The sequence below is a fragment of the Bacteroides reticulotermitis JCM 10512 genome (assembly GCF_000517545.1).
Taxonomy (GTDB): Bacteria; Bacteroidota; Bacteroidia; order Bacteroidales; family Bacteroidaceae; genus Bacteroides; species Bacteroides reticulotermitis.
This window is the reverse complement of sequence record NZ_BAIV01000001.1, coordinates 57,672-173,014: the sequence shown is the minus strand read 5'-3', so window position 1 is coordinate 173,014 and position 115,343 is coordinate 57,672. Positions and strand designations below refer to the sequence as shown.

Genomic DNA, 115,343 nt, shown 5'->3' with positions numbered 1-115,343 from the left:
TCAGATTCTTTCGTCTTTGACGGAAAGCTATAATTCTTGTCTATCGAGTAATGCCAATAAATTTTCTCCGGGACGGTAGACGTGATTCATCTCCTCTATCAAAATCTGGAATAAAGATTCACAATCACTCAGCACGCGTGTATTAAGCATGGTTCTCAATTCCTTCCAGCGTCCCGACAAGGCTTGTAATTCATCACCGAGCAACGTGTTTACCTCTAAAAAAGCGAACATAGCTTCTATTCGTCTATGAAGCAACCCATACGCTTGTAACCAAGCATCGTTTCGCATAATATTGTCCACCCTATCTTTCAGTGATTCTCCTTCAGGCCTCCCCAAGGTTTCTTCTGCCATCGAATAAGCTTCCAAGGTTCCGACCTGCTGAAACTCATTCGATTGTTCGATATTCCTACGTTTTATGTAGTCAGTAAGCTTTTGAGAGGAAGAGATTAACTCTTGCTCCAACCACTCTAAATCCTCCATCGAACAAACTTGTGTTTCTCCAATCCGTTGATTTAACTTCATAAAGCGATTTAAAACGGTTTTACTTGTAATACCTAACTTCTGTTGTAATTCCAAGATCTGACTCATACGCTCATTGGCATTATCAAATCGCATTTCTAATTTTCCCTTCTTGTCAGAATGACCACGCTTCAGAACAGTTTTCATTATCAATGATACCCCAACTTTGTCTTCCATATTTCCCCTATTTTAACTTTTACATATACACACACTTGGCATACTTTGATTCCCATTCGTTCGCAAAGGTAATAAAAATATCTAAAAAATATACAATTCGAATTATGTTTGGAAGCATAATCAGCCGCGTATATTCATAATAATACTCGGTGAAACGACCCACATCGTAACACCGAGTATACAAAACTTTTAAAAAGAGAACTCTTGCTTATATCTTTAAAGGATAATTACAATATAAGTATATTCACATATGCATATATTGTACAAGAGTTTAATGAAAAAACTATTAAAAAGATTATAGGCTTATTGAATACCTCTTTCGCGAAGTTTCAATTGCCAATTCCAAGCTGAACGCAAAGTCTCTTCAATTGAAGTCTCTGCTTTCCAGCCCAATTCATTATTTGCGAACTCTGGATTCGCCCATACTTTTTCAATATCACCGGAGCGACGAGCTACAATCTGGTAATTCAATTTCACACCAGTTGCTTTCTCAAACGCGTTTATCAATTCCAACACTGATAAGCCGCATCCTGTACCAATATTGAACACTTCAACTTTCTCTTTCTGCTTTTTATTTAAGATACGATTGATAGCTACAACATGAGCCTTAGCCAAGTCGACTACATTGATAAAATCACGAATACATGATCCATCAGGTGTATCATAATCATCACCGAAAACGCTCAACTTCTCGCGAATTCCAATGGCTGTCTGCGTAAGATATGGAATCAGGTTTTGAGGAACACCATTCGGTAACTCTCCTAGCAATGTACTTGGATGCGCACCAATTGGATTAAAGTAGCGCAATAAGATAGCCGCTATGGGCGAGCCTGAAGCTACAGTATCATGAATAATCTCCTCGTTAATCTGTTTGGTATTACCATAAGGAGATTCAGCTGTTTTTATCGGAGCATTCTCTGTAACCGGAAGCTCATCGGGTTGACCATAAACAGTGCAAGACGAAGAGAATACAATACCTCCGATTTCATGTTTAGGCATTAACTCTAGCAAATTAATTAAAGAAACCAGATTATTACGATAATAGAGCAAAGGTTTCTGGACAGATTCACCAACAGCTTTGCTGGCTGCAAAATGAATAATCGCTTTAATTCCTTTGTATTTAGTAAATACGGCATCGAGTCCTTCGTAATCAAGGCAATCCAATTTCTCAAAGGCGGGACGAATACCTGATACCTTTTCAATATTGTCGACTACATCAGCACTTGAATTAGATAGATTATCGATGATAATTACTTCGTAGCCATTATTTTGTAACTCTACTACGGTATGAGAACCAATATATCCGGTTCCACCCGTTACTAAGATTTTTTCTTTCATATTTATAAGTATATTAGTTTTTCGGCTTTTAATCTGCTTTGATCTGGCAAAATTATAGAAATAAAATGAGAACTCAATGATTTAAGTTGTTTTTTTGCAACATTTAATTTTACAAGAAAAGAGACAAAAAAGCCAGGGTGAGAGCATTCACTTATTGTATTTCTGTAAGCCATCATCCTTTACCTTATAATTAAGGAGAACTTTGCTTTTAGACAACGCCAGAAAAGCCCATAAATGCCATAGCCAGTAAGCCTGCAGTAATTAAAGCAATTGGAGTCCCCTCCATGCCTTTAGGTACTTTGACCAAACTCATCTGTTCGCGAAGTCCGGCAAAAAGCACAAGCGCAAGTCCAAATCCCAGTGCTGTAGAAAAAGCATAGACCACACCGGTCAATAAATCGAACTCCTTTTGAATAACCAAAATAGCTACACCCAGGATGCAACAATTTGTGGTAATAAGAGGCAAGAATACCCCCAATGCCTGATACAAAGCGGGGGAAACCTTTTTAAGTATTATTTCGACCATCTGTACTAAAGCTGCGATAACCAAAATAAATGTAATGGTCTGTAAATAACCCAAACCAAACGCATCAAGCACATATTTCTGAATTAAAAAGGTCACAATCGTAGCTATAGTGAGTACAAAAGCTACTGCCGCACTCATGCCGATGGCTGTTTCTATTTTTTTAGAAACGCCCAGGAATGGACATATACCCAGAAACTGTGAAAGTACTATATTATTTACAAATATTGCTGATATGAAGATCAATATGTATTCCATATTCTTTTAATTTACAGTTGATTATTCGGCTTTCTTCAAGCTATTTATTAAAGCGATCAGGTATCCCAAAGCAATAAAGGCTCCCGGAGCCAAAACAAAGATCAACATACCATATTCTTCCGGTAAGATCGTATAGTCAAATATTCTCCCGGTACCCAAAAACTCACGAACGGCTCCCAGTAAAGTAAGAGCAATCGTAAATCCAAGTCCCATTCCTAAACCATCAAACATCGAAGCTAAGGCATTATTTTTGGCAGCAAAAGCTTCAGCACGCCCCAGTACAATACAATTCACAACAATTAAAGGAATAAAAAGTCCCAGTGTTGCATACAATTCAGGCACATAAGCTTGCATAACCATCTGCAACAAGGTCACAAACGACGCAATTATAACGATAAAAGAAGGGATGCGCACCATATCGGGAATCAGATTCTTAACCAGTGAGATCACCACATTGGAACAAATCAGCACAAACATGGTTGCCAATCCCATCCCCATCCCATTAAGGGCGGATGAAGTCGTTCCCAGTGTCGGACACATTCCCAGCAGGAGCACGAATATTGGATTCTCTTTGACAATCCCATTCATCAAACTTTAAAGTTATTCATAGCCTTCTCCTTTTTCTTATTTAGCACTGACAGAATCAGTAAGTTCTACTTTAATTGAGGCTCCAGTTACAGTATTTACTTCACCTCCCTCTTCTTTCTTATCAGACTTATAAGCCTTATATGCTGCATTTACCGCATTTAAAAAAGAGCGAGACGTAATTGTAGAAGCAGTAATTGCATCCACCTGCCCACCATCTTTATTTACCTTCAAAGGAGTTTCACCCGGATTCATCCCCAAGATTGATTTAGTATCTTCTTTATGTGCAACAGCTTTCTCTCCCTTAATCGGATCATAGGCTCCGAACCACTTATCAGCTTTTGAGCCCAGCCCCGGCGTTTCCACATGAGATAATAAGGCGTAGTTATAGATAACCCCCGCAACATCAAAGCCGACAAGGACAATCATTTCTCCTCCAAAGCCCATAGATTTAGCCTCTACAGCCGCTCCGACTTGCTTATCTCCCTTTTTTGCCTGATATATGATAAAATCTACGCTTTTCTTTCCATCCTTCTCGCTGAATAAAGTATCGCTTTCGGCTACCGGATTGTTTGTAAACTCCGGAAGAACCTTTTTCAGCGCTTCATTTAATATCTTCGCATTAGCTTCGGCAATGGGTTCTTGAGTCAATTTATTTACATAAGCCAATAAAGCAACAGAGAGCACGGTCACACCTGTAAGCACCAATAGCATATTTTTTAAAGACGATTCGAGCTTTTTCATTTTTTCTTTGCCACCTCCCCAAAGCGTTTTGGTTTACAATAGGTGTTGATAAGCGGCGTAAAGGCATTCATTATCAGAATAGCGAACGATACTCCTTCGGGATAATTTCCGAATAAACGGATGACAACCGTAAGCATTCCGATACAGACACCATAAATAAGCATCCCCTTCCTCGTCATGGGGGAGGTCACATAATCAGTTGCCATAAAAATAGCACCTAACATCACGCCTCCGGTAAGCAATTGTACAATTGGAGATACATACAGAGCCGGATTCGTTAAATGCATAATACCGGAAAAAACAAAAACGGTAACTAAAATAGAAATAGGTATATGCCAAGTAATTATTTTCTTCCACAGCATATAGGCAAGTCCCAGCAACAAAGCCAATGCACTGATCTCACCCAAACTCCCCACTCCCAATGCGGAAGAGTTCGAAAAGCCAAAAAGCAAACTAAAACTGTCGGGCAATTCGGTAAGCACCGAAGGATTGGCGGTCTTAATAGCCTCTTTCATTACAGCTAAAGGAGTTGCTCCGGTTTGCGCATCGATATAAGACATTAACTGACCGGCTTGCGGCCAACTAGTCATCTGTACCGGAAAAGAAAGTAATAGAAAAACGCGTCCCGCCAAGGCCGGATTAAATGGATTACAGCCTAAACCACCAAAGGACATTTTTGCCACACCAATAGCAAACAAGGCACCTAAGATAATAATCCAGACAGGTAAATTGGAAGGTAAATTAAAAGCGAGCAATACCCCGGTAATGATAGCAGATCCATCGAAAATCGTGGTTACCGGTTTCTTCATCAGAAATCGCCCGATCGCCCACTCGAAAAAGACACAAGCAGCAACGGAAGTAGCTGTTACAATGAGAGCACCTATACCAAAGGCAGCCAATGACATTAGAAAGGCAGGTATAAGTGCAATAAGCACACCATACATGTTTTTTTGCACGCTGTCTCCGCTATGGATATGAGGCGACAAAGATATGATTAATTTATTTTCCATACTCATTATGATTTAGCTTGGCGAACACGAATTCTAATGCCTACCTCGCGCTTACCCAAACGGCAGTAATCCAACAGCGGACGATTAGTCGGACAAGTGAACTGACAAGATCCACACTCAATACAGTCCATTATCTCTTCCTTTTCCATTCTTTCAAAATCTCCATTTTCGGACAAGGCAGAAAGAAGATAAGGTTCTAAGCCCATCGGACAAACAGTCACACACTTGGCACAACGAATACAAGTCCGTACTTCACCGCGTCTCGCATCCTTCCGGTTCATAAGCAACACCCCGGAGCTCCCTTTGGTTACCGGTACATCAACATGAGCCAACGCCTTTCCCATCATCGGGCCGCCGCTTATCACTTTGCCGGAATCTTCAGGCAATCCACCGCAAGCTTTAACTAATTGGCTTATGGGTGTACCGACACGAGCTAAAAAATTAGCAGGCTTCTCTAATGATTTTCCGGTCACAGTAACAACCCGTTCGAATAAAGGCTTATTTTTCTGCACAGCCTGATACACCGCAAAGACTGTCGCTACATTTTGCACAACAGTTCCAACAGAAACAGGCAAAGACCCACTGGCTACTTGACGCTTTGTAATAGCATTGATCAACTGCTTCTCACTTCCTTGTGGATATTTCACTTTTAAAGCAACCACTTCAATGCCTGCATACCGGCTGGCTTCTTTTGTCATAACCTTAATAGCGTCAGGTTTATTAGCCTCAATTCCAATGAATGCTTTATTTACCTTAACAGCTTTCATCAAAATAGAAACTCCTACTAGAATTTCTTCAGCATGTTCCAACATCAGTTGATGGTCAGCTGTCAAATAAGGTTCGCATTCAACAGCATTTATGATAAGACATTCCACCTTAAAGGAGGTGGGAGGGGTTAGTTTTATGTGCGTGGGGAAGCACGCACCACCCAAACCGACAACACCTGCCTCGGCTATTTTCTTTCTTATTTCATCTGAAGATAAACTGCAATCTTTTACTAATTCTACACTACGATCTATTTTTTCGTCCCATTCATCGCCTTCAACATCAATGAATATTGCAGGCTTTGCATAACCACTAGCGTCAACAACCGCATCAATCTTCGCTACTTTCCCGCTAACCGAAGCGTGAATTGCTGCCGAGACAAAGCCAACGGGATCAGCTATTCTCGTACCCACCTTTACGACATCACCTTTTGCCACAATTGGTTTGGCAGGAGCACCAATATGCTGACTCAACATAATCACAGCTTGTCTAGGTGTTTCTGCTTCAATTATAGCTGATGTGCCGACAACTTATCTTCATGTGGGTGAATACCACCAATTGAAAAGGTCTTTAACATATAAATTCTATAATTTATTCTATTACTTGTGTTCTAATATAAAAGCTTCAGCTTATACCTCCGCCACCTTCTGTTTTCGAACCGGAAAGTTTACTTCTATAATTGTATTTTGAGGGCATACTTCCACACATTTTCTACATAACTTGCATAGATTCGGATCAATATAAGCTAAATTATTCTCCAAGGTTATGGCTTCAAACTCACAAGCTTTCACACATTTCCCACAGCCAATACAACTCACTGAACATGCTTTACGAGCTACAGCTCCTTTATCTTGATTCACGCAGGAAACATATATCCGACGTGACTTCTTACCTACAGGACGTAGTTCAATGATCGACTTCGGACAAGCTTTGACACACGCTCCACAAGAAGTACATCTAGCCTCTTCCACTTCTGGCAAACCGGTTTCCGAGTTCAAATGAATAGCATCAAAGAGACAGGCTACAACACAATCACCACATCCCAGACAACCATAGCTACATCCGGTTTCGCCTCCATAAAGTGAAGCAGCAATAGCGCAACTCTTCACGCCATCATAGTGATTTAAGCGAGGACGGTTAACGCAAGTTCCATTACATCGCACAACAGCAACCGTTGGGTCCGATACTTCTGCTGTCAGACCTAAAATGTCTGCAATCTGAAGCATCAATGTTTGTCCTCCTACCGGACAATACTTTCCTTCCAACGATTCCCCTTTAACACAAGCATCCGCAAATCCTGTACAACCCGGATAACCGCATCCACCGCAATTAGCCTGAGGCAATACTTCGGCTATCTGAGCAATACGCGGATCTTCATATACCGCAAACTTCTTGGAAGCAGCATATAATATAACAGCCGAGACAAGCGCTATGGCCCCCAATGAAATGACTGCAAGCAGAATCATATTCATATCGTTAATTGCTTAATTGGTGTGATAGTAAAGGCTAATCTGTATTTCAAGCGATCTCTTTGGAGCCAAAGAAGATAATAGTAAGGAATAAGAATTCCCAATGAAAACACGCCTGCATAAAGTTCATTCCCCATCCATATCATGAATATAAATAAGGTAGCAATTAAAAGAACGAAAGGCAGCACAAAAGCTAGTAGTAGTGCCACCATCCCCATAAAAGTTTCTCCCTCAATCATCACTTGTTCTCCAACTTGATAAGAAGAGGCATCTTTATCGATGACATCGACAAACTTCTCCTTACCACCTGTTGAAGTACAAAAACCTTTAGCTGAACAAGTTGCACAAGCTGTGGCTTGAAGTATTTTCACCTTTATATGAACCCCTTCGATATTATCCACAACGCCTAAATGTTTTATTGTATTAGCCATTTTGTAATCCTCATGTTAAAGTCTTCAGACAAAAATAAGAATTTTTCATGACTTTTTCTGTTTTCCTCTTATAAATTCCATACAATTATGAGTTATTTTGCATTTCTCACAACCAATACTACTAGTATTATTATTCGGAAGCATATGCAATAGGTATAAAACGCAAGAATCCTATAGAACTCAAATCGCATACGAATCCATACCACGCGGAAATACAATAAAAAATGTGCAGATACTGCCTTTATATCAAAGAGCAGATCTGCACATTCACTAAATATCGAACCGATAGAGAAGCTTCAATCGTACCGTTCAGGTCTCGATCGTTTGTCTACCATTTATAATTAATACCAAAGCTAAGCAACTCCTTCACCTGGAAGTAGCTAGTGCCTTCAGTCGGTTTAGCGCTGTCATCGAAGCGGGCGTGTACATATAACTTCGTAGAAAGATAGCGATTCAACACAAAGTTGAGCGTATTTTCCCATTCTACGCGAACCCATTCGTAATTGGTCAGGTAATTTAAACGAGACTCTAAAGTAACGGAAGATATAATTGTCCAATTCAACGTGGGCTGTAATTGGGAACCAAAGTCATTCTTCGAACTTTTACCTTTTTCAAGTCCGAAACTAACTTCATTCACTTCACTATTACCTACGTAACGCATGTTATAAGTCAATGGAGCCATAAAGACTGAGAGTTTCATATTTTTCTTATTCAGTTTATAATCCATACCGACACTGACTGCTAAGTCCGCCGGGGCAAGGAAAGCTGATACCAGTTTTTCATTATTGGCTTTGTATCCATGACAGAACTGCGTCTTAAATTCAGAAGAAATGGTATAGTACCAGTTCTTAAGTGCACGCAACCCAAGTTTGTTCGTAATACGAAGTTGGTCGGTAGTAATTAAATAATCATGATATTTATCCGATGGTGTAGAACCCATTCCGAGTTTGGCTTCCAATTGATTTTCGAACAATATTTTTTCATTATCATTGTAATTGGCATACAGTTGCAAAGTAGCCATTCCGGAATAGTTACTTTCCCCCCCTTTATACCAGTTGTCGGAAAGGTGATTCTGACTGATCTGCAAAGAACCGTTACCACCGGTTATCCACCAGTTGGGTCTATGAAGTTTCATCTTCGCCGAACCGACATTGTCATTCATTTCTTCCGGCTTGAAAAGATTCACGACTGCAGCTTTTGGAGATATCTTAGGCTTCACATCAGCCCGAAAGACTTCACGACTCATTATTCGGTCTTCAGTAGTAACAAGTAACTGAGGCTTCTTCAAATAAAGATCCATCAAAGCATTATTCACTTGTTTGTTTACCCGATTCAAACGAGTTAATTCCCGCGAATCATAAGTCAACAAGTCTTTTGCAAAATCGGATTTCTTATCTTGTTGAAATGTCCAATCCAATTTAGAGTATTGTGCTATTGGCGCATAATAATAGGCAAGAGGAGTAAATAAGCGGTAGTAATAAGGATCCGATGGTATATAACGAGCAGGAACAGCCGGATCGTTCAAGTATTCCAACTGAGCTATGTATTTATTATATAAAAATGATACAGTATCCAATTCAAAAGTATTCCCTACTGGCTTAAGCTTCAACATCAAATAAGGTTGCAGTTCGGCCGGAAGTGTATCGTTTTTCACTACCTGCCCACGCGCAACAACCGAAGAGGAATTCCTTGCATTTTGCCCCCAAACCGAAGAAATAAGAGAAAAGGAAAATGCTGTTAGTAAAATGACTTTAATCTTCATAACATCCCAAATTTGGGGCAAATTTACATTAAATAGTTCAAAAAACATAGCATTCTTTCAAAATTGCATTTTTTAATAAATTTGTTCTGACGAAACCCTATAATGTTCCCCTTTTTTTATAATTTTGCGGTTTTTAAGTTCAGTATACTACTAGATAAACAATAATTTAAACAGTTATAGCTGTGGGAGAAACAAAGTATATTTTTGTCACCGGTGGTGTGGCTTCTTCACTAGGAAAAGGCATTATCGCATCATCTATCGGTAAATTGCTGCAAGCAAGGGGTTATAATGTAACCATCCAGAAGTTTGACCCGTATATCAATATCGACCCGGGGACGCTAAATCCTTACGAACACGGAGAGTGTTACGTAACCATCGACGGCCATGAAGCCGACTTGGATCTAGGACACTATGAACGCTTTTTGGGAATACAAACGACAAAAGCTAACAACATTACAACAGGACGCATTTACAAAAGTGTAATTGATAAGGAACGTCGTGGAGACTATTTGGGTAAGACTATCCAGATAATCCCTCATATCACGGATGAGATCAAGCGAAATGTAAAACTTTTAGGCAGTAAGAATAAATTCGATTTTGTTATTACTGAAATTGGAGGTACAGTAGGAGATATTGAATCGCTCCCCTATCTCGAAAGTATTCGTCAGTTGAAATGGGAACTAGGCAAGAATGCATTATGCGTTCATCTAACCTATGTACCTTATCTCGCGGCTGCCGGTGAGTTGAAGACCAAGCCGACACAGCACTCTGTTAAGGAGTTGCAAAGTGTAGGTATTCAACCAGACATTTTGGTTTTACGCACGGAACATCCTTTAAATGACGGGTTGAGAAAGAAAGTTGCCTTGTTTTGCAATGTGGACGAGAAAGCAGTAGTACAATCTATTGACGCACCGACAATCTACGAAGTTCCGATCCTCATGCAAGCGCAAGATCTGGATACCACCATTCTCCAGAAAATGGGATTGCCGATTGGAGAAACTCCGGGACTCGATCCTTGGCGTAAATTTATTGAGCGCCGCCATGCAGCCGAGAAGAAAGAGGCTGTTAACATTGCTTGGTAGGAAAATATGATTTACAAGATGCTTATAAGTCTATACGCGAAGCTTTATCACAAGCCGGAACATACAACGACCGCAAAGTTGAAGTACATTTTGTGAATAGCGAGAAGTTGACTGATGAGAATGTAGCCGAAGCACTAAAAGGCATGACTGGAGTCGTGATTGGGCCGGGATTCGGTCAGCGTGGCATTGAAGGTAAATTTGTAGCCATCAAATATACGCGTACACACAATGTACCGACCTTTGGTATCTGCTTAGGAATGCAATGCATAGCCATCGAATTTGCCCGTAACGTGTTAGGATATGCAGATGCCAATTCTCGCGAAATGGATGAAAAGACTCCTCATAATGTAATAGACATTATGGAAGAACAGAAGTCAATCACCAATATGGGAGGAACAATGCGTTTGGGTGCTTACGAATGTGTATTGCAAAAAGGTTCAAAAGTATTTGAAGCCTATGGAAAAGAGCACATCCAAGAACGTCATCGTCACCGTTATGAATTCAATAACGACTATAAAGCTCAATACGAAGCCGCAGGGATGAAATGTGTGGGTATTAATCCGGAATCAGACTTGGTCGAGATCGTAGAGATTCCTGCCTTGAAGTGGTTTGTAGGTACGCAGTTCCATCCGGAATATAGCAGTACCGTACTAGACCCTCATCCTCTGTTTGTTGCTTTTGTAAAGGCAGTCATCAAAAATGAAAAAGATATCAATGCCTAACCAATGCATTTAATCTTAATTGCAATAAGTAATAACAAGTAATTTATAACTAAAAAAGAATGGATAAAAATACCATCACAGGTCTCGTTTTAATAGGAGTATTATTGGTAGCATTCAGTTTTCTGAGTCGTCCAAGCGAGGAGCAACAAGCTGCATGGGATCACTATAGAGATTCTGTCGCTTTGGTTCAACAACAGGAAGCAGCGCTGAAAGCTAAAACGGAAGCTGCCTTGGCTAGTAATGAAAATAATGCATTAACTAGTGATAGTTCTTCATTATTCTTTAACGCCATTCACGGAACTGACTCTCTGATCAGCATCCAAAACAATGTAGCGGAAATCACCTTTGCAACTAGAGGCGGACGCGTATTTTCGGCAACTTTAAAGGATTACAAAGCTCAGGACAAGAAGACTCCTATCGTGCTATTCCACGATGATGACGCTTCCATGTGCTTTAATTTCTATAACAAAGAAGGAGCTATTCAGACTAAAGACTTTTATTTCAACGCGGTAAACAAGACAGATAGTAGCGTTACTATGCGTTTATCCGTAGACAGCGACAGCTACATAGACTTCATCTACACATTGAAGCCGGATAGCTACCTGATGAGCTTTGAAATCAAAGCTACAGGCATGGCTGACAAACTGGCCAATACAAATTATGTAGATATTGAATGGTCGCAACGCGCACGTCAGTTGGAGAAAGGATTTACCTATGAAAATCGCCTGGCAGAATTGACCTATAAAATCAAAGGAGATAAAGTAGACAACTTATCAGCAGCCAAAGACGACGAAAAAGAGTTGGGTGGTGCAACGATTGACTGGGTTGCTTTCAAAAATCAATTCTTCTCTTCCGTACTTATTGCCGAGCAAGATTTCAAGAAGGTATCGGTAAAATCGAAGATGGAACAGCAAGGAAGTGGTTACATCAAAGACTACGCTTCCGAAATGAGCACTTTCTTTGACCCTACCGGTAAACAACCTACCAAGATGTTCTTCTACTACGGACCGAATCACTATAAGACGCTGAAAGCGTTGGATAAAGGCCGTTCCGAAAAATTGGAACTTTCCAGACTTGTTTACTTGGGATGGCCACTGATTCGTTGGATCAACCAATTCGTTACGATTAATGTGTTCGACTGGTTATCCGGTTGGGGATTGAGCATGGGTATCGTCTTGCTGATCTTGACTATCATGGTAAAGATACTCGTTTATCCGGCTACGTGGAAGACGTACATGTCGTCCGCTAAGATGAGGGTATTGAAACCTCGAATAGATGAGATCAATCAGAAGTATCCGAAGCAGGAAGATGCGATGAAAAAGCAGCAGGAGGTGATGTCGCTTTACAGCCAATATGGGGTCAGTCCTATGGGAGGTTGTTTACCGATGCTCTTGCAGTTCCCTATCCTGATGGCGTTATTTATGTTCGTTCCTAGTGCTATCGAGCTTCGCCAGGAAAGTTTCTTATGGGCGGATGACCTTTCTACATACGATGCAATTGTAACGTTCCCATTCCATATTCCATTCTTAGGTAATCACCTTAGCTTGTTCTGCTTATTAATGACTGTTACTAACGTTCTGAACACCAAGTATACCATGTCAATGCAGGACACGGGCGCACAACCTCAAATGGCTGCCATGAAGTGGATGATGTATCTGATGCCTGTTATGTTCTTGTTTGTGCTGAACGATTATCCGTCCGGCTTGAACTATTATTACTTCGTATCAACGTTGATCAGTGTAGGTACAATGATCTTACTTCGCCGAACTACTAATGAAGAAAAGTTGTTATCTATTTTGGAAGCGAAAAAGAAAGATCCAAAGCAGATGAAGAAAACCGGATTCGCTGCTCGCCTAGAGGCAATGCAAAAGCAACAGGAACAATTGACAAAGGAGCGTCAACAGAGAAATAAACGCTAGAGACCCCTAAGACAATGAATACTAGAAAGCCGAGCAACCCAACACAGGTTTGCCCGGCTTTCTTTCGCTAAACAATAATTCGATTGAATGAAAACAAAATATACATATAGACAAATTTGGACTATCGCCTACCCCATCCTGATCAGCTTGGTTATGGAACAATTAATAGGGATGACCGATACCGCCTTTCTCGGACGAGTAGGCGAAATAGAATTAGGGGCATCCGCAATTGCCGGGGTTTACTACCTGGCAATATTCATGATGGCATTCGGTTTCAGTATAGGAGCTCAGATTCTCATTGCGCGTCGCAATGGGGAGGGAAACTATAAAGCAATCGGCCCCATCTTTTATCAGGGAGTCTATTTTCTTTTGGTTGTAGCTGCAGTGCTATTTACGCTTTCCCACCTCTTTTCACCTCACATTTTAAAAAGTATCGTAGCTTCTCCACATGTTTGTGATGCCGCTTCGAAGTTCATTGAATGGAGAGTTTATGGCTTTTTCTTCTCCTTTATCATGGTTATGTTTCGGGCTTTTTTTGTGGGAACAACACAAACCAAAACCTTGACTCTGAACTCGGTGATAATGGTTCTTTCCAATGTGGTATTCAACTATATTCTGGTCTTCGGTAAGTTTGGATTCCCCCAATTGGGTATAGCCGGTGCCGCCATCGGTTCTTCGCTGGCTGAGATGATCTCGGTAATCTTCTTTATTATTTATACCTGGAAACGAGTGGACTGCAAGAAATACGCACTAAACATTTTGCCTGGATTCCGTAGCAAGATATTGAAACGCATGCTGAATGTTTCGGTATGGACGATGATACAGAACTTCGTATCCTTGTCAACCTGGTTCATGTTCTTCTTGTTTGTTGAGCACTTAGGCGAACGTTCGCTGGCTATCGCAAACATTATCCGTAACGTTTCGGGCATCCCATTCATGATAACCATGGCTTTCGCAGCAACCTGCGGCTCACTTATCAGTAACCTGATCGGTGCGGGAGAGAAAGAGTATGTACTAGGAACCATCCGGCAACATGTACGAATCGCATTTCTATTTGTAATCCCCGTACTCGCTCTCTTCTGCCTCTTCCCGCACTTAGTCATGAGTATCTATACCGATATGCCCGATCTGAAAGAGGCGTCAATTCCTTCGCTTTGGGTACTTTGTTCCGCTTACCTGCTTCTGATTCCTGCCAATGTGTATTTTCAGGCTGTTTCGGGAACAGGAAACACGCGCACCGCATTGGGGCTGGAGCTCAGTGCACTGGTTATTTATGTAGTCTACTGCATCTATTTCATTCTTTACTTACGTGTTGACATCGCATTTTGTTGGACTACAGAGATTGTATATGCCACTTTTATGCTATTCTTCTCGTACTGGTATATGAAAAAAGGAAACTGGCAGAAAAAAGTGATATAAATTCTTTTTTTAGTATCTTCGCAAAAAACAAATTAGTTATAAGATGAGACAAGTAAATCTATTCATTATGTCGACAGCAATGTTGTTAGCCTCCTGTGGCGGGGCGAAAGACGCGAGCAAGTCCGACCAGGTGCTTATCCAAAAATCGAATATTCAGATTGAAGGAAAGCGCATGACTCCCGAAGCCTTATGGGCTATGGGACGTATAGGCGGATTAGCAGTATCTCCCGATGGTAAAAAGATAGTGTATACCGTTGCATACTACAGTGTGCCGGAAAATAAAAGCAACCGCGAAGTGTTTGTGATGAACGCCGACGGCAGTGATAACCAACAAATAACACAGACAACCTTTCAGGAGAATGAAGTAAGCTGGATAAAAGGCGGTAGTAAACTAGCCTTCCTCAGCAACGATAACGGCAGTAGCCAGCTTTATGAAATGAATCCGGATGGTAGTGAGCGCAAACAGCTGACTAACTACGAGGGTGATATCGAAGGTTATTCCATCTCGCCGGATGGCAAAAAGATCTTATTCATCTCGCAAGTTAAAACCAGACAAAGCACAGCGGATAAATATCCCGACCTCCCCAAAGCTTCTGGTATCATTGTAACCGACCTGATGTACAAACATTGGATGAATGGGTAACAGGTGCTCCTCATCCGTTTGTAGCCGATTTTGATGGTAAAGGCATTTCCAATGTAATCGACCTCCTAGATGGACAACCTTATGAAAGCCCGATGAGACCGTGGGGCGGCATTGAACAACTGGCTTGGAATACAACTTCGGACAAGATTTCTTATACCAGTCGCAAAAAGACAGGACTCGCATATGCAACCTCTACCAACTCGGATATCTATGTTTATGACCTGAAAACGAAAGAAACAAAGAATATCACCGAAGAGAATAAAGGATATGACACCAATCCGCAATACTCTCCGGATGGCAAGTATATCGCTTGGCAGAGCATGGAAAGAGATGGTTATGAAGCCGATTTGAATCGGTTGTTTATCATGAACCTCGAAACCGGAGAGAAACGGTTCGTAAGCAAGGCCTTTGAATCGAACGTAGACGCGTTTGTATGGAGTGCCGACGCGCAAACGATTTACTTTACCGGAGTTTGGCATGGAGAGTCGCACATCTATGCGCTAAACCTTGCTAATGATTCCGTTAAAGCGATTACTTCGGGCGTGTATGACTATGAGTCTGCGGCATTATTCGGCGACAAGCTGATTGCGAAACGTCACTCGATGAGTATGGGCGACGAAATTTATGCAGTAGCACTTGATGGAACTGCCACACAACTGACATTCGAGAACAAAGCGATTTATGATCAATTGGAGATGGGTAAAGTGGAGTCTCGTTGGATGACCACCACCGATGGCAAACAAATGTTGACATGGGTTATTTATCCTCCGCATTTCGATCCGAACAAGAAATACCCTACCCTACTGTTTTGTGAAGGAGGTCCTCAAAGTCCGGTAAGTCAATTCTGGTCTTATCGTTGGAACTTCCAGATAATGGCTGCTAACGATTATATTATCGTTGCGCCCAACCGACGCGGACTACCCGGTTTTGGTGTAGAATGGAATGAGCAGATCAGTGGCGACTATGGTGGCCAATGCATGAAAGACTATTTCACAGCGATTGACGAAATGGCTAAAGAGCCGTATGTAGACAAAGATCATTTAGGTTGTGTAGGAGCCAGTTTCGGAGGATTCTCTGTTTATTGGTTAGCCGGTCAGCACAACAAGCGATTTAAAGCATTCATTGCTCATGACGGCATCTTCAATATGGAAATGCAATACCTGGAAACGGAAGAGAAATGGTTTGCCAACTGGGATATGGGCGGTGCCTATTGGGAAAAGCAAAATCCTGTAGCGCAACGTACCTTTGCCAACTCTCCTCACCGCTTTGTTGACAAGTGGGATACTCCGATTCTTTGCATTCACGGCGAAAAGGATTACAGAATATTGGCTAATCAGGCAATGGCTGCTTTTGATGCGGCAATCTTGCGTGGCATACCTGCCGAACTGCTGATCTATCCGGACGAGAACCACTGGGTGTTGAAACCGCAAAATGGTATTTTATGGCAACGTACCTTCTTCGAATGGTTGGACAAATGGTTGAAACCAGAAGCCAACCTTCCGAAATAGGTTACCATAATAAAGATAAGAAGCCGTCTCATTTCAGTTTGGGGCGGCTTTTCTTTTGTCCGAAACCGAAGCATCGGACACGAAGAGAGCACTTTGCACAATGATACAACACTCTTATGACTAAATCACTTTTTCGCATATCATTCAGTATATCAATCAATTGCAATGCGCCTTCTTTTTCTGGATCATTTTATTCCGATAGGCGATAGCCATTTTTTCCTTCCTCAAAAAACAGAGTACTCAATTCAGCAACCAAGTCTTTTCTTAAACCGCATTGTGCGCAACTATTCGTAGATTTAAACAGTCTTTTTTCAGGTTTATTTCCTTCTATTTCCTGTTTCACATTATGTGCGACAGGTGTTCCACATCATGTGCGACGCCTGTCCCACAATATGTGAGTCAGCTGTTCCACATTATGTGGAACACGAAATATAATGGCAAAAAACACCTTTTACGAGTTATTTACTACTAGCTGGCGGGAGATTTTTGCCAAGTAGATAGCTCTCGGAAATCGGTATTATCTATTGAGTAGATCAGTCAAAGAAAAGTAGACGCAATATATCAAATTATCAATCAGCAGTTTACGGCAAAATGTGACTATGACATGAAAGTGTTGTATCATTGTGCCACTTGCTTAAATTGCGTGTTTTACCGGTTAATTAGTTTGTAGAGCAGCCTCTCTCGATTTCGGGCTGATCTGAGTTAAGGAAACCTCTTATTCTTGAATAGATTAACGAAGAGTTATGTATAGTCCCCATACTTTTGCAAGGGGATCGGATGATAAATAACTCAAAAGATATGAGAGATACCTCAAAAAGTATGAGAGATGGGTCAAAAAGAGGCGAAAAATAGGAAGAAAAGATGAGAGATAGGTCTTTTTTAGTTTATCTCTCATTCAAGACATCTCTGTATTTCAACGTATTACCTCAAAAGAATGAGACCATGAGAGTAATATTATTTTTTCTTCTTGTAGAGAGAGGAGATTGAAGTCTCAAATGTTAAAAAAAGGGTGGAAAAGCAGTCACAGACTTCCAACTTTGTTCGTGAGAACACAGAAATTTGCCTTCAAAAAGATCAGGTCGATTCCAATAAAAGATCAGGTTGAATTCAGTGAAAGATCAGGTTGATTTTTAAAAAGAACCTGATCTTTTTAATTGAGACCAAAGAAGTACTCCTCCGATTGACTGAGCCTAAAGTCAGCTTGTAGTTTCGACAATTTATCATGGTTCGCCGCTAAAAGTATAGGAACTAAGCATAAGTCGTATCAGCCGATAAAGAAAGGATGATGTCATCACTTCCCTTATCGGTCAGGTCATTTTTTGCATTGAATAGCTTTACTGCTGTATGGAATAATCTGCCGCGCAGAAGTTTAAGTCAACAAGGTGTGTGTCTCTTTAGATATTTGCAAGCCATACCACGCTCCTCTCAACTCATATTGCTGCCCCGTATTTACGTCAACCAACACCAAATAAAAGGTTATACTACAACTGCTACCCGTTCGTTCAGTTATCTTTTTCAAAGTGGAGTGACCAGGAACTACAATTTCTTCTTGTCCCCTAGACCTCGGATCGAGTATTTCATAAGTTGTACCGAAAACTAAAGGAACTTCCGATCCTCCATCCGAAAATGTACCATCTGCATGGAGGGTAGGAACACGGATCGTTAGTTCGCCAAGATTCTCTGCTTTTGGTAAACTACCTGTATACAAACTGAATAAAGAGGTTTCTAGAGTCGAATTCTCCCATTGATTTAGATAAGTAGTAGGGACATCGGTCTTGTTTTCGATTCCCACAGAGGGTTCTCCTATCTCTTTCACTGGTTTTACCCAATCCATTTCTTCTTTTACAAAATCACAAGAAACAACCTTTAATATGGTCGGAGTAAGAGGAGTGCTATCAGCATCGTCACTACACGCAGTAAACAGGGTAAAGATACCCAATAAAAAAACAGCATATTCTTCATAATACATAGTGTTTAGTGTTAGCTTTACTATTTGTACCGACTAAATATACTGTTTTTTCTACGAATAAAACAAAAATATGTTTTATTTTTATCTTCTTTTAAACTTAGAGCAGGAACTAGCCACGCTTCCAAACATGTTCAATTTCAACGATATAAATTTCATGAAAGCCGCCATGAGAACCGTCATACCATTTTGCCAACGATTCTTTGTCTAAAAAAAGTTCCGGCTTTATCATATCTGTGTATAATTTCTTGCACTCCAGGCTTAAGCGGGACTGTTCAAAGAGCACACTTCCCTGTTCAGTAAAGACAGGAACCAATCCGGTTGCCTTTACTTTATCTATATCGCGTCCGGATTTGGAGCCGCAAACGGCATGAATCTTCTTATTTTCTTCACCCAAAAAAGAAAGAGTCAGGCGATCGCTTTGTTCGACAAACTCATGCGTATATCTTTCGGGGCGGATAAAAACAAAAGCAACCGGTTTATTCCATAGCCAGCCAATACCACCCCAATTAGCTGTCATTGTATTGAATTTATCTTTATCACCGGCTGTCACCAACATCCACTCTTTGCTAATAGCTTCAAAAAAGTTATCGGACAAATCTTTAATCTCTACCTTCTTCATTGCATTATTCTCCTTCTGATTTATAATTGTTATTTCTGCCTGTTCAGCTTTACTATTTCGCCCAACAGCGGTATCTCCACGCGAATCTTTTTTCTCTTTGCCTCTTCGGCAAATACCTCAGGCGGGTCATGCAGGGGCTCATCGGACAAATCAAAGGTTCCGTAATGCATCGGGATAGTAAGTCCCGCTTGCATTTCTTCGGCCGCAATTAATGATTCCTGAGGCGATATGTGGTTGGGACGCATAAACCAACGGGGTTTGTATGCGCCAATTCCCAATAGAGCGTAATCCGGCGATCCAAACAAATCGGGTATTTCCCGAAAATGACTCGCATATCCCGTATCACCACTATAATAAAGAGAAATACCATTTGCTTGCAGCATGAAAGCTCCCCATAAACGCTGTCCCCCATCACGCACAGAGCGTTTGCTCCAGTGCTGAGCCGGCAGAAAAGTTATTTTCAACGCTTCGTCTTCAAGTTGTTGATACCATCCCGCTTCCACCATCTCTATGTCTGGAAACCAACTTGCCACCAATTCACCCGTGCCTAGTCCGCAGAATAATTTCATTTGAGGATTATTCTTCAACAACCGTCCTACGCTCTGTTTATCCAGATGATCAAAATGGTCGTGGCTGATCAACAAATAATCGATATTTGTAAAGATGTCGGGATTGGCAGGAAAATTACTCTTCCTACGCACAAAAGGAATACTTCCAAAAACCGGATCGAACATGATTCTTTTACCTCCGAGTTGAAGAAAAAAGGAATTATGCCCTAACCAAATCAAGGAATCACCTACGACTGCATCCAACGAGCGAAGATAATGCACCTTCGGATCCCATTTTACCGTTTTCTTTTCCTTTCGCTGCGGATTAGGCGACAGACGCCATTTCAATACATTACCCATACCCGGACGGAAACGATGCTGTCTGTTAAAATAACGTCCACGCACCATCGGATTCCCTCGCCAATAGGGATTAACCGTTGCCAGTCGTTCGTTTCTCCTGAAACATATATGTTCACCCATTTCTATCTATTGAATGTTCTGATACAAACATAACAAAAAATGTGCCCTTTTTCTATTTACAAGGACACATTTTTCTAATATTACATCGGAGCTTTCGCTTATTTTCAAAGTTTAACTTCCGATTTTATTTATTATCAGAATGTTAAACCGGATAGTTCTTTAAATGACATGAAGCCCATATAAAGGAAATTGCCATCCGAGTGCCGACAGGTTAAAGATAAACAAAACTAGACCCAAAAGCCATAAAATAAATAATGTCCACTTAAGAATAGCCCCCATCGGTTGCCAATGAAAGAGTTGACGAAGTATTCCATAAGCCAAACCGGCCAATGGGATTCCGATCAAAAGTATTCCTGCCATTGTTCCTGCTACAGTCATCAGAGGTGAAACCGTAGCTACAGGCATCCAATTGACAGAGGGCAACAACTCGAAAAGCAAAGCTCCCCCACCAATTGCAACTGCTATCAAAGCCACTACTAGAGCCACCAGAACGATAGCTAGCAGGAAAAGCACCGGACAGAAAACAATTATCACCGCTACTAAAAATATCTTCACGAGGAAGGCAACGATTGTTACAAAAACATCCCCTATCTTTTGCAAGAGAGTACGAGGTTTACCCGAATTCACATAATTATTTACTCCATCAGCTACCCGTTCAAATCCATCGGTAACTGTTTTACCAATGTTTTCCACCGTGACAGCTTCACCACGCATACTCAGTTTTTCGGCTGCTGTCCGTGCCTCCGGCATGAATATCCAGCAGGCAGATACGCAAGTATCATCGGGCAATAAGGCAAGAATATCAATGCAATCATCACAATACGCATAATAGTGGGATCCCAGCCCAAATAAGCAGCCAGACCAGCAGCTACACCGCCCAACATCTTATTATCCGGATCGCGAAAACAACGACGCCTGGTCGTAGTCCGATAGTAAGTTTGCTTCGTTTCTCCTTCCTTTGCTTTAGAAGATTCAGCGTTTTCACCGGCATCACCGAAGTCTTCCGGAGTGCCCATCCGCGCAATCACTTCTTCTACGTCGGTAATGGTGACCACCTGCTTGCTCGCTGTTATCTTTTCGGTAAACAGTTCGGCAATACGATTCTCCATGTCATTCACAATCTCTTCGGCTCCTTGTTGTTTGCGAAAATGCAAACGAAGATTATTCAAGTAGTCATCTAATAAGCGATAGGCATCTTCATCAATGTGATAAACAGCGCCACCTAAGTTAACAGTCAAAGTTTTTTTCATCGCTATTTCTTTTTTTTAGTCCAACTATTTATTTGCAATATGATTTACTGTTTCATTCAGTTCTCCCCAGGCCGATTCCAATTCACCCAGAAAGACTTCTCCTTTTTCTGTCAACCGATAGTACTTACGCGGCGGTCCTTGTGTGGATTCTACCCACTCATAATTTAACAGATCATCGTTTTTCAAACGAGTCAGCAGTGGATACAGAGTTCCTTCTACTACAATCAGCCGGGCGTCTTTCAGCTTCATAATGATGTCTGAGGCGTATGCCGGCTCTTGATGGAGTAGAAGCATGATGCAATACTCCAACATTCCTTTACGCATCTGCGATTTTACATTATCTACATTCATAACATTTCGTATTTACAATGCAAATATATGTATTGCCTATGTACCTTGTATCACATAGTACTATAATTTAATATTTATTAAATATAAAAAGACTGAATAACTCGCACAAAAAGAAATAATGCCTACATTTGCCAAACTAAAAATACTATTATTTATGCTTACGATCCGCCGAGCAACAGTCGACGACTGTCACCTGATAAATGAAATGGCCAGCGAAGTTTTTCCGGCCACGTACCGCGAACTTCTGTCTTCCGAGCAACTTGTCTATATGATGGAATGGATGTACGCACCCGACAATATCCGGAAACAAATGCAAGAAGAGGGTCACGTCTACTTCATTGCCTATAAAGGAGAATCGCCTTGCGGTTATCTATCCGTGCAAGCTCAGGAGAAAGGAATATATCACCTTCAGAAGATATACGTACTCCCCTCTTTCCAGGGAATTCATTGCGGTAGTTTCTTATTTCGGGAAGCGGTGAAATATATCAAAAGCGTTCATCCTGAACCCTGCCTGATGGAACTTAACGTCAATCGAAATAATAAAGCATTGCAGTTTTACGAGCGTATGGGAATGAGGAAGCTGCGTGAGGGTGATTTTCCGATTGGAAACGGATATTATATGAACGACTACATCATGGGATTGGATATTTGATTCAATTCGTCGACACCCATTAAACGCAGAGCCCCGGATAAGCATTGTGGCAATCGACCACTGCTTATCCGGGGCTCCGTATTGAGAATATTGCGATGGGGTTACTTCGCGACTCGTTCGAGCCACTTAAGCATAAAGATCATCGTAAGCATTGAAATCGTACAAGCTACTACAAATACAGTCCACGTCATCCAAATAGGTATTGATTCGTAAAGAATTGCACCAATTACCAATAACTGGTTACCAATGGCGGTTGCACCCAACCATCCACCTTGCATAATACCTTGGTATTTCGGTGGAGCTACTTTAGACACAAACGAGATTCCAAGTGGAGAGATGTACAACTCGGCAACGGTCAGAATCAGGTATGTCAACATTAATAAGAATGGGGTTACTTTCACCGGAGAAGTTCCGACAGCAATAATATCTTTGTGCAACGGCAGGTTGGCAAAATAAGATCCAACAGCCATCACGACAAAACCTAAAGCAGCGATTCCCATACCAATTGCGATCTTCTTGGGTGTGGAAGGTTCTTTACCACGTCTACGCTGACTGGCAAAAATAGCCATAATCACAGGAGTCAGGAACACAACAAAGAATGGGTTCAGCGATTGGAACAATTCGGCCGAGATAGGCATGCCAAACAGATTCAAATCGGTATACTCTTTGGCAAAGTAAGTCAAAGTCAAACCGTTCTGGTGGAACGAGAACCAGAAGAAGATAACAACACCAAACACTGCAAATAGAGCATAGATGCGTTGTCTAACTTCCTGAACACCCATTTCAACAACTTCTGCAGATTCAGAAGAAGCAGCCGACGCTTTCTTGCTCGGATCCGGAAAACTCTTCTTATTCAACAGGTAGATAGTCAAAGAAACAGCCATAGCAATAATAGCTACACCAAATGCATAGTGGAAACCAGTCGTAAACACATTCAAATAGTCAGAAGCAAAAGCTGTATAATCTTGTACCGGAGCAGAAGATGCGTTTGTTACTAGTGTGTGATAGGTTTCAGTAGCTTCGGGCGTCAAAGTGCCGGCTAACTGTCCGTGACATAATGCGGGAAGATCGGCGTTGTAGCTATAACCAAAGGTGGACAACCACCAGTTACGCACCCCTACGGCAGCAAACGGAGCAAAAATAGCACCGATATTAATAAACATATAAAACAGGGAGAATCCTGAGTCGCGCATATTGGCATATTGCGGATTATCATACATCTGACCGACCAGGGCCTGAAGGTTTCCTTTGAATAATCCGTTACCAAATGCAATAACAAACAAGCTGGTACAAGTAATCACCAAATAGAATGTCCGGTCGCTAACCGGTGTAGGCGAAGGAATAGCCAATAACAGATAGCCTACTGCCATCAAAACAATTCCCGTCAAAATAGTGCCTTTGTAGTTTCGTGTTCTATCGGCAATGATACCGCCAACTAAAGCAAGAATGTAAATAGAGAAATAAAAAGTAGAATAAATAAATCCTGCTTCTTTTCCGTTCATTCCAAACTTGGCCTGCAAGAAAAGTACAAGGATTGCCATCATGGTATAGAAGCCAAAGCGTTCGCCAAGATTGGCTAGAGCGGCTGCTATCAGTCCTTTAGGGTGTTTGTTAAACATACAATATAAGTTATTAAATTAATGATTCAATTGTCTGTATCACATATATTATGCAAATATATACTTTTTCAGAGTTTATTCCTCAAATAAACTGCATATTTCTGCCCGTACTTCGCGGATTAAATCATTCGGAGCTATCTTAATCTGAAGTCCCCGCACACCCGCACTTACATAAATATGCGAAAACGCACTGCAAGTCTCATGAATATAAGTCGGAAAATGCTTTTTCATTCCGATAGGCGAACAACCTCCCCGGATATATCCGGTAAGTGGTAAAAGCTCTTTCATCGGTATTAGGTCGCATTTCTTATTACCTGAAGCTTTAGCCGCAAGCTTCAAGTCGACTTCGTGTTCGCCAGGGATGATGCAAACAAAATAGCCGCTTTTATCTCCATGCAACACGAGCGTTTTAAATACCTGATCGATGTTTTCACCCAGATTAGCCGCTACGTGTACGGCACTCAAATCATGTTCGTCTACTTCGTAGGGGATTAGTTCATAAGCGATTTTAGCTTTATCCAGCAAACGTGCTGCATTGGTTTTATTGATTTTCATATCTTCGTTTATATAGTATTCATTTTACCCGATACAAAAATAAGGAAAATAATTCGTCGAAAGAGAAAATGGGCAGGCATAATCAAAGAAGCCAACGCATCACCCGAATCTTTTATCCGGTGTGATGCATTGACTTTCTACATTAAAATTTTAAAGAATAAATTTATTTGGTATACGTAATTGTATACGTATAGTCATATGAGTAGCTCTTTATTAATTCTTCTTCTCCTGTTTCAGTATGCATTCCATCTTCCCCCATTTTAACAAATACTTTATAGTCTTCCCAGTCTACAGTACTCTTGATTTCGCTAACATAACCTTCTTTGTCAAATTTATAAGAGGCTTTTGTTCCCACAACTCTGGAAATATAATAGAAGTTCTGCCCTTCCGATATACCTCCTCCATACCCTCCTGCTTCATGGTAGTCTCCAGACAATAAATTTGCACTACGCTTGCCCATAATTCCCAATATCCCGAAGAAACCATCCTCAAGTTCATAATCACCACTCAGTAACATATTTAGATCAAGGTTTTCTTTTTCATTTGGATAGTCAGTATACATATACTTCTCAAAAGCGGGATAAAATGATTCTTTATAATAAGAATCATTAGAGTGGATATAACGCTGTCTTACAAGATTCCCATTCTCCCAATCATATTCCGTCCCTATTTTTCCATTTCTAGCCCGCTTAGTAATATAACCATTATTATAGGCATATGAATTATAGAGGTCATAAGAATAAGACCACTTTGTAATGTAACCGTTTTCATTTAAATAAGCAGTAGTTATTGAAGGAGGTTCATCATTTCCTTTGGCATAATCGTTCATTATTACTTGTGAATTATTGGGATATTCAAAAGTATACAAAGCATACTCATCCAACGTTTCTTCATATCTTACTACCCTATTCCGATTATCATAAGTCACTTCCCAGCGATGGGAATAGTCTTCTTGATACATCGCGTTAAATCCCTTAATAGCTATACTTTTTATCAACTTGTCCTGTGGCACAGCCGGATCATTCACAGTAAGTTCACAGGTAGCAGTGATTGTTTCGTAAACAGTAGATTGCGCTGTAACAGTAGCATAACCGGCACTAATGGCAGTCACAAGTCCCGTTGCAGGATCAACTGTCGCAACTTCAGGATTATTGCTACTCCATACCACCGTCTGGATAGTAGCGTTAGAAGGTATTACTGAAGCTGTTAAGGTATGAGTAGAATTCAAATCCAACGAAAGTGTCGATTGACTCAGATTCAAACCGGTCACAGGATATGGATCAGTTGGTACCTCTCCTTTCTCGGTTTCACCTTCCTGCGTAACAGATACTTCTATTTTAGCTTTTCCACATGTTATTACAATCTTGGCAGATCGCGTCTTACCCGAGTAATTGGGTTCAAGAACAATGGCAAGCGTAATAGTACCTGCATCGCCTTCATAGGCTTCTTTCCCATTCAAGCTTAGCTTGAGCCAACTCACTTCATTGCTGCTTGCTGCACCACGAACCTTTGCCGGGCGAGAAGCCGTTGTTTCACTAACCGCAGCACTCCATGCACTTTTGGCTACGAACATAAATCCACCGCCAGTATCACCATCATCAGCAAAAGCTGTTTGGTTAGCCTGTTCTTTTTTAGGAAGAGTGATTTCATCTTCAAATGAAGCATCATCTTCGCTGCAGCTCACGAATGCGAAAACTGCCAATAAAACAAAAAATATATGTTTCTTCATTTCCTATATTTATTATATGTTATTTTTAATATACACACAAGGTATATACGTATCAATAGATTTACTACAAGGCTCCAGCTAATTGATTAATTAACCGAAGCCTTGCTCCTTATCTATTCTGAGTATAGCTTATTGTAGCAACCGTAGCTGGTTCTTTAGATCCATCTTCCGCTACATACATCACAGTTATCTTTGATGGGCGATTAAACTCATCAAATTCATATGAGCGGGCATAATGCCCTTTGTCATAGTGGCTATGCCCTTGTTCTTTGGTCATATAGTATTTGCTTCGCCTTCCCAAAGGAGCGACCAGTTTAAACCTTTCCTCTCCGTCAAAAACAGCATTATCTAACCATTCTGTCTCAAGAAGAAGCCAGTTAAAATCTAGATTAATCTCCAAATTATTCAATTCTGTACCATATTCCATAGTTGAAACATCACCATCATTATCCGCACGAATCAAATTATCATTTTCCCAAACAAATGCACTAGCCCAATCGGACGAGTTGTATCCGTAAGTTGTTACAAACCGCTTCAAATAGCCATCGGCACTGTATTCAAGTACGCCGCTGTCTATATCAGTTTCACCTTTAGAATCCCCAGGAAATTCACTAACCCAACTAACGACTCTTCCCCGACTATCAAGCACGTAGTCTATTTTACCATTAACTTCGTTATATTCACCATAATATGATTCCGTATACTTTATTTGCTCTTTTATTTCCTGTCCCGCATATGTATACGTAAATGAATTCATTTCTCCATCTTCAAACTTCTCTTCTATATGTGCCACACGACCATCTTGGTCATACGCAAAGTTTATAACCGTATTTGATGGCGTTATGTAATATTCAGTATATTCAATTTTATCCACCAACCACCTCACTGTTGGCGTAGGCTCAACAAGTTCTCCATCCTTCTTTTTCTCCTGAGTTACTGAAATAGAAACAGTTTCCCCACCACAGACTACTTTAATCGTTGCAGACCGGTCGGATTCTGTATAATTAGGGAGCAATGTTATATTTATCGTATGAGTACCGGCTGCCCCATGATCTGGATTTATTGTAATCCATTTTGTAGTAGCAGCATCACGTGTACTAGCTCCATTTACCACGCTTGCTTGCCAATCGGCAAGAGCGACAAACGTAACCTCACTTCCAGTTTCAGAAGCAGCAATTGTTTGTTTCTTATCCTTGGAATCAGAGAAAATGATATTTTTGTCTCCATCTTCCCCATCACAAGCAACTAAAAAAACTAACATCGCACACATCCATACCCAACACAAACTCTTAAGTTTTTTCATCTTCATAATCTTTTTCTTTTTAATTAATAGTATTCTAAGTATCTCCTTTTAAATGTTTTTATACACAAATCCATATCAAGGATTTAAGAAATTGGTAAAAATAGATTATAATAAATATTTAAAATCCACGGGAAACCGTGATTTCAAGCAATGAATCTTCGCTTGCCAATAAATAATAGCAAATTCGAAGCTATTCAATAGAAAATAAGAAAGAATTCAGAAGAGGCTGGAAATTACTACGCCGGCCTAACCAACGTAAATAAAGCCCGTTCCGACAACATATAGAAAAGAATTTATCTATTCTTTTTAGGATTGATTATGCCCTTAGAAATAGCTCGCATAACTAAATCAACAGCATTACGCGCATTCAGTTTCACCATCAAACGCTTGCGATGGCTTTCGATCGTATTATCCGAGACATGCAATCTTTCGGCAATTTCATTTGTACTAAACCCTTCGGCTATAGCGTGTAGTACTTCCATTTCACGAGCCGTAAGCAATTCGTCAGTAAAAGCTTCGGCATGAATCCCTTGTATTTTATTACGTACGGCTTCAAAGTGAGTGCAAAAATAGGTTTCACCATTTAGTACAGCATGAATAGCTTCCTGTACTTCCTGAATATTAGAAGACTTTAAAATAGCCGAATCGACTTCCAACTGAATCAATCGGTGAATATTCCATACCTCATCGTGCATCGTATTGACAATGATGCGAGCTTTAGGGTTACGCTCGCGAATACGATCGATTAATTCGAATCCCGTAGTATCGGGTAACTCAATGTCTAAGATATATAGATCGAATATCTTCTTATCTATCCATTTGCACGCTTCCCCTCCTGCAGATGCCGTAGCCAAAAAACCGCCTCCGGCATTTGCTCAATAATAAACTTAATCCCTTGCAGTATTAAATCGTGATCATCAATTAATAATATGTCCTTCTTGACTTCGCTCATTTAGTCCTTATATTTTTATTCTGCAAAGTAACATATATTCAAGAAACTTAATCTCACGGGAAACCGTGATTTATACGATATAATTCATTATACTTTCAGTTTAACAGTCAAAATTGTTCCTAAATCTTCGTAATTAAACGTGCATATACCATCCAAGCATTTCACACGATCGGCTATTGTACGAAGTCCTATTCCTTCCGTTTTGTTAGTTTCTTCCTTCGGTTTTTGTCCGTCAGCTTGAACAGATAAAGACAAGAAATCATCTTCGTCCACAGCAAGAGACACCTTAATTGCACCCGCGCCTCCGTGTAACATTGCATTGGTTATAGCTTCCTGTACAATCCTATAAAGTTCATACGCTTTCTGATGGGGTATTTGGTACCAATTCATGTCTAGCGGCGAAGAAAAATACTGAGTATGGATGCCATGTATTTTTTCGATTCTTTCTGTATAATCGGAAAGCATCATATCAAGGTTTGCATATTGCAAAGATGGAGGCATTAACTCATGGGAGATAAAACGTACGTCAACTCGCGCCTGCTCAAGTAAAGAGAAGATTGTTTGCAGATTCGTATCTTCCACATTGGGGGATCGCTGCATATACATCTCGATACCCAACAAGTCGTTACATACTCCATCGTGAAGTTCCTTAGCCAGGCGTTTCCGCTCGCTCTCTAAGCCATCTATATATTGACGTGCCAAACGCAGATCTAATTCTTTTTGTGCAGCTCTCTTTTTATAAAGCAAAACAAGACAAATAGACGTCACAATTAATAGCGCAACAACCAGCCATGCTATTTTTTGAACCATAGAAGCATATTGTTCAGCCTGAGTCCGCTTCAATTGCTCAATCTCCCATTCTTTCTCTTTGGTTTTATATTTTACAGTTAGGTCGCTCATTTGCTTTTGAACTTCCTGAGCAAACAAAGAATCTTTAGCCAAGTAGGCCTCTTTCATATATTCATAGGCCCGCTCATCTTTATTCAACCCGTGATAATTTAGACCCAGATGATAATACAAACGGTCGATTGGTGATTGCAGACTTTGACCACGATGTTTCTCTATTATTTCAAACGCTTCCAAACTTTCCTTGTATCGGCCATATTTTTCCATCAACTGCCCTTTTACCTCATAATAGCCTAATACCTCCGTACTAGATAATGGCAAAGCAGGAAGTATCTTTTCTGCTTTATTTATGTAATAAAACACAGAATCACGCAATTCTCGCAAATCAAAAAGACGCAACAATGGAATCAGACTTTTTATCTCCATCTGCGAAGAACCTATTTTTTCCGACTCACGCAATGCTACTTGCAAAGCCGGCGTACCCTCTTCAAGACGATTCAGCTTAACCAACACCGCTCCATAAGTACTGTATGAGTAAATATATTGTATTATATCTTCGTGTTTTGAGAGTTCAGCCGCCTCTATTCCTTTTTTTGCGTACGGTAGAGCCTCCTCTAGCCGGGAACCATTTGCATACAAGACAGTGATATTTGTATAAAGATTGGCAACAGCGACATATCTTGTTGATTTTCGGCAACCTCTAAAGCTTCTTTATAATAGTAAAGTGCTGAATCAGGCATTTCCTTGCGTCGATACAATACACCCATTGACGAGGCCGCAACAACTTTACCTTCATTCCAATGGAGTCGTTGAGCTTCATCATAAGCAAAATGATACTGAGATAACGCTTTATCCATCTCTCCAATCGATTGAGAATAGGCAGCCACATTGCATAATAAACCGGTATATACTGGGGCTGTTTTCTCCTTGATATGACTCAGACCTTTCTGGAAATAGTAATTTGCCGAGTCTGGCACCTTATACATATAATAATCTCCCAAGTCGGAGTATGCATTTGCTAAAGCATTCCCAGGAGCACTTCTTGCCATTCTCAATTTAATATATAAACTATCTAGTTCAGAATTTGTGTTTGCCTGGAGCATCAAGCTGAGAAAAGATGCAATAAGAAAGTAACAAAGTTTTTTCATCGTGTTTCAATTTAAAGCAATATACAAAAAAAAAACAATACGTGCCGACACATCAATCATAGTTTGATATATCGGCACGTAAAAAAATTATAATCCCAACTCTTCGCGAAGGAATTTTGCAGTATAGCCTTTCTGGCTTTTAGCTACCTTTTCAGGAGTTCCGAAACTTAAAAGTTCGCCCCCTCCTTTTCCGCCCTCCGGACCCATATCGATAATATAATCTGCCATCTTAATTACATCCAGATTGTGCTCGATTACAATTACCGTATTTCCTTTGTCGACCAATTTATTGAGCACTCCCATCAGTACCCGGATATCTTCAAAGTGAAGTCCGGTGGTAGGTTCGTCCAGGATGTAGATCGTTTTACCAGTGTCACGCTTAGCAAGCTCTGTTGCCAACTTTACCCGCTGACTTTCACCTCCGGAAAGCGTTGTGGATGATTGCCCTAGTTTGATATATCCCAATCCTACATTCTGTAAGACTTTGATCTTATTCAATATCTGCGGTACATTCTCAAAGAATTCTACAGCTCGATTGATTGTCATATCAAGCACATCGGCAATGGACTTACCTTTAAAACGTACTTCCAGAGTCTCTCTGTTATAACGTTTGCCGTGACAAACTTCGCAAGGTACATATACGTCCGGCAAGAAATTCATTTCAATCGTCTTATAGCCATTTCCCGAACAGGTTTCACAGCGTCCACCGGTAACATTGAAGGAGAAGCGTCCCGGTTTATAACCTCGGATCTTTGCTTCCGGCAAAGCTACAAACAGGTTACGTATATCTGAGAATACACCGGTGTAAGTAGCCGGATTGGATCGCGGTGTCCGTCCTAAAGGTGATTGGTCGACATTGACTACTTTATCTATATGCTCAAGTCCATCGAGTGAATCATATTCCAAAGGATCCTGCAACGAGCGATAAAACTTCTGTGAAAGAATGGGTTGGAGCGTTTCATTAATCAACGTTGACTTACCACTACCCGAAACTCCCGTCACACAGATCAACTGACCCAACGGGAATTCTACGCTTACATTTTTCAGGTTATTTCCTTTCGCACCACGCAGCCACAGGGAGTTACCGTTTCCTTTTCGACGTTTAGCCGGTACTTCAATCTTCTTTTTTCCATTCAGATACGCCGAAGTTAGCGTCTCGGTATGTAACATCTCCTGAGGAGTTCCGGCAAAGACGACTTCTCCGCCCAAACGGCCGGCTTTAGGCCCCATGTCGATCACATAATCGGCAGCCAACATCATGTCTTTATCATGTTCTACCACAATCACGGAGTTCCCCATATCGCGAAGTTCTTTCAAAGAACTAATCAGCCGTTGATTGTCACGTTGATGCAATCCGATACTTGGCTCATCGAGGATATAGAGCACATTTACCAACTGCGAACCAATCTGGGTTGCCAAACGAATGCGCTGGCTCTCCCCTCCCGAAAGACTCACCGAACTACGGTTCAACGCTAGATACTCCAGTCCTACATCCAGTAAGAACTTCAATCGCGTACGTATTTCTTTTAAGATCTCTTCGGCTATTTTCTTTTGCTTATCTGTCAAGAACTGATCCACATGCATCAACCAATCGTACAACTCATTGATATCCATATTGGCAAGCTCATTGATGTTTTTATCGTGAATGCGAAAATGCAAAGCCTCTTTATTTAGACGAGCACCTTTACACTCCGGGCAGGTAGTAGTCTTAGCAAACTGGTCCGCCCATTTCTGTGCAGTGGCCGAAGCATCCTTTTCTTGGAGCATCTGAATATACTTCACAACTCCTTCATACGTAACGAAGTAGTCGGAAGAGGTGCCAATCAACGAACTCTTAATTTTGATTCGCTCGTCGGAACCGTACAGAATTTCTTCAATAGCATCGTCAGGAAGTTCTTTGACCGGAGTCTTCAAGGTCGCTTCATATTTCTCGAGCAAGGCTCCAATCTGCCAAAAGATCATCGCATTCTTGTATTTGCCCAGTGGAGCGATTGCACCTTCGTGTATTGAGAGCGCACGATTCGGTACGACTTTGTCTATATCAATCTGATTGACAATTCCCAACCCTTTGCATTTAGGACAAGCTCCCTGTGGAGAGTTAAATGAGAAATTATGAGGAGCCGGTTCGCGATAAGACAATCCGGTAACCGGACACATCAACCGCTTGCTGTAATGACGAATACTCTCAGTCTGAGCATCCAGAATCATCATCAATCCATCTCCTTGACGCATAGCCGTAGCAACACTTTGCTTCAAGCGTTTGTCATCTTTATCAGCGACAACTAGTTTATCAATTACCACTTCAATATCATGGTTTTTGTAACGGTCGAGTTTCATTCCATGAACAACTTCCTTTACCTCACCATCGACACGCACATACAGATAGCCTTTTTTGCGTACCTGCTCGAATAGTTCTTTATAGTGTCCTTTACGGGCGCGAACCATCGGAGCAAGCAGAAATATCCGTTTATTCTTATATTCTTTCAGTATCAGGTCGATAATTTGCTCCTCGGTATATTTCACCATCTTTTCGCCTGAAAGATAGGAATAGGCTATTCCGGCACGAGCGTATAACAAACGAAGGTAATCGTAGATCTCCGTCGTGGTTCCCACTGTAGAGCGAGGATTCTTATTGGTCGTTTTCTGTTCAATAGATATAACCGGACTCAGTCCTGTAATTTTATCTACATCCGGTCGCTCCAGATTACCGAGAAAGTTACGGGCATAAGCCGAAAATGTTTCAATGTAGCGACGCTGTCCCTCGGCAAATATTGTATCAAAGGCCAGGGAGGATTTACCACTCCCACTCAAACCTGTGATAACCGTGAGACTATCACGAGGAATCTCCGCATCAATATTTTTAAGATTGTGCACGCGCGCACCGTACACATCAATATATTCTGTTTCTTGCATATTCTTACCGTTATAAATGTTGCAAAATTAATCTTTCCTAGTGAAATACGAACCTAAAAAAGCACAATATTATTTTCTTAACTCAAATCTTATGAAGATATAGGTCATAATTTGTACCTTTGTTCCTTGATTTCAAAACCTATAGTTTTAAATAAATGAAACCGATCAGTAGATTCTTTTTATTCCTGCTTTTCATAAGCACCTCATACGCTATCAGTCATGCACAAGATATACAGTCATACTTCTTGCATACCATTGAAAAAGGACAAAGCCTTTACTCTATTTCCAGCATGTATAATGTCACGACTTCCGACATTATCCGCTTGAATCCGGGATGTGAGGAAAAGATCTACGCCGGACAAACGATTAAAATACCGAAAGGGAAAAGTAGCCAGAAAGGAGAAACCTTTCACACGATACAAGCAGGAGAAACACTTTATAAGCTAACTCAACTCTATAATCTCTCCGCCAAGATAATCTGTGATGCCAATCCCGGACTCAGTGCCGAGAACTTCCGCATCGGACAAGTTATACGCATACCTTTAGAGGAAGAGACGATTTTGGCGGAAACGCCGAAAGCACCCGTTGAGAAGCCTGCTATTCAGGAGGCGGTACAGTCGAGATGCAAGGATATGCATAAAGTAAAACGCAAAGAGACCGTGTTTAGCGTCAGCCGCGAATATGGGATTAGCGAACAAGAACTAATCGACGAAAATCCGGAACTAAAACAAGGAATGAAAAAAGGGCAACTTCTGTGCATTCCTTATCCGAAAACAACGACGATGGAGCCGACGAAAAAGGACAATTCTGCCATCATCCCGCCGAGTAATAACGAGTTGTTCCAAAAAACCAAAGAAACTCCTAAGTCTATTTCGACTATACAGGCCGCGCTCCTACTACCATTTTATGAAGATAAACGAATGGTGGAGTACTACGAAGGTTTCTTGATGGCTGTGGATAGCTTGAAACGCACCGGAACTTCAATGGATTTGCACGTGTACAACTGCAATAAAGATAATGCTTCGCTAAAAGCGATTCTGAGCAAAAGTGAAATGAAGAAAATGGATGTGATTTTCGGTCCAATGCATCAACAATTGGTTAAGCCGCTGTCTGATTTTGCCGAGAAGAATAACATTCGCTTGGTTATTCCTTTCTCATCAAAGGTTGACGAAGTATTCAACAATCCATTCATCTACCAGATCAATACACCGCAATCTTACTTGTATTCGGAAGTATATGAACACTTTACCCGTCAGTTTCCAAATGCACATGTGATCTTTATCGAATCAAGCACTCCGGACAAAGAGAAAGTGGACTTCATTAAAGGTTTGAAACAGGAGCTAAAGAGCAAGGGAATCAGCATGAAGACAGTTAGTGAAAACGCAACGCAGGAAGGTTTCAAAGCCGCTATGCAAAGCAATAAAGAAAACGTCTTTATTCCGACATCTGGAAGTAACATCTTATTGATTAAAGTTTTGCCGCAGCTAACTTTATTAATTAGAAGCAACCCGGAAAGCAATCTGCATTTGTTTGGTTACCCGGAATGGCAAACCTATACCAGAGATCATCTGGACAGTTTCTTTGAACTGAATACTTATTTCTATTCTTCGTTCTATACCAATAATCTCTTTCCGGCAGCCATCAACTTCACGAATGCCTACCACAAATGGTATAGCAAGGATATGGCTAGCAAATATCCCTGCTACGGCATGTTGGGATTCGATACGGGATTCTTCTTCCTGAAAGGTTTATCGCGCTTTGGTTCGCAACTAGAAGAGAACGTTGGAGATATGAATTTGAACCCTATACAAACCGGATTCAAGTTTCAGCGGGTAAACAATTGGGGAGGATTCGTGAATAAGAAGGTCTTCTTTATACATTTTAATAAAAACTTCGAGTTAGTCAAACTCGATTTCGAATAACATATTCAAGGCACAGTAAGTCCACTATATGAAAGAATCAAAAAAGTTAAAGATAAAATCACTTTTGGCAGCAAGTGTCTTATTGACCGGTTTGTCAACCTCGGCTATGGCGCAAATAGGAGAACAACGGCAAAACCTATCAGTCGGCTTCAATGCCGGTGCGAACATCAATAGCGTTTCCTTTACGCCCAGAATTAAGCAAAACAGTATGACGGGCATAACCGGTGGACTAACCGCTCGTTACATTTCCGAGAAGTACTTCGCCATGATATGTGGCGTACAGGTAGAGTTGAACTTTTCGCAAAGAGGATGGGACGAGTTATTCGAAACTTTAGATGAGAACAATCAAACGGTTAAAGATCCCAGCAGATCGTATACGCGCAATATGACCTATGTTGATATTCCTTTTCTGGCTCATTTAGCATTTGGTAAAGACAGAGGTGTGCAGTTCTTTGTCAATGCCGGTCCGCAAATAAGCTTCTTAATCGGCGAATCGGAAGACATCAATGTAGATATGAATAATCTGACTAATACGCAGAAAGAGATCTATGACCACAAAATACCCAATAAATTTGATTACGGTATTGCTGCCGGTGGCGGACTAGAACTTCGGACTAGAAAGGCTGGAAACTTTCTGGTTGAAGGACGATACTATTTTGCACTCTCTGACTTTGTCAGCACAACCAAGAAAGACTATTTCTCGCGTGCAGCTCACGGTACCATCACCGTTAAGCTGACTTATTTATTCGACCTGAAAAAATAAAGTCCTTCGCATAGCAAAAGGAAGTAGATATAAATAATAAGGGCTATCTCATTAAATTTGAGATAGCCCTTATTATTTATATTGTACTGTGATTACAAGCTTCGCCTGTCTATTCTCAACGTAGGCGAATGAGAATTATCTGAGTCGATCAGCTGCCTTAACCATCAGTTCATCTTTGCTAATAGCACGAATGGCCAAATAGTTCAGGATAATAGCAATAAGGGGAAAAGACAGCGCCCAGTCCACCCGAAAGCTTACCACTTCACTACGCAATGAGAAATAGAAGGTAACAAAAGCAATGTAAAAGCCAACCAACAACAAACTATTAAAAACCGACATACGTACTTGGAGAGGGCGGTTCTTGAATAAGAATATTGTAGCAAGCGAAACAGTTGTGCTAAGCAATAAAATAAAGAATAGTCCTGATGTTGAGTAATGAGCACCATTAACATCAACACCCAATACACTAAAAGGATATGCTCCTACTGCATCCGTAAAATACGCTACCGGCAAACATGCGGTTGCAATGAGGAGTCCTGTGACAATCAGTAAGTAAAGCGTTTGAATTCGTTGAATCATAAGTTTTTTATAGCAATTAATAAGAAGTTAAACAACAATAGTCAAGCAATAAGAGATGGATAAAATCGAGATCCACTTATCGCTTGACTATATATTCTTTTGGGGTCAGGAAAAGTAATTAATGTAATTTCTCTTTTTCCTTAGCCGGATTTCTATAATATATCTTCCCTTCGAGGTATTCTTGCGTAGCAATCAACGTCGGTTTCGGCAATTTCTCATAATAACGAGAAATCTCGATTTGCTCTCTGTTTTCGAATATCTCTTCCAAGTTGTCATTATAAGAAGCAAACTCCGCCAATTTCTTAGAAAGGTCTTCTTTTATTTCCACACTGATTTGGTTAGAACGTTTTCCAATGATGGAAACAGTCTCGTACACATTACCCGTATCAGAGCATAAGTCCATCATGTCACGAGTTACAGTCGTAGTAGGAGCATTCGTCTTTTTGTAGTCCATAAATCTATTTAAAATTAGTCTTTAATTACTTTTTCTGAATCATTAAATATTCTCTCGGCTTCTTTCAGATATTTACTTTCCGGGAATTCGTTTTTGAAAGCGTAGTATTCATCTACAGTTTCACGATAACGATCGGTTTTCTTATCATCAACGCTATAAATAGCCATTTCATACCGGGCACGTAAAACCAACATAGAGAGTTCTTCGCGATAGTCAGTATACGGATAATCTTTCAGCGCATTCTGAGCGGTAATTACACATGACTCATAATTGTTGCCTAGATAGTTGCCCAAGTTATAATATAAGCGGGCAGAATAGAGCTCTTTCAAAACCAACTTATCCTGCAAAGCGAAAATCATATCTTGCGCTTCCATCTTCTTTGCACTGCTAGGGAAATACTCCATAAACATTTGCAGCTGTTGGATAGCTTGATATGTACTCGATTGATCAAGACGTGGTTCCGGAGTATCGAGGTATAGCGCTTTTCCTGTATGGAAGCGTGCTAATTCCGTAAACAGCCCACGGGGATACGTATTATAATATGTGATGAATGTCTGAGCAGCTGTTTGATAATCCCGTTGGTTATAATAACTCATACCCAACATATACAAGGATTCTTCCGCTTTATCAGTTCCCTTCAGGATGGTAATCAATTCATTCAGCAAAGTAGCTGATTTATTGTACTGACCCTTGGCAAAATAGTTTTTTGCGGCCTCATACTTATACTCATAATCTGTGCTTTTAAGCAATTTGTTATACTCTCCACACGAGGTCAGAGCAGCGGCTGCAAATAGAGCTATAATGATTTTTTTCTTCATTCTATTATAAAATAATGCGCAAAGTTACTTATTAGTCGGGAATTAACCAATTAATCAATGTTTTTTAATACATAAAAGCCGTTAAACATCGACGAATATAGCAAAAAAGTCTGCGAACGCCCGCAAGGATACCATAAGCAGAAGCCTGATTATGACAAGCAACGCTCCCGAGTTATCGCAGTAGTTCGTAAATCAAAGCAATTAGAGTTTATACAATTCATTGGCCGCCAATAAATCGACCTTTTTCTCCTTCAACACTTCAATACACTTTTCCATGTTGCTGGGTCGGATTACCACATTCGCAATATGATTATTGGCAAACGAATACATATATTCGATAAATACGCCTTCGGCTGACAAAAAGCCAAGCACCTTCGCCAACGCTCCCGGAATATTCGGACAACTGATACCGACCACATCCGTTATATTTACGGCGAAATGATGCTCTTTCAACGCCTTGTAAGCGGCGTCAGGATCGGATACGATTCCACGCAAGATTCCAAAGTCCGCATTTTCGGCAATACATAAGGCAGAAAGATTGATATTTTCTTTTGCCAACACTTCAGTAACCTCAGTCAAACGACCGGATTTGTTTTCTAAAAAAATAGACAATTGTTTCGCTATCATATTATTTCATGCTTTAGGTTTACAGTTTTCTATTATCAATCACTCGTTTGGCTTTCCCTACGCTACGCTCGATGCTGCGCGGTTCCACCAACTTAACGTTCACTCCCAGTCCCAGCACGCTTTGCAAGCGAGCCGTAAGTTTCTTCTTCAAGCTCAACATCTTGTTCATCTCGTCCGAATTGTATTCCGGACGCACTTCTACTTGAAGTTCTACGGTGTCGACATTGTTTTCGCGCCCTACTACCAATAAATAATGCGGTTCGAATTCAGCGAGTTCCAGAATAACCGATTCAATCTGCGTCGGGAATACATTGACTCCACGGATGATCAGCATATCGTCGCTACGTCCCAGAATTCGGTCCATACGTACCAATGTACGTCCGCAAGCACACTTATCAGTATGCAGAGCGGTCAGGTCGCGCGTCCGATAACGCAGCAACGGCATTCCTTCTTTAGTTAAATGTGTGAAGACTAATTCCCCTGTTTCGCCGGGTGCTACCGGCTGCAATGTATTCGGGTCTATTATTTCAGGAAAGTAATGATCTTCATTCAAGTGAGTTCCCTGCTGACATTCACACTCATACCCTACTCCCGGTCCGGCTATTTCACTCAGCCCGTAAATATCATAAGCTTTAATGCCCAGTTTCTCTTCGATTTCCTGCCGCATACTTTCCGTCCACGGTTCGGCTCCGAAAGCGCCTATCTTTAATTTAAAGTCTTCACGAGGCAGGCCGGATTCTTTGATGGCTTCGGCCAGATAAAGTGCATACGACGGTGTACAGCAAAGTATGGTCGACCCGAAGTCATGCATTAATATAATTTGTTTTTCCGTATTGCCACTAGACATGGGAATAACCGATGCACCGATATTCTCGGCTCCCGCATGTGCTCCCAAACCACCTGTAAAAAGTCCGTAACCGTAAGAGATCTGGAATACATCCGACTGCCCTGCACCGTAAGCCATAAAAGCCCGCGATATACATTCGGTCCACGACGACAAATCTTTCCGGGTATAGCCTACAACGGTAGGTTTCCCCGTGGTTCCGGAAGATGCATGAATGCGCACAATCTGACTCATCGGTACCGCACAAAGTCCAAACGGATAATTATCTCTCAAGTCATGCTTGGTTGTAAACGGCAATTTTACAATATCATCAATGGAATTAATATCGTCGGGGGTGATCCCCATTTCATGCATTTTCTTCCGATAAAAAGGTGTGTTGTGATAAACGTAGTCTACAATTTTCTTGAGTCGTATACTCTGAATCTTCCGAAGGCTTTCGCGATCCATACACTCAATGGTTTCATTCCAAATCATGCTCTTCATATAATTATTAAAGAATTTAAAGATGGAGAATTGAGAATGAAAGAAAAACAGTCGGTTTCAATTTGAGTTTCATTTTTTATTTCTCAATTTTCAATTATTTTGTTGCAAAGTAAAGGATTTATTTGGATAAATGATTTGTATTCTCGATTATTTTGCCGAATATTGCTCCACTTTTAGCATTTAATTATGAAGTTTGAATTAACATCCGCTTATAAGCCTACCGGTGACCAACCGGAAGCAATCGCTCAATTGACAGAAGGAGTACTCCAGAACGTTCCCGCACAGACGTTATTAGGGGTAACCGGATCAGGAAAAACGTTTACGATAGCTAATGTAATTGCCAATATTAATAAACCTACTTTAATATTGAGTCATAACAAGACATTGGCGGCACAGCTATATAGTGAGTTTAAAGGTTTCTTTCCGAACAACGCAGTTGAGTATTATGTGTCTTATTACGATTACTATCAGCCGGAAGCCTACCTCCCGGGTTCTGATACATATATAGAGAAGGACCTCGCCATCAATGATGAGATTGATAAGCTCCGGTTAGCTACTACCTCATCGCTCCTTTCGGGTCGAAAAGATATTGTTGTGGTTTCCTCCGTTTCCTGCATATACGGCATGGGAAATCCGGCGGACTTTTACAATAATGTGATCGAGATAGAGCGATCACACTTGCTTGATCGAAATGTTTTTTTACGCCGATTGGTAGATAGCCTATACGTGCGTAATGACATTGAGTTGAATCGCGGTAATTTCCGTGTGAAAGGCGATACGGTCGATATCTACCTCGCTTACTCAGATTATCTGCTCCGCGTCATGTTCTGGGGAGACGAAATAGACAGCATCGAAGAGGTAGATCCAATCAGCGGAATCACACTCTCCTCTTTCGAGGCATATAAGATTTATCCCGCCAACTTGTTTATGACTACCAAAGAGGCTACCATCCGGGCAATTCACGCTATAGAAGATGACCTGACCAAACAAGTTGCCTTTTTAGAATCAATCGGTAAAGAGTATGAAGCCAAGCGCCTGTACGAACGGGTTACCTATGATATGGAAATGATTCGGGAACTGGGACATTGTTCGGGTATTGAGAACTATTCCCGTTACTTCGACGGACGAGATGCGGGAACACGGCCTTACTGCTTGCTTGACTTCTTCCCGGACGATTTCCTGATTGTGATTGATGAGAGCCATGTGAGTGTGCCTCAAATCCGTGCGATGTACGGAGGCGACCGTGCGCGAAAGATTAACCTGGTGGAATATGGATTCCGCCTTCCCGCCGCAATGGATAACCGACCGTTGAAGTTTGAAGAGTTTGAGGGGCTGGCTAAACAAGTTGTCTATGTCAGCGCCACGCCGGCAGACTACGAGCTGATACAATCTGAAGGTGTTGTGGTAGAACAAGTTATTCGTCCGACCGGCCTACTCGACCCGATTATCGAAGTGCGTCCGAGCCTCAACCAGATTGACGACTTGATGGAGGAGATTCAACTCCGCATCGAGAATGAAGAAAGAGTACTTATAACCACGCTTACCAAACGAATGGCAGAAGAACTGACTGAATACCTGCTCAACAATAATGTAAGTTGTAATTACATTCACAGTGATGTCGATACGTTGGAACGGGTAAAGATCATGGACGATCTTCGACAAGGAGTATACGATGTACTGATTGGCGTCAACCTGCTTCGGGAAGGCCTCGACCTACCTGAGGTATCTTTGGTTGCCATCCTCGATGCCGATAAAGAAGGGTTCTTACGTTCGCACCGTTCGCTCACGCAGACAGCCGGACGTGCAGCCCGTAACGTTAATGGAAAGGTTATTATGTACGCCGATAGAATAACGGCAAGTATGCAACTTACCATTGATGAAACCAATCGCCGAAGAGAAAAACAGTTGGCTTACAACGAGGCGCATGGTATTACTCCTCAACAAATTAAGAAGGCTCGTAACCTAGCCGTATTTGGCAATGCCAGTCAGGAAAGCGAACTAACAGCCAAAGAGAAGCGGGCTTATATCGAGCCGAGCACACCGAATATAGCTGCCGACCCAATCGTTCAATACATGACTAAGCCGCAAATGGAGAAGAGTATTGAACGCACGCGCAAACTGATGCAGGAGGCTGCTAAGAAACTAGAATTCATTGAAGCTGCCCAGTATCGTGACGAGTTGTTGAAGCTAGAGGACATGATGAAAGAGAAATGGGGGTGATTCGGGAACATCGGTAGCTGGAGATAAGAAGATAAGGAGTGAACAAATGCAAACAATTATCTGATCAAATCACATTTTGATATATATTATTGATTAATAGCCTGCTATGTTGCGTGTACTTTTTTGAGACTCATAGAGCCGCACGATACAGTTAAAAAAAAGACTTGATTGATAAATTGGAATCTATGCTTTTTTTGAGAAAGCAAACTATACCTTATCGCCTATGGGAATCAAACAATCAAAAAGAAGACGCAAAATAAGCAACTGGTATACTGAATGATACACGAAAAAGTGATTAAGTCATAAGAGTGTTGTATCATTGTGCAAAGTGCTGCTGTCAAGCCCTGCTAATGCAATTAGGGACGCTAGTAGGCTACACGGTTATCGTTCACTAGCTAAAAGAGTCTAAATTTGAGTCGTAGCAGGAAAATAGCACGATCATCGGATCTCCTACTTTTGCCGCCGATCCCATAAGGTCAACCCATTGGATTCTTTTACACAACTAAAAGGTAAGAAAAGACAGTTTCACCGCTTCGGAAATTCGTTTGATATAAAGAAACAAACTGTTTCATAAGCATGAGAATTTTGTTTCACCCTTATGAAACAGTTGTTTCATCACGAAGAGAATTTTGTTTCATCACGAAGAAACTCCTGAGAAAGTGTCTTTTCCTGCTTTGAGTTAACTATCTTTCGTTTTTACTTCTACTCTCAGTAACGTACGTTATAGGTTGGAATGCCGCTAAGATCTAACGTTCCTTTTCCACAACGGCTTTAATTAACCTTTCCATTACATCATATCCGGCAGGTGTGGGATGTACACCGTCTTGCGTATACGCCGAATTGAGAGATTTGTCAGCGGATACGACCATTGGGCCGTAGTAATTTACAAAAGGAATTTTATTAGATTTAGCATAAGCCTCGATCCGGGCATTCAATGCTTCTATCTTTTGAGGAGCATCTGTTATTGCCTGATTCCATTTAAAAGAAGCGGCAGGAAGTACGGAAGTCAGTATTACTTTGATGTGATTCGCTTTAGCCAATTCGACCATGGAGACAATGTTGCCGAATGTGTAGTCTTCATTATAAGGTCCGGTGTTTTCCGCAACATCATTGGTTCCGGCATTAATAACGACCAGTGAAGGAGACAACTTAATCACATCTTCCCGAAAACGTAGTAGAAACTGATAAGACGTTTGTCCACCAATGCCACGCCCGATATAACCATTAGCTTTGAAGAAGTCGGGATGTGTCCGTACCCATCCTTCGGTAATTGAGTTACCTAAAAACACAACCCGTTTCTCTTTCTTAGTCACCGGAGGAAGTGCGGCATTATCTTTTGCGTAACGCTCTAGGTTACCAAAGTCTTTCTTCTGCGCATACGTTTCACCGGCAAAACAAACCGAACAAATAAGTATCAATAACAGATATTGATTCAAGTTTTTCTTTTTCATGTTTAAATTAGTATTAGTACAAGAATTGGCTACAAAGATAAAAAAAGACATTATATAATATATAGGATTACGCACTAAAAAGTAATAGGTATACCGGAGAAGTTTACCAGCATACCTATTACTTTTTCCTTTTTTCCCAGAGAAAGGCCTAAAACAACCGTAATGACACAATCCAATACACCCTGAGAGAGATTGACGAATACCCGGTTGTTCGACCGGATCATCGCCCTTATCTATTCGGAGTATTCCATACTTTCGTTGCTGAGCATTGGAGCATGAGCGATTCGCCGCCACAAGTCATGCGGAAGTCACCTGACTCCAAGCGCCATTTCTTATCAGAACCTACAAAAGCAAGGTCGCTTCCTTTCAGTTTAAGAACAACCGTTTGGGTTTCACCCGGTTGGATTTCTACCTTCTCGAAATTACGCAAGCGCATAACATCGGGCGTTATGCTGGCAAAAAGATCAGTCGAATAAAGCAACACGCTCTCCTTACCCGCCACCTGACCGTTGTTGGTCACATCGACACTGAAAGTAAGTTCGTCTTCTGCTTTAAATGTCGAACGATCTACTTTAAAGTTGGCATACGTATACGTGTTATAGCTAAGACCCGCGCCAAACGGCCATTGTACATCCATTACCGAATCGTAATTGTAGTTGCCATCCATTTGTCCCATATTTTCACACGGTTTATAATCGTAGGTAGCCAACGAATTGATCAGACGAGGATAGGTGAAAGGAAGTTTACCGCTAAAGTTAACCTCGCCCGTCAGTAGGTTGGTCAGTGCGTCCGCTCCATAATTGCCCGGCAACATTACATGTACAACCGCTTTAACTAAAGGAACGATTTCGTTAATGATACGTGGCCGTCCTTCGTTCAGAACCAATATAACAGGTTTTCCGGTTGCGGCCAAAGCTTTAATCAATTCGGTCTGATTGGTAGACAAATTCAAGTCCGTCAAGTTACCCGGAGTCTCGCAATACGAATTTTCACCAATACAGGCTACAATTACATCCACCCCTTGAGCAGCGGCAACAGCTTTCGCTATCTGCGGTTCATTTTCCTGCCACCACAAAGCATCCTTTGCTGTACTATACGTAACACCCGGCTCGTATTTTATATGCTCCGAACCATATTTCAGGCAAAAAGCTTCATAAATGGTGTTATACGCCTGTGCGCATTCGTCCGCTTTATCGCCCTGCCAAGAATAAGACCAACCTCCGTTCAAACAACGCATGGAGTTTGCGTTAGGTCCGGTGAGTAATATTTTTTTGCCTTTAACAAGCGGCAGTGTCTTGCTTCATTCTTTAATAAAACAATCGATTCTTCGGCGGCTTTCAATGCAACGTTGGCAAATTCGGCACTAGCGAATTTATCATATTTGCGGATATCCCAGTAGGGATTCTCGAACAAGCCGGAACGAATTTTAAGACGGAGCACCCGCCGAACAGCATCGTCGATACGCGACATGGGGACTTCTCCTTCCTGAACCAGTTCTTTCAGATACGTACAGAAACTAACTTCGTAAGGCACCATCGACATATCGATACCGGCGTTAATGGCCAGCTTGATGGCTTCCTTCTTGGTAGCAACGACCCGGTCGCGTGTACAGATGTTATTGATATCCGCCCAATCGGTCACAATCATACCGTCCCAATTTAAGTCTTCCTTCACCCAACCGGTCAGAAGTTCTTTATTAATGTGGAAAGGGATTCCATTATTCACGCCCGAATTAACCATTAACGATAAAGCTCCCGCGCGGATTGCTTCCAAGAAGGGCGCGAAATGCTTCTCACGCATATCGATGTCTGAGATAGAAGAGGGTGTCCGGTCTTTCCCCGACACAGGAACACCGTAACCCATAAAGTGTTTGGCACAAGCCGCTACATTATATTCGCCGATTCGATTCGGATCTTCACCCTGAAAGCCTTTGACCGCCTGAACAGCCATTTGAGCATTTACATAAGCGTCTTCGCCGAAGCTTTCCCACATACGAGCCCAACGCGGATCACGTCCTAAATCCATCACCGGCGCATAGGTCCAAGGAATGCAACCTGCTTTCGTTTCATAAGCAGAAATTTCCGCAGATCGGCGTACCATGCCCCGATTGAAGGTAGCAGCCATATTGATTCCTTGCGGAAAGAAGGTTCCATCGAGGGTATACGTTGTTCCATGAATCTGGTCTACCCCATAAATACATGGAATACCGATTTCTTTCATGGACTTATCCTGAAGTTGTCGGATCATTTTCGCCCAGACTTCTTTCTTCTGAGCCACCCCAAAAGGCACATTGAGAATAGAGCCGACTTTATACTTGCCAATCACCGTGTCAAGCATCGCTTCACTGAGCTTAAAGTTTGCTTTGTCTGTAAAATCGGTAACTACGTCCACCGTTATTTCACACATCTGGCCGATCTTTTCATCCAGTGTCATCTTCTTCAGGATTTTCTCGATACGATTTTCGATGCGAGGATCGGAAGGTATTGCAGGCGGTACCTGCTGGGCAGTAGCATTCATCATAATTCCTAAACAAATAAGTGAGAAAGTTATTGTTCGTTTCATAAGCTATTAATTAAAAAGTCTATTATTCGATTGATTGCTTTATTCATAAGATATATTGTCGAGTCTTTCGATCTCGGTTTTCACTCCGTCGGGCACAAATAAACGTTTCAGTTCATCGACCGTTACAGAGGTAGACGGGCTAAAAGACGAAGAGTTCATGTACTTGAACAACGCGGCATATAGCTGGTTACCTTCGGGCAAGTTGCGGATCGCTTCCAGATCGGCCATGCAAACCAGCAGATCTCCCCTACCCACCTTCAGTTCGAACAGCAGCCCTAGTTTATGATTACGTTCGATGTTATCGATAATCTGCACGAGGGGACGATAGCTTTTAGGCATTCGATCCAAGATTAGCGGATAACTATGTTTGATAACGGAGTACCACTGCCAGTTGGTATGATACTCGGTTGGGAAATCGGCAAAAAGAGGATGTTGCGGATTGGTTAAAAGTCCCAGTGTACCCGGTGAAACAGGCTTCTTTGCTTGTTCACAGATGCTCTTGAACATTCGATAATTCCAGTAATCCGTTTGAAACAGACCGCCCACCGTAACTTCCCCACAAGCTTCTTTGCGAGGAATAAGTAGGACTTTGGCTCCCTGCTGCAAGGCATTCGCTACACTATCGGTCAATTGATGCACTACCTGCACACGTCCTTGCTCGATTCGTTGATCGGCAGGGTAAATCCACACCGGATATCGGTTCCGGTACGAAGTTCCATCAATGCGCAAAGATAACTCGGCTTTGCAAGCTCTCTTTACGTTGGGTAGTATCAGGTTTATGGTTCCGGCATCCAATACACCTATCCCACTCGGAAGGTTCAATCGACCTTTTTTCAGTACTTTCTTATCTACCAAGAGTCGCCAAGACAGTGTTCTTCCTGCTAATGATTCCTTATAATTAGCCACTTCGACCGCAGCGCTAAAAGCATCATCCCCTCTCCAACAATATTTCTCCATACGCAATAAAGGCACGACTTCGCAACAAAACTCTTTCCATTCGCGAGGGGTAACCAAACCTTTACTGTCCATAAAAGCATTCAATATACCGACATAGGCAGATCCTTGACCGGGATAATCCTGCAAATCCAACAGTTGGAAGCCAGCCATATACTTGGAACGCAAATTCATTTCGATGTCCGCCCTGTATAATTCGACAGCCCAAGCACCAGACGCCTTTAAGAAATCATCCGCTTGCTCCGCCATGCCGGCTTTCTCTAAACGATCCCGAAAGATCTCAAAGTTCCAAGGAGCCAAAACACCTGTGTACTTCGCTATCTCCCGGTAATCCGGATAAATCTGAAACTGCCCGGTTTCATGACCGATAACGGGAACAGGCGATTTCTCTGCAATCCCGTCGAAATTCATCTTTGTATTCGGATAGGTATTGTTCAGGTAACCACCTTCGTCAGCATCGGCAAAAGAGAAAGACGCACGCGTATGAGAAGAATAGCCTTCACCACCACCCCAAACGGCAAGTTACCAGAAAGTCTTCACCGGGAATATGTCCTTTCCATCCCAGAAAGTTGTTTGATCCATACGCATATAAGTGGCGGCCTTCCATCGTCCGGAATTGTTCCACCAAGCATTTCAACGTGTTCATGTCTCCACTTAACTCATTGCCCAATGCAAACAAAACAAAGGATGCATGGTTACTATATTCGCCCTGAATCTTCTCGCCATCATGAAGCAAAAAGTCAGTTAACTCTTTTCCCGCTTCGGTTATTTCTCCCCAGATAGGAAGTTCCGGTTGTAAATAGATACCCACTCGATCAGCTGCTTCAAAGCAAGCTTCGGGTGGACACCAAGAATGGAAACGACAATGGTTTAGTCCATATTCTTGCATATTTTAAAATAACGCATCCATTCGTCGAGTCCCATAGCGGTATGCCCGGTCAATGGAAATACACAGGCATCATGCTTCCCTCTCAGAAAGGTTTGAACACTATTGATTGTGAAATGCGAACGATCGGCACCAAAGTCACGTAGGCCGAAAGTGACAGTTTTTTCATCGAACCCGTCTATCGCTACTTGCAACCGATACAAAGCCGGATGAAGATCGCTCCACAACATAGCTCCCTTACCCAAGGGGTACGTAAACTCATAGACTTTACAACCATCTTTCAATGGGTACACGGCTGATGCCGCCACATGCCGCTTGGACGTATTGAATGCGGAAGCCGACAAGCGAATTTTCTTTCCATTCAAGTCTGCATTCTGCGACAAGGTGACCTGCACACGTACGGAGTTTTCACTCGCCTGCGGATAGGTTTGCACCGAGGCTATGAATAGCGGATTCATGATTTGTAATTCGATCCGCCCGATAATGCCGTTCCAATTCGTTTGCGTAGACTCGGTGCAAGCATGAGAACTCGTACGAATCTGACGAGGTATGCTTTCTCCATTATCCACCCGAATCGTTATCTTATGCTTTCCGGGAGTTAACAATGAGGTCAGATTATAACGATGTGGGGTAGAAAGGCTTTCAGACTTTCCCGCCAAATAATTATCGACCCAGACCATTGTGGGACGGGTACGTTCGAGAAATAATTCAATATGCTTTCCGTTCCACTCCGAAGGGATATCAATAATTTTGCTATACCAGGCCGGTCCTTGGTAGCTATAATAGCGGGATAAGAATGTAGTTTCCGCTTTATTTGTATTTATCGTACCTTTGCGGTTCGTGTCCGTGGTTCCCGGCAAAAGCACGTGATCCGGTAGATCTATATTCCAATATTCCCTGCTGAAACCTTCATCATTAGGATCGAAATTAAAATTCCAATCTCCACGCAAGTCAACAACCTGCCTGAATTCATTATCTCCTGCCCATAACCCCATGGAAAAGCTCCAGAAAGCAATCAATAAGATGATCTTTATTTTCATTCGCATCCTTTTATATTACGATTTCTATAAATATCAGTAGCGGTTCCGTATCTCTCTCGCAATATAGCGTCCCATCAATTGTTGGCCTTCCACATCCGGATGAAGACCATCTCTGAGGTAACGTCCACGAGCCCCCCAGACTTCAGTTTTCTCGCTGATGCCACATTCTGAATAACAATCGATAACTTGCACAGAGAGAGCCTGACAAATCTCACGCAAGATAGCTATCTTTTTTAAATTAAGTTCATTCCGTTCTACATTTCCTGTCTGGATAGGAGTACATAAAAACACACGACACTTCGGATAATGTTCGATGATAGTCTGAATAGACCAACGCGCTCCGCCCGCCATAGTTGTGAGATTTACCTCGTCCAGTGTTTTTCCTTTCAAGGCTTCGGCAGCGGTGCCTAGATTCGTATCATTGGTTCCCATGGAGAAAACAAAAACATCCGGTGCGGGAAACAGCCCCTGCTCTACCTCTGCCAAGAATTTCTGAATATGTATTTTAGATACGTTGTTATGCCGTTTCTGTATCTCAGCCTGATCATCTGTCGGTTGCCATCCCCCGGAGATTCCGGCAAAATCTTTGCTATTATATTCCTGCGTATCGGTATAGCATGCCCAAGTAGCCGAACCAACCGCTACATTGTGATGCGTAGCAAACCCTAACAGATCGACTACGGTTTTTGACCATTGGTTTCCGGCAGTAATACTATTGCCATCACATCCGAAATGTAGTTTACTAAAATCCGGCAATGCGGTTGTTTGCGCCTGAACAGTACAACACCCCAACCAGATCAAAATGATCGATAACAGCTTTTTCATTGATCTCCTCTTATTATTATTAAAAACTTTCCATGATCTCCATACACATTCGCCCGTTATGATATGGGCATTTCCAGAATCCGGCTTTATCATCGTCTTTATTCACGGTTCCATCCGCCCGAAGGCTCCAGAACCATTCTCCTGCTTCGGTATCTAACAGATACTTTTTCACAAATTCCCAGCACTGCACGGCACGCAAAAGAGAAGCCTCATCACCAAAATACTGATACAGATTTATGTAGCCTACAATAGCTTCTGCCTGTACCCACCAATGGCGGTCGGCATCTATGGAAGCGTGGTCCCCATGCATCTCGTACATCATCCCCGCCCCGGGTAAGAAACCTTCGGAAGCTGCTTCGGCAATCGCGATGACGTGTGGTTTTATACGAGCCAGTAACTTCTTATCATTGATCACCAAAGCGGCTTCGTATAGCAACCACGATGCCTCAATATCATGGCCATAGGATACAATATTATATTTATTATTCCAATCATCATCAAAGAAGAGTTGCAAGTGTTTGGTTTCCTTATTTAAGATACGCTCCACAAAGAGATCGATCAGGTTGCGCAGTTGTTGTTCTAACAATTCGCTCTTCCAAACTCGGAAAAGATTGGTGTACGGCTCAAGGATATGCAAATGGGTATTCATCGTCTTCCGCTCATTCTCATCTTTTTCACTCAACCGCATGTCGTCCATTTCTTTCCATTCCCTACTTAATGCTTCGCAATAACCATTTTTCTCTGAATCAAAGCTATGCTTCTCAATGTCATAAAACAGTCGAATCGCATAATCCAAAGCTTCCGCATCACCGGTAGCGTGGTGATATTCACTTAACCCATAAATGGCAAAGCCCAATGCATAGATCTGTTTTTTCGTATCCAACGGATTCCCGTTTTCATCGATCGACCAATATACGCCACCGTATTCGGCATCATAGAATCGATCGATAATCTCCCGCTTGGCACGGGTAGCTATTGCCAGGTATTCGTCTGCACGAAGTAGCCGATAGGCTGACGAGAAAGTCCACAGAATACGAGCGTTCAGAATGGCACCTTTGGGAGTTCCGGGTACTAAAACGCCTTCACCCGAAATACAGCCGTGAAATCCCCCGTGCTCCCGATCGACCATTCGATCCATCCAGAAAGGCAGTATGTTCTCTGTCAACACCTGCTGCATCTCCTTTTTCAACTTCATCGTATCTATTTTCATCTTATTTTCTTTTTGCGTTCAGCTGAGCGGTAATCTCCTTCATTTTCTTCTCTGAGAGCGGATACATGCTAATAAATATGACGCTCAACACAGTTCCTACGGCAGGTAACCAACTCAAAAACATCTTAATACCATGAATCGTTTCTTCACTTTGCACCGCATTGGCTTCAAAACCGAAGAAAGCAAGCAACCAACCGGTAAGAGCACTACCAATGGCCCACCCGAATTTCTGGCTCATCGAAGAGGAAGAGAAGATCAATCCTGTAGCCCGGTTGCCTGTATTCAACTCGGAGTAGTCGGCACAATCGGCATACATCGACCATAATAGGGGGAAAATGCTTCCGGCACAGATACTGATCAAGATCTGGAATATAAAGATTAAAGCCAATTCATCTTTATCGAACCAGTAGAAGATAATCGAAAGTACAGTTGCCAGAAGCATAGCCGACATATAAGTTTTCTTTTTACCTATGCAATTACTCAAGGGAGCTGCCAGTACCACACCAACAATGTTGGCAGCTTGTCCCACTGCCAGATAAAGTCCACTCAAGACAAAGGATACCCCAAATAAAGAGACTGAGGCATGGCTTTCTTCTACAATGTAATACTTAAAGTAATACACCGTCGCCCCATCCCGAATGGAATTGAACACTAACGCAGCTACGCCGGCTCCTAACAAAATCCACCACGGCCGGTTATGCAACAAATCAAGTATATCACTCTTTAATGGGTTTTGTTTCTCCTTAATCGGTTTGACCCGCTCTTTGGTCCAAGCAAAACAACCATAGAACAGAATGGCACATAAAATAGCAATAACTACTACACTCATCATCCATCCATGTCGTTCAGTATGTCCCTGGCTGAAATAATTCACCATCGGCATGAATAAAAGCAATGCGATGAAGCTGCCTATGTAAGCAAAAGTCATGCGATAAGTGGATAACGTATTCCGCTCTTTAGGTTCGGCACTCATCACACCGAGTAAAGAAGCATAGGGTACATTGATAGCCGAATAAACCATCATCATGAGCGAGTAGGTTATGTATGCGTACACCACTTTCCCGGTATCACTCAAGTTCGGAGTTGTAAATGTCAATATACCGATCAATGCGAATGGAATGGCAAGATATAATAAATAAGGCCGGAACTTCCCCCAACGTGTATGCGTACGGTCGGCAATGATACCCACGATTGGATCGAACGCCGAATCCCAGACACGCGTAATCAGAAACATCGTACCTACTACGGCGGCAGGCATACCGAATACATCGGTATAAAATATCATCAGGTAGGAACCAAAAAGTTTCCAAAACATGGACGAAGCCATATCGCCAAAGCCATACCCAATCTTTTCTTTCAAACTTATCATAGCATCTATTTTATTTTCTGAAAGTCTTGCTAAACGTACGCTATTTCTTCAAGAGTCGCAAGTTTTTCTCTATCTGTTTTTTCAAGGTTTCTACCGAAGCAGAAGACGTAAATCCGTCCGCAGGCGTATGCATACAATAATCAACCAACTGATCGACCGTAGAAGTAGCCACATGCATACGGGTATCTGAAGAAGCATAATAAATAAAGACCTTACCGTCTTCATCGACAATCCACCCATTGGTAAACAATACATTAGAAACATCGCCTATACGCTCCTCTCCCTCCGGTGCCATAAAGAAGCCGGCGGGAGTTGCGGTCAGTTTCGTGGGATCTTCGAGCGAGGTCATATACATATATAGCACATAACGCAGCCCAGCCGCACAACCTCGTACGCCATGCGCCAGGTGCAACCACCCTTGGGATGTCTTAATTGGATGAGGCCCTTCTCCGTTTTTCACTTCTTTAATCGTATGGTAATAGCGCTGATCGATAATCTTTTCTTCCCGGACTTCGGCATTTGTCATATCTTCAACCAATGCCCATCCGATACCACCCCCACTTCCGGCGTCAATGAATCCATCCTGAGGGCGGGTATACAAAGCATATTTACCATCGACAAATTCCGAATGAAGCACTACGTTGCGTTGCTGGCTTTTAGTCTTTAGGTCAGGCAACCTTTCCCAGTTTTTCAAATCTCTGGTACGAGCGATTCCTGCCGTCGCAGTAGCCGACGAGAGATCACCTGCCGAAGCCGCCTCATCATGACGTTCCGCACAGAATATTCCATAAATCCAACCATCTTCATGAGCAGTCAGACGCATATCATACACATTGGTAGCCGGAACAACATCTTCGGGCAATGTTACCGGATAATCCCAAAAGCGGAAATTATCAATACCGTTCGGGCTCTCCGCTACGGCAAAAAAGGATTTACGATCCGCTCCCTCTACACGTACTACCAATAGGTATTTCCCATGCCATTTCATTGCACCGGAATTCAAGGTAGCATTCATGCCAATGCGTTCCATTAAAAAGGGATTCGTTTCTTCGTCCAAGTCGTAACGCCAGAACACAGGGGTATGTGCCGCTGTCAGAATGGGATGTTCGTAACGGGTAAATAGTCCATTTCCTCCGGCAGCCGGTTTATTCACACGCGTAATCAGTTGCTCATGCTCTGCAAACAATTCTTGTATTTTATCTTTAAATGTCTTCATGTTTCTTGATGGATATATTATTCTATTTAAAACTTTAGGTTCTTCAGATCAGTAAGAAACAACGTCTTCGGACTCTGGTAGAATTTCACAAAATCTCCAGCCGAGACCTGCCCCGGATAAGGAGCATAGTAATGTCCCTCCTTTTCACGAGCATTACGCCATACCAATACATAACTAATGGGATATTTACTAATGATAGGCAGCAATGTTTCCGTCCACCAAGTAGAATCAGGAATCGCTTCATATCCGGTCTCGGTTACAGCGATAGGCTTGTCATGTGCTTTTCCGACTGCGGTGAGAATCGTCAACGAACGCTCCATATTTTCAATATACTGTTGTCTATCCATTTGATACGTATCAAAACCCAATAGGTCGATCACGTCATCCCCCGGATAGCGTTCCAAATACTCGGCTGTGTCTTTCGGTTCCGATCCGGTTGAATAGGCATAAAGTACGTTTCGAACTCCTTTTTCTTGCAAGCGGTTGTGAGTCAAACGCCATAAATCTTTATATTGTTGTGTAGTACAAAGGTTTTTGCCCCACCAAAACCAACTTCCCGTATGCTCATGCCAAGGACGGAAAAGAATCGGCACCTTGGCTCCGTCAGGCATCACAAGCGAGTTCATAAAATCGGCAACTTTATCCAGCCAACCCAGAAACTTCTCATGGTTAACCCCACCGGATAGTACAGAAGCAACCACAGTCGTATCGCTTACGTCCCAAGAGTCTTTTCCGGTGACAGGGCTATTTAGATGCCAACTCAAGGAAATTATTCCACCCCGCTGATGCTGAGCCAGAATTTCATTCTTTATTCGATCGAAAGAGACATTATCCAAGTTCGTTGATTTGCCTAATTCAATATGTCCTAAATCGAAAGCCATTACAGCCGGATAATCTCCGCAAACGCTCTTTACATCACTTCGATTCAAATCACCATCCCACCCGATACCATATACGGGATCATCGTGATGGCCAAACATGATACCTTTTTCAGGCATCTTTTTCATTTTCAACAACAGTTCTTCTGTATTTGGTGTACGTTCTATCTTTGTCATATTTGTGCTACAGGAAACAAGCCCTGCTACCAAGACAAACGTTCCAATTAACAAATTCAATCTATTCATGATTGTATATTATTTATATTTATTGCCAAAGTCAACATTGCGATCATTCGGAGTTAAACTTCCAAGAACAGAGAGTAAAGTAGCCCTATACTATAAAATGCCATTCAAAAAAAGATCGACTGACTCTTATAGTTTCTTATCCCTTTATTCCCTTGTTCATAAAGCAGGTCATAAAGGAGAGGAGAACTCACTCCTCCCCCTTTATTCTTATTTCATTGAAGGTAAATCGCTACGAGTTATCACATAAGTTTGTCCCATAGCATCTTGCCACCAAGCATTGTCAGCATGAAGCATCGTTGCTCCATCATTGTCATACCACGGCATAAAGAAGGACCAGGTTGCACCTGCACTCCAGATTGCAGACAGTTTATCCAAGGCTTTACCGCCGTCAACGTTAGCCCCACACTCTCCGAGCGTAATCATCTTCTGCGCATAACTTTTCTTCAGTGCAGCGTACTCCTCTTGTGCCTGAGCCGCTGTCTTGCCGTATAAATCACGTGCAATCATATCTACATATCCGTCACCCGGATAGAATTCGCCATCTTTCACCTGACTGGTCCATACCCAGATCAGATTCTTTACACCTTCATTTTTAAAGTAATCGAACATATATACCCAGAGTTTCTTGAAAGCATCCGCACCATCATTACCCCACCAGAACCAGGCCTTACCGCCTTCGAACTCATAAATATTTCCGGCCGCTTCGTGCAAAGGACGCCATATTACAGGAATACCTTTATCTTGCAACAGTTTGAGATAACCCGCCATCTTCTGCAAGTCAGCTTTCAGAACCCCATTTTCCCAAGTACCGTCGGCCAAGGCTTTCGTTACGGTAAATGTAGTTTGAGTAGGATCGTAAGTCACTTCATTGGCAGCAGCATTCTCACTCTTAGGTACGTTCCAATGCCAGGAAGCTCCTACCAAACCGTTATTATTCCACCAGTCTTCTACTACCTGCGTATCACTATAGTCGATCCAATTGGCAGGTGATGCATATAAATGGATGTAATCGAAAAAAGTAATCGCCGGATATTTGCCTGTAAGTGTATGCACACGTTCGGCTTCATCGATATTCCAACTAACTTTCGCCATAGCGCCAGATAGCGTCTTTTTTCCATAATTAGCGAGTAAATAATCATATACTTTCTGCGCAGCAGGTAAGGCATCCGGTGTGACCAACTTAGTCTGTATCGGTTTATTGGCTACTGTGCTAAAGCTCACTTTAGCTTCCAATGCACCCACTTTAGTAGGACCTACTATCGCGCCTTCGCCCACTGTCAACTGATAAGTTTTTCCTTTTTCAAGTCCGGTAGCTTTAATAGTTACATTCGTTAGAGAAGCCGAGATACTGGTAATCTTAGCGCCTCCACTCAATGTTATCAGTTCATGCCCGGTAGATGGAGAGAACACATTCTGGTTATAAGTCAACACAAGGGTTATATCTTCATCCGGAATGCCGGTCGCACCATTAGCTGGAGTGCTGCTCACCATTTCAGCCGGTTGCAAAGTTCCAATTACCGGATCATCAATGTCGGTACATGCTGTCATCAGCACCAAGCTGATGACAGAAAACATAATACTATATATTCCTTTTTTCATACTATTCAATTATTATTTGATCGATACAGAAACTGCCGTGTAGTTCTTACCGGATATGATCATACCACCGGCCAACAGTTTAGAGAGAATATCTGCGGTAATAGTCAGTTCAAAATCACCGGTAATATCAAAATATTCAGTTCCATCGGCTATGGCAACCCAGTTGCCGCCTTTAAACGAACCTTGTGCTCCCGCCAAGACATCCGCAGTCTTTACGACTATCTTTTGACCCACTTTAGCCTTAGCAAACAAACTGACGTCCGTAAGTTGCAGACTGCCCGCTCCAGTTGTCCGGCATAACCTGGTTGCCTGTCCAGATGGGTTGTGCAGCCGTTCCGCCCTTCGTGATAATGGAGACTTTCGATATAATCAGATGTTGGCCTTGAATCACCGTAGCCGTAGTTGACCATCCGTCATTTGTCGTGAGAATCCGAGTCAGGAAAGCTTGCGTCAATTCCATTTCATACGAGGTTTGAGCAAGATCGTTAAACTCAAGCATTTGCCCCCATTGCCCCCAATTGGCGTCATTAATTTGGAGTTGTCCGCTACCTGTTACCGCAAAGTAGAATTTCAGAATAGAACCGGCTTTGACATCGTTGAATGCTTCTTTATACAGACGGAAAGCACCACCAGCAGCTTCACCAGCCCAACTACCCAAGTCACGAACCTGATCCATAATAATAGTTTCAATTGTACCTGAACCAATCACGTCTATGATATAATCAATTGATCCGTTGGATGAGATCAAGGTAACAGTGGTTTTCCCACCCGCATTATTCGGGATCAGCATATACAAAGTAGACTTTTGAAGGATATACTGCGTATTACTGCCATTCACTTGCACGTTTGTCAGCTTATCAGCATTCTGCACAGCTACAGATAAGATCTCTCCCGCTTTTATGTCTACATCATCACCTGGTAATTCGGGGATATAGCAGAATACAGGCTTGGTAATGTCTAACGAAGCACAAGTAACTGTCTCCCCATTCTTCATCTTCAAAATTACTTCTCCGCTTTCTGCATCGGCAGGAACCTTCACCGCTAACTCGGCAGCTGCCTGAGACAAGATCGTTCCCTGCTTACCACCACCGAAGGTTACATTAGTTACTAAATCGAGATGTTTACCTATCAATGCCAATTCACTACCTGCGGCAACCGGAGAAGGATTATAAGCCAACACTTCTGGTTTCAATGTAGAAATAACAATCGGAGCAGACGTATTGCCACTTGCCGTATGCAATATCAAGTTACCACTGATAGCAGCTTCGGGCATTTCTACTTTGATCGAAGTCGCACTTATCGATTGCGGCTTCACAGCTGCTGCCACTCCCGGGAAAGTGACTGTCGTAGTCAGGTTCATATTCAAGCCCTTGATGGTAATCACATCTCCTGCCCTAAGATCCGTAACGGGTTCTGCCTCCAGTTCTGTTGGAACAGCCATACCGATATTGGCAATAGCCACTTTCACGCCCGAAGGAGCAACCATTGCAATAACACCATCTGTCACTCCATCAGGTAAAGTAAACGACAAAACATTCTCTTCTTTCGTAAACTCTACCGGCGTGCCATTCGGTAATAAAACAGATTCTACCAGATCAATGTCCTTAACAGTTATCTGAACAAGCTCACCCGGCTTCTTATTTGTCAAATCAAGCGTTTTCTCTACAGAAGGTAACACGATTTGAAGTTCGGTTGGCGATTCCAATTCCAATGGAATTTTCTCATTATTAGCCAGAATAATCTTACCGGTCTGAGCTTTACGAGGAACTTCAACGACAATCTTCTTACGTTCCCAAGTGACAAAGTCACCACTACCCACTTCTACATTCTCAGCAAAGATCACGCGTTCAATCAAATTGAGATAATCCCCCTCAATGGTTAGCTTCTCTCCTGCTTTCACGGGAGAAGGTGCCATCTTCGAGACAGATATAGGCTCCGTATACGTAAGGAGAGTCTTGGTTGTGACTTCCAATCCATTCGCAAACCTCAGTTTGACATAGCCTACTTCCGCGTTTTGAGGAATAACGACTTTAATATGTTGGTTGTCTATAACCTCTATGTCGGTTATTTCGATATTTGCCGGCAATGTTACGCTTGTCACACGATCCAGATTCCGGCCGATAAAAGTCAGTTTGCTACCACGCAAAGCAGGACTTGGTCCGAAAGCCTCCAACATCATGCTGCCGGAGTTATCATCGTCATCGTTGTCGCATGCTGTGAATGTCACCGAAAGAACTGCAAGCGCCACCAATATTATTTGATTTAATATTCTATTGAATTTCATATCTTTCATGTTTTGATTAGATTTATTATTGAGCTTTAACCACACGCACATTATCAATATGGAATGTAGGTGTACAAGCAGTTCCGGTCGCTCCGCCACTCTTACCGACAAATAAGGTTATACCCGCATAATGTCCGGCAGCATTCGCACCGATATCGGCTCCCGTATCATTGTATTTAAAGTCAGTCATCGGAATCGTGACTGTGATCCAACCATTCGTTGTATAGGAACCGGTTGCCTTCCAAGGCATCCACAAAGCACGCGGATAATCTGTAGCCCATTTAAAACCTTCATTCGGATTACCGCCGTTAGAAGTTTCCTGCCAGTTCATCCATGCATCTTTTCCACCTGAGAAGATTACCTGCAAAGGTGCCGCCGACCATGGCTGCGTTACACTAACCTCAAACTTCAAAACATATTCTTCCAATTTACCGGCATCAAAAAAGTCGGCTGCGTCTTCGTGGTAAGCCCAACGATCGAAACAGAATTTAGCATCCTCTGTGGACACATTGCCTTCCGCATCTATTTTTACATCACCAGACATAATTAAGTACTGTCCATTAAGGCCTCCTTCTGTTCCGTAACCGGTTCCCCCATGCCAGCCATGCTTGAAGTCTCCATCGGGATACCGTGTGTCAAAATCAAGAATAATGTTACGAGAATCACGGAAGTTAAGCGCACTTTCGCCTGTGCCATATACAGAAGTTACTCGGATAGGGCCATTCTGTGCTCCCTCAGGTACCCGAACCGCAATGTTGTTTACATCGGCACTGACAACTTCTCCTACTACATTTCCGCTAAACTGTACCTTCAAAGGACTGGCCTCTTCATTCACAAAATACAAACCTTGAATATAAGCTATGCCACCATCGGGCACATATTCGCAGGTCATTGACTTCACGTTAGGTACAGGAACCTTAGTTTCAAACTCATAGTAACAAGAATCTTTACCGGTATAGAGCTTTATCAAATCTTGCTTTTCGCCGGGAATTACCGAAGGGATGGTAACGATGATGGCGTTTCCGGTTACAAAGTTCGGATTAAGCTTCGCCTTTTGATCGTTGAAGTAGATTGCATTTACACCTCCCAAGTTCTCACCAATAATCGCAATCCGCTCGCCCAAATAGGCGCTCGAAAGCAAAGAATCGGCAACTGTCGCATCACAAGGACGGATATAACGTACAATCGGTGTTCCGCCACTGGCTCCACCTTGATCATCGTCGTCGGAACAGGCACTGAAAGCGACTAAACTCAGCGCCATAAGAGCTATCTTAAATATATATTTATTCATATTCGATTAAACTTAGAGGTTAAAACTGATAATCTACAGGATCTCGCAGAATAGATGGTGTTTTCGTTATGGTTTCTGCCGGAATAGGTAAAGTCAAATTGCTGGCAGTAATCACAATCTTAGCAGCATCTTTATTTATATAAAATATAGAGCCTTTTCCTTTAGGATCATCACTCGGAGCCAGTGAAGTAAATCCGCCATGATAGGCACCCTCGGCATTCCGTTCTTCCCAAGAGAAGCTACCATTCGAAAAGTACTGGCGTTGACGTTCCATACCATTCAGATAGCTAAGCGCCTTATTCATATCGCGATAGCTCATACGTTTGATGTCGAAGTAGTTGATGCTTTCGAGCGCAAACTCGACACGACGTTCTTTGATCAACTCATCGTATGTGATTGCTGTTTTATCCCATGAAAGTCCGGCACGCGTGCGTATCTCTTTAAACACTTTCAGTGCCAATGCGTCATTGGTAGATGATCCCGCTCCGATACAAGCTTCGACATAACATAAGTATACATCCGACAAACGCAGCATATAAAGGTTATTCCCCGCATCCTGATTTGAAACACCGGCCACTCCCCCGCAATCGCTATTCGCTCCGATGATGTACTTGCGTACATGAGCTAGCATTTCATTGGAAGCTTCCGTACTTTCATCTTCCGAGAAGTTCAAGTAAGAGTAACCGCCACCACCTAAATTAGTATACTTATCACCGTTGCGCATATACGTGTAATAGCGGCGAAGGTCATTTTTCTCAAACGCTTCTTGTAGGCTCAGCGTCGGCCCTTTACCTGCTCCCCACGAGCTTCCCAAGGTAATTAAAGCATTACGCGAGAGAGAAACATTGCGGCCGTTACCATAAGCGTATCCGTCATTTGTGCATTGAAGAGCAAACAAGGACTCAGAGTTGTTGTTACTCACCGGGTAAAACATAGTAGCAAGATCCTGATAAATCTTCAGTCCGCTGTTTCCAATCAAATCAGCTGCGTAAGACTTTGCTTTGGCGAAATTGTCGGCAGAAGCAGCATCCGATAGATGAGAAGCCATAGTCAAATGCAGTTTAGATAGCATACCGATAGCCGTCCATTTGGTGCAACGTCCATTCTGGAATGGTGATAGCGGCAATATTTCTTTCGCAAATTCCAGATCCTGCCGGATAAATTCGTAAACACTAGCTTGTGTATTGCAAATAATCTGGTCGCCCGTAACATTGTTATTCGTAATAATAGGTACATCCTTCCAGTATTCTGTTAGGAAGTAATACGCTATCCCCCGGATGCAACGTGACTCAGCAAGCGCACGCGTAATGACGCTTTCGGAAACTCCATTCGCACGTGCAGCGGCAGGCATACCATTAATAATGTTGTTGCAATAAGAAATGACCCGATAAAGTCCATTCCATCCTTGTGTCAGGAAGGTGTTACCATTCTGGAAAGTCATGTAGTAGAATTGGCCTTCCTGGTCGTACGTATAATAAAGATCGCCTGACAGCTCATCACCCGACATCCACATAAAGTTCATGCCAAAGTCTTGCCAAACATAAGCCGTATAAAGAGAAGCCGTGTTAGCATTAACCGCTTCTTCCGAGGTATAATAAGTCTCCATAACCTGCTCGTCTTCAGGCACAATAGTCAGGAAATCCGAACAAGATGCCGAAGCCAGTAATACAGACGAAAGACAGATTGTTTTAAATATATTTTTCATATCCTATGTTCCTTTAAAGTTAGAATGTAATATTAGCACCCAAAGTATATATACGCGGCGAAGGATAACGTCCCATATCCACATTAGACAATCCGGCCTGCTGGTTATACGAGCCGATTTCCGGATCGAGACCCGAATAACCGGTAAACGTATATACATTTTGCACATTGAAATAAAGCTTGCAATTAGTCATTCCAATCTTGTTTATCCATTTTTTAGGGAAGTTATAACCTAAGGAAATGTTCTGAATACGCAGGTAACTTCCATCTTCAATCCAACGATCGCTCATTCGGTTGTTACCATTGATATCATTTCCACTCCAACGTGGAATAGATGCTCCCGGATTCAGGATGTACGCGTTATCGGAATTTGTCACATCGGTATTGACTCCGTTATGGTATCCCAAACGTGCACGGTTAAGTACAGTCACTGCCTGATTATCCCATTGAGACATTAAACCTTCGGTTTTTACCCGAACATAATTAAGAATATCTCCACCAACCGATCCCGTCAATCCAATGCCTAGTTCCCAGTCCTTATACGTAAACGTATTTGTAAATCCGAAAGTAAAGTCCGGATTCGGGTCACCGATAATTGTTTGATCATATTCACTAATGATTCCATCGGGCACGCCATTCGGACCACTGATATCCTTGAATTTGATATCACCAACCCATGCACCGGTTGTGCGGTGAACTCCTACTCCCTTAGGCAAAGCATGTGTACGCAAATCTTCCGCATTTTCAAACAAGCCTTCGGTCATATATCCGTAGAATACACCAATCGGCTGTCCGACAGTAATCATCGAAACCGTTTGGAAACCGGCATACCAGTCTAGTTTACCGTAAATGGTAGTACCCAGATCATCCAATGCTTTTACTTTGTTACGGTTGAGAGAAAAGGTAAGGTTGGAGTTCCAAGCAAAGTTTTTGGTTACAATATTGCGGGTATTCAAAGCGATATCGATCCCCTTATTTTCTACCTTACCAATATTCATATAAGGAGTTTGAATGTCTTTATATTCCGATCCACCCAGTACCGGAGATACGGAAGGTTGCAACAATAAGTCTTTGGTCGTTTTATAGTAAGCATCTACAGTCAAGTCCACCCGGCCATCGAACAGCCCCAGATCAATACCTAGGTTATACTGCTCAGAAGCTTCCCACTTCAAATCAGGATTCGCATTGCTTGCCATACGGTAGGCTGTACCAAATGAGGACGGAAACGCCATCATGGTCGATCCGAAACGATAGGTGCCGATATTGGCATTACCCACTTGTCCGTAACCAAGACGAAGCTTCAGGTTAGACAACCATTCTTTGGTGTTTTCCATAAACTGCTCACCAGTCACACGCCAAGCTGCCGCAAATGAAGGAAAATATCCCCAACGTTTATTCGCTCCGAATTTAGAAGAACCGTCCGCACGAAGCGTGGCAGTCAGCAGGTAGCGATCTCCATAATTATAATTGGCACGTCCGAAAACGGAAACCATCGTAGCACCATCCTTCCAACCGGTGTTTGAGGTAAACACACCATCCGGGCCAATCACATGAATATCATTGGAGGACAACTGATTCTTCTGCAAAGTTGTTCCTTCCCAAGACGATTTCGAAGTCTCAGTACCGGCCATAAAGTTGACTGTATGTTTTCCAAAACTCTGATTGTAAGTTGCAAAGTTTTTCCAGATCCAATAAAGGCTATGCTCTTCACGTTGCATAATCATGATATCCGTATTTTGTAGCTTACCATATTCATAGCTGGGTTTAAAGCCCTTGTTTACGTTGTTGGAACCATCTATACCGAACTCCGTACGGAAGTTTACATATTTATTGAAGGTGATCTGCCCATAAATATTTCCCATAATACGTTCGCGCAGCAATTTGTTTTCCTGATCCTTGGTCAAAGCAACCGGATTGTAGATCGATGATCCGTTTACTGTTTCCGGTCCGGCATAATTCCCATCGAAATCATACACAGGAACCGAAGGAGACATCAATGCGGCTTGCATAACCACACCATTGATACCGTCATTATTAATAATCGATTCATTCGTACGCGAGTAAGAAAGAGAAGCGCCGACCTTGACATATTTATTAAACTCAGAATCAATATTCATACGTCCCGTATAGCGTCCAAAATCGGAAGCCAGTAATATACCGTCTTGCCCCATATAGCCCATGGAAAAAGCATACTGTGTTTTATCCGTTCCACCGGTTACCGATAGATTGTGGCTGTGCATCCAGGCATCTCCCGTAACAGCATCTTGCCAATCGGTACCTTTACCCAATAAAGAAGGGTCCAGATAAGCAACATCCACATTATAAAGCGAACCCTCTTCGTTCAATTGTTTCTGATACGTACCGAACTCACGGAGATTCATCATATCCAACTTCCCGGTACGTTGTTGCAAAGCCGCATATCCATCATACGAGATATTAGTACGGCCTTTCGTGCCGCGCTTCGTTGTGATAATTACAACCCCATTAGCACCGGCAGCACCATAGATAGCTGTGGCGGAAGCATCTTTCAATACGTCCATAGAAACGATATCACTTGGTGCGATGGAAGCTAGCGGATTCACAAGTTTCTGGCCGTTAGAACCACCCGACCAGTCAAAACCGGAAGCTGTTGTTCCTTCACCACTCATTGGGATTCCGTCAATAATGTAAAGAGGTTCATTCGTATTATTGATAGAGCTTGCTCCGCGAATACGTATCGAGTTAGCTGCTCCCGGAGCACCGGAATTGGCAGCAACTTGTACCCCGGCCACACGTCCTTGCAACATCTGGTCTACATTGGTAACAATCGATTCTCTCAATTTATCACCCGACAGGTTGGCAACCGAACCGGTCAGGTCACTCTTCTTCATAGTACCATAACCAACCACCACTACTTCATCCAACACTTCGGTATCCTCTTTCATGACGACTTGAAGTGTTCGCTGACCAGCCTGTAAGGTTATCTCTTGTGCCTTGTAACCAACACTTGAAACAATCAAGACTCTCTTTTCAGAAGGCATATTCAACGTAAACCTTCCATTAAAGTCAGTAATAGTACCTGTTTTCGTTCCTTTCACTAACACACTAGCTCCAATCAAAGGAGATCCGTCGTTGGAGTCGGTTATCACACCTGTGACGGCTGTTTGTTGAGCTAAAACATGGCTACTCATCAAAAGGGCCATTAGAAACAACATAATGTTCTTCATATTAACACATAGATTTTAATAAATGATTTTTTATGGAAGTCTAAGCAACCATAGAAACGAAACAGGTAGACAAATATAGTGTAATCTACAACAATACCGTTCTATCGTTTATAACTTTTCTTCCGTTATTACTCATAAAAACACAGTATTCATTCTTTCCTTTTCATTTGTTTTTCAAAAAACTCCATGCGAGTTTTCCACCAATTATCGGGGGTATTGTGGCCATTCAGCGGATAGATATAATATTCTTTATTTGCTGAGATTCGGTTGTATCCGGAGAAGTTTGTGTGCGGTGGGCAGACCTCATCCTGCAAGCCTACCGCCATTATAACCGGACACTTTATCCAGCCGGCTAGATTCTTTATGTCAAAATAGGACAAGACTTTATACAAGTCAGCATCGCTCATCCCCAATTCCTTTTGTTTCATCAGAACAGGATCGGCAGGCCAATGCACGATCTTGAAAAAATCGGGATAGTCCGAGAGGAAAGGAATGGCGGGAGCAATGGCACATAAACGTTGGTCGAGTGCAGCAGCAGACAGTGAAAAGGCACCACCCTGACTTCCTCCTTCAGCAAATATATAAGCAGGATTCACCTCCGGACGAGAAGAGACGAAGTCGATGGCACGAATCACATCCATAAAAGCACCCCGGTAGTAATAATTATCCTTATCATCCAATCGGTAGGCGATCCAATCGCCATAACTATTCGAACTTTCCTGCAACCCTTGTCCGCGAGTAGAAAGCACAAATTCCACAAAACCGGGTGTTCCCCCGGGAATCCACGGTTTAGATCCATATCCCATATAGGAGATGACAGCCGGATAAGATCCTTTGCGGACCGGAACTGAATAGTAGCCGGAGATTTCGACCCCACCCAAAGATTTCATCGTCACTTGATATAGGCGACGTGTCTTGTTTGAAGAGTCAGGAATCTGAGTCAGATGATATTCGGGTGCTACCGAAGCCAGTTCCGCTTTGGCCTTTTCCCAAAACGGTTTCAAGTCCGGTTGGTTATCCGGCAAAGAAACAATGGCTTCCGGTTCGTACCCGATATTAAATTTCCGAACCAACTTATCTCCTTCTGAGAGCGTACAGCGATAAAATCCGGGGTTCGGAAGGGTAAAAGAGAAGTCAACTACAGTCGAATCACCCTTCTGTAGTGCGATCTTCTGCGAGAAAGTAGCTATCGGACAATAGGTGTCTGTCGCAACATCCAACTGCAACACAGCCGACATCGCCTCCTTCTGATTGGCAACCACCACCTGAACTACCGGACGGGCAGGTGAATAGAACACCCAACCGGCTACTTGCTCCACCCGATACTTTAAATCAGGCTTCGCAGGGTTCTCCTGTGCCGAAAGGACCCAAGAGAACACGAAAAGACTCAATAAGGTTACATGTTTTTTCATAATCAAAGATTTATTTGTCAACGTATTATTTCCGATTTAATTCCTGAATGCTCGCCTTAATCAACTGAATGGTCGTCGTATCAGACATAAACACCGAATTCAGTCCCTGCTCCTCTTGCGCCGGATCTCCGGTATAGTCATCCCCTCTTTTCCAAAAGACACTTTCTTCATTCAGAGTAGCCAAGCCTCCCCATCCCCAAAGATTGCATCCGACAAAAAGCCCTTTACTCTTGCTGTTTTCTTTAATCAGGTCGAACACATATTTATAATAAGCATCACGCGTATGCGTCGGGCTATCTTTACGGAACTGGAAGCCGTCGCGAGGAAAACCAAATTCCTCCAGCACAACAGGTTTGTTGTATTTCCGTGCAACAACCAGATGTTCCTCGATGTATTGACGCGTATTCTCTTTAGCTATCGGCAGACATTCGGCCAGGCTATCAGCTTTTACCCAACTCCAATTGTACGGCCAGATATGAATGGTCAGATAATTGATGTTAGGATCGGCATGCATCTTCTCGTAAAGTTCCATATCTCCTTCACAGCCCCATCGTCCTTCACTACCGGAAGAAATTAAATGATTCTTATCCAATGCTCTGAGCTGAGCGGCCACTTCCGCTATCCATCGGGCAAACGGTTCCTTATTCTCGTCCGAAAAAGCACGAGGTTCGTTACCGATTTGCCACGACATGATAGTGGGATCATCCACGTATTTTATATTTGTGTACCTATTGATTCGTGTTACAATATCTTTCACATATTGAGCAAACAACTCCTGCGCCGGTTTGCATTGGGCAAACTGACGTACATAATCCATGAACGCCGGCCATCCGTCTACATTCGGTATCGGTGCTTTCCCCTTACCTGCCCATTCCAGGTATTGTCCGTATCCTCCACTCCACTCCCAGGAGTTATTCAGATAAAGCACAGCCAACATCTCACGCTTCTGCATTTCGGTTAGCAGATAATCCAATCCATCCAGAATGGTATCGTTATATACTCCCGGTTTTATCTGAAGCGTCGGTTCTACTTTTGAAGAGACGCCGCGCTGCCCGTCACTACCTACCAAGATTCTCAAATTATCAATTCCGATCGCTTTCATGGAATCCAGTTCCTGAAGCAGACGTTGACGGTTGCCCCCTTCTCCTTCGGATGCCAGAATAGCTCCGTACCAAAAGTTAGCACCTATATATTGATAAGATTGCTGATTGCGAACAAACTGTCCATTTTCAATGCGCACAAAGGAAGAGGCTCTTTTCAAAGCTTTGGATGTACACGCAGTATACATTATAATAAGGAGTAAACTAACGCACAAGATAAATGCTCTGTTTTTCATGATTGTCTTAAATTTATCGGTCTCTAAAGTTTTACTATTGTTTGAAACAAAAGTAGAAAGATAGTTTATGACAAAGGGGGCCGAATGAATTATGCACTATCCCATTTGTTGCATAATACATTTGAGTAGGTATTCAGATACAAAACGGACATAAATGAATTCTGCCGGATGGGGTTTTGATAAACAAAAAATCATATCTTTGAGGTGTTAAACCGGAATGCAATATGAAGAAACACTTATCTATATTTCTGCTCCTCTTTTTCTCGTTAACCCTTCAAGCTTATGAGGGGATTAATTTTCATGTTTTAGATGTTAGATCGGGAATCTCCGACAACTATACCCAAAGCCTTTTGCATGATAAATACGGCTTCATGTGGTTCGCCACCCGAAATGGATTAAACCGTTATGACGGCTATCATTTCAAGCAATATACGACCGTACAATTGGGAGCTTATGACAATAATGTAGAATGGATTGCCGAGGATGCCCAAGGTATCATCTGGCTAAAGACTCCGGTCAACTATTGCTACTATAACCGGGAGAAGGATCAGATGGATAATAAAATACAGATCCCGCTGGCGAAACTAAACATATCAAGTGATGTGAAACAACTTTTCGTGGATGAAGATAAGAACCTGTGGTGCGTCACAGCCGACTCGATTCTTTACTATAAATTTGACCAAAAGAAACTCTTCCGTCTCCCCATTCAACCCAAAATTCAGATTATGGATCTGGCTTGCCGCAATTCGCAAGTCTACTTTTTGCTATCCAACGGAAGCATCGCAACCGTTAATTGGCAATCCAATCAGATTGAACACGAAACACATATCGAATGGTTCTCCGGATTCAAGCATCATATCTACATGGATACCTCTTTATGTCTCTGGTTGTACGCCACACATGGCTCAAGCATAACCTGCTATTCGACCAAAGAACAGAAATGGGTCAACTTCCCCGGACAGGAAAAACTCTGCAACGGACATAACATCATAACGACCGTGACCGACGACGGCAAAGGAAACGTATGGATTGGTACAGATAATGAAGGGATCTACATCAGTCGCAAATACGTCAATCAGTTTACTCAATTGCATAAAGAAAGCAACAAACTGTTCTCACTACCGAGCAACCATATCACCTGCTTCTTCAAAGATGCGGAGGGTATCATGTGGATAGGCACTAGCAAACAGGGCGTAGCCTATACCAGTCCGGACGATATCTATTTCGAAAACTACCACTGCCCCGGACAGGAGGATGTGAGTTGTTTGCTCGAAGATCCGGAGGGTAATTTATGGCTGGGCTTCGATGGTGAAGGAATTGCTAAATACGAGCCGAAGCAAAAGAAGTACAGCTACTTCAAGTCTTCCCGTAGCACCATTCCTTCCAACCTGATTGTTTGCTCCTTTCTCGACTCGCAAAAGCGAATTTGGTGGGGAAGCTTCGGCGACGGAGCCTTTTTCTACGAAAACGGGCGGTTTGTCTCCTTAAAAAAACTAATCCGTTCGAAAGAACAGAATTTCCCGCTGTATATACGCCGCATCACGGAAGATATCAATCACAATATATGGTTCGCCACATTTACACAAGGTTTATACTGCCTCTCACCCGATGGTGAGTTGACTTCCTACACCATGGGAAATTCAATCCTGCTGACCGACTACATCGCTGATTTATCTTGTGCCGATGGGCGAAATTTATATATAGCCACCGGATCGGGCCTGTACTGCATGGACGTTTTCAGCCGCAAAATGGAGCAGCTTACAGAAAACAAATCGGGACAGACTATTATACAAGACAACTTTGCCAACTGCATCTATCAAGACAGCCGTGGTTTGCTATGGATCGGCGGTCGCAAAGGGGTGAATATCTACAATAAAAACGACGATTCATTGGTACACCTCACCACCGAGAACGGAATTTCCCATCCCTATATCCGTGCCTTTGTCGAAGATGCCAATAAGAATATGTGGATCACGACCGATCATGGTATTACGCACGTCTATGTCGTGAACGACCCGAATGAGAAAAATATGAAGTTCAGATGCTACCCCTACTTTGAGGAGGATGGTATAGGCGACTTTACGTTCAATAATTTCTCGATCATCAAAAACCGTCAAAACGAAATCCTCATCGGAGGTTCGGGAGGCTATATCAAAACCAAACCCCGATTGTCTAATCGCCATCACTACGATCGACAGATTGTTTTCACCGGGTTGTTCTTATCCAATCAGCGCATGGATGTAGGAACCACTACTTCCGACGGTCGGGTATTACTTACCAAGAATATCCAACTGATCAAAGAGATTACCATGAATTATTCCGATACAAACTTTGCATTGGAGGTTTCTGCCATGGATTACGGCAACCTGCATAAATTGCAATATATGTATCGGTTGAGTGAAAAAGAAGAATGGATCAAGCTCGAAGGTAACCGTATTTACTTCAACAAACTCTCGCCCGGAACGCATCATTTACAAGTCCGGGTGAACGAGCATCAAGCGGGAGAGAATAGTCATACGGCGAATCTAACCATCCATGTACTCCCTCCGATCTGGCTTTCTGTTCCTGCCTATATCAGCTATTTCACAATCCTGATATTCAGCATGATTCTATTAATCCTCCAGATGAGGCGCAAGCACAAACGAGTTCTCCAGCAACAAAAGCATGACATGGAAGTTAGCCAGCTACACGAAATGGATGAAGCCAAAATGCGCTTTTTCACCAATGTGAGCCATGACCTACGCACGCCCCTTTCATTAATCATGATTCCGCTTGAAAAGTTACTTGCTTCCAGAGTGACCCAAACTATAAAAGAGGATCTGGAGTTGATTTACCGCAATGCTACTACCCTACTCAACGAAGTCAATCTTTTGCTCGATTTTAGAAAACTGGATCAGCAGAAGACACAGCTATCCCTTTCCTATGGCAACTTGGGTGAATTTATCCGGGAAACCTATACTTCGTTCAATGCGCTATCGTCCAAAAGTGGTATCCGGCTCAGCCTGCAAGTTAACGCTCCTGAGATAGAGATGAACTTCGATCGCAATAAGATTCAGCGCATTTTGCTGAACCTGCTTTCCAACGCAATCAAATATAACTGTGAGCATGGCAGTGTCTCCATTACAGTCGATAGAATCCAGCTACCTGATGGTGAATTTGCTCAAATCCGGGTAGCTGACACCGGAATTGGTATCAAAGATGAGAATAAAGAAAAGATCTTCGACCGTTTCTTTCAGGAACAACATCAAACCACCACGTATGTGGGTAGTGGCATCGGACTGCATATTGTCAAAGAGTACGTCACCCTGCATAAAGGAACAATCGAAGTAAAAGACAACACGCCGCGGGGAAGTGTCTTTATCGTCAGTCTGCCCATCGAGGGAGTTGCTGTACCGATGGATGAAACATTCGGCACTTCGCCCATTAAAACTGAAGAGAAGGCGGAAGAACTCCCGGAAATGGAAAAGACAGGTTCCAAAGCAACCCTACTTATCGTGGAAGATAACGACGACTTCCGCAAGTTTCTGATAGACTGCCTAAAAGATCACTACCAGGTGTTCGATGCACCGAATGGCAAAAAAGCATTGGATGTGCTGGCTCTTCAACCCATCCAAATAGTGATCAGTGATGTCATGATGCCGGTCATGGACGGTATGGAGCTATGTCGGGAAATCAAAACGGATATACGCTATTCGCACATTCCGATCATTCTACTCACTGCCCGTACAGCCGAAGAGCACGTACTCAGCGGATTGAAAGAAGGTGCTGATGATTACATCACCAAACCTTTCAATCTGGAAATTCTGCTGTTGCGCATCCAGAAAATATTGAAGTGGACCGAAAACAATTACGAGAAATTCAAGACCATCGATGTCTCTCCAAGCGAAATAACCGTAAGTTCACTCGATGAGCAGTTGATAGAGAAATCTATCCGCATTGTGGAGCAAAATATAGATAATTCGGAGTTCTCGGTCGAAGACTTAGGAACTTATGTGGGAATGAGCCGGGGACATCTATATAAGAAGCTGATGTCGATCACCGGAAAATCACCCATTGAGTTTATCCGCATCTTACGCATCAAGCGCGGAAGACAATTGCTGGAGCAGGGACAATCTAATATTGCGCAAGTCGCCTATCAAATCGGACTATCGCCCAAGCAATTCGCGAAATACTTCAAGGAAGAGTTTGGCTGTTTGCCTTCCGAGTACGATAAAGCCAAGAAGGAACAACGCCCGCTAAACGGTCAGTAGGACGTTTAATCGTAAACAAAGCTATAAATAGCACGACCTTTTATTAATAAGTGTTATAAAAACACTTATTAAAGAGCGTTTACTTGCAGATTTCACCGAAGTCCGTATCTTTGCACTGTGTTTTTCATAGTATTAGATTTAAGGTTAACAAAGGTTGGAGCAAAGCGTTGCTCCTTTTTTTTTGTCCCTATGTGAGCAATTCTCCAAACTATAATCTCGGAATTCGCAGAATCCAATTGGTTGAAACCTCAAATTCACCAAGCCCGAATAGAAACATCCGCATATTTACTGCTCGAAATTCCGAAAAAAGAGCCCCAAAATAAGAAACCATTTCGTCTTTCAGCCTTCAGTTTTAGGGATAATCAACTACATCACAACACTTTAGCCCTGAAAGCTTTAATAAATTCTCCTTTCAGCCTTCAGCTTTTCTGTCTTCAAGTTTTCTCCATCTACATAGATTCAGATATCTAAATCTTTGAAATCAGCATATCCGATACAAGCGGTCATTTATGATTTGACACGGCAGCAATTTACCCAGCCAACCCGTGTTGGCCGAGTAGCCGACCTTTGTCGTCCGATCAGCCGACTTAATTACTCAATCAGCCAACCTAGGTCGCTGTCTATAAATTCGTTTCAACGAATTTTCTATGGAAATCCGGTTGATCATTTAAAGAGCTTAAAAGACTGAAAAGCTGAAAGGTTCGCCCTTCACTTTCAGCCCTTAGTTTCAGGATTATCTAATTAAAATACTGCTAGTTATGCAGCAAACTGAAAGCTGAAGGTAAAAAACAAACATTCTATTGAGGGGCTATAAGCGGGGTATTTCAATCTCCGAATGCTGCAACAGTTGGCTTATCGTTGCGGAAGCGAAAGAGATAGGATCTTTTCAGCATCCTTAATCATTTCGCTAAAACGCTTTTTCTGATTCATCTCTACCCATTTTTTCGATTAAGTCTTCGTATAAAAGCTATTATCGAGTCTTTTATTTTCGAAACTTCGCTATAAGTGTACTTTCTACACAAAAACCACAAAAAAGGCTTTTGATTACTTGGATAAAAGTTGAAAAAAGGCTTTATTTGCATAAAATCTTAATCTATTATTATGAAAACGAGAACTCTCCTCATCCTGCTACTTTTATGTATATGTAGTCTGGGATATGCACAATCGGGACGTTTTTTCACAGCGGACAAAGAACTATCTAACAGCCTGGTAAACAAAATATACCAAGATCGAAAAGGTATCGTCTGGATAGCAACCGAAGATGGATTGAATCGATACGACGGAGCCAAGTTCACCATCTACAGACATGATAAAGATGACAAAAATTCACTGCTCAATGATTATGTCCACGCACTGTTTGAAGACAGCAAGGGAAACCTCTACATCGGATTCTTTAAAGGATTGCAACGATACGATTATGCGACCAACAGCTTTATCGAAATCCCTATCGTGCTAAAAGAGGGCAATACCAAATTCAATGCGCACGTAGTTTGTATTCTGGAACGCAGAAATGGTGAAATACTAATAGGATGCGGAGGGCTGGGACTCTTTCGATTGGAGCACGATCCGAAAGAAGGGTTACTGGCAAAAGAACTCAGCACGCCATACAAATGCGATCAGATCGCTTCCTTGTTTGAAGACAATCAGAATCGGCTTTGGGTTACGACCGAAAATAACGGAGCTTTCTGTGAAACAGGAAAAAACACCTATAAGAATTACCTGAAAGACGAAACGGAGAAGCGTAACGACGTACAATCCATCTGTCAGGACAAGGAGGGAAATATCTATGCCGGAAGCCTCAACAGAGGATTCTTCCGTTATCATCCGCAAAGCGATTCATTCCGCCCGATCCTTTCTGCCGACGGGAAACAGCTGACTGTTAAAACACTCTACCTAAACCAGCGAGGAAATATTTATATCGGAACGGACGGAAACGGAATGAAAACGTTCTATCCTAAGGAAAACAAATTGATTGACAGCAACTCTGCGCTAGCTACTTTCGATTTTTCGAAAACCAAAGTACACTCCATCTTGGAAGACCAAGCAGGAAACACCTGGCTAGGCATCTTTCAGAAAGGAGTCTTGCTGCTCCCCAATGACTTGAGCAAATTCAATTACATAGGATATAAATCCGTAAATAATAACATTATCGGGTCAAGCTGCATCATGGCTGTGTACGAAGATCATGAACAAACCCTGTGGATAGGAACAGATAACGATGGTATTTACGCAATCGATTCTTCAGGTAAACTAAAGGCACACTTCTCTCCCAACGGAACGCCAAGCTCCGTTCCGGCTACCATTATGACGATCTACGAAGATTCACAAAATACTCTATGGATAGGTTCTTACCGCGATGGGGTCGCTAAAATGAATCCTACCAACGGCCATTGCGAGTATGTGCACTTGAAAGACGAGAACAACAATCATATATCACGCATCTACCACATTACAGAAGACAACCAACAGAATATATGGATATGCTCCATGGGGAGCGGTTTATGTTGCATCGAAAAAGGAGGCAAGCGAGTGACTCATTATCACACCCAATCGCCTTACAGCCCCGAAAAGAATACGCTAAACAATGACTGGATCAATAGCCTTCTCGCAACTCCCGAGGGCAAATTGTATATTGCATCCTACTATGGTATCGGATGTATGGATATAGCGACCCGCAACTTCACCTCTACATATGGAAAAAGCAATCTGCTCGAAAAGCAAATCATCTATACATTCTATCAGGATAAACAAGGGAATATATGGCAGGTACGTCCAATGGTTTAAGCAAAATAGATCACCAAACGCAGGAGATCACGACATACACCAAAAAAGACGGACTACCGAGCAACATGGTTTGTGCCATACAAGGAGATGACGACGGCTATCTATGGATCAGCACCAACCACGGCATTTCCCGTTTTAACCCACGCGATAAGGAGTTTATCAATTACTTTTCGAGCGACGGGCTGCAAGGCAATGAATTTAGCCGGAACGCTTCTATACGTAGCAGAGATGGCAAACTCATTTTTGGCGGGCTGAACGGACTGGTATCTTTCTATCCGAAAGAAATAACCAAACCGGTTCAGGATCTGAAAATACGCATCACCGACTTCTATATTTATGACGAAGCGGTTCACAAAGGCTCTAAATCGGGTCCTTACGAGGTTGTTTCTCAAGCAGTCATGAACGAAAACTTCTTTCATCTTTCGCATGAAGACAATTCATTCAGCATCGAGTTCTCAACGATGGACTTTAACAACCCCGAACGAATCATTTACTCGTATTCGCTCAACAACGATAAGTGGGTCAGCCTAAGTCCGGGAAGCAACCGGGTTAGTTTCAACAACCTGGCTCCCGGCACATATCATTTCAAAGTGAAAGCGCAAGACTACAACAATGTGTCGAAAGAGAAAGAAATCACAATTCTTATCTCGCCCGCCTGGTACGCTTCGGTTTGGGCGAAATGTATCTACGCATTGCTAGCCATAGTGATTGTCTACCTATTTGTCCAACAAGTACGCCAACGGTATCGGGCGCGTCAGGAAATGTTGGAACACATTCATGGGGAACAAATTAACGAAGCCAAACTGCAATTCTTTATCAATATTTCGCACGAAATACGCACGCCGATGTCGCTCATCATCAGTCCGCTCGAAAAGTTGATTCGGGCTGATAATGATTCCGAAAGACAAAAGACATACTCACTGATCCACCGGAACGCAAACCGTATCTTGCAACTGATCAACCAACTGATGGATATCCGCAAGATCGACAAAGGGCAGATGGCTCTCAAATTTCAAGAGGCTGAACTGATCGGAACCCTGCAAGAGATTTGCACCATCTTCGATTATCAGGCGAAGAATAAGCAAATCGATTTTCAGTTTCACCACTCAATAGATAGCCTGCCTATATGGATCGATCCGAAGTCTTTCGATAAAATCATCGTGAATATACTTTCCAACGCATTCAAATTCACTCCGGATAACGGAAAAATCGATTTATACGTCAACAGCGATGTAGAACAGGAAAGCAAACGCCAATGGGTAGAAATCATGGTGTCCGACAGCGGCATCGGAATAAACGAGCAAGAAAGAGAACGCATATTCGAACGGTTCTATCAGATACGCAACAGCCAAAACAATTCGAATATCGGTACCGGTATCGGGCTGCATCTTACCCGGTCGTTGGTAGAACTGCATCACGGAACCATTGAAGCCGTCAACAATGAGGACGGTAAGGGATGCCGTTTCATCATCCGACTACCACTGGGCAACGAACATCTGCTCGTAGAAGAGATTGAAGACAAAGCAACATCTCCTATCCCACTCTCTGCTGCCATAACGCTACCGATAGAAGAAAGTACTTCCGAGACCGAGAAGGAAAAGACAAAGAACCGTAGAAAATATAAGATTCTGGTAGTGGAAGACGATGAGGAGATTCGGAAGTACATCTGCGATGAATTGGGCGTCAATCATTACATGACCGAATGCACCAACGGCAAAGAAGCACTGACACTTATTCTACAGAAAACGCCTGATTTGGTTATCAGTGATGTGATGATGCCTGAAATGGATGGCATCACGCTTTGCCGGAAGATTAAACAGAATGTGAATGTGAACCACGTACCTGTGATCCTGCTAACCGCCAAATCGGCAGAAGAGGATAAGTTAGAAGGTCTTTCTATCGGAGCTGACGCTTACATCTCCAAACCTTTCAGTCTGGAAATACTGAAAAAGACCGTGGTCAACATCATCCAGAATCGGGAGATGTTGCGCAACACATACAATGGCAGTCAGGATCAGGCAGAAAACATACCGGAAATGACCTTGAAATCGTCCGACGAGAAGTTGATGGAGAAAGTAATGGCTACCATTCATTCCAACATCACCAACACGCAGCTGAATGGAGAGATGATAGCCAAAGAGGTGGGCATCAGCCGGGTGCACCTGCATCGCAAGCTCAAAGAATTGACTAATCAAAGCACGCGCGACCTGATACGAAACACCCGCCTCAAACAGGCAGCCTCCCTACTCGCTTCTGGCAAGCCGATTGATGTTTCGGAAGCAGCTTATGCAACCGGGTTTACCAATATGCCCTACTTCTCGAGTGCCTTCAAGGAATTGTACGGCATCCCTCCCAAAGTATATATGGAAGAACATCTGAAAAAGACAGAATAGCAAAAAGAATCGTTTGCAGAGAGTGCCCCAAGACACTCATTCTGCAAACGATCTACGTACTGAAAACGTTTATTAAAAGCACAAATCTATTTCATATTCAGTAAGCTACAGTAAGGTTACTTACCGGAAAGTCCTTCGGCAAAACCTGCATAAGCCGGTTTGCGATTGTAATCCAGATTCCACAGACCAATAGGTTCTCCTTTGCGCCAGAAAGAATTCTGATTGTCGGGACTATCGGCCGGACTCCAATGCGTAATTCCATACCGTTGGGCAGCGGGAATAATCTCGAAGTACTTCTTCACGATAAATTTATAATACTCGGCCATCATTTTGTGTTGCTCCAACGTAACGGCAATCGTCTTTATGTTCGTTCCGCTTACGTCGGCAATTCCCATATCCAATTCGGATATTTTGATCAGCTTACCCGTATGCGCCAACAGTTCGAGCATACTTATCACGGCGGCTTCGTTTGCTTGCTGCTTCACCGGATCGAGTGAGTAAGTGACGTGCATCTGTGTGCCGATACCGTCAATACGAGTCACACCATCGGATTCCCAATATGCGATCATATTGATCAACCCTTTACACTTCGCATTGCCCGAACCTTCCAAACCATAGTCATTGATGAACAACACCTGATTGTCTCCGCCATACTTACGAGCTAGCTTGATTGCCACACGTGCATAGTCTTTACCCAGGTAATCCTGCCAGTAGAAGTTTTCGGTATCCGTATGGTTCGGGTCGCTCTTCAACTGAGTCGGATCGGGCCAGTCGGACATCGGTTCGTTCACCACATCCCACACCTTCACATAGCCTTCGGTAGCTTCCATCATACCTTTGATCCAATTCTCCAAGGCATAAGTCAGCGTGTCGGCTTTCTCTTCCGGAGTCAATGGAATGGTATTTCCTTTCACTTCGCGATAGATTTCGATGTCATCCATCCAGAGAGTTCCGGCATACGCACCTACGTTGAATAAGAAGCGGTCGGCATTCTCACCGGATACGGTAACCGAAGTCAGGATCTCTTTCCAACCGGTAGTGACCGACATAGCCGGAAAGTCTCCCCGACCGGAGTAATCGCTTTTCTTTTGAAATCCGGCGCCTATGTTGCCTGCCACACTTCCTTTGATCTTTAGTTTCAGGTAGTAAGTTTCTCCGGCAACCAATTCGGAAGCAAAGTCATACGCCACCTGTGCCGACCAACTATTGGTAGCCGTCGGGTTAACAACTTTAAATCCTTTCGTCCCGTTGTAACCGCCACCGTCTACAACTTCGCGTGTTGAGGAGTTACCCCAACCACCCCAGTTGTCCAATCCGTTTTCAAAGTCGCTCTGCACAGCATATTCATTCGTCACAATGCCGCCACCGCCGCCGGTGTTGACATGACAAAGTGAGATATCATCGATATAGAGATCGCCTTCATACTTTCCGGTATTAAGCAGGATCAGGGTGCGGTCGGCCGTTACGGTTGCCTTCATTTCAACCAACTTCCAATCGGTCGTAATGGCAAAATCCTTATTAGCCGATTTATCCAAGAAAGGATCGCCCGCATAATTCGCATCTTGCGCAACAACTTGTCCGGTTCCGGTGGAAGCGCCTTTCACATAAAAACTTAGCTGATACGTTTCTCCCGACTTGAAAGCAACGTTATAGCTGGTCTGCACAAAATAATGATCGCTACCTACCGTCGGATTGGTTATTTTCAACGCATGGCCTCCGTTATGTCCTTGCCCTGCGGCTGAAATAGCACGGGAGGATGAATTGCCCCAACCACCCCAACCGGTAATTGTGCCATCTTCAAAGTCTCCGTTGGAGATTACGCTCGGATCAAGCGTCGGTTCACTGGGATGCTCAGACTCAACCACCTTATCGGCAATGATACCGTTCAGGTATTTGTTATTCTGTTGAGAGTGCCAGCAAAGCGTATGTCCGTAGATGGTTATCCCCGCTCCCTTTGCCACTTTAACCAGATCTCTGACTGTGGAAAAGTTCATCGAGCCATTATTACCCACTACCGAACTATACTTCATCGCATTGCCCGCAGTCACTTCATCGTAGTTCGCACAAACCAGGCTATACACCAGTCCTTTACTCAGGAAATCGCTCTCCGTCACTCCCGTGCCCAACTTGAAATGCGGATTGGCTGTGCGGTCGACGTAGGTTTTCAATGCGTCATACGCGTTCAGATACTCATATTCGACAATGCTTTCGGGCTTATCTGTTTTAAAAGCGGCTATTTCGTCATCAGCACAAGCTCCCAGTGCACCCGAAAGACAAGCCAGCAACAATAGTTTATTATAGTATTTCATATTCCTTTCGATTTAAAAGTTACTCTTTTGTATAAGAGGGCGAAAACTCCTCAGAGGATATTCCCCGGCTATGTACAACCAATGTGTCTTTCGTCGCATACTTCTTCGCATTGAAGTCGATCTGATAATCGAGATACAGAGCGTCACGGTCTTTGTTGCCCCAACTTTTCTTTTCTCCCTTTTTTACGTACTTACCACTTCCACTAGCTGTGTATGCGTCGGTTCCGGACGTAATGGTACATTCGTTATTTTCATTAAAAGTCAGTATCAGTTTGCAAGTCAGCGTTTCTACCGTTTCGTTTCCTCCACTCCCCGTACGCACTTTGGTACTTACCGGAAAAACGATTGATTTAAGCGTCCGGGTAACCGTGCTGCATTCTTCATCTTTCTCCACATATTGTTGGTGACGGACATTCGTTGTCGTAACTCCGTTTTCCGTTATCTGATCGATACCACGGCGCAGGTAGTTCGCATGCCACTCATTGATGTACTTCACGCAATAAAGCACGTAGTCTTTAGGTTGAACAATCCAGGCGGTAGGATCACATTTCACCGGATCGACTCCCTCCGAAAGTGTTCCGCTCAACATCTGATCGGCATTCGTTACGTGGGTCATCAACAAAGGAATCACATACGTGTTTACCAAGGCATCCGGATCTTTGAAGAACGCGTCGGTCAATTGAACTTCAACTCCATCGCTTAGCGTCTTATTGAGCGAAATCTTATCCGAAGCAAGCGAATAGTAATTAGTCGGCATGGCCTTCACTGGATTTCCGTTTTCAAAGTATAGGTTGTTGCACAGAGTATTATCCACTTTAACATCGATCGTGATGTTCTTATTATTGGCATACACTCCACCCATCGTGGCGTAAATCTTACATTTATGCTGATTATCGAGTGTTGTATCGTACTGGTCTTCGCCCAATACAATAGTTCGTACCGGATACTGATAGGCAAAGTAAACCGAACTCTTTCCAAAATCAGGAAAGTCAATATTTTGATTCTCGCAACTTGCAAACAGTAAAGCCAATGTTCCTGTAAGTAGTATCGGTAATGATTTAAGTCGTTTCATATCTTTTTAATCTTTATCATTAATTATTGAGCCAATTACCATCCTTATTCTGCTTCAGATTATCCCACTTGAGGATTTCGTTGTTAGGAATCGGCCCGTAATACATATAATCTTTATATTTCCGGACTTCCACACTGGGCATCGGCGTATACGTCAGCGAACCGTCTGTATGCTGTCCGATCTGCATCCCCCGTGTTGTCTCGTTCAGATCGGCTTTCCAACGGCGCAAATCCCAGAAACGAAAGTTCTCGAAACACAGTTCCAAGCGACGTTCGTTCCGAATGAGTACCCTCATCTTGTCAGGATCGTTCTTGATGCTTTCCAAATACGGGTCGGTATTGTTGACACCCAATCCGGCACGTTTGCGGATTGCCTTAATCACCTCATAGGCTGAATAAGTGTGTGTGCCCTTACCTTGTGGTCCCCATGCTTCATTGGCAGCTTCCGCATAGATCAGGAAAATCTCTGTAAAGCGAATTCGTGCCGTATAATGCTTTTGTTTAGTATTATACTGAGGGTCTGGGTTACACGTAGAACGAAGCAACTTACGCAAATAGTAACCGGTGCGTGTTGACTTACCGCTTTCCTTATTAGTTACGTCGGTCGTTGTGCCATACGTTCCGGTAATGATCTTCGTACTGCTGGGCCCTTGTGTGCTCCCATTCACCACAATGTAGTCATTCAAGCGAGGGTCGCGGTTAAGATATGGATCGCTGGCATCATAATCACCCTCAGCTTCGGTAATCGGGTATCCGTTTGCCATCGGGAATGCATCTACCAGGTTTTCAGTCGGATTCACCAAGCCGCTTCCATAAAGAGAAGGAGGAAAATTACTCTTCTCCAAATCATTGTTATCATCGACGCTACTCCGCCAGATGATTTCAGCAGGACTTCCGCCCAATCCGTAGTTAGTCACTTTGTCAGCATCTACATACCACGTTCTGCCGGTCATATCCAATCCTGACGGTCCGCCGATGTCATCAAGCAGATCGGCAGCATAATCGGCAGCCTTCTCCCAAGTGATTCCCGAACCTCCGCTGAATGCCGGACTGGCAGCCAACAAAGCAACTTGCGCACGAACAGCTTTGGCAATACGTCCCGACATCAATCCTCTGAACGCTTCACCGTTCACCCGATTGTAATCGCTGGCATTTGTTACACCCAAGTCCTTATACTTCTGGGGTACATCGGTGAATGTTTTGTATTCTTGCGGTAAGAGTTCGATTGCCTTGCCAGCATCGTTGAGTATATGTTCCACACACTCGGCATACGTTTTACGTTCATGATTAAAGTCTGACTCCGGACCTTCGGAAGCAGTCAGAATGGGTATTCCCATCAAACGCCCGTCTTCTGTCACTCCTCCGTGAGCCCGCAATAAGTAATACATTTGTAGCGCACGGAGTCCGTAAGCTTCGCCCTTGAAACGGTCGTTGAACATGGTACGAATTTTCGAATCCTTGGCCCATACCACCTTATCTACATTTTCCAAAAAGAGGTTGATATACTGAATGGCATTGAAACGACCCTGCCACTGCGACATGGGATCATTGATAGCTGCCCACGAACCGGTAGCCATTCTCAAATAATCGTTGTTATTGTCATTGGTCACAGCATCATCCGTAGCGACATCACTGGCTGGAGCCGTCTGATAAGGTAGAAGGACATAAGCATTGGCCAGAATCCCCTGGGCATAACTTGGTTCGTCATACATGGCATCCACATCTCTGTTGTTCTCAATAGCCGGTTCGAACAGATCGTCGCAAGCTACAAGCAGAGGTAAGAAAATCCAAAGTTTAATTATATTTTTCATAATTCAAATTCCTTTATGTTACTAATACATTAGAATGTGGCCTTAAAACCAAGGTTATAGAATCGTGTCTGAGGTGCACTGCTACATTCATCTCTAATAGTTTGCGCTCTTTGGAAATAGTGAGCAAGTTGGCTCCGCTAACATAGGCCGACAATCCGTGAATAAATGTTTTTCTAAACATCTGAGCCGGGAAATCATACGTAACCTGTACTTTAGCCAACCGGATAGCATCGGTCTTATACATCCAGAAGTCTGAACTCTGGAAGTTGTTAATGCCACTACCGGTAGTCAAACGCGGATAGGTTGCTGTTTCTTTGGTATATTCCGTCCAACGGCCCCGAACCACATCTGAATATTTTTTCTCGCCAGATACCCAATGATAAGAGTCGTTTTTCATGGCATTTCCTCCGAAGCTTCCGGTTCCCAACACAAAGAATGTGAACTTGTTCCATTTAGCAGTTAAGTTCAGTCCGAGGGTTAAAGGATCTCCATACCAACCTCCCTTGCCTAAATAAACCATATCTTTGTCGTCGATCATGTTGTCACCATTCTGGTCAACATACTTCAGATCGCCTTTTTTCACTGTTCCACCAAATCGTTGTTCCGGAGAAGCAGCCACCTCTTCGTCATCTTGGAAGAAGCCTAGACATTGAAGTCCCCAAAGTCCATCAACCGGACGTCCCTGCCGATTTTGATACTGATTCTCGTTTATCTCACTGCGTTTGGTAGCTTTCGTTGTATAATACGTTCCGGCCACTCCCGCTGTAAAGTCTACTTTACCAAAGCGTTTGTTATAATCCACCTTGAAGTCGAACCCGATGCGACGATCGTTGTTGAAGTTCATATTCGGCATAAAAGATGCTTCCGGATAGTAGGTAAAGAAATAGCTTGGATAGAGAGAAGAAGGTGTGATCAACTGTCCCTCAAGCGAGTTGACAAAGAAAGACGCGTCGGCGGTAATCATCTTATTCCATAAAGAAGCCTTCAAATTAACAGCCAATTCTTTCCGCTTAATAAAAGATAAATCCTTATTAGCTCCCTGTGTGGAGTTTGTTGAGTGCAGCGATACACTTTCACGCCATCCCCACCAAGCACCGTTGGACTGGTTGTAGATTCCTTCGTACATATAGTAATTATCGATACCCAAGTCGGTATGTAGCACGCTACCCGACACACTCAGCATCAAATCGTCCACCACGGAAGAGTTGGCCAGAAAATTCTCCTTCGACATTCTCCAACCCAACGTCAAAGAGGGTGAAAATGCCTGGCGATGTCCCGGAGCAACTTAGCCGAATGAATGGCAGCTCCTCCGAAATCGGCGTAATACGTATTGCGATAGTTGTATCCTAACTGTAGGCCCATATTAACGTTACTGGTACGATGATACTTTCCCGAATAGGTCTGCTGATATCCCGAAGCAATCAGCATAGCGGACACATTATGATCGGTGGCGAATGTATTCTGATAGTTGAACTGACCGGAAAAAGCGATTGTCTGATTGTCGGTACTTCCACTGATATTCTGTACCCCCGACTTCTTATCGTTGTTGTATTTGGTCAATCCTACAATGACTTCCTTGCCGCCATAATTCGACCAAGTGGGCGCATACGTGGAATATTCATTATTGTAAGACGTGTTATAGCTTGTCGCATAGTCTATCGAGAACTGGGTTTGGAATGAAAGTCCTTTCAATACTTTAGCCAAATCGATATTGACACCGGCATCAAACTGAAACTGGCGGCTTGTGAATTTATTATATCCGGCAGCATAATAATTACCAAACACATTGGTCAAATCTGATTGAGTCCCCCCTAAGAAGTACTTGCCATCAATGATATTGGATGTGTTATTTAACAAATCGCGTGCAGCAAGTGCATGCTCGTCCAGATAGCTCAAAGGGATCAAGGGAGACACGCGATTGGGACGAAAAGTAGAAGCTACCGTCCAGTAAGAATCCCCGTTGCTCCACGCGAATCATAAAAAGAAACGTTGGCATTCACATAAGCTGAAATCGATTCATTCAGCGTCAAATCAACATTACCACGAACATTGAGCCGACTGGCATGATTGTTTTTCGCTTCACCGAACTTAAACATGTCTCCGGTATTGTTGAAGCCAATATTCGTATAGAAACGTGCTCTCCGGTTTCCTCCTGAGATTTCGGCAGTTACATCCGATCGGTTATATGCTTTCTTTACATAATCCGATGAGTAGAAGTTCACGTTCGGATAACGATACGGGTTCTCTCCGGAACCATAATTGTAGATATCGGCTTTACTGTACAAAGCTTCCAGTCCATCATTTTCACGAGCCTCGTTATAGAGTGCCATGTATTCGGCAGATCCCAAATATTCCGGATAACTCTTCACTACATTGAATCCTGTATTGGCACGAACCTCCACCGTAAAGGGTGCTTGTTTACCGCGCTTGGTCGTAATGCTTATTACACCTTTAGCCGCACGGCTGCCATAAAGCACAACTGCCGATGCTCCTTTCAGGAAAGTTATTTGATCTATTTCCGTTGGTAGGATGTTGTTCGCGTCACGAGGTACCCCATCGACCAAGATCAGTCGATCGCTCATACCCCATAAAGAATTACCATTCCAGCCGCCAACATATCCTTGCATATTGTCCAGACTATACGTATTGTAGTTCTTTTGTGTCAGTTCTTCGACATTGATCACAGAGACGCCTCCCAACAGATTGCCCGGTGCGACCTTTCGGTAGGCCACATGCACCAATTCATTCGCATTCAGCGAATCATTTTCCGCCAGCCCCTGAGCACCTGCGGGTAGCACGGCAGGAGCAGTAAGCAGCGCACAAAAAATGAATTTTATATGTATATGTTTCATCATTCATTCGTTTTAATTATACATTTTCTAGCCCACATAAAATCACCAACCCGGATTCTGCGGAAACTCGACATACAGATATACATCGGACTCCAACAATGGGAACCAATAATGCTTCACGCCAAGCAAACGTTTCACGATTTGCTTTTCAGTAAAGTTGGCTATACGGGCATCTTTGGGATCATTACTTTTATAGAAATCTTCGTTCTCCACCCGATCGAACTCTTGCGATGTTTTCACATTATACGGGTATTCGGTAAGTAGCAACCAACGTTGCAAGTCGTTGAAACGAAAACCTTCAAAAGAGAGCTCCACGGCCCGCTCTCTGCGAACTTCATCGATAAACTTCCGATTATCGCCTGTATACGAAGCGGATACATGACCTGCTCCCACCCGGTTGCGTAGGGTATTGATAGCTCCTTCGGCTGTTTTGCCAAAGTTGGTCGCTTTTCCGGCGGCTCCGCCCACAGCTGCACAAGCTTCTGCATACATTAAATAAATATCCGCCAGACGCATGTATGGCAAATAAGTATGCAAGTTGCCCGACCAGTTGTACGCTCCATCGTATTTATTAGCCGTATGAGGCACTAGTTTCTGAATAAAGTAGCCGGTACGACTTGCATTAGCCGTAGCTCTCATAACACCTCCTGTGTATAACGAGCAATAGCGCAAATATTCATCAGTGGCTCCCATGGCAGCATTCACATATTTGAAACCGTCGAATACGATATCGTGGTAGAAACGAGGATCACGATCCTTAAACGGATGCTCTTTATCGAAGCCGGAATTCGGATCATCCAAAGGAAGCCCGTTAGCCATTCCGTAATAATTCACGTAATTGGCGGTGTTGGTGGATAATATTATCGTGCTCTACGAGACTGCTGATTTTAGGCCCCCATGTTTTAGTCATATTCCAGTTACTTCCGTTAAAGTCTTCGGAAGGACCGCGGAAAATAGCTTCCGTACTTCCAGGCATCAGCCAATTCTGTCCTGTTGTGTAGAATATATCCGTGAAACAGGTTGTAGCCGAAGTCGCCTTTTTATGATTATAGATATCCGCATAATCGAACTCAGCCAACGCATATTGTGTCTGCCCGCTTTCCACCAGATTTAAGAGTTCGCCCAAAGCATCCGCCGCCTTGCTGCAATACGCCTCATCATAATTATAAGTCTGAGTTCCACCCAGCTGTGCGCCGTTCTTCATCAAAGGACTACCTGCCCACAAATAAGCTTTACCCAAATAACCCAATGCCATGATCTTGTTGATGCGCAATTGGTTTTTGCCTACGGTATTCTTTCCAACGGTGGTGTTATCCCAATCGATAGGCAGCAAATCGGCCGCTTTTCTAAAATCGGCTCCTGCTTTATCAGCACATTCCTGAAAAGTGAGTCGAGGTAAGGTCAAAGTCCCTTGCGAAGAGAGTACCGCATCAATATAAGGCAATCCTCCGAAGTACTGCATCATCTCAAAATGCCACCATGCACGGAAGAAGTAAAGTTGTCCGGCTATCAGGTTTTTTTCTTCCTGAGTTGCTTCGGTCAGTTTATCCAGATTAGCCAGTCCTAAATTGGCTTTACGTATGCAATACCATGCATGCGGCCACAACGAGTGTTTAAATTTGGCGTTCCCATCACTGTTGGGATGATAAGTCGCCGTAGGATCACTACCCGAGCGGTACAGCCAACATTGATTATTGGTAGACCAGGCGCGAAAGTTTCCTAAATCGACCTGATGGGTCATATGGCTATCGCCTTCGGGATTGAAGATCTCATCATCACCCCAATTCCAAGACGCGGTATAGTTGTTCTTTTCTTTATCAGGAATGCAGTTGTATATCTGTTCCACAAAGCCCTGAAAATTGGTAAAGTTCTTGAATGCTTCTTGCTCTGAAACGGTAGAATCGGCTTCTTTGTCCAGATAGTCTTCACAAGAGACAAGCCCGAGCGACAGCAAAAAGAATCCACCACATAAAAGGTTCTTATATATCTTTTTCATTGTCTTCATTAGTTTATAAAGTGAATTTTACACCTAGGTTAAAGCGTCTTACGGTGGGGTATGCACCCTGGCTTCCCGAACCGGCAAAGTTCGATTCCCGATCGTCCGGCATTCTGGACCACACCCAAAGGTTGTTTCCATTCAGGTATATTTTCAGGTTGCTGACTCCCAACTTCTTCACCCATGGTTGATAGAATGTATAAGCTATTTCGGCGTTCTTTAAACGGATGTAGGAACCATCGTAATAATACTGTGTTCCGTTACTATATCCACTGGTTTTCGACAACCAACGAGGAACGACCACATCGGCATTCTGATTGTCTTTCGACCACCAGCTGCCCATGTCGTACACCGTATTCATCTGGCTTCCGAAACTCGTCAGTTGTACAACACGGGTTACATTATTCACTCCGTAGAACTGCACAAAAGCGCTAAAGCCCTTCCACTCAAACCCGATAGTCGCGTTATAAGTGTTCTGCGGTGTATCGGAATATCCGTAAGGAGCTTGGTCTTTGCTATCCACTACCCCGTCGCCATTGAAGTCGATAATGTAATAATCGCCTGGCAATCTTTGCGAATCGCTCGTATCATGCTTAGGGCTACCGTACAATTGATCGTAAGAATTAATATAACCAGCATCAATATAGGATTTATTCTGCCCGATGCTGTAACCGGCTGTTTTCCGATAACTATCGAGCAAGGGAGCATCATCTTTTTCAAGCACTTTACTCTCGGCATGAGTCATGCTAAAGTTAGCCCACAGACGCATGGAGTTGGCAAATGTCTTGTTAAAACGCAATTCCAACTCGTAGCCCTTGGTACGTACTTTACCCAAGTTAGCCGTCACCGGAGTAGCTCCAAAATAAGAAGGAACCGAGCGGGAACCGCCATCTACTAAGATATCCGTACGCTTATCGCGGAAGATCTCCACACTACCGGCAAACAAGCCGTTGAGGAAAGCGTAATCGAGTCCGAAGTTTAGCTTTTTCACTTTCTCCCAATGTACATCCGGATTGCCTACCGATGATTCACGATACCATGTATAGGGACTTTCTCCCCGATTGATATCGAGTGAAGAAGTTCCTCCGTAAGCCCACTGGTTCATATACAGCCAACGGGTCTTCACGTTGTCGTCACCGATTTCACCGTAGGATGCTCTTAACTTCAACATATCGAGGAATTTCAAACCCTTCATGAATTTCTCCTCACTAACCATCCAGCCAATAGCACCCGAATTGAAGAAAGCGAAACGGTTCTCCTTGCTAAACTTTTCGGAACCATTGTATGCTCCATTGTACTCAATAAAATACCTGTCGGCATAATTGTAGGTCGTACGGAATGCCCAGTCTTCCCGATAACTCGGAATCACGCTACCGATAGCACTCTCCTGACGACTGAATAATCCCATAGCGGTCACATTGTGCTTTTCGAAACTACGATCCCAGTTTAATTGCAGTTGGTAGTTAAGGCTACGCTGAGTTGCCCAGTTCTGCACTTCTCCACCTTCTATATTCCACATCACTCCCTGCATAAAGTCGAATCCGGTATTGTTGTCGTACTCCTTTTTATAAGTAGCCACACCGGTATCGGGATTTATCCATTTGTGTTGAGCATCGTTGTACAAGTCATTGATTCCACGTTTCCATTCAACAAAAGTGTTGTCCCACGAAACCATTCCCCGTGCAGACAAGCCCTTGGTGATAAATTTCAGATCCTGTTCTAGCACAAAGTCAGTATTAATCTGAGTGGTAGTGGTATTCATTGTTCCACCCAGCGACAGGTTCTCGGCAGAGTTAGTTACGTTGGATATATTCGGATAGTATCCCCACGAACCGTCCGCATATTTAGGTAGGAATACATCAGGAGCAATATTGTAAGCACCTGCCCACTGCTGCGCTACCGACCAGTCGGACGAACTGCTGTAGCCGGCATTGTTATAAGGTGTCTTCTTGTATCCGGTCGATCCGGCCAGACTTACTTTGAAAACAGTTGTTTTCGTGATTTGAAAGTCCAGATTGCTACGAGCGTTAATACGGTCGTAACCATACCCGGAATTGTAATCACGCCCGTTATCAAACAGACGGAATAGGTCACCTTCGTGCACGTAATCAATGGAAGCAAAGTATTTCACAAAATTGGTTCCACCGTTCACATTCACGTTCGCGTTATACGACATGGTATAGTCTTTAAAGAGCACTTTCTGCCAGTCTACATTCGGATAACGCTCGGACTCTTCCAGATTGGCCGGATAGCGGTATTTATCGATGACTGACTGCGGTTTGATGTAACTCCATGAGTCCGGATTCAAGCTCAGCTCGTTTTCAATAGCCACGTTACGTGCCATTAACGCATCATAAGAATCTAGCTTATTGGGAAGTTTGGAGGGTACTTTCATCGTAGCGTTGGCAGTAACATTGATTTGTGCCTTGCCTTCTTGTCCGCGTTTGGTGGTTACCAGAATGACCCCATTAGCTCCTTTCACGCCATAAACAGCTGTTGCCGAGGCGTCTTTCAAAACAGAGATCGATTGTACGGAACTGATATCGACGCTGCTCATCGGACGCTCGATACCGTCTACCAGCACCAACGGATCACTGCTATTCCATGAACTGGCCCCACGAATAACGATTTTCGGTTCTTCTTCGCCCGGCATACCCGAACTGGCTGTGGTGATGACTCCCGGTAGATTACCGGTAAGCGCCGTAGCAATATCGGATATACCGCCGGCACGCTCAAGTACCTGTCCGGTTGTCTGTGTGATAGCGCCTACCACACTGGCCTTTTTCTGCTGTCCGTAACCTACAACGACGACTTCGTCCAATTGCTCGAAATCATCTTCGAGAATAACAGACATCAGTTTGGTCCCGGTCACTTTCAACTCTTGTGCTTTCATACCTATATATGAAATAACGAGTACAGATCTCTCCTTGGGAACCGACAGCACGAAATTACCGTCTAAATCAGAGATGGTACCCACTGATTTGTTCCCTTTCAAAATGACGTTGGCTCCGATGATTCTTTCACCTCGCGCGTCAATAACTACTCCCTTGACCGTTATATTCTGCGCATGGGCTGTCAGCAAACACCCCACAAGCATGAATAATAAAAGGCACGGAATTTTTCGAAATTGTTTTTTTACATTTTCCATTACCATTAGTTTAAGATATTACAAACTCTCTTTAGATTTAATCGATTTCAACGAGTTGAGCTTCCTCAACCATCGGGATAGACATTCTTCATACATTCTTAGATTTTAAATTAGCACACACAGTTTTTCATATCAGAGCTTTCTCGTTGCATACATACCGATAGTAGCTCCGGTGAAGCCACCACAGTTGGCAACGGATAAATGATAAGCATCTACATCGCCACACAGTTTCTGCCAGCTTCCGTTACTCAGCTTGTAGTAGAATTCATAAGTCAGCCCCTTGGACTCTACTTTCAGACCGATTGGCTTGCCGCCATCGTCCACCAACTGCTCCCCGATTGTAGTAACCGAAGCGTTGGCCCAGGTATTATTCACTTTGGTGGCATTTGTTTTTTCCAAAGCAATCCGCATTTTTTTACCGGATTTGTTGACCGACAGAAAGTATTGGTGATTATCATCCTGAAAGAGCAGTAAGCCTGCCCGATCTTGTTCATCTTTAGCGTTGAGGGTCAGTTCCGTTTCACAGGTATAGGCGTGATGCTGCATACGTCTGCCGATATAGGCGGGCGTCAGTTTTTCACGCGAACTTACTTCGGCGCATTTCAAAGCCAGATAGCCTTCTTTTTCGGTCAACGAATAATATTCGGTAGCCGGAGCACGAAGCGTCATCCATTCCACACCAAGCGTTTGAGTCGCGAAGTCCGCTCTCTTTTCAAAATTACCAAACGTAACATCGTTCCCACGTGTGGCAAAAGGTCTTTCTTGTACGGGTGCGATCGGTGCGGAAAACTCGCCGGTCTGTATATACGGCCAACCATCTTCCGTCCATTTCACAGGCATAAGAAACGTTTCACGTCCCAAATTCTCATAGCGTTTGTTTACAGACGTTCCGGGAATAGGACGACAACCCAGAAATACAGCCCACCAATCGCCTTCAACTGTCTGCACCATATCAGCGTGTCCGGTAGTTGTAACCGGATTCAGGCGGTCGGGCTGAGTTGCATCCAGACGCCTTTGTGTCAGGATCGGGTTTTGATCCCATGGCTCGAAGCCTTCCGTTGGACGGTCACTGCGATAGACCACTTCGGAGTGCCACGGACCCGTTCCTCCTTCCGCACACATCAGGTAGTATGTACCTTCTATCTTATAAAGATGAGGTCCTTCAATCCAGATGGGTGTTTCGTTTCCGGGCTTTACAGTGCCTTTGTCAACAAGAATTTTACCTCTTCCTGCCGGATTAATGACTTTTCCGGTGGCCACGTCGAATTCACGAAGCCGGATCGTGCGATGCCCGGAATACGCTTCCGTATCAGGTCCGTCATTATATACAATATAAGCTTTATCGCCTTCGAAGAAGAAAGAGGGGTCGATACATCCCATCAATCCGTCAATATAGACAGGCTCCGACCAGGACGAAGCGTCCATTGGAGTGCGGGTAGTCACATAAAAGTTGCCGGCATTGATATTGGTCGTTATCATATAATACGTTTCGTTGTACGGATTATATTCGATAGCGGGCGCATAGATGCCGTCTTGAATAGGTTTTCCATCGATCTTTATCAGTTGGCTGGGGCGGGACAACACGTGCCCCAACTGCTTCCAGTTCACCAAGTCTGTGCTATGAAATATGGGTACTCCGGGGAAGTAACAGAAAGAGGAAGTTACCAGAAAATAATCGCCCTTTCCATTCGAGCAGATACTCGGATCGGAATAAAAACCGGGAAGGATATTCGTATAGAAAGCCCCTGGAGTGGTTAAGGGGTTGTTGGTATAAACAGCATCATTCCCTTTATACGTAAAAAAGTCAAAGTAAGCGGTCGATTTATTGGATCCGGCATCGTTGCCAGTCTGCTCCTCCGCACCTAGGATATAGGCCGGTAGTTTCTCGGCACTACAAGAGACGGGAGCGAAAGCAAACATGGACGCTAAAAACAGCAAGTGATAATTTCCTGTGAGTTTCTTTTTCATGTCATCAGATATTTTGTTGTTGAATGAATCGGCGTAATCCGCCATAATTTTGATCGACACAAAAATATCACATACGGTAGAGTATGCATAAAATAGAAGAAACAGGTCGTTTCGACCGCATTACACACAAAGGAAAAAGTGTAACAGAAGCATTCGTCCCCATTACACAACAGCATCAACTCACTTGATTATCAAGCAAATAACATAATGCAAAAAAACAAATGGAATAAATTCATTCGTGGAGGTACTCTCCACCATTGGATGGTAAATAGATAACTTCAGGATCCACTTTACCCCTGAAAGCTTTTATTAATTCGACATTCAGCCTTCAGTTTTTCTGCCTTAGAGTCTTCTCCATCGACGTAGATTCAGTTGTCTAAATCTTTGAAATCAGTATATCCAATACAAGCGATTGTTTATACTTCCACGCTTCAGCAATTTAGCAAGCCAACTCAGGTTGGCTTGCTAAATCCGTTTCAAAGTGTTTTCTGTGAAAATCCGGTTATTTATTTAAAGAACCTAAAGACTGAAAAGCTAAAAGGTGCATCTTCATCCCCTACATTTCAGGATTATCTCATTGTAATACTGTTCGTTATACAACAAACTGAAAGCTGAAAGCAAAAAACGAACATTCTATTCAGAGGCTATATTACTCCGGAATATACGTATTTGACTTTGATTTACTGAAGCCACCGATTTCTCCGACTCCCGTTACTTGCTTTACGCTCTTTACTCTGAATGAGCCAAAGTTCAGCCTCAGGGTGAGAGAGATTGGCATTCGCTTGCTAACCGTCTGTTGTCTTCGCGTAAAAGTATCTGAATTAATGAAAGCATTAACATCTCTGTTCCATCCGAAAATATCATTGCACCTGATGAGGGCATGCAATCTCATACTATTTTTGAACTTGAAAGATTTGTCGATCATTATATTCAAAGAGAATGGCTTGTCCAGGTCTACTCCATTGTATCCGGAGTCCCAAAATTTGGTATATCTCAACGTAGTGTTTACCATATATCCTTTGAACAATTGGATTCGATGCGCAGCTGAAGCCATTACAAAGTATCGCTCTGCATTCTGTTTATTAGCTTTTTCACGAGTGTATATCCCATTTAGATACAAAGTCAAAAAATGCATTTTGCGTACATCTTTATTGAGCCATACCATATTATTGATTCCTAAGTGAAGTTTGCCATACAGCCCATCATTCGTATAGCTCTGCACGGTACGGCTATTCTCTGTCTGATACCAATAGTGCGCAATTTTGTTGTTGGAGAATTCATAGCTAAGATTTAAACCTATTTTTTTATGCGATAAGCGAGCAGATAAAGAATGAAGAGTCTCGTTCTTCAAATAGGGGTTTCCGGTAATGATATAGTTAGGGTTCGAATCATCTACATAATTGGATAGTTGAATGTATGAAGGCCTATTCTGATAAATGCTGTAATCCAACTCCAATTGGGTGGGATAAGAAGAAAATGGCGAGGCGGAGGCCTTGGCTTTTGTTTTTTGATTGAAGAGGAACCGCATAGACAATTCTGAGCTAAATGCCCAGTTTTACTAATAGAAACAGAGTGTTTTTTTAAGATGCGCAAAGATAGTGCAAACCAATTAAAATTCAAACAGTTATAAAACTAATGTTTTAGTCGGATGTGGTGAATAAAGCTAAATAGAGCATATTTGGGAGTGAGTTATGTTACTTATCTGTTACCTCTCCCAATTTGCCTACTAATCGGATATAATGCATTAGTTTTCAACATATTGCATTATTCTTCATAACATCAAATAGCTCAACAGTAATTAAATTTGTAACTAAAAAAGTTGAGTTATGAGAAGTACATTCAGAGTGTTGTTTTACACTAAAAATCAATCGATTAAGAATGGTAAAGTGCCTGTAATGGGACGTATAACCATCAACAAGACCACAGCTTGTTTTAGCTGTAAAAAAGAAGTGTCTATTTCCTTATGGGACGCCAAAGCTAACCGGGCTAAAGGGAAATCCGAAGAAGCCAGAATATTAAACCAGGAACTAGATAATGCCAAAGCCCAAATAGCCAAGCATTATCAATACATTTGCGATCATGATAGTTTTGTTACAGCCAAGAAAGTCTATAGCCGCTATGTCGGTTTTAAAGAGGATTCCCACACCCTTATGGCACTTTTCAGGGAACAACTTGAATCATATAAGGAGAAAATAGGCAAGGAAAAAGCAAAAAGTACATATCTTGGTTTAGTTGCTGATTATAAGAGCGCACTGCTTTTCTTGAAAGATAAAAAGCATGTTGAGGACATTGCACTTGATGAACTCGATAAAAATTTTATTGAAGATTATTATAATTGGATGTTAGGTACATGCGGCTCTGCCAGTTCTACAGCATTTGGACGTGTCAATACCATGAAATGGTTAATGTATGTCGCTCAAGAGAAAGGTTTGATAAAAGTTCATCTCACGGTTTGGTAGTGATGATGAGCCGGGATATAAAAGACGTTCATTTCTTTCCGAAGAAGAACTGCAGAGGCTTATACATGTAAAATTGAGGTATAAACGTCAGCAGGCTATGCGTGACATGCTACTTTTCATGTGTTTCACAGGCCTCGCCTTTGCAGATCTGAAAGCAATTACCTATAAGAATATCCATACAGATTCTGATGGTGGCACATGGCTCATGGGAAACCGTACAAAAACAGGTGTGGCATATGTTGTGAAACTTTTGCCCATAGCAATTGAATTAGTAGAGAAGTATAAGGGTGATAACAGAAAGAAGGATTCTCCTGATTGCATTTTCCCCGTCGGTGATTATGAAACCATGAAAAGTAGTTTCAAGGTTTTAGGGAAAAAGTGCAATTGCAATGTAAATATCACCTCATATCGGGCGCCATACTTTTGCAGTTTTGGCTATATTGAAAGGCATGCCGTTAGAGACTTTGCAAAAAATATTAGGACACAAATCGATTCTGTCCACACAAGTCTATGCTGAACTGATTAATCCGAAGGTTGGGGAAGATACGGATAGGATGTGTGACAAGATTGGTTCCGTGTATCGCTTGGCCAATTAGAATAAGTATAAAAAAACACCCTTCAGCAAATGTTGAAGGGTGTTTTTCGTATTCAGGCAGGTTGCTTATTTCAAGTAACGCCTGAAATCTTTGTAGTTCTTTTTTAGTACCTCGTATAGCCCGCTTTCCGGATAGAGCAGTTTACCCCCGACAGCAGTAATTGAGGTATAAGGTATTGCCTTTTCATCCCGTAGTGTTTGTAATGTACGCTTGGAAACATGAAGCATCCGGCATACCTCATCTCCACTCAGATAATGTTCGTCTGCAATCGTCGGACGTATCCGTGCTGCAGCAGCCTCCAGATTTTTTCCTGTCCGTTTAATCCATCCGGTAAGTTCCTTGAACTCTTCCGAATCTTTAGTGATAACCTCTGGCATACTTTTTATTTTCTTTTTTTGATTAGTCCTTCCTCTAGGATTTGCTGGATGTCCACTTCTTTATAAAAGAATTTTCCACCGATATTTGAATAAGGAATCAGCCCGTTATCCCGGTAAGTCTGTAGTGCCCTTTTGGAAATATTGAGAGCCAGGCACACATCCTGCGCATCCAGTCACTTGTCCGGTGTTACAGGGGCTATTTTCTTTTGAAAGTCCATCATTTGTACGGACAGCATACTAAGTTGTTTCTTCAATTCCTGATAAGCACTTGTTTCGATAATTGTCAGTTCCATGATTTATAATTTAGATTGTGAATAATGAAATCGGGTGCAAGATAAAGGGAATATTACTATAAATCAATTGTTTTGTTTCCAGTGTCGTTAATAGTCATTAATAGTCATTTTTTGTCAGCTCAACTTTTCTTCTACTTTTTACTTAACAGGGGGGAGTCGTGAAATCCGACATCCCTTATGAAAATGATATTCTTTTATCTTTTTCTCTTTTTTTACCCTGCAACATTTCTTTATGATATGGATTTCTTTGGAGAAATCAGAATTACGAGTATCGTTTGGAACGAAATAAAGATTTAAATAGCAGGCGAAGTTTTCCAATTAGACATAGACATACATATTCGCAAAATGTCTCAAGACGGAAATCTGGAAAAATCGAAACAACAGAGACTATTGCGTGATACTTACGCTAGCGTTGTTATAGCGTGGGATTATGTTATGCTCAGTTTTAGGCTTACCAAAGCTTGTTAGCTGTTGCCTGATTCCCACTTTTTGTAGCTGCTTTATTAAAAGCAGTTGAATTATGGCGCAAAGGCAAAGCTCCAATTACTGGTATTCATATCCCTTGACAGTTATCTTCTTGACAAGACTGTACCTTCCCCACTATGGAATAATCCGAACAAGTACGGGATCACAAAGAAACGTACCCGGGCTACGCAGGCTCTCGGATGGAATGTTTCTTTTATTTCACTGGTACAATGGGAAAAAGAAGAGAATGATACCGATCTTATAGAAGCAGTGCCGGAAACAATCTCCGTTATTGGCAGCATGTTCAGGTACTGGCTGGTGGATGAAATCATTCTTTTTGTCGTACCCCGCATTCAGAGAGACGGCCTGCGGCTATTTACAGAAATCCCCGGTCCTTCCTCGTGGGAAATGATCGGGAGCAAATGTTTTACAGGTTGGCCTGCAGACGGATTGAATAGCCGATACCTATCTTTTTATACTGACAGACCTGGTTTTGGCAGGCTTGTTATATTTCTCCCAATATTGTTTAGCCTTGTCGAATCCGATCCAGTTCCGTTGGTCATCGATTCCTCTGTCGGCGAGTTCCTTTCTGACCTTCTTTTGGATATCAATCTCTCCTTTGACTACCTTGAACAGTTATTCGGAAGGCTGTCATATTGAGCATTAAGTCCGGGTTCAGCTCATCCAGTATCTCATCTATTTCTTTTTTCATAAGCCAATGGACTATTTCTTAGGTTTATTATCCTTGAATGTAATATCAATCTTGTAGTTGTCATCCAATTCCAGCGAAGCTTCATATTTTTTTCCCTTCTTGCTGATAAACTTGAGATATCCGGTGCGCTTTCCCTGTAACAGCAGGAGCATCTGGTTGTCCGTCAGTTCCCTGCCGTTGAAGGTCCGGAACAAAAGAAAAGCGCAATCGGGATCGCCGCATTTGGCAACCTTATTGAAAACAGTAATCGTTTCTGCCCCACACTTGGGGCATCTGCAGTGCGGCAAGTCCGGACGCTTGAGTTTCATGGCAAGCAGTTCGGACGTGATTTGCCGAGCGTAGGAGTTGATATTTTCCGTGAATGTTTTAGTGGATACTTCTCCGGTTTCGATTTCATGCAAGGCACATTCCCACTTTCCGGTCATGCTCACATTGGCAATCATCTTCTCTTTTACGATACCATATACTTCCAGTCCTTTAGGAGTGGGTATCAGTGAGCGTCCGCTTCTTTCCACATAATGTCTGGCAATGAGCAGTTCGATAATTCCAGCCCGTGTAGCCGGTGTCCCTAGTCCGGAGTCTTTCATCGCTTCTTTCTCTTTTTCATCGCTCAAATTCCGACCACACCCTTCCATTGCCGCAAGCAGACTTGCCTCGGTGAATATCGGCTGTGGCTTGGTTTTCCTAGCTAACGTATCAATGCCAAGAACGGGCAAAGTTTCACCCTCCTTAAATTCGGGCAGGAGGCTTCCTTCTTCTTTTTCATCCGGTTCATTATAAATGCCTCTCCATCCCGGAACCTTGATTTGGCACCCTTTAATTCCGAAAGAGGCTCCGTTACAATCAGCCTGCACAAATAACGTTTCTTTCAGGCATTTGCCGGAGAAAGCCTCCAGCATACGTCCTGCAATCATAGAATAGATATTCTGCTCGTCGAGGGAAAGGTTCCGGGGATAGTTTTCCGTGATGATTAATCCGTGGTGGTCTGTCATTTTACTATCGTTCACACAGTGGCGGTTCAAAGTCCGGTTACAGAAATTCTCCGCATGGCGTGCAAAACGGGGATGTTGCTTCAGCAAGGCGATGAGAGAAGGAATCTGCTCAAAGATGTCCTCTGTGATATAACTGCATCCGGTACGTGGATACGAAATGTAGCCGAATTCATACAGCTTCTGGGCAATATTCAGCGTTTGTTCCGCGGTCAGTCCCAGTTTGGTGTTGGCACTCTGCTGCAGGGCGGTTAAATCGTAAAGTAGTGGAGTTTCTTCCGATACTTGCTTCTTTTCTACCTGCACCACTTTGGCTGTTTTCTCTTCACAGACCTTTTTACGGGTCATGTCGAGTTTCTGGAGTGTATCATACTTTTCGGCGCAGGTCATTACAAGTTCTTCCCCCATCTTTGTAGTGCGTAGTTGCAGTTGGTAATAAGGTTTGACTACAAAATCCCTGTTGTCCAGATAGCGGCGGCAAATCATGGCAAGCGTCGGAGTCTGTACTCTTCCCAGAGAATAGTTACTCTTTCCGGCCGCTATACTCAAAGACAGACTGGCATTCATACCGACTACCCAATCTGCTTCTCTCCGGGCTTTAGCGGAACGATACAGGTTGTCAAACTCCCTGCTTGATTTAAGGTTATTGAACCCTTCACGTATTGATTTTTCCGTGAGCGAGGATATCCACAGGCGTTTGGTTTCTTTGGTGTACCCCAGATAGTCAAGGACATACCTGGCTATAAGTTCTCCTTCGCGAGCCGCATCCGTACAAATGATCACACTACCAGTCTGATTCAACAGTCTGCGGATCACGTCCAATTGTTTCAATGCCGACGGATCAGCCTTATAACCCTCTTCTGTTTTTACCTGGCGAACAACCAGTTTGAACGGATGGGGAATAATCGGCAACATCTCCTTTTCCGCACGGATGATACCGTAATCGGAAGGCAGGGCCAATGCCAGCAGGTGGCCGTAAGTTCATGTAACGGCATACCCGTTTCCACTCAAATATCCTTCCTGTTTCTCCGTTGCGCCCAAAACCCGGGCGATACTGCGTGCCACGGACGGCTTTTCACAGATGCAAATCGTTTTCATCTTAGTTATCTTTTAATGTTGAATGACTATTTTATTTTTACACTCTTGGCCTTTGTCTTTCCCTTCCTCACCTTCTTCTTCGGTTCTTTGGGTACGGAGAGTTTCTCTTTTTTCTCCGATGCCTGTATGCCTTCCGCCAGATTCGGTACGGAGGTCTCCCTTGCCGGAAAACGGCTGATTAAATCCATTGAGAATCCGGTCATCCCGACATCCAGTTTTACCAGGTCTGCCGGTTGGAGGTATTTCTCCCCGTTCTTTCTGGCTGCCAGCTCATACATGACCGTTTCACGCCCTTGCAGGATTCCTTCATAATTCTGGTAAGGGAGGTTCGATTCGGACAGACCGTTCTGACGGAGCATCCCACAAATCTCATCGGGCGGCAATCCCCCGAACTTCCGGTCAAAGGGAGAAGATAGGATATATCTGTATGTCGCCAGGAGCTGTTTTTCGTGGCTCATATCGGGGCATCCTTCGTATCCCTGCAGTTGCCTTATCTTTTTTGCAATACTGTCAAGGCTCTTGAAAGTATTCCTGTCCCTATCCTGAAGAGGCATCCTGCCAATCCAGATCAGCTCCGTCTGGATGCGGTTCAGGTTGGATACTTCCCATTTATTCAACAGGCTACTGCGGTTGTTCAGGTACTCATCCCGGAGGATGGCAACCGGATTCCTCGTCTGGAGGAACAATCCGATCCGTTTTCCCCATGAGGTTCGTGAAGGTTGGATGCACTCCAGCGGATCGTATTGAAACGATAGGCGTCCATGAATTTCCTGAAAGGGTTCCAGTTTGTGAACAGGTTCCTGAAAGTCTGCAGGAATGCTTTTCTTCCGGCATCCCTACGGCTGCGTGGTATCTCGTTTTCAGGAATGAACGTGTTATTTATCAATTCCATAAGTACTATAATTTTGGCTTCGCCTGCTTTTTGGGAGAAGCGTTTTTTGTCTTGACTTTTTTCTTTTCATTGTTACGTGGAGATTCGGGTTTGTTATGCAGTTTCACGGCTGCCTGGACCTGTATAGTATCCTTCGAGACTCCAACAGACTGGATTGTCCGTTGATAATCCTTCCGTACCCCATCCCGGTTTAACAGTGTCCCGGCCAATGACTTGGCTGCGGTTTGCAGTTCATCCATCTTCTGTTGAAAAGGATAATCCCGGCGCAAATCCTTTTGCCGGATAATCTCACGGATACTTTTCTCCACGGGTAAGAAATCCTTTTTATAGGCAAACGATTCGTCCGCCGGTAAATGGGCATATCCTCTGTCAGCTATATCTTGAAGAGTCATGATATTCCAGTTTCGGGCGGAGAGTTCCAGTGCGTTAGCCGTAATAAACCGGTCGAGGTTTTCCCCTGTAGGATGCATGTCGAAAGTGACGGACGCTTGTAATTCGCCAGAATTTCCATTGCCGCTTGCGGCATGGAGGTTTGATTCCCGTTGGAGAGTTCCAGCATCCGGCGTGATACGGTTTCTATCCGGTAGATATTCAACGATTCCACATCCTGCAGAGAGCCTGAGTAGAAATTATCTGCCGTTGATTGCAGGTAATCCCGGAACTTCCTCGTTCCGGATAATCCGTCATTGAATACCCGGATACCTTGTTCCGTTTCAACGATGGTGTAGAATTGTTTGGCCTGTTTCCCTGCTGCGACCTTTTCCATTGCATCCTCATAAGCAACAAAACGCTTATAACCCGACGAGTGGTCCAGTGCTTGAAAATTCTCTGCCGTCAGTTCCTTTTGGCATGCTCTCAGGTAGGCCGCTTTCCGCAGAGGAACAGAATTGTTTTCTGTGATACCTCCGTGAGAAACGATGAAACGAAGGGCTTTCTCACTGTCTTTTACCGGCAGTTCGCTGGTGAAAGGAATATCCTTGGCGGGTATTCCCTCAAAATGCAGCAAAAGGTTATCCGGCACCGTTTTCTGATCCATGGCTATCCGGGCGACAAGATCCATAAATACCGGAAAAGAGTCTTTATCCGTCAGGACATACGATACGACCATGACAGTCGATACCCGGTTATCCGGTAGTAACTCTATAAACAGGCTTTTCAAATCTTCTTTTTCGGTTAGTCTGTCTTTTATTTTTTCCATCCATGCAGGCATGATAATCAGTTTTAGATACGGGGATTATGTGACTTGTTACGGCGGGGAACAGCCTTTTTCTTTTCCGATGCCGCCGATCCGGTCAGCTGCAATGGCGGACAGGTCAGTTTATATATCAGCCCAAGTATCCTGTCGGCAAGTTGCTGCTGTCTGTTTTGGATATTATAGAATGCTTTCTCACTATATCCTTTTTTGGATTGCAGTTCGGACATTTCCTGATCCAGCGGTTTGAAATCACCTTTGTAGGCGAATTCTCTATAACTCTTATTGGAATTAAAATCTGCCGGCAGACCGTATTCCCGTATGAAGAGCAGATTGAATATCTCCGCATTCTTCGGCGTTATTGATAAATGGTAATCTTCCGTGAACTGTTTGAAGGCATGATAAGTCGGTTCTATGGGATAGCCGCCTTTTTTCAGCAGTTCGGATCGCTCTATGGGATACAATGGCATTTTCGCCAATTCCCCGTAGAAAGGATTGGATTGAAAAAAGCCTAGATGCTTCTGCATATAATGTTCCGTGCTATGGTTCGGATTGGAGATGTAGAATTCCCTGACCCGCCCCAGAGCCTGTACTTCCGGAGTGAAGAAGCGGTCAGCCAGATATTGCAAATAGCATTGTTTGTAGACAGCTCCTTCATCCGTGGCAGGCAGGTAGACGGCACCTTTGGGAGTCTGTATGGAGATGACGGGCTCTATCTCTTTATTCTGCCGGTTATCCGGTGAGATTCCATAATCACGTTTTAAGATGTAGGCTGCCTGCTCACGGATCAATGCTTTGACTTTCTCCTGTTCACCCTTGTTTTCTGCCGGAATATTCTGTAACGCATTAAACTGTGAGTTAAAAGAGTTCTTATGCATGAACGGAATTTGTCCGGTTATATAATCTATTCCATAAATTCCGGCTGTTTCTTGTAAAGACAGCAGCCGGAGTATCTGGGCATTTGCGATACTTGTGACTATTCCATAGGAGGACGCGAATTTGTCATAAGCGTCAAATGTCGGTTCTATGCGATGGCTCCTGTCCAGTCGTGCATTTCTCAGGATAGCCGCACTCAGATATTGCGCTTTATCCGGAATAAAGTCGTTTGTATATAATGAGAAGGGATTGGTGGATGTCTGAAACGCCTTTATAGCCTCTACATTCGGATCAGCCAGTTTGTACAGGTTGACAAACTCCGGTTTATCTTCGTCCGCAATAAAAAAATGGTCGGCCAGGTGTTGCATATAGGAATGGCAGCACATCTTTCCGTAACCAGAATATTCAAACAGGAGCACCCCTTTTGCGGTTTCTACAGCGGTCAGGGTTTCCGACGGATCATTATGGAGGGTATTCTGTGCCAATGCGAAACGTTTGGCCTCCGGCTGTACAAGCAGGTGGTCCGCAAGCCCGCTGGATACCAGCATGGGCAGGCTTTTTTCTGCATCGCGTGAATAAAGGTATTCCAATCCTCTGAGTGGGACATTGTTCTGCATGCTTCCTCCGTTCTCACTGATAAATTTAGGTACCAGGCTGTTATCCTTGTCAAAGGGACGGACATCCGGGTAGATTACTCCTGAGGGAAACTGGTAACGACACAAATCAAGATCAGGCAGGTGGCTTTGAACGAGAGATAGTTTGTACATTTCCCTTTGCCGCCGTAAATATTCGGTAAATCTTTGATTTGCCATCGATACTTCTTTCTCCGGTATCAGGTGTATTTCCAGTTGCCGGGGGTTTCCTTTGGAGTCCTGGGCGACAAAAAAATGAAGGATGAGTTCGGGATTTTTCTGTTTCATGTTTTTTCTTTATTAATGATTATAATTTGATTGATCCGGATTTCTTTCTTGCTTCTTTTTTCGCTTCCTTCTTTTCCGGGTTGGAAGGCTCGTATCCCCGGACATTGTATTCTGTTTGCAAGATTCTTCCGGCCACATCCTTTGCCGTTTTTTGGAGGGCCTCGGAAAGTGGTGAATGCTCCGATTTTTTCAAGTAGGAGTGCGTCAGTTTATCCAGTATTTTCTCAAAGCTGTTTTCATGGATAAACCCGTAGCCGGGTTTGGAGATGTCAATGCCATTCTTGTAGATTTCATCCAGACGGGCAATATCCGTCATGAGTTCGCTTCTATCCAGATTGAACCTGCTTAAGAAATTATCATAATCGCTTTTGTCGGGTTTCATGGAACACCGGACGGATGGAGAATGGTCTTTCATGAGATCCTTTGGATAATAGACAGCTTCCGAGGGGATGAAACAGTGTGGCATCTCCGGTGTGAACATGGCGGCGCATTGTCTGGAATCTTCCACTATGATATTGTTGGCGGTGCTGAAATAATAGATCTCAAGGGAGTCAACACCTCTCAATGCCGGTGAGAAATAATTGTCTGCCAGATATTGCAGATACCGTTCCATGCATTGGATTCCCCTTCCGGTATCATCGAATAAAAGCACACCGTTCCCGCTTTGTATGGCGGTAACGGTTCTCTCCTGGGTATTGTCCATCTTTTCCGAATGATAGTGTATGTATGCCTCCAGTACTTTTGCCGTGTCGGCACTGTCATTTATCCTTTCCAGCAGAGCAACCGTATCAAACATGTGTATGGGTAATCCCCTTGCAGAGATTTCATGGGCGAAAACAAGGCTCCTGAGCGAAATGGAAGGGAGTTCCTCCAATTCCCCGTTATACATGACTTCATGTATGACGGAAGGAGTATCCATATCGATGTCTTTGTCTATTTGGAGGCAATAGATGGTTTCTTCCGGAATATAGGTCCCGCCCAGTGCGAGTTCCGCCTGCTCCCGCAGGTAATTGCCGCACAGCATATCCTGGTTCTCTCCGGATATATGGCTGTAATCAACCACTTTGCCCAGCCTGTCGTTTACATTAAAAAGAATGGTATCGTTTGTATTCATGTTCTTCTGATTTATAAAGTGAATGATTAAGAGAGTTTACGCCCTTTCGACGGGCCGGGAGCTTTTTCCTTTTTTATCTTATGCTCCACCTTCTGCTTCTTCTCCAAGTCTATGGCTCATGGAAAACAGACCATGATCTTGTCCGGACAGCAAAGGGAGATTCTTTTTTGTTTCATGGATTCGTCATTCAGCCGGATGCGGACAAAGTAGCCCATTTCTCCTTTTCCGGTTTCCTTGATGGCGATGACTTTCCCTTTATAGGGAACGGGGGCCTGTTCTTCCGGATCGTTCTCTACAATCCGTGCCCCGATACAAATCTGACTTTTAGGTATCATATTTCCTGTTATTATTTTAAACGGTTCGTATGTCGTTTTTGGTTCTCCGGCTTTTTGACGGCCCTCGGCTTTTTATTTATATCCGTGGGTAGCGGATGGAGAAGTCCCTCTTTCAAGGTATAGGTCTTGACGGGAAAAGGCTCGGATGAGTTCTGCATCCGGTTCTGACCGAAGTCCGCCATGCAGTATTGCAGGTGTCTGACCGCTTCCCGGTTGTTCTCCGGGATATAAAGCGCATAACCGGAAGACAATACTGATTTCTGCACGTCATTCAGCCTCCGGTTCCCCACGGTAAATTCCACCATCGGATCATCCAGCATGTTCTTGAGGGAACGGTGCCCCCTCACATCGAAATCCCTTTTCAGAATGCTGTCGGCGGCCTCCCGGATTTCCATGGAGGCTTGTTTGAATTCCTTCCTATCGAAATCAGCCGCTGATCGTACCTGCGTTATCCTTTCGAGTTTCCGGGCAACTGGCAGTAGCTCCTTAAAGTAGGTGAACGGCTGCTCATGAATATTCACATAACCGTTCTTCATCACGGTCAGCAGCCGGTAAATATCCCGGTTGGAAGGGCTGATTTGCGCGCGTACGTCCGGATCGAAATGGAATTTGTCAAGCAGTTCCATAAATCCGCCAGCCGTCGTTTCCATCGGGCTGTAAAATAGAGGAGTCAGCCCATTAATAAACTTGTCCGGCAATTTGGACTGGGGCGCGTGGTTCTCACGCTGGAATTCAAAAGAATTATTCAGCTGCCGGGCATGGTCGATCCGGTAAGATGCGTCAATATGGGCTGCCAGCTCTTCCGTTACATACGGATATTCATAGACTCCCAGATGGCCGATGTCGTAATGCGGATCGAAGTAATGGTCGATGATATGCTGCAAACATTCCCTGAATCCTTCTTTTCCGATTTCATTGCCGGAGAATATCAGATACCCGAAGTCATTCTCCACCACTTTCAGCGGTGTCCGGAAATTCGCCTCTCCCCGGTAGATTTTCTGCCTTTCGTCCTGGGATCTGCGGAAACTCATATAATCGGCTTCCTGCACGAAATACTTTTTCAGGATGCTGCAATCGGTATCTCCTTTATATCTGGAGCAGTAGACGGCGTCCGGCAGTGAGATCTGACGGGAAGGGGACTGGAAGCTCCGCTGCAAGTAAGGCAACAGCTCCTGCCGGATATACTTGTCCAAAGGCATGTGTGTATCCGGTGACGGCACATCCCTCATCCAATTCAGGTCATACTGTACCATCTCCACATCCGGCACATACGTACAGCTTTTGACTTCGTTGACATTGTCCGACAGGAACTTATGAAAGGCAGCATCCGTTATCTCCCTTTGGTTTCCTTTGACGAACCTGAGTGAGTTGCCCGGTAACGGTGTATAATGGTGATACCGGTCTATCGCAATGAATATACTGCCCGGTCTTTCGGGGTCGAAAAATGAATTTTCCATTTGGTCTCTCTTGTCCATGTTTCTACAGTTTAGGGTGGGTGTGTTTTTTCTTTTTCACGTCCCGCTTTTTATCCAAAGCCTTTTCGATAACCGCTTTCAACTTGAATACCTGCTTGTTTGCAGGCGGTTCTTTAGAGAATACGATCCGGGAGAAATCCCCGTTCACCCATGCATAGGAATGGGACGGGTTGTCCCTTGCCTCTGCGGGCAGAAAGAGCACATGTCCCGCCTGCAATACCTGCCGGTGAGGGGTAAAGAGGCGAACACCGTCTACCATGACACTGTCCATCGGGTCACTGAGAATCCTTTCGACCGTCCGGTGTCCGCGTACGTCGTAGAACCGCTTGAGGAGTTTATCCAGCTCGTCCTTATCACGGCTGTTTTCCTCTATCTGTTCACGTATTTCCGGTGTCGCGGGTCGACGGGAGAGTTCGGTAACTGTGCGTTCCTTGTCCGCCATCGCATCCAACGCATCAATAATATTACAGTTGCGGTGGCTGATGTCACAGTGCGCATTGTGGCAGAAACTGCGGAAATCTTCCGGGGTAGGCTTCATCTCATTACGGTATGCCAGCTCCATCTTTGGGAGTCTGTCCATCTTCAGGTAAGGATATTCAGTGAACAGGTTCCCGCCCGGATTGACAGACGGCCCCTGTCGGAGGATGCTTTCTGCCCTGTAAACATGGACGGGACCGAGGTTGAAATGGGGATCAAAGTAATGGTCCGCCACAAGCTGCAGGAATTTCCGCATGTTTGCCTGCCTTCCGCCGTATGGGTGAAGAACAAAAAGCCGTCAGCGGTTTCTATGGCTGTATAGGATTGTTCGGGTTGCTTCATAATTTTATAATTTAGGGGAATTGTTCTTTTTCGTTTTTGTTTCTTTTTTCAAAGCGGCGGTATATGGGATGATTCTGCCGTTTTTCTCCTGATACACAGCTTTGCCTGCCGGAGGTTTGGAGTATGCCATTACCCGGTTACATTTCTTGTCGGCATGGAGAAAGTGCAAACCGGGCATTGATTCGGATATTTTGGAAGAGTAGATCCATTTGCCTTCCAGCAGGGCTTGTCTCATGGCCTGGACGGCATCGGTTCCACCAATGAGAAACGGGACGCTTTTGTCATTCAATGCCCTTTCCAATGTACGGTGTCCCCTTACATCGAATTCCGTTTGGAGGATATTCTCCGCTTTCTGGCGCATTTCATCCAGTACATCAGCCAAATTCAGACCGGAGGATTGTCCGTTGATGCAGTTGTCTATCCGGGTGACATATTCTTGAAATACATTCCGATATCCGAAAGCCGGATCAGCCACAAGGTCACGCTTGAATCCGTTTTCTATCAGATACAACAGTTTGCTGATATCCGCATTGTTACGGCTTGCAGGGCATCCTGAAAATTCAGTCAGGCGAAGGAATTCAGAAGCGGTCGGCTCCATATTCGTTTCAAATGTCTGCCTCCACCGGTTCCGGTCACGGAACGTATCTTTTGAGAAGATGGTTTCATCAAAGTCATATTCCCCTTTCCCGTTTTGAGGGTTCTTCCGGTAACAAGCATCCACCAAGGGACAGATATCGTCGGACAGCCTGTTGACCTGGTATTGCCTGACGGGGCCGGGTTCACTATGAACCCGGAAATAGTTGCCGGATAGTTGCTGATAAAAACTTTTTAATCCGTCCCGTCCAGTTTGGGTATCACTGAAGAACACGATTCCTTTGGAAGTTTCCACAGCATGCAAGGGTAATTTATAAACCGGGTTATAGTCATATCGGACAGCCCGTTCATCCTGCTTCCTGTGAAACTGGAGTAGTCCGTCCAATTGCTCTGCCGTCAACTTGGGCAGCTCGCCGGATTCCATGAGGATGTCGCTGCGTGATTGTGCAAACAGTACATTCCTTAGATTGGTGCTTATCAGGGGAGCCAGCCCCTTCTCCCGGATATAGGCAGAAAGATCCGGGAGATATATTCTTTCTTGGAAATATCCCCTGTGAGGACAGGCACATCCGTCATTTTTGGGAATGAGTAGATTTCCAGCCGGGTATCCGGTACGAAAGCGGCATGTTTGGCTTTTATTGATTCCCTGCTGAACAGAGCCATGAACGTATAGACTGGGTCTTGCCTGTCGGGATCGGCAGGATAGAGCATATAGGAGGATTCCGCATGGGGTTTCTCCTTGCCGGTTTCATAACCGACAAGGAGGAAGCCTTCACCCTCTTTCCTGAAAAGCTCGTCCAATAACTTGGGGGCATCAGAAACATAGGTTGCCATATTATTACATTTTAGGGGTTATGGTCGGCTTGCGGGTGCGTGTTTTCTTTTCCGCTTGCCGGGAGGCTTCTTCTTTATTCAAAGGCTTTCCGGCTGTTTGTACTAGCCCGTTAACCTGCTGTTCTCCGTTACTGTTTTGCTGCTGCTCCTGTTTTTGCCCCTCTTCCAGCTTCTTGGTGCTTCTTTCCCAGAGGAATTCAACACCCCGCTCGGCGGCGCTCATCTGGATGGAGGTGGTATAATAGTTCCCGTTATTGGACTTGAAACGGATCGGCACTTCCTCGCCACGTAAGGCAGCTTCGTATTCTGATGGGGAAAGCGTATAATCTTTCACCTTGCGGGGAACGCGTGCCTGCTCCACGGGCATGTGGAACAATTCATTCGTCACCGGATCTTTGGAAAGGTAGCAGGGCTTGGTTTCCTTGGTACGGTAATCAATGACCATGTCGACTGTTTTACCCAGGTTGCCGGTCTGGTTCAATGTCTTGAGATCGGCCTCCGTCAATGTGTATCCCCTGTAATCTTCACCCACTTTGGGAGCCTGACGGATATAATGGATGTCAAACTTGACCACACCATTCTCATCACGGAACAGGGAGAGTTTAGCATCACCACTTTCACGACCCAGCTCGGAAGGTTTGGCTATATGGAAGGCTACAGCGGAAGATTTCCCTTGCAACATCCTTTCAAGACTGTCCTTCGAATTTTTCAGGACATCCGGGGTAATGCCATATCTGGCAGCCTGTTCCCAATTGATTTCCCGTTCATTATAACGGTGGTTGTTATACACCCTGGTCGAAGCCAGCTCTTTTCTTACCGCTTCGTTCTGTGGTAGCTGCGCTGCCTCTATTTTTTCTTTGGCCTGCTCTACAGGTGTTTCTTTCGGGATGTTGTACAAGGAGTAACGTCTCGGATTGTTGTAATGGTAGAGAAAGTTCTTTCCGAAGTTGGTGAAGAAGTTACCTCTCTGGTCCACCTTGATGAACTGGCCTTTGTCCGCTTCATTGGCTTCGAGCGTTTCCAGTTCGCCATTCGCTGCGATTCCTTTTACTCCTTTGGCTTTCTGCTCTTTCTTGTCATACGCCATCAGATACCCGTGTTCCTGAGTTGCTCCGTTGTTTTCAGGGGCTAAGTTTACATTGTCCATATACGTTAATTTTAAAGATTAATGAATCATTTGCAAGGGTAAAATTACTATCTTTGCCATTAAATAAATTGATTATGAAGAAGTTGTCATTGATTGTCATGTTCTGTCACTTATTGTCATGTCCGGCTTTTACACAATCCCCATCGAAGGAGTTCAGAAGCGGACTCAGTTCAATCATCTGCGTATCCATTCCGCCCGGCAGTGAAAATCTTTCGTATGAAACAGCCGGTTGCCGGTAACCGTACTGGCTGATTATCCTATTATATTCCCCTTGAATGAGAGCCGGAGGAGGTTTGCCCTCTCTTCCGGTTTCGGAATAAGGATGCATCCGGTGAGAAAGAAAAGGGTACTCCATGCCGGAGTGGATATAGCCGCACCTTATGGCACGCCGGTCTATGCTTCGGGAAACGGGAAGGTCGTTGAAGCCCGGTACAGCAGCAGTTACGGCTGGTACGTCGAAATCCGGCATGCGGGTGGCTTTTCCACGCTGTATGCGCACTTGAGTAAAATGTATGTGAAAAAGGGAAACGACGTCCGCATGGGCCGGCATATTGGCAATGTCGGGCATACCGGTATCGCGACCGGCAACCACCTGCATTTTGAACTGAGAAAAAACGGAAAGCCACAGAATCCCCTGCAATGGGTGATACTGAGGGATTCACGTTATAAAAAGAGTCATTAATCCAATCCGTTATACTATGAATATTGAAGAAGCTAAACGCATTCCGTTGGAGGATTATCTCCGGCAAATGGGATTTTCCCCGGTCAGACAACACGGGGACTGTATCTGGTATTGTTCTCCTTTCCGTGAGGAGAAGACACCTTCTTTCAAGGTGAGCACATCCCGTAACCTATGATATGATTTCGATGCGCCCATATAGGCTACACAATAAATATCTCTATGGCAAGAGATTAGGTTAGAGTTCAACAGACCTATCCTCAACGACTTAGCTGGAGGAGAAATCCAAAGGTGACAAAAGCATGTCGGTAAAGTCATTAGTCAGCTAAATACCAAGCTGCGACTGCATGGCGAGAGGAAAAGACAGACACAAGGATGAAGCCTGATTGGTTGAACGATAGTTCTGCTGCACACGTACCAGCCCCGACGAAAGGTATTTGATTCACGTCGGGCTGAAGCACCCCATGTAAACCGAAATTACAATGGAGCAGGAGCTGGCTTCAGAGCAACCACAATAAGTGGAATAGGAACGTAAGTCGCATCCGACAGTCTGCCGAGCCAAACAGTTATTGTGAAAGCAAATGGGGATTCCCTAAATCAGAATGCCGTAAGGCTATGGGCATAGGACCCTGAATATCTGACATGGGAACGGAGCTTCCGTAGTAGTCCGAGCAAGGGAAAGCCTTGTACATGGCGAAGGGAAGCAGTTAGATAACTTAATACAAATAATGGAAAATGTGTGAGACATTATGAGAAGTCCTGAGCAAGTATTAAAAGCTTTAAACAAGCATGGTAAAGTTTCGGATTACAAGTTCGAAAGGCTGTACCGTATCTTATTCAATGAGGAGATGTTTCATGTTGCTTACCAGCGTATTTACGCCAAACCAGGCAATATGACACCCGGTACGGATGGGAAAACCATCAATCGGATGAGTCTTCAAAGAATAAACAAAGTCATTGCATCTTTGAGAGATGAGTCTTACAAGCCTAATCCGGCAAAAAGGATATACATACCCAAGAAAAACGGTAAGAAAAGACCGCTTGGAATTCCTTCCTTTGAGGACAAACTTGTACAGGAGGTGGTGCGCATGATTCTTGAAGCCGTCTATGAAGAGGTGTTTGCAAACACCTCACATGGATTCAGACCAAACAGAAGCTGCCATACCGCATTGACCCATATCCAAAAGACATTTACAGGTACAAAATGGTTTGTGGAAGGAGACATTAAAGGATTCTTCGACAACATAGACCACAATGTATTGATTGCAACTTTGCGGAAACGGATTGCCGATGATAGATTTCTAAGGCTTATCCGCAAGTTGTTGAATGCGGGATATATTGAAGACTGGAAGTTTCATAATACAAACAAGGGAACTCCACAAGGCGGTAATATCAGTCCTATACTGGCAAACATTTATCTTGATAATTTTGACAAGTATATGGAAGAATACGCCCTACGCTTCAATAAGGGAAAAGAAAGACACATCACCAAAGAATACAAGCAACTTAGCGATAAGATGCAACGCATCCTTAAAAGCATCAAGAACATACAGGATGCAGATGTCAGATTACAGCTTAGGGATGAGTATGAGAAACTGAGACGTGAAAGGCAAAAGATTGAGAGCAGAGACAGTATGGATGAAACATACAGAAGGCTTCGATACGTAAGATACGCAGATGATTTCCTCATTGGTGTTATCGGAAGCAAGGCAGAGTGCGTTAAAATCAAGTCGGACATTACCAAGTATATGGAAGAAAACCTCAAGCTGGAACTGTCACAGGAAAAGACATTGATAACAAACGCACAAAAGCCCGCGAAATTTCTTGGCTTCGATGTTTCAGTCCGTAAGTCTGATGCTATCAAGCGGGACAAGAACAATGTGCCAGCCCGTTATTACAACGGTAAGATAGTCCTAAAGGTCGCCATAGAAACGGTGCGGAACAAACTGGAAGAATACAGCGCCATCAGATACAAGGTAGAAAATGGCCGACAAGTTTGGTTTGCAAAGTTCAGAGGCAATCTTATGAAGAAGAAAATCGAGGACATAGTGGCGGCATATAACTCTGAAATCAGAGGGTTCTACAACTACTACTGCATTGCCAACAACGTGGCATACGCGCTCTCAAAGTTTGGATACATCATGGAGTACAGTATGTACCATACCATTGCAGGAAAAACCAATAGCACTGTAAGCAAAGTCATTGACAAATATAAGGTTGGGAATGACATTATAGTGCCATATCAGGATGCAAAAGGTAAATTACGGTACAGGAAATTCTATAATGAGGGATTCAAACGTAAACCACCAATGTACTATACGGAGGTAAACGACTTATCCTACACAATCGCAATTCCACAGCCGACACTTACTGAGCGATTGGATGCGAGAACATGTGAATTATGTGGAAAAGTCGGACCTGTAGTCATGCGTCATGTCAGAAAGCTAAATCAGCTTAAAGGAAAAACTGAATGCGACAGGCTGATGCTTGAAAAGCATAGGAAGACATTGGTTGTCTGTGAAAAGTGTTATGCCAAAATACACAGCCATGCTAAATAAAGTCATGTTATCAACGGAGAGCCGTATGCGTGGAGACATGCAAGTACGGTTTGGGGGCAGGTACGGGAAAACCTACTGCCGAAAGGCAGTAAGGCGTTCTGTACCGAGCCTACGTATCGGACAGGGAGGGGACACCATCACCCTGGCGATGAAGCTGCAAAAGACGAAGGATATCTCTTATGCGTTAAAAGCGATAGAGGGACATTTCCCGGCTGCTTTCCGGCCTGCCACCTCTGTCAGGAAGCCGGAGCCGCAGGTTGCCGGTTACCGGCAGGTACGTGTTGATCCGCTGACGAACCCGGTCTTGCTGGATTATCTCAAGGAAAGAGGTATCTTGCCCGAAATTGCCCGGAAGACTTGCAAGGAAGTGCATTTCGAGAACAAGGGCAAATGGTATTTTGCCGTGGCCTTTGCCAACCGGAGCGGCGGGTATGAGATCCGCAACAAATACCTGAAAGGGAGCATCTCTCCCAAGGAGATTACACATATTAAAAACGGCGGCGACCATTGTATCGTAGTCGAAGGTTTCATGGACTACCTGTCATACCTCACACTCAAATCAATGCGCCCCGCTAGCGGGCAGTCTGCCGATTATATCGTATTAAATTCGGTCAGCAATGTAGGCAAGGCTATCCCGATATTAAAAGAATATAAGAGTGCTTTCTGTCTGCTGGATAATGATCCTGCAGGAAAGCAAGCATTCTGCCAAATGGCAGAAGCCGGATGTCCGGTTAAAGACAAATCTGCCTGTTACGCGGAATACAATGACCTGAATGATTACCTGCTGGGAAAGAAAATGATTTCGGAGAACCGACAACGCCATGCCGGAAACACTTCCACCAAGGAAAGGTCGCAAACGAAACAGCACGGTTGAAAATTATAACAAAGCTGTCACCGCTTAAAGCATAAAAAGAGGGCCAAATCCGGTTAAACAGATTTGGCTCTCTTTATTATTTCAGCCTCCGGTTAACTTCCGGATAGCTGTTTTTAGTAATTTCTAATCAGCAGCTCGTTGACCGTTTCCCTCTTCTCGGCAATGGAGCAAATGGAACGGAAGATACTGATCCGTTGGATATGGAAACCGGCATAGAGGTCGTCGAAGAAGGTATTCTCCGGATTCTTCTGCCGGGGATCGGAGTTGGAAAGCATTCATTTGCCACCCGCTTCGTCTATTTCCTTACAGAAATCTGCCAGGGCGACCTGCTCTTCGTCCCCGAAGTCCTGCGGCATATACGAGGTACAGGCATTACTCTCATTGACCGGCTTGTAAGGCGGGTCAAAATAAAAGAGAGATTTGGTTCCGATGTACTTTCCGGTCTGCCGGTAGTCACCGTCCAGAATAATGACATCCTGCAACAGCTTATGGTTAAAGCGGATCAGTTCCTCTTCCAGTAGTTTCACCCTTCCACCGAAACCGAAGGTGACGGACAGCTTTCCCTTGCGGTTCACGGAGTAGATGCCGTTATAGCAAGTGCGCATAAAGAAGATAAACAGGGCTGCACGAGTGATGTTATCCGGGTTACCTTCATTGTAATAGGTACGTTTCTCCATGAAGTAGGCTTTTCTTCGGGCATGTTCTTCCAATGCGATGTATTCCTCCTGTATCCGGGCAAGCACCCCGATCAACTCTTCCGGGGATTCCTTGATGACGCGGTAGACATTGACCAGGCTCTCGTTGGAATCATTGATGACGCAGCGGATTTCCGGATAGTTTTGTCTTATTCAGAAGAACAGGGCACCGCCACCGACAAACGGTTCTACGTAGGTATCCATCTGCCCGAAGTCTTTCGGAAGCGATTCGATCAGTACGGTGAGCAGTCTTCTTTTGCCTCCCACCCAGGGGAAGCAGGGTTTTCCCGGCAGAGCAGCCGGAGAACTTTTCTTTACTTTTTCCATGTTTACAACATTTAAATGATTAATAAATTATATAGGGATTATTCATCTTCTGCCGTTTCCAGCAGGTGTTTCAGGTTGGGATCATTCTCAATGCGGAGCAGTTCTTTTGTAATAATCTGCGCCACATCTTCTTTGATTTGATAGTAGTTCCTTTCGATTTCCTCTTTCATGTGGTCCTTACCGTCCGCATCGGTAAAGTCCGTGATCACCGGGATTTTCCGGTAGGCTTTCGTTTCCGCGGCTACCTGTTCGTTATCCACTATGATTTCGGCATGGAATATCTTCTGATTTATCTTTTCATCGAACTGTCGCAGACCGAACCGACAAACTCCCCCTGCGAGAGGTTGGATATCTTGGAGGCGGGGATGAGCGAATCGAGCTGGGTAGAGATATTGGTCGAGGTGTCCTCCCTGGTCATATTGATGGACTTGCGCTGCTGGAGTACTTTTCCGAA

Annotated in this window: 75 protein-coding genes and 14 pseudogenes (2 of these 89 cut by a window edge); 19 read left to right on the top strand and 70 right to left on the bottom strand. The window is 43.3% G+C overall.

Annotated features, from left to right (window positions below; genetic code table 11):
• Window positions 1-33, top strand: a pseudogene (gene ispE / locus JCM10512_RS00595) (4-(cytidine 5'-diphospho)-2-C-methyl-D-erythritol kinase); it begins 791 nt to the left of the window's first position.
• On the opposite strand, the gene JCM10512_RS00590 reads toward ispE, so the two are convergent.
• From JCM10512_RS00590 to JCM10512_RS00545, 10 genes and pseudogenes are all read right to left on the bottom strand, one after another.
• On the bottom strand, window positions 28-696 hold the full coding sequence (locus JCM10512_RS00590; protein WP_044159363.1) for a hypothetical protein: 669 nt from the start codon (window positions 694-696) through the stop codon (window positions 28-30). The pseudogene ispE and the gene JCM10512_RS00590 sit on opposite strands and share 6 nt — an antisense overlap.
• Window positions 697-999: 303 nt before the next feature.
• A complete protein-coding gene (galE, locus tag JCM10512_RS00585) occupies window positions 1,000-2,034 on the bottom strand; it encodes a UDP-glucose 4-epimerase GalE (RefSeq protein ID WP_044159360.1) in 1,035 nt (344 codons plus the stop codon).
• A gap of 208 nt (window positions 2,035-2,242) precedes the next feature.
• Window positions 2,243-2,815: an electron transport complex subunit RsxA gene (rsxA, locus tag JCM10512_RS00580; protein ID WP_044159357.1), complete on the bottom strand. Its 573-nt coding sequence runs from the start codon at window positions 2,813-2,815 to the stop codon at window positions 2,243-2,245.
• Window positions 2,816-2,836: 21 nt separating this feature from the next.
• A pseudogene (locus JCM10512_RS00575) lies at window positions 2,837-3,423 on the bottom strand (RnfABCDGE type electron transport complex subunit E).
• A 16-nt stretch (window positions 3,424-3,439) separates the two neighbouring features.
• Window positions 3,440-4,144, bottom strand: coding sequence for an RnfABCDGE type electron transport complex subunit G (locus JCM10512_RS00570; protein WP_044159351.1), 705 nt, complete (start codon window positions 4,142-4,144; stop codon window positions 3,440-3,442).
• Window positions 4,141-5,154 carry an RnfABCDGE type electron transport complex subunit D gene (locus JCM10512_RS00565; RefSeq protein ID WP_044159555.1) on the bottom strand — a complete coding sequence of 338 codons (1,014 nt, stop codon included), beginning with the start codon at window positions 5,152-5,154 and terminating at the stop codon, window positions 4,141-4,143. Before JCM10512_RS00565 ends, JCM10512_RS00570 begins: the two co-directional genes overlap by 4 nt.
• A gap of 5 nt (window positions 5,155-5,159) precedes the next feature.
• Window positions 5,160-6,496 (bottom strand): annotated as a pseudogene (rsxC, locus tag JCM10512_RS00560) (electron transport complex subunit RsxC).
• Window positions 6,497-6,548: 52 nt separating this feature from the next.
• Entirely contained in the window at window positions 6,549-7,391 is an 843-nt protein-coding gene (locus JCM10512_RS00555) for a Fe-S cluster domain-containing protein (protein WP_044159349.1), read from the bottom strand.
• On the bottom strand, window positions 7,388-7,819 hold the full coding sequence (locus JCM10512_RS00550) for a SoxR reducing system RseC family protein (RefSeq protein WP_044159347.1): 432 nt from the start codon (window positions 7,817-7,819) through the stop codon (window positions 7,388-7,390). Before JCM10512_RS00550 ends, JCM10512_RS00555 begins: the two co-directional genes overlap by 4 nt.
• A gap of 328 nt (window positions 7,820-8,147) precedes the next feature.
• Window positions 8,148-9,581: a DUF3078 domain-containing protein gene (locus tag JCM10512_RS00545; protein ID WP_081741185.1), complete on the bottom strand. Its 1,434-nt coding sequence runs from the start codon at window positions 9,579-9,581 to the stop codon at window positions 8,148-8,150.
• A gap of 182 nt (window positions 9,582-9,763) precedes the next feature.
• Here JCM10512_RS00545 and pyrG point away from each other — a divergent pair.
• The 4 genes and pseudogenes from pyrG (at window position 9,764) to dpp5 (ending at window position 16,874) form a co-directional block, all read left to right on the top strand.
• Window positions 9,764-11,385 (top strand): annotated as a pseudogene (gene pyrG / locus JCM10512_RS00540) (CTP synthase).
• A gap of 59 nt (window positions 11,386-11,444) precedes the next feature.
• Window positions 11,445-13,304 carry a membrane protein insertase YidC gene (gene yidC / locus JCM10512_RS00535; protein ID WP_044159341.1) on the top strand — a complete coding sequence of 620 codons (1,860 nt, stop codon included), beginning with the start codon at window positions 11,445-11,447 and terminating at the stop codon, window positions 13,302-13,304.
• A gap of 87 nt (window positions 13,305-13,391) precedes the next feature.
• Window positions 13,392-14,723, top strand: coding sequence for an MATE family efflux transporter (locus JCM10512_RS00530; protein WP_044159338.1), 1,332 nt, complete (start codon window positions 13,392-13,394; stop codon window positions 14,721-14,723).
• A 43-nt stretch (window positions 14,724-14,766) separates the two neighbouring features.
• A pseudogene (dpp5, locus tag JCM10512_RS00525) lies at window positions 14,767-16,874 on the top strand (dipeptidyl-peptidase Dpp5).
• A 1,369-nt stretch (window positions 16,875-18,243) separates the two neighbouring features.
• On the opposite strand, the gene JCM10512_RS00520 reads toward dpp5, so the two are convergent.
• The 5 genes and pseudogenes from JCM10512_RS00520 to JCM10512_RS00500 form a co-directional block, all read right to left on the bottom strand.
• Window positions 18,244-18,843, bottom strand: coding sequence for a hypothetical protein (locus JCM10512_RS00520; RefSeq protein ID WP_052517052.1), 600 nt, complete (start codon window positions 18,841-18,843; stop codon window positions 18,244-18,246).
• 109 nt (window positions 18,844-18,952) lie between these two features.
• Window positions 18,953-19,462 (bottom strand): flavin reductase family protein, encoded by a 510-nt coding sequence (locus tag JCM10512_RS00515; protein ID WP_044159336.1) that lies wholly within the window; start codon window positions 19,460-19,462, stop codon window positions 18,953-18,955.
• Between the two features lie 29 nt (window positions 19,463-19,491).
• On the bottom strand, window positions 19,492-20,490 hold the full coding sequence (locus JCM10512_RS00510) for an MBL fold metallo-hydrolase (RefSeq protein ID WP_044159333.1): 999 nt from the start codon (window positions 20,488-20,490) through the stop codon (window positions 19,492-19,494).
• 159 nt (window positions 20,491-20,649) lie between these two features.
• A pseudogene (locus tag JCM10512_RS00505) lies at window positions 20,650-21,740 on the bottom strand (PspC domain-containing protein).
• Between the two features lie 24 nt (window positions 21,741-21,764).
• Complete coding sequence (locus JCM10512_RS00500; protein WP_044159331.1) at window positions 21,765-22,091, bottom strand: PadR family transcriptional regulator; 327 nt, start codon at window positions 22,089-22,091, stop codon at window positions 21,765-21,767.
• 154 nt (window positions 22,092-22,245) lie between these two features.
• Here JCM10512_RS00500 and JCM10512_RS00495 point away from each other — a divergent pair, with 154 nt between their 5' ends.
• The gene (locus JCM10512_RS00495) at window positions 22,246-22,743 is read left to right on the top strand and encodes a GNAT family N-acetyltransferase (protein WP_044159552.1); all 498 of its coding nucleotides are present in this window, start codon (window positions 22,246-22,248) and stop codon (window positions 22,741-22,743) included.
• 101 nt (window positions 22,744-22,844) lie between these two features.
• Here JCM10512_RS00495 and JCM10512_RS00490 read toward each other — a convergent pair whose 3' ends face one another.
• The 8 genes from JCM10512_RS00490 to uvrA all read right to left on the bottom strand — a co-directional run bounded on the left by JCM10512_RS00490 (window position 22,845) and on the right by uvrA (window position 33,808).
• Window positions 22,845-24,362 carry a peptide MFS transporter gene (locus JCM10512_RS00490; protein ID WP_044159329.1) on the bottom strand — a complete coding sequence of 506 codons (1,518 nt, stop codon included), beginning with the start codon at window positions 24,360-24,362 and terminating at the stop codon, window positions 22,845-22,847.
• Between the two features lie 75 nt (window positions 24,363-24,437).
• A complete protein-coding gene (gene ybaK / locus JCM10512_RS00485; protein ID WP_044159326.1) occupies window positions 24,438-24,917 on the bottom strand; it encodes a Cys-tRNA(Pro) deacylase in 480 nt (159 codons plus the stop codon).
• Window positions 24,918-25,080: 163 nt separating this feature from the next.
• Window positions 25,081-26,646 carry an Ig-like domain-containing protein gene (locus tag JCM10512_RS22670; protein ID WP_052517051.1) on the bottom strand — a complete coding sequence of 522 codons (1,566 nt, stop codon included), beginning with the start codon at window positions 26,644-26,646 and terminating at the stop codon, window positions 25,081-25,083.
• A 109-nt stretch (window positions 26,647-26,755) separates the two neighbouring features.
• Window positions 26,756-27,955, bottom strand: coding sequence for a BACON domain-containing protein (locus JCM10512_RS00475; RefSeq protein WP_044159324.1), 1,200 nt, complete (start codon window positions 27,953-27,955; stop codon window positions 26,756-26,758).
• Between the two features lie 287 nt (window positions 27,956-28,242).
• Window positions 28,243-28,803 (bottom strand): LuxR C-terminal-related transcriptional regulator, encoded by a 561-nt coding sequence (locus tag JCM10512_RS00470; protein WP_244436788.1) that lies wholly within the window; start codon window positions 28,801-28,803, stop codon window positions 28,243-28,245.
• Between the two features lie 185 nt (window positions 28,804-28,988).
• Entirely contained in the window at window positions 28,989-30,386 is a 1,398-nt protein-coding gene (locus tag JCM10512_RS00465) for a tetratricopeptide repeat-containing sensor histidine kinase (RefSeq protein WP_244436786.1), read from the bottom strand.
• Window positions 30,362-30,796 carry a tetratricopeptide repeat protein gene (locus tag JCM10512_RS23235; protein WP_244436784.1) on the bottom strand — a complete coding sequence of 145 codons (435 nt, stop codon included), beginning with the start codon at window positions 30,794-30,796 and terminating at the stop codon, window positions 30,362-30,364. The genes JCM10512_RS00465 and JCM10512_RS23235 overlap by 25 nt, the downstream gene beginning before the upstream one ends.
• A gap of 186 nt (window positions 30,797-30,982) precedes the next feature.
• Complete coding sequence (gene uvrA / locus JCM10512_RS00460; RefSeq protein WP_044159320.1) at window positions 30,983-33,808, bottom strand: excinuclease ABC subunit UvrA; 2,826 nt, start codon at window positions 33,806-33,808, stop codon at window positions 30,983-30,985.
• Window positions 33,809-33,963: 155 nt separating this feature from the next.
• Here uvrA and JCM10512_RS00455 point away from each other — a divergent pair, with 155 nt between their 5' ends.
• Window positions 33,964-35,730, top strand: coding sequence for a LysM peptidoglycan-binding domain-containing protein (locus JCM10512_RS00455; RefSeq protein ID WP_044159318.1), 1,767 nt, complete (start codon window positions 33,964-33,966; stop codon window positions 35,728-35,730).
• Between the two features lie 28 nt (window positions 35,731-35,758).
• Window positions 35,759-36,493 (top strand): porin family protein, encoded by a 735-nt coding sequence (locus JCM10512_RS00450; protein ID WP_044159315.1) that lies wholly within the window; start codon window positions 35,759-35,761, stop codon window positions 36,491-36,493.
• Between the two features lie 135 nt (window positions 36,494-36,628).
• Here the strand turns inward: JCM10512_RS00450 and JCM10512_RS00445 are convergent, their stop codons facing one another.
• From JCM10512_RS00445 to JCM10512_RS00425, 5 genes are all read right to left on the bottom strand, one after another.
• Window positions 36,629-37,072: a DUF4293 domain-containing protein gene (locus JCM10512_RS00445; RefSeq protein ID WP_044159312.1), complete on the bottom strand. Its 444-nt coding sequence runs from the start codon at window positions 37,070-37,072 to the stop codon at window positions 36,629-36,631.
• Window positions 37,073-37,190: 118 nt separating this feature from the next.
• Complete coding sequence (locus JCM10512_RS00440) at window positions 37,191-37,526, bottom strand: DNA-directed RNA polymerase subunit omega (RefSeq protein WP_044159311.1); 336 nt, start codon at window positions 37,524-37,526, stop codon at window positions 37,191-37,193.
• A 14-nt stretch (window positions 37,527-37,540) separates the two neighbouring features.
• Complete coding sequence (locus JCM10512_RS00435) at window positions 37,541-38,344, bottom strand: outer membrane protein assembly factor BamD (protein ID WP_044159308.1); 804 nt, start codon at window positions 38,342-38,344, stop codon at window positions 37,541-37,543.
• 201 nt (window positions 38,345-38,545) lie between these two features.
• Window positions 38,546-38,971 carry an ACT domain-containing protein gene (locus JCM10512_RS00430; RefSeq protein WP_044159306.1) on the bottom strand — a complete coding sequence of 142 codons (426 nt, stop codon included), beginning with the start codon at window positions 38,969-38,971 and terminating at the stop codon, window positions 38,546-38,548.
• A 19-nt stretch (window positions 38,972-38,990) separates the two neighbouring features.
• Window positions 38,991-40,289 carry a phenylacetate--CoA ligase family protein gene (locus tag JCM10512_RS00425; protein WP_044159303.1) on the bottom strand — a complete coding sequence of 433 codons (1,299 nt, stop codon included), beginning with the start codon at window positions 40,287-40,289 and terminating at the stop codon, window positions 38,991-38,993.
• 195 nt (window positions 40,290-40,484) lie between these two features.
• On the opposite strand from JCM10512_RS00425, the gene uvrB reads away from it, so the two are divergent.
• Window positions 40,485-42,518 (top strand): excinuclease ABC subunit UvrB, encoded by a 2,034-nt coding sequence (gene uvrB, locus JCM10512_RS00420; RefSeq protein ID WP_044159300.1) that lies wholly within the window; start codon window positions 40,485-40,487, stop codon window positions 42,516-42,518.
• A gap of 746 nt (window positions 42,519-43,264) precedes the next feature.
• Here uvrB and JCM10512_RS00415 read toward each other — a convergent pair.
• The 18 genes and pseudogenes from JCM10512_RS00415 to JCM10512_RS00340 all read right to left on the bottom strand — a co-directional run bounded on the left by JCM10512_RS00415 (window position 43,265) and on the right by JCM10512_RS00340 (window position 67,987).
• On the bottom strand, window positions 43,265-43,969 hold the full coding sequence (locus JCM10512_RS00415) for an SGNH/GDSL hydrolase family protein (RefSeq protein ID WP_044159297.1): 705 nt from the start codon (window positions 43,967-43,969) through the stop codon (window positions 43,265-43,267).
• 229 nt (window positions 43,970-44,198) lie between these two features.
• A pseudogene (locus tag JCM10512_RS00410) lies at window positions 44,199-46,489 on the bottom strand (glycoside hydrolase family 3 N-terminal domain-containing protein).
• 81 nt (window positions 46,490-46,570) lie between these two features.
• Complete coding sequence (locus JCM10512_RS23230; protein ID WP_244436781.1) at window positions 46,571-47,896, bottom strand: DUF8487 domain-containing protein; 1,326 nt, start codon at window positions 47,894-47,896, stop codon at window positions 46,571-46,573.
• A gap of 88 nt (window positions 47,897-47,984) precedes the next feature.
• The gene (locus tag JCM10512_RS23225) at window positions 47,985-48,374 is read right to left on the bottom strand and encodes a hypothetical protein (protein ID WP_244436778.1); all 390 of its coding nucleotides are present in this window, start codon (window positions 48,372-48,374) and stop codon (window positions 47,985-47,987) included.
• A complete protein-coding gene (locus tag JCM10512_RS23220) occupies window positions 48,356-49,411 on the bottom strand; it encodes a sugar-binding domain-containing protein (RefSeq protein WP_244436777.1) in 1,056 nt (351 codons plus the stop codon). The genes JCM10512_RS23225 and JCM10512_RS23220 overlap by 19 nt, the downstream gene beginning before the upstream one ends.
• A 33-nt stretch (window positions 49,412-49,444) precedes the next feature.
• Window positions 49,445-50,236 carry an SGNH/GDSL hydrolase family protein gene (locus JCM10512_RS00400; RefSeq protein ID WP_044159294.1) on the bottom strand — a complete coding sequence of 264 codons (792 nt, stop codon included), beginning with the start codon at window positions 50,234-50,236 and terminating at the stop codon, window positions 49,445-49,447.
• 19 nt (window positions 50,237-50,255) lie between these two features.
• Window positions 50,256-51,446, bottom strand: a complete 1,191-nt coding sequence (locus tag JCM10512_RS00395; RefSeq protein ID WP_044159290.1) for an AGE family epimerase/isomerase — start codon at window positions 51,444-51,446, stop codon at window positions 50,256-50,258.
• 1 nt (window position 51,447) lies between these two features.
• Window positions 51,448-52,815, bottom strand: a complete 1,368-nt coding sequence (locus JCM10512_RS00390) for an MFS transporter (protein ID WP_044159287.1) — start codon at window positions 52,813-52,815, stop codon at window positions 51,448-51,450.
• A gap of 40 nt (window positions 52,816-52,855) precedes the next feature.
• A complete protein-coding gene (locus JCM10512_RS00385; protein WP_044159285.1) occupies window positions 52,856-54,031 on the bottom strand; it encodes a glycoside hydrolase family 130 protein in 1,176 nt (391 codons plus the stop codon).
• A gap of 26 nt (window positions 54,032-54,057) precedes the next feature.
• Entirely contained in the window at window positions 54,058-55,158 is a 1,101-nt protein-coding gene (locus JCM10512_RS00380) for a glycoside hydrolase family 26 protein (RefSeq protein ID WP_044159281.1), read from the bottom strand.
• Window positions 55,159-55,362: 204 nt separating this feature from the next.
• Complete coding sequence (locus JCM10512_RS00375; RefSeq protein WP_081741172.1) at window positions 55,363-56,754, bottom strand: glycosyl hydrolase; 1,392 nt, start codon at window positions 56,752-56,754, stop codon at window positions 55,363-55,365.
• A gap of 12 nt (window positions 56,755-56,766) precedes the next feature.
• A complete protein-coding gene (locus tag JCM10512_RS00370; protein WP_148298207.1) occupies window positions 56,767-56,988 on the bottom strand; it encodes a hypothetical protein in 222 nt (73 codons plus the stop codon).
• A 7-nt stretch (window positions 56,989-56,995) separates the two neighbouring features.
• Window positions 56,996-59,038, bottom strand: coding sequence for an IPT/TIG domain-containing protein (locus JCM10512_RS00365; RefSeq protein ID WP_148298206.1), 2,043 nt, complete (start codon window positions 59,036-59,038; stop codon window positions 56,996-56,998).
• 25 nt (window positions 59,039-59,063) lie between these two features.
• Complete coding sequence (locus JCM10512_RS00360) at window positions 59,064-60,329, bottom strand: glycan-binding surface protein (protein WP_148298205.1); 1,266 nt, start codon at window positions 60,327-60,329, stop codon at window positions 59,064-59,066.
• Between the two features lie 19 nt (window positions 60,330-60,348).
• Window positions 60,349-62,034, bottom strand: a complete 1,686-nt coding sequence (locus JCM10512_RS00355; RefSeq protein ID WP_044159276.1) for a RagB/SusD family nutrient uptake outer membrane protein — start codon at window positions 62,032-62,034, stop codon at window positions 60,349-60,351.
• Between the two features lie 19 nt (window positions 62,035-62,053).
• Complete coding sequence (locus JCM10512_RS00350; protein ID WP_044159274.1) at window positions 62,054-65,239, bottom strand: SusC/RagA family TonB-linked outer membrane protein; 3,186 nt, start codon at window positions 65,237-65,239, stop codon at window positions 62,054-62,056.
• A 149-nt stretch (window positions 65,240-65,388) separates the two neighbouring features.
• Window positions 65,389-66,651, bottom strand: coding sequence for an acetylxylan esterase (locus tag JCM10512_RS00345; RefSeq protein WP_081741171.1), 1,263 nt, complete (start codon window positions 66,649-66,651; stop codon window positions 65,389-65,391).
• Window positions 66,652-66,676: 25 nt separating this feature from the next.
• The gene (locus tag JCM10512_RS00340) at window positions 66,677-67,987 is read right to left on the bottom strand and encodes a glycoside hydrolase 5 family protein (protein ID WP_044159271.1); all 1,311 of its coding nucleotides are present in this window, start codon (window positions 67,985-67,987) and stop codon (window positions 66,677-66,679) included.
• 224 nt (window positions 67,988-68,211) lie between these two features.
• On the opposite strand from JCM10512_RS00340, the gene JCM10512_RS00335 reads away from it, so the two are divergent.
• The 3 genes from JCM10512_RS00335 to JCM10512_RS24750 all read left to right on the top strand — a co-directional run bounded on the left by JCM10512_RS00335 (window position 68,212) and on the right by JCM10512_RS24750 (window position 77,414).
• A complete protein-coding gene (locus JCM10512_RS00335) occupies window positions 68,212-72,237 on the top strand; it encodes a two-component regulator propeller domain-containing protein (protein ID WP_044159269.1) in 4,026 nt (1,341 codons plus the stop codon).
• Between the two features lie 1,101 nt (window positions 72,238-73,338).
• A complete protein-coding gene (locus tag JCM10512_RS24755) occupies window positions 73,339-75,021 on the top strand; it encodes a ligand-binding sensor domain-containing protein (protein WP_369346452.1) in 1,683 nt (560 codons plus the stop codon).
• A complete protein-coding gene (locus JCM10512_RS24750; RefSeq protein ID WP_369346451.1) occupies window positions 74,997-77,414 on the top strand; it encodes a hybrid sensor histidine kinase/response regulator transcription factor in 2,418 nt (805 codons plus the stop codon). The genes JCM10512_RS24755 and JCM10512_RS24750 overlap by 25 nt, the downstream gene beginning before the upstream one ends.
• Window positions 77,415-77,530: 116 nt before the next feature.
• On the opposite strand, the gene JCM10512_RS00325 is transcribed toward JCM10512_RS24750, so the two are convergent.
• The 8 genes and pseudogenes from JCM10512_RS00325 to JCM10512_RS00290 form a co-directional block, all read right to left on the bottom strand.
• Complete coding sequence (locus JCM10512_RS00325) at window positions 77,531-79,723, bottom strand: endo-1,4-beta-xylanase (RefSeq protein ID WP_044159266.1); 2,193 nt, start codon at window positions 79,721-79,723, stop codon at window positions 77,531-77,533.
• A gap of 19 nt (window positions 79,724-79,742) precedes the next feature.
• A complete protein-coding gene (locus JCM10512_RS00320) occupies window positions 79,743-80,795 on the bottom strand; it encodes a DUF5627 domain-containing protein (RefSeq protein WP_044159263.1) in 1,053 nt (350 codons plus the stop codon).
• A 19-nt stretch (window positions 80,796-80,814) separates the two neighbouring features.
• Window positions 80,815-82,605, bottom strand: coding sequence for a RagB/SusD family nutrient uptake outer membrane protein (locus JCM10512_RS00315; protein WP_044159260.1), 1,791 nt, complete (start codon window positions 82,603-82,605; stop codon window positions 80,815-80,817).
• A 29-nt stretch (window positions 82,606-82,634) separates the two neighbouring features.
• Window positions 82,635-85,457: pseudogene (locus JCM10512_RS00310) on the bottom strand (SusC/RagA family TonB-linked outer membrane protein).
• A 42-nt stretch (window positions 85,458-85,499) separates the two neighbouring features.
• Window positions 85,500-87,453, bottom strand: a pseudogene (locus JCM10512_RS00305) (RagB/SusD family nutrient uptake outer membrane protein).
• Between the two features lie 13 nt (window positions 87,454-87,466).
• Entirely contained in the window at window positions 87,467-90,607 is a 3,141-nt protein-coding gene (locus JCM10512_RS00300; protein WP_183207985.1) for a SusC/RagA family TonB-linked outer membrane protein, read from the bottom strand.
• Between the two features lie 126 nt (window positions 90,608-90,733).
• Window positions 90,734-92,569 (bottom strand): glycoside hydrolase family 43 protein, encoded by a 1,836-nt coding sequence (locus JCM10512_RS00295; RefSeq protein ID WP_158332160.1) that lies wholly within the window; start codon window positions 92,567-92,569, stop codon window positions 90,734-90,736.
• A 649-nt stretch (window positions 92,570-93,218) separates the two neighbouring features.
• Complete coding sequence (locus JCM10512_RS00290) at window positions 93,219-94,097, bottom strand: outer membrane beta-barrel protein (RefSeq protein ID WP_044159258.1); 879 nt, start codon at window positions 94,095-94,097, stop codon at window positions 93,219-93,221.
• A gap of 298 nt (window positions 94,098-94,395) precedes the next feature.
• On the opposite strand from JCM10512_RS00290, the pseudogene JCM10512_RS00285 reads away from it, so the two are divergent.
• Window positions 94,396-95,624 (top strand): annotated as a pseudogene (locus tag JCM10512_RS00285) (site-specific integrase).
• 65 nt (window positions 95,625-95,689) lie between these two features.
• Here the strand turns inward: JCM10512_RS00285 and JCM10512_RS00280 are convergent.
• Together JCM10512_RS00280 and JCM10512_RS21785 are read right to left on the bottom strand one after the other, a co-directional pair.
• Complete coding sequence (locus JCM10512_RS00280; RefSeq protein ID WP_044159256.1) at window positions 95,690-96,001, bottom strand: helix-turn-helix domain-containing protein; 312 nt, start codon at window positions 95,999-96,001, stop codon at window positions 95,690-95,692.
• A 5-nt stretch (window positions 96,002-96,006) separates the two neighbouring features.
• Window positions 96,007-96,174 carry a helix-turn-helix domain-containing protein gene (locus tag JCM10512_RS21785; RefSeq protein ID WP_008771129.1) on the bottom strand — a complete coding sequence of 56 codons (168 nt, stop codon included), beginning with the start codon at window positions 96,172-96,174 and terminating at the stop codon, window positions 96,007-96,009.
• Between the two features lie 633 nt (window positions 96,175-96,807).
• Here JCM10512_RS21785 and JCM10512_RS00275 point away from each other — a divergent pair.
• Window positions 96,808-97,419: a dihydrofolate reductase family protein gene (locus tag JCM10512_RS00275; protein WP_244436776.1), complete on the top strand. Its 612-nt coding sequence runs from the start codon at window positions 96,808-96,810 to the stop codon at window positions 97,417-97,419.
• A gap of 63 nt (window positions 97,420-97,482) precedes the next feature.
• Here JCM10512_RS00275 and JCM10512_RS00270 read toward each other — a convergent pair whose 3' ends face one another.
• The 11 genes and pseudogenes from JCM10512_RS00270 to JCM10512_RS00225 form a co-directional block, all read right to left on the bottom strand.
• A complete protein-coding gene (locus JCM10512_RS00270) occupies window positions 97,483-99,375 on the bottom strand; it encodes a type IA DNA topoisomerase (protein ID WP_044159254.1) in 1,893 nt (630 codons plus the stop codon).
• A 209-nt stretch (window positions 99,376-99,584) separates the two neighbouring features.
• Window positions 99,585-100,450: pseudogene (locus JCM10512_RS00265) on the bottom strand (hypothetical protein).
• Window positions 100,451-100,455: 5 nt separating this feature from the next.
• Window positions 100,456-101,216 (bottom strand): annotated as a pseudogene (locus JCM10512_RS25210) (DUF6047 family protein).
• A gap of 455 nt (window positions 101,217-101,671) precedes the next feature.
• A complete protein-coding gene (locus JCM10512_RS00255) occupies window positions 101,672-103,438 on the bottom strand; it encodes a DUF6047 family protein (protein ID WP_044159251.1) in 1,767 nt (588 codons plus the stop codon).
• 19 nt (window positions 103,439-103,457) lie between these two features.
• Window positions 103,458-104,552 (bottom strand): DUF6047 family protein, encoded by a 1,095-nt coding sequence (locus tag JCM10512_RS00250; RefSeq protein WP_044159248.1) that lies wholly within the window; start codon window positions 104,550-104,552, stop codon window positions 103,458-103,460.
• Window positions 104,553-104,668: 116 nt separating this feature from the next.
• A complete protein-coding gene (locus tag JCM10512_RS00245; RefSeq protein WP_244436770.1) occupies window positions 104,669-104,887 on the bottom strand; it encodes a hypothetical protein in 219 nt (72 codons plus the stop codon).
• Between the two features lie 11 nt (window positions 104,888-104,898).
• On the bottom strand, window positions 104,899-106,344 hold the full coding sequence (locus JCM10512_RS00240; protein WP_244436769.1) for a DUF6047 family protein: 1,446 nt from the start codon (window positions 106,342-106,344) through the stop codon (window positions 104,899-104,901).
• Window positions 106,345-106,366: 22 nt separating this feature from the next.
• Entirely contained in the window at window positions 106,367-107,095 is a 729-nt protein-coding gene (locus tag JCM10512_RS00235) for a DUF6047 family protein (RefSeq protein ID WP_244436767.1), read from the bottom strand.
• A gap of 90 nt (window positions 107,096-107,185) precedes the next feature.
• Window positions 107,186-108,199 carry a DUF6047 family protein gene (locus tag JCM10512_RS00230; protein WP_244436765.1) on the bottom strand — a complete coding sequence of 338 codons (1,014 nt, stop codon included), beginning with the start codon at window positions 108,197-108,199 and terminating at the stop codon, window positions 107,186-107,188.
• A 53-nt stretch (window positions 108,200-108,252) separates the two neighbouring features.
• Entirely contained in the window at window positions 108,253-108,609 is a 357-nt protein-coding gene (locus tag JCM10512_RS23205; protein ID WP_244436763.1) for a hypothetical protein, read from the bottom strand.
• Between the two features lie 4 nt (window positions 108,610-108,613).
• Window positions 108,614-109,756 carry a DUF4099 domain-containing protein gene (locus JCM10512_RS00225; protein WP_044159242.1) on the bottom strand — a complete coding sequence of 381 codons (1,143 nt, stop codon included), beginning with the start codon at window positions 109,754-109,756 and terminating at the stop codon, window positions 108,614-108,616.
• A gap of 74 nt (window positions 109,757-109,830) precedes the next feature.
• Between JCM10512_RS00225 and JCM10512_RS22665 the strand changes: the two genes are divergently transcribed.
• The 5 genes from JCM10512_RS22665 to JCM10512_RS00205 all read left to right on the top strand — a co-directional run bounded on the left by JCM10512_RS22665 (window position 109,831) and on the right by JCM10512_RS00205 (window position 113,867).
• Window positions 109,831-109,995 carry a hypothetical protein gene (locus tag JCM10512_RS22665; protein ID WP_158332159.1) on the top strand — a complete coding sequence of 55 codons (165 nt, stop codon included), beginning with the start codon at window positions 109,831-109,833 and terminating at the stop codon, window positions 109,993-109,995.
• 83 nt (window positions 109,996-110,078) lie between these two features.
• The gene (locus JCM10512_RS00215; protein ID WP_044159236.1) at window positions 110,079-110,438 is read left to right on the top strand and encodes a M23 family metallopeptidase; all 360 of its coding nucleotides are present in this window, start codon (window positions 110,079-110,081) and stop codon (window positions 110,436-110,438) included.
• Window positions 110,439-110,454: 16 nt separating this feature from the next.
• A complete protein-coding gene (locus JCM10512_RS22935) occupies window positions 110,455-110,613 on the top strand; it encodes a hypothetical protein (RefSeq protein WP_162832121.1) in 159 nt (52 codons plus the stop codon).
• A 571-nt stretch (window positions 110,614-111,184) separates the two neighbouring features.
• Entirely contained in the window at window positions 111,185-112,993 is a 1,809-nt protein-coding gene (locus tag JCM10512_RS00210) for a reverse transcriptase/maturase family protein (RefSeq protein ID WP_004308094.1), read from the top strand.
• 148 nt (window positions 112,994-113,141) lie between these two features.
• Window positions 113,142-113,867, top strand: a complete 726-nt coding sequence (locus JCM10512_RS00205; protein ID WP_052517057.1) for a DUF8464 domain-containing protein — start codon at window positions 113,142-113,144, stop codon at window positions 113,865-113,867.
• Window positions 113,868-113,980: 113 nt separating this feature from the next.
• Here the strand turns inward: JCM10512_RS00205 and JCM10512_RS22930 are convergent, their stop codons facing one another.
• The 3 genes and pseudogenes from JCM10512_RS22930 to mobC all read right to left on the bottom strand — a co-directional run.
• Entirely contained in the window at window positions 113,981-114,142 is a 162-nt protein-coding gene (locus JCM10512_RS22930; protein WP_162832120.1) for a hypothetical protein, read from the bottom strand.
• Window positions 114,143-114,889, bottom strand: a pseudogene (locus tag JCM10512_RS00200) (DNA adenine methylase).
• Window positions 114,890-114,927: 38 nt separating this feature from the next.
• Window positions 114,928-115,343, bottom strand: a pseudogene (gene mobC, locus JCM10512_RS21760) (conjugal transfer protein MobC); it runs 1,596 nt beyond the window's last position.

Bases quoted from the DNA above. Each gene is read 5' to 3' on its own strand.
- JCM10512_RS00590 (WP_044159363.1), bottom strand. From the start codon at position 696: ATGGAAGACAAAGTTGGGGTATCATTGATAATGAAAACTGTTCTGAAG.
- galE (WP_044159360.1), bottom strand. From the start codon at position 2,034: ATGAAAGAAAAAATCTTAGTAACGGGTGGAACCGGATATATTGGTTCT.
- rsxA (WP_044159357.1), bottom strand. From the start codon at position 2,815: ATGGAATACATATTGATCTTCATATCAGCAATATTTGTAAATAATATA.
- JCM10512_RS00570 (WP_044159351.1), bottom strand. From the start codon at position 4,144: ATGAAAAAGCTCGAATCGTCTTTAAAAAATATGCTATTGGTGCTTACA.
- JCM10512_RS00565 (WP_044159555.1), bottom strand. From the start codon at position 5,154: ATGGAAAATAAATTAATCATATCTTTGTCGCCTCATATCCATAGCGGA.
- JCM10512_RS00555 (WP_044159349.1), bottom strand. From the start codon at position 7,391: ATGAATATGATTCTGCTTGCAGTCATTTCATTGGGGGCCATAGCGCTT.
- JCM10512_RS00550 (WP_044159347.1), bottom strand. From the start codon at position 7,819: ATGGCTAATACAATAAAACATTTAGGCGTTGTGGATAATATCGAAGGG.
- JCM10512_RS00545 (WP_081741185.1), bottom strand. From the start codon at position 9,581: ATGAAGATTAAAGTCATTTTACTAACAGCATTTTCCTTTTCTCTTATT.
- yidC (WP_044159341.1), top strand. From the start codon at position 11,445: ATGGATAAAAATACCATCACAGGTCTCGTTTTAATAGGAGTATTATTG.
- JCM10512_RS00530 (WP_044159338.1), top strand. From the start codon at position 13,392: ATGAAAACAAAATATACATATAGACAAATTTGGACTATCGCCTACCCC.
- JCM10512_RS00520 (WP_052517052.1), bottom strand. From the start codon at position 18,843: ATGTATTATGAAGAATATGCTGTTTTTTTATTGGGTATCTTTACCCTG.
- JCM10512_RS00515 (WP_044159336.1), bottom strand. From the start codon at position 19,462: ATGAAGAAGGTAGAGATTAAAGATTTGTCCGATAACTTTTTTGAAGCT.
- JCM10512_RS00510 (WP_044159333.1), bottom strand. From the start codon at position 20,490: ATGGGTGAACATATATGTTTCAGGAGAAACGAACGACTGGCAACGGTT.
- JCM10512_RS00500 (WP_044159331.1), bottom strand. From the start codon at position 22,091: ATGAATGTAGATAATGTAAAATCGCAGATGCGTAAAGGAATGTTGGAG.
- JCM10512_RS00495 (WP_044159552.1), top strand. From the start codon at position 22,246: ATGCTTACGATCCGCCGAGCAACAGTCGACGACTGTCACCTGATAAAT.
- JCM10512_RS00490 (WP_044159329.1), bottom strand. From the start codon at position 24,362: ATGTTTAACAAACACCCTAAAGGACTGATAGCAGCCGCTCTAGCCAAT.
- ybaK (WP_044159326.1), bottom strand. From the start codon at position 24,917: ATGAAAATCAATAAAACCAATGCAGCACGTTTGCTGGATAAAGCTAAA.
- JCM10512_RS22670 (WP_052517051.1), bottom strand. From the start codon at position 26,646: ATGAAGAAACATATATTTTTTGTTTTATTGGCAGTTTTCGCATTCGTG.
- JCM10512_RS00475 (WP_044159324.1), bottom strand. From the start codon at position 27,955: ATGAAGATGAAAAAACTTAAGAGTTTGTGTTGGGTATGGATGTGTGCG.
- JCM10512_RS23235 (WP_244436784.1), bottom strand. From the start codon at position 30,796: ATGGCAAGAAGTGCTCCTGGGAATGCTTTAGCAAATGCATACTCCGAC.
- uvrA (WP_044159320.1), bottom strand. From the start codon at position 33,808: ATGCAAGAAACAGAATATATTGATGTGTACGGTGCGCGCGTGCACAAT.
- JCM10512_RS00455 (WP_044159318.1), top strand. From the start codon at position 33,964: ATGAAACCGATCAGTAGATTCTTTTTATTCCTGCTTTTCATAAGCACC.
- JCM10512_RS00450 (WP_044159315.1), top strand. From the start codon at position 35,759: ATGAAAGAATCAAAAAAGTTAAAGATAAAATCACTTTTGGCAGCAAGT.
- JCM10512_RS00445 (WP_044159312.1), bottom strand. From the start codon at position 37,072: ATGATTCAACGAATTCAAACGCTTTACTTACTGATTGTCACAGGACTC.
- JCM10512_RS00440 (WP_044159311.1), bottom strand. From the start codon at position 37,526: ATGGACTACAAAAAGACGAATGCTCCTACTACGACTGTAACTCGTGAC.
- JCM10512_RS00435 (WP_044159308.1), bottom strand. From the start codon at position 38,344: ATGAAGAAAAAAATCATTATAGCTCTATTTGCAGCCGCTGCTCTGACC.
- JCM10512_RS00430 (WP_044159306.1), bottom strand. From the start codon at position 38,971: ATGATAGCGAAACAATTGTCTATTTTTTTAGAAAACAAATCCGGTCGT.
- JCM10512_RS00425 (WP_044159303.1), bottom strand. From the start codon at position 40,289: ATGATTTGGAATGAAACCATTGAGTGTATGGATCGCGAAAGCCTTCGG.
- uvrB (WP_044159300.1), top strand. From the start codon at position 40,485: ATGAAGTTTGAATTAACATCCGCTTATAAGCCTACCGGTGACCAACCG.
- JCM10512_RS00415 (WP_044159297.1), bottom strand. From the start codon at position 43,969: ATGAAAAAGAAAAACTTGAATCAATATCTGTTATTGATACTTATTTGT.
- JCM10512_RS23230 (WP_244436781.1), bottom strand. From the start codon at position 47,896: ATGAATTTCGACGGGATTGCAGAGAAATCGCCTGTTCCCGTTATCGGT.
- JCM10512_RS23225 (WP_244436778.1), bottom strand. From the start codon at position 48,374: ATGCAAGAATATGGACTAAACCATTGTCGTTTCCATTCTTGGTGTCCA.
- JCM10512_RS23220 (WP_244436777.1), bottom strand. From the start codon at position 49,411: ATGAAAATAAAGATCATCTTATTGATTGCTTTCTGGAGCTTTTCCATG.
- JCM10512_RS00400 (WP_044159294.1), bottom strand. From the start codon at position 50,236: ATGAAAAAGCTGTTATCGATCATTTTGATCTGGTTGGGGTGTTGTACT.
- JCM10512_RS00395 (WP_044159290.1), bottom strand. From the start codon at position 51,446: ATGAAAATAGATACGATGAAGTTGAAAAAGGAGATGCAGCAGGTGTTG.
- JCM10512_RS00390 (WP_044159287.1), bottom strand. From the start codon at position 52,815: ATGATAAGTTTGAAAGAAAAGATTGGGTATGGCTTTGGCGATATGGCT.
- JCM10512_RS00385 (WP_044159285.1), bottom strand. From the start codon at position 54,031: ATGAAGACATTTAAAGATAAAATACAAGAATTGTTTGCAGAGCATGAG.
- JCM10512_RS00375 (WP_081741172.1), bottom strand. From the start codon at position 56,754: ATGAAAAAAGGAATATATAGTATTATGTTTTCTGTCATCAGCTTGGTG.
- JCM10512_RS00365 (WP_148298206.1), bottom strand. From the start codon at position 59,038: ATGAAATTCAATAGAATATTAAATCAAATAATATTGGTGGCGCTTGCA.
- JCM10512_RS00360 (WP_148298205.1), bottom strand. From the start codon at position 60,329: ATGAATAAATATATATTTAAGATAGCTCTTATGGCGCTGAGTTTAGTC.
- JCM10512_RS00355 (WP_044159276.1), bottom strand. From the start codon at position 62,034: ATGAAAAATATATTTAAAACAATCTGTCTTTCGTCTGTATTACTGGCT.
- JCM10512_RS00350 (WP_044159274.1), bottom strand. From the start codon at position 65,239: ATGAAGAACATTATGTTGTTTCTAATGGCCCTTTTGATGAGTAGCCAT.
- JCM10512_RS00345 (WP_081741171.1), bottom strand. From the start codon at position 66,651: ATGAAAAAACATGTAACCTTATTGAGTCTTTTCGTGTTCTCTTGGGTC.
- JCM10512_RS00340 (WP_044159271.1), bottom strand. From the start codon at position 67,987: ATGAAAAACAGAGCATTTATCTTGTGCGTTAGTTTACTCCTTATTATA.
- JCM10512_RS00335 (WP_044159269.1), top strand. From the start codon at position 68,212: ATGAAGAAACACTTATCTATATTTCTGCTCCTCTTTTTCTCGTTAACC.
- JCM10512_RS24755 (WP_369346452.1), top strand. From the start codon at position 73,339: ATGAAAACGAGAACTCTCCTCATCCTGCTACTTTTATGTATATGTAGT.
- JCM10512_RS24750 (WP_369346451.1), top strand. From the start codon at position 74,997: ATGGCAGGTACGTCCAATGGTTTAAGCAAAATAGATCACCAAACGCAG.
- JCM10512_RS00325 (WP_044159266.1), bottom strand. From the start codon at position 79,723: ATGAAATACTATAATAAACTATTGTTGCTGGCTTGTCTTTCGGGTGCA.
- JCM10512_RS00320 (WP_044159263.1), bottom strand. From the start codon at position 80,795: ATGAAACGACTTAAATCATTACCGATACTACTTACAGGAACATTGGCT.
- JCM10512_RS00315 (WP_044159260.1), bottom strand. From the start codon at position 82,605: ATGAAAAATATAATTAAACTTTGGATTTTCTTACCTCTGCTTGTAGCT.
- JCM10512_RS00300 (WP_183207985.1), bottom strand. From the start codon at position 90,607: ATGGTAATGGAAAATGTAAAAAAACAATTTCGAAAAATTCCGTGCCTT.
- JCM10512_RS00295 (WP_158332160.1), bottom strand. From the start codon at position 92,569: ATGAAAAAGAAACTCACAGGAAATTATCACTTGCTGTTTTTAGCGTCC.
- JCM10512_RS00290 (WP_044159258.1), bottom strand. From the start codon at position 94,097: ATGCGGTTCCTCTTCAATCAAAAAACAAAAGCCAAGGCCTCCGCCTCG.
- JCM10512_RS00280 (WP_044159256.1), bottom strand. From the start codon at position 96,001: ATGCCAGAGGTTATCACTAAAGATTCGGAAGAGTTCAAGGAACTTACC.
- JCM10512_RS00270 (WP_044159254.1), bottom strand. From the start codon at position 99,375: ATGTTGCCGATTATTCCCCATCCGTTCAAACTGGTTGTTCGCCAGGTA.
- JCM10512_RS00255 (WP_044159251.1), bottom strand. From the start codon at position 103,438: ATGAAACAGAAAAATCCCGAACTCATCCTTCATTTTTTTGTCGCCCAG.
- JCM10512_RS00250 (WP_044159248.1), bottom strand. From the start codon at position 104,552: ATGAATACAAACGATACCATTCTTTTTAATGTAAACGACAGGCTGGGC.
- JCM10512_RS00245 (WP_244436770.1), bottom strand. From the start codon at position 104,887: ATGATACCTAAAAGTCAGATTTGTATCGGGGCACGGATTGTAGAGAAC.
- JCM10512_RS00240 (WP_244436769.1), bottom strand. From the start codon at position 106,344: ATGGAAAATTCATTTTTCGACCCCGAAAGACCGGGCAGTATATTCATT.
- JCM10512_RS00235 (WP_244436767.1), bottom strand. From the start codon at position 107,095: ATGCGGAAATTCCTGCAGCTTGTGGCGGACCATTACTTTGATCCCCAT.
- JCM10512_RS00230 (WP_244436765.1), bottom strand. From the start codon at position 108,199: ATGGAATCCGGCGAGCTGCCCAAGTTGACGGCAGAGCAATTGGACGGA.
- JCM10512_RS23205 (WP_244436763.1), bottom strand. From the start codon at position 108,609: ATGGCAACCTATGTTTCTGATGCCCCCAAGTTATTGGACGAGCTTTTC.
- JCM10512_RS00225 (WP_044159242.1), bottom strand. From the start codon at position 109,756: ATGGACAATGTAAACTTAGCCCCTGAAAACAACGGAGCAACTCAGGAA.
- JCM10512_RS22665 (WP_158332159.1), top strand. From the start codon at position 109,831: ATGAAGAAGTTGTCATTGATTGTCATGTTCTGTCACTTATTGTCATGT.
- JCM10512_RS00215 (WP_044159236.1), top strand. From the start codon at position 110,079: ATGCATCCGGTGAGAAAGAAAAGGGTACTCCATGCCGGAGTGGATATA.
- JCM10512_RS22935 (WP_162832121.1), top strand. From the start codon at position 110,455: ATGAATATTGAAGAAGCTAAACGCATTCCGTTGGAGGATTATCTCCGG.
- JCM10512_RS00210 (WP_004308094.1), top strand. From the start codon at position 111,185: ATGAGAAGTCCTGAGCAAGTATTAAAAGCTTTAAACAAGCATGGTAAA.
- JCM10512_RS00205 (WP_052517057.1), top strand. From the start codon at position 113,142: ATGAAGCTGCAAAAGACGAAGGATATCTCTTATGCGTTAAAAGCGATA.
- JCM10512_RS22930 (WP_162832120.1), bottom strand. From the start codon at position 114,142: ATGCTTTCCAACTCCGATCCCCGGCAGAAGAATCCGGAGAATACCTTC.